General features: G+C 39.7%; 93 protein-coding genes, 4 tRNA genes, 1 pseudogene and 1 riboswitch (1 of these 99 only partly in view). Of the genes and pseudogenes, 48 read left to right on the top strand and 50 right to left on the bottom strand.

Features of this window, described 5'->3' with window-relative positions:
* Positions 1 to 708: the 3' portion of a glutathione S-transferase family protein gene (locus CAL6303_RS25490; protein WP_015200720.1), read on the top strand. The gene continues 309 nt to the left of window position 1, outside the view; only the last 708 of its 1,017 coding nucleotides appear in the window; the start codon falls outside the window, past its left edge; its stop codon occupies positions 706 to 708.
* 61 nt (positions 709 to 769) lie between these two features.
* On the opposite strand, the gene CAL6303_RS25485 is transcribed toward CAL6303_RS25490, so the two are convergent.
* The gene (locus CAL6303_RS25485; protein WP_015200719.1) at positions 770 to 1,993 is read right to left on the bottom strand and encodes a retropepsin-like aspartic protease; all 1,224 of its coding nucleotides are present in this window, start codon (positions 1,991 to 1,993) and stop codon (positions 770 to 772) included.
* Positions 1,994 to 2,167: 174 nt separating this feature from the next.
* Here CAL6303_RS25485 and gor point away from each other — a divergent pair, with 174 nt between their 5' ends.
* The 3 genes from gor (at position 2,168) to CAL6303_RS25470 (ending at position 5,680) form a co-directional block, all read left to right on the top strand.
* Entirely contained in the window at positions 2,168 to 3,544 is a 1,377-nt protein-coding gene (gene gor / locus CAL6303_RS25480) for a glutathione-disulfide reductase (protein WP_015200718.1), read from the top strand.
* A gap of 205 nt (positions 3,545 to 3,749) precedes the next feature.
* Positions 3,750 to 4,415 (top strand): YqiA/YcfP family alpha/beta fold hydrolase, encoded by a 666-nt coding sequence (locus CAL6303_RS25475; RefSeq protein WP_015200717.1) that lies wholly within the window; start codon positions 3,750 to 3,752, stop codon positions 4,413 to 4,415.
* Positions 4,416 to 4,516: 101 nt separating this feature from the next.
* Entirely contained in the window at positions 4,517 to 5,680 is a 1,164-nt protein-coding gene (locus CAL6303_RS25470; protein WP_015200716.1) for a histidinol-phosphate transaminase, read from the top strand.
* A 464-nt stretch (positions 5,681 to 6,144) separates the two neighbouring features.
* Here CAL6303_RS25470 and CAL6303_RS25465 read toward each other — a convergent pair.
* Positions 6,145 to 6,683: pseudogene (locus CAL6303_RS25465) on the bottom strand (hypothetical protein).
* A gap of 900 nt (positions 6,684 to 7,583) precedes the next feature.
* A complete protein-coding gene (locus tag CAL6303_RS25460) occupies positions 7,584 to 8,195 on the bottom strand; it encodes a GNAT family N-acetyltransferase (protein WP_015200713.1) in 612 nt (203 codons plus the stop codon).
* A gap of 859 nt (positions 8,196 to 9,054) precedes the next feature.
* Between CAL6303_RS25460 and CAL6303_RS25455 the strand changes: the two genes are divergently transcribed.
* The 3 genes from CAL6303_RS25455 to CAL6303_RS25445 all read left to right on the top strand — a co-directional run bounded on the left by CAL6303_RS25455 (position 9,055) and on the right by CAL6303_RS25445 (position 13,791).
* Positions 9,055 to 12,531 carry a response regulator gene (locus tag CAL6303_RS25455; protein WP_015200712.1) on the top strand — a complete coding sequence of 1,159 codons (3,477 nt, stop codon included), beginning with the start codon at positions 9,055 to 9,057 and terminating at the stop codon, positions 12,529 to 12,531.
* Between the two features lie 46 nt (positions 12,532 to 12,577).
* Positions 12,578 to 13,648: a hypothetical protein gene (locus CAL6303_RS30925; protein WP_015200711.1), complete on the top strand. Its 1,071-nt coding sequence runs from the start codon at positions 12,578 to 12,580 to the stop codon at positions 13,646 to 13,648.
* Between the two features lie 72 nt (positions 13,649 to 13,720).
* A tRNA-Gly gene (locus CAL6303_RS25445) sits at positions 13,721 to 13,791 on the top strand.
* A gap of 447 nt (positions 13,792 to 14,238) precedes the next feature.
* On the opposite strand, the gene CAL6303_RS25440 is transcribed toward CAL6303_RS25445, so the two are convergent.
* From CAL6303_RS25440 to CAL6303_RS25425, 4 genes are all read right to left on the bottom strand, one after another.
* Complete coding sequence (locus tag CAL6303_RS25440; protein WP_015200710.1) at positions 14,239 to 15,300, bottom strand: iron ABC transporter permease; 1,062 nt, start codon at positions 15,298 to 15,300, stop codon at positions 14,239 to 14,241.
* 17 nt (positions 15,301 to 15,317) lie between these two features.
* Complete coding sequence (locus CAL6303_RS25435; protein ID WP_015200709.1) at positions 15,318 to 16,547, bottom strand: ABC transporter substrate-binding protein; 1,230 nt, start codon at positions 16,545 to 16,547, stop codon at positions 15,318 to 15,320.
* A 276-nt stretch (positions 16,548 to 16,823) separates the two neighbouring features.
* Positions 16,824 to 17,690: a (2Fe-2S) ferredoxin domain-containing protein gene (locus CAL6303_RS25430; protein ID WP_015200708.1), complete on the bottom strand. Its 867-nt coding sequence runs from the start codon at positions 17,688 to 17,690 to the stop codon at positions 16,824 to 16,826.
* A gap of 68 nt (positions 17,691 to 17,758) precedes the next feature.
* On the bottom strand, positions 17,759 to 19,942 hold the full coding sequence (locus tag CAL6303_RS25425) for a TonB-dependent receptor (RefSeq protein ID WP_015200707.1): 2,184 nt from the start codon (positions 19,940 to 19,942) through the stop codon (positions 17,759 to 17,761).
* 19 nt (positions 19,943 to 19,961) lie between these two features.
* A riboswitch (cobalamin riboswitch) is annotated at positions 19,962 to 20,122 on the bottom strand.
* 223 nt (positions 20,123 to 20,345) lie between these two features.
* Between CAL6303_RS25425 and CAL6303_RS30075 the strand changes: the two genes are divergently transcribed.
* Positions 20,346 to 20,603, top strand: coding sequence for a hypothetical protein (locus CAL6303_RS30075; RefSeq protein WP_144051082.1), 258 nt, complete (start codon positions 20,346 to 20,348; stop codon positions 20,601 to 20,603).
* 188 nt (positions 20,604 to 20,791) lie between these two features.
* On the opposite strand, the gene CAL6303_RS25420 is transcribed toward CAL6303_RS30075, so the two are convergent.
* Positions 20,792 to 22,279, bottom strand: coding sequence for a CIA30 family protein (locus CAL6303_RS25420; protein WP_015200706.1), 1,488 nt, complete (start codon positions 22,277 to 22,279; stop codon positions 20,792 to 20,794).
* A 255-nt stretch (positions 22,280 to 22,534) separates the two neighbouring features.
* On the opposite strand from CAL6303_RS25420, the gene CAL6303_RS25415 reads away from it, so the two are divergent.
* Positions 22,535 to 23,308 (top strand): hypothetical protein, encoded by a 774-nt coding sequence (locus CAL6303_RS25415; RefSeq protein ID WP_015200705.1) that lies wholly within the window; start codon positions 22,535 to 22,537, stop codon positions 23,306 to 23,308.
* Positions 23,309 to 23,599: 291 nt separating this feature from the next.
* Positions 23,600 to 25,321, top strand: coding sequence for a precorrin-3B C(17)-methyltransferase (gene cobJ / locus CAL6303_RS25410; RefSeq protein WP_041739973.1), 1,722 nt, complete (start codon positions 23,600 to 23,602; stop codon positions 25,319 to 25,321).
* Positions 25,322 to 25,408: 87 nt separating this feature from the next.
* Here cobJ and arsM read toward each other — a convergent pair whose 3' ends face one another.
* The 3 genes from arsM to CAL6303_RS25395 form a co-directional block, all read right to left on the bottom strand.
* Positions 25,409 to 26,377 carry an arsenosugar biosynthesis arsenite methyltransferase ArsM gene (gene arsM / locus CAL6303_RS25405; RefSeq protein WP_015200703.1) on the bottom strand — a complete coding sequence of 323 codons (969 nt, stop codon included), beginning with the start codon at positions 26,375 to 26,377 and terminating at the stop codon, positions 25,409 to 25,411.
* A 239-nt stretch (positions 26,378 to 26,616) separates the two neighbouring features.
* Complete coding sequence (locus CAL6303_RS25400) at positions 26,617 to 27,291, bottom strand: response regulator transcription factor (RefSeq protein ID WP_015200702.1); 675 nt, start codon at positions 27,289 to 27,291, stop codon at positions 26,617 to 26,619.
* Positions 27,292 to 27,560: 269 nt separating this feature from the next.
* On the bottom strand, positions 27,561 to 27,848 hold the full coding sequence (locus CAL6303_RS25395; RefSeq protein ID WP_015200701.1) for a Mo-dependent nitrogenase C-terminal domain-containing protein: 288 nt from the start codon (positions 27,846 to 27,848) through the stop codon (positions 27,561 to 27,563).
* Between the two features lie 541 nt (positions 27,849 to 28,389).
* Here CAL6303_RS25395 and CAL6303_RS25385 point away from each other — a divergent pair.
* Positions 28,390 to 33,132: a hypothetical protein gene (locus CAL6303_RS25385; protein ID WP_015200700.1), complete on the top strand. Its 4,743-nt coding sequence runs from the start codon at positions 28,390 to 28,392 to the stop codon at positions 33,130 to 33,132.
* Between the two features lie 96 nt (positions 33,133 to 33,228).
* Here the strand turns inward: CAL6303_RS25385 and CAL6303_RS25380 are convergent, their stop codons facing one another.
* The 3 genes from CAL6303_RS25380 to CAL6303_RS25370 form a co-directional block, all read right to left on the bottom strand.
* Positions 33,229 to 34,017, bottom strand: coding sequence for an ABC transporter permease (locus tag CAL6303_RS25380; protein ID WP_015200699.1), 789 nt, complete (start codon positions 34,015 to 34,017; stop codon positions 33,229 to 33,231).
* A 15-nt stretch (positions 34,018 to 34,032) separates the two neighbouring features.
* Entirely contained in the window at positions 34,033 to 35,013 is a 981-nt protein-coding gene (locus CAL6303_RS25375) for an ATP-binding cassette domain-containing protein (RefSeq protein WP_015200698.1), read from the bottom strand.
* A gap of 272 nt (positions 35,014 to 35,285) precedes the next feature.
* Positions 35,286 to 37,190, bottom strand: coding sequence for a cation:proton antiporter (locus CAL6303_RS25370; protein WP_015200697.1), 1,905 nt, complete (start codon positions 37,188 to 37,190; stop codon positions 35,286 to 35,288).
* A 304-nt stretch (positions 37,191 to 37,494) separates the two neighbouring features.
* Between CAL6303_RS25370 and CAL6303_RS25365 the strand changes: the two genes are divergently transcribed.
* Positions 37,495 to 37,567 (top strand) — tRNA-Glu (locus CAL6303_RS25365).
* Positions 37,568 to 37,668: 101 nt separating this feature from the next.
* Here CAL6303_RS25365 and CAL6303_RS25360 read toward each other — a convergent pair.
* The 3 genes from CAL6303_RS25360 to CAL6303_RS25350 form a co-directional block, all read right to left on the bottom strand.
* A complete protein-coding gene (locus CAL6303_RS25360; protein ID WP_015200696.1) occupies positions 37,669 to 38,286 on the bottom strand; it encodes an SRPBCC family protein in 618 nt (205 codons plus the stop codon).
* Between the two features lie 31 nt (positions 38,287 to 38,317).
* Positions 38,318 to 40,372 (bottom strand): ATP-binding protein, encoded by a 2,055-nt coding sequence (locus CAL6303_RS25355; RefSeq protein ID WP_015200695.1) that lies wholly within the window; start codon positions 40,370 to 40,372, stop codon positions 38,318 to 38,320.
* 742 nt (positions 40,373 to 41,114) lie between these two features.
* Entirely contained in the window at positions 41,115 to 41,450 is a 336-nt protein-coding gene (locus tag CAL6303_RS25350) for a hypothetical protein (RefSeq protein WP_015200694.1), read from the bottom strand.
* Between the two features lie 83 nt (positions 41,451 to 41,533).
* Between CAL6303_RS25350 and CAL6303_RS25345 the strand changes: the two genes are divergently transcribed.
* Both CAL6303_RS25345 and CAL6303_RS25340 read left to right on the top strand, forming a co-directional pair.
* Positions 41,534 to 41,932, top strand: coding sequence for a hypothetical protein (locus CAL6303_RS25345; protein ID WP_041739969.1), 399 nt, complete (start codon positions 41,534 to 41,536; stop codon positions 41,930 to 41,932).
* Between the two features lie 207 nt (positions 41,933 to 42,139).
* Positions 42,140 to 42,526: an alr0857 family protein gene (locus tag CAL6303_RS25340; protein WP_015200692.1), complete on the top strand. Its 387-nt coding sequence runs from the start codon at positions 42,140 to 42,142 to the stop codon at positions 42,524 to 42,526.
* Positions 42,527 to 43,038: 512 nt separating this feature from the next.
* Here CAL6303_RS25340 and CAL6303_RS25335 read toward each other — a convergent pair.
* Both CAL6303_RS25335 and CAL6303_RS30520 read right to left on the bottom strand, forming a co-directional pair.
* Complete coding sequence (locus CAL6303_RS25335) at positions 43,039 to 43,836, bottom strand: polysaccharide deacetylase family protein (protein WP_015200691.1); 798 nt, start codon at positions 43,834 to 43,836, stop codon at positions 43,039 to 43,041.
* A 162-nt stretch (positions 43,837 to 43,998) separates the two neighbouring features.
* Entirely contained in the window at positions 43,999 to 44,157 is a 159-nt protein-coding gene (locus tag CAL6303_RS30520) for a hypothetical protein (RefSeq protein WP_158333185.1), read from the bottom strand.
* 28 nt (positions 44,158 to 44,185) lie between these two features.
* On the opposite strand from CAL6303_RS30520, the gene CAL6303_RS25330 reads away from it, so the two are divergent.
* The gene (locus CAL6303_RS25330; RefSeq protein ID WP_015200690.1) at positions 44,186 to 45,868 is read left to right on the top strand and encodes a phospholipid carrier-dependent glycosyltransferase; all 1,683 of its coding nucleotides are present in this window, start codon (positions 44,186 to 44,188) and stop codon (positions 45,866 to 45,868) included.
* Here CAL6303_RS25330 and CAL6303_RS25325 read toward each other — a convergent pair.
* The 3 genes from CAL6303_RS25325 to hslO form a co-directional block, all read right to left on the bottom strand.
* Positions 45,865 to 46,377 (bottom strand): gluconokinase, encoded by a 513-nt coding sequence (locus tag CAL6303_RS25325; protein ID WP_083866341.1) that lies wholly within the window; start codon positions 46,375 to 46,377, stop codon positions 45,865 to 45,867. The two genes, CAL6303_RS25330 and CAL6303_RS25325, sit on opposite strands and share 4 nt — an antisense overlap.
* Before the next feature lie 118 nt (positions 46,378 to 46,495).
* Positions 46,496 to 48,544 (bottom strand): hypothetical protein, encoded by a 2,049-nt coding sequence (locus CAL6303_RS25320; RefSeq protein WP_015200688.1) that lies wholly within the window; start codon positions 48,542 to 48,544, stop codon positions 46,496 to 46,498.
* 252 nt (positions 48,545 to 48,796) lie between these two features.
* Positions 48,797 to 49,708: an Hsp33 family molecular chaperone HslO gene (gene hslO, locus CAL6303_RS25315; protein ID WP_015200687.1), complete on the bottom strand. Its 912-nt coding sequence runs from the start codon at positions 49,706 to 49,708 to the stop codon at positions 48,797 to 48,799.
* A gap of 176 nt (positions 49,709 to 49,884) precedes the next feature.
* Here hslO and CAL6303_RS25310 point away from each other — a divergent pair, with 176 nt between their 5' ends.
* A complete protein-coding gene (locus CAL6303_RS25310; RefSeq protein ID WP_015200686.1) occupies positions 49,885 to 50,265 on the top strand; it encodes a hypothetical protein in 381 nt (126 codons plus the stop codon).
* Between the two features lie 387 nt (positions 50,266 to 50,652).
* Here the strand turns inward: CAL6303_RS25310 and CAL6303_RS25305 are convergent, their stop codons facing one another.
* Complete coding sequence (locus CAL6303_RS25305; protein ID WP_083866340.1) at positions 50,653 to 51,645, bottom strand: transposase; 993 nt, start codon at positions 51,643 to 51,645, stop codon at positions 50,653 to 50,655.
* On the opposite strand from CAL6303_RS25305, the gene CAL6303_RS30070 reads away from it, so the two are divergent.
* Positions 51,567 to 51,776, top strand: a complete 210-nt coding sequence (locus CAL6303_RS30070) for a hypothetical protein (RefSeq protein ID WP_144051081.1) — start codon at positions 51,567 to 51,569, stop codon at positions 51,774 to 51,776. The two genes, CAL6303_RS25305 and CAL6303_RS30070, sit on opposite strands and share 79 nt — an antisense overlap.
* Positions 51,777 to 51,834: 58 nt before the next feature.
* Here CAL6303_RS30070 and tnpC read toward each other — a convergent pair whose 3' ends face one another.
* Entirely contained in the window at positions 51,835 to 53,412 is a 1,578-nt protein-coding gene (tnpC, locus tag CAL6303_RS25300; RefSeq protein WP_015200684.1) for an IS66 family transposase, read from the bottom strand.
* 87 nt (positions 53,413 to 53,499) lie between these two features.
* On the opposite strand from tnpC, the gene CAL6303_RS25295 reads away from it, so the two are divergent.
* Together CAL6303_RS25295 and CAL6303_RS29530 are read left to right on the top strand one after the other, a co-directional pair.
* On the top strand, positions 53,500 to 55,518 hold the full coding sequence (locus CAL6303_RS25295) for a HEAT repeat domain-containing protein (RefSeq protein WP_051036738.1): 2,019 nt from the start codon (positions 53,500 to 53,502) through the stop codon (positions 55,516 to 55,518).
* Positions 55,519 to 55,523: 5 nt separating this feature from the next.
* Positions 55,524 to 55,706 (top strand): hypothetical protein, encoded by a 183-nt coding sequence (locus CAL6303_RS29530; protein WP_015200683.1) that lies wholly within the window; start codon positions 55,524 to 55,526, stop codon positions 55,704 to 55,706.
* A gap of 158 nt (positions 55,707 to 55,864) precedes the next feature.
* On the opposite strand, the gene CAL6303_RS25290 is transcribed toward CAL6303_RS29530, so the two are convergent.
* Entirely contained in the window at positions 55,865 to 57,079 is a 1,215-nt protein-coding gene (locus CAL6303_RS25290) for an HhoA/HhoB/HtrA family serine endopeptidase (RefSeq protein WP_015200682.1), read from the bottom strand.
* A gap of 918 nt (positions 57,080 to 57,997) precedes the next feature.
* On the opposite strand from CAL6303_RS25290, the gene nblS reads away from it, so the two are divergent.
* Positions 57,998 to 59,893, top strand: coding sequence for a two-component system sensor histidine kinase NblS (nblS, locus tag CAL6303_RS25280; RefSeq protein WP_015200681.1), 1,896 nt, complete (start codon positions 57,998 to 58,000; stop codon positions 59,891 to 59,893).
* Between the two features lie 105 nt (positions 59,894 to 59,998).
* On the top strand, positions 59,999 to 60,328 hold the full coding sequence (locus tag CAL6303_RS25275; RefSeq protein ID WP_041740916.1) for an ArsR/SmtB family transcription factor: 330 nt from the start codon (positions 59,999 to 60,001) through the stop codon (positions 60,326 to 60,328).
* Between the two features lie 413 nt (positions 60,329 to 60,741).
* Here the strand turns inward: CAL6303_RS25275 and CAL6303_RS25270 are convergent, their stop codons facing one another.
* The gene (locus tag CAL6303_RS25270) at positions 60,742 to 61,617 is read right to left on the bottom strand and encodes an aldo/keto reductase (protein ID WP_015200679.1); all 876 of its coding nucleotides are present in this window, start codon (positions 61,615 to 61,617) and stop codon (positions 60,742 to 60,744) included.
* A gap of 116 nt (positions 61,618 to 61,733) precedes the next feature.
* Between CAL6303_RS25270 and CAL6303_RS25265 the strand changes: the two genes are divergently transcribed.
* The 3 genes from CAL6303_RS25265 (at position 61,734) to CAL6303_RS25255 (ending at position 63,619) form a co-directional block, all read left to right on the top strand.
* Positions 61,734 to 61,818 (top strand) — tRNA-Ser (locus tag CAL6303_RS25265).
* A gap of 145 nt (positions 61,819 to 61,963) precedes the next feature.
* Positions 61,964 to 63,124 carry a CapA family protein gene (locus tag CAL6303_RS25260; protein WP_015200678.1) on the top strand — a complete coding sequence of 387 codons (1,161 nt, stop codon included), beginning with the start codon at positions 61,964 to 61,966 and terminating at the stop codon, positions 63,122 to 63,124.
* Positions 63,125 to 63,235: 111 nt separating this feature from the next.
* Positions 63,236 to 63,619 carry a DUF4864 domain-containing protein gene (locus CAL6303_RS25255; RefSeq protein WP_015200677.1) on the top strand — a complete coding sequence of 128 codons (384 nt, stop codon included), beginning with the start codon at positions 63,236 to 63,238 and terminating at the stop codon, positions 63,617 to 63,619.
* A gap of 517 nt (positions 63,620 to 64,136) precedes the next feature.
* Here CAL6303_RS25255 and larE read toward each other — a convergent pair.
* From larE to lipA, 5 genes are all read right to left on the bottom strand, one after another.
* Positions 64,137 to 64,955 (bottom strand): ATP-dependent sacrificial sulfur transferase LarE, encoded by an 819-nt coding sequence (larE, locus tag CAL6303_RS25250; RefSeq protein ID WP_015200676.1) that lies wholly within the window; start codon positions 64,953 to 64,955, stop codon positions 64,137 to 64,139.
* Between the two features lie 276 nt (positions 64,956 to 65,231).
* Complete coding sequence (locus CAL6303_RS25245) at positions 65,232 to 65,534, bottom strand: hypothetical protein (protein WP_015200675.1); 303 nt, start codon at positions 65,532 to 65,534, stop codon at positions 65,232 to 65,234.
* 4 nt (positions 65,535 to 65,538) lie between these two features.
* Entirely contained in the window at positions 65,539 to 67,377 is a 1,839-nt protein-coding gene (hrmK, locus tag CAL6303_RS25240) for a hybrid histidine kinase/response regulator HrmK (protein ID WP_015200674.1), read from the bottom strand.
* A 485-nt stretch (positions 67,378 to 67,862) separates the two neighbouring features.
* Positions 67,863 to 67,997: a photosystem I protein PsaX gene (gene psaX / locus CAL6303_RS25235; RefSeq protein WP_015200673.1), complete on the bottom strand. Its 135-nt coding sequence runs from the start codon at positions 67,995 to 67,997 to the stop codon at positions 67,863 to 67,865.
* A gap of 131 nt (positions 67,998 to 68,128) precedes the next feature.
* Complete coding sequence (lipA, locus tag CAL6303_RS25230) at positions 68,129 to 69,058, bottom strand: lipoyl synthase (protein WP_015200672.1); 930 nt, start codon at positions 69,056 to 69,058, stop codon at positions 68,129 to 68,131.
* A 444-nt stretch (positions 69,059 to 69,502) separates the two neighbouring features.
* Here lipA and CAL6303_RS25225 point away from each other — a divergent pair, with 444 nt between their 5' ends.
* A complete protein-coding gene (locus tag CAL6303_RS25225) occupies positions 69,503 to 70,084 on the top strand; it encodes a response regulator (protein WP_015200671.1) in 582 nt (193 codons plus the stop codon).
* A gap of 181 nt (positions 70,085 to 70,265) precedes the next feature.
* Positions 70,266 to 76,019 (top strand): ATP-binding sensor histidine kinase, encoded by a 5,754-nt coding sequence (locus tag CAL6303_RS25220; RefSeq protein WP_015200670.1) that lies wholly within the window; start codon positions 70,266 to 70,268, stop codon positions 76,017 to 76,019.
* Between the two features lie 137 nt (positions 76,020 to 76,156).
* Here CAL6303_RS25220 and CAL6303_RS25215 read toward each other — a convergent pair whose 3' ends face one another.
* The 3 genes from CAL6303_RS25215 to CAL6303_RS25205 all read right to left on the bottom strand — a co-directional run bounded on the left by CAL6303_RS25215 (position 76,157) and on the right by CAL6303_RS25205 (position 79,186).
* A complete protein-coding gene (locus tag CAL6303_RS25215) occupies positions 76,157 to 77,872 on the bottom strand; it encodes an NAD(P)/FAD-dependent oxidoreductase (RefSeq protein ID WP_041739964.1) in 1,716 nt (571 codons plus the stop codon).
* Between the two features lie 149 nt (positions 77,873 to 78,021).
* Positions 78,022 to 78,204 carry a hypothetical protein gene (locus tag CAL6303_RS25210; RefSeq protein WP_015200668.1) on the bottom strand — a complete coding sequence of 61 codons (183 nt, stop codon included), beginning with the start codon at positions 78,202 to 78,204 and terminating at the stop codon, positions 78,022 to 78,024.
* Between the two features lie 235 nt (positions 78,205 to 78,439).
* Entirely contained in the window at positions 78,440 to 79,186 is a 747-nt protein-coding gene (locus CAL6303_RS25205) for a hypothetical protein (protein ID WP_015200667.1), read from the bottom strand.
* A 464-nt stretch (positions 79,187 to 79,650) separates the two neighbouring features.
* Here CAL6303_RS25205 and CAL6303_RS25200 point away from each other — a divergent pair, with 464 nt between their 5' ends.
* The 8 genes from CAL6303_RS25200 to CAL6303_RS25165 all read left to right on the top strand — a co-directional run bounded on the left by CAL6303_RS25200 (position 79,651) and on the right by CAL6303_RS25165 (position 85,117).
* Positions 79,651 to 80,670, top strand: coding sequence for a daunorubicin resistance protein DrrA family ABC transporter ATP-binding protein (locus CAL6303_RS25200; protein ID WP_015200666.1), 1,020 nt, complete (start codon positions 79,651 to 79,653; stop codon positions 80,668 to 80,670).
* 144 nt (positions 80,671 to 80,814) lie between these two features.
* Entirely contained in the window at positions 80,815 to 81,693 is an 879-nt protein-coding gene (locus CAL6303_RS25195) for an ABC transporter permease (RefSeq protein WP_015200665.1), read from the top strand.
* Positions 81,694 to 81,740: 47 nt separating this feature from the next.
* Positions 81,741 to 82,073: a hypothetical protein gene (locus CAL6303_RS25190; protein WP_015200664.1), complete on the top strand. Its 333-nt coding sequence runs from the start codon at positions 81,741 to 81,743 to the stop codon at positions 82,071 to 82,073.
* Positions 82,074 to 82,305: 232 nt separating this feature from the next.
* Complete coding sequence (locus CAL6303_RS25185) at positions 82,306 to 83,697, top strand: malic enzyme-like NAD(P)-binding protein (protein ID WP_015200663.1); 1,392 nt, start codon at positions 82,306 to 82,308, stop codon at positions 83,695 to 83,697.
* Positions 83,698 to 83,799: 102 nt separating this feature from the next.
* Positions 83,800 to 84,036 (top strand): DNA-directed RNA polymerase subunit omega, encoded by a 237-nt coding sequence (locus tag CAL6303_RS25180; RefSeq protein WP_015200662.1) that lies wholly within the window; start codon positions 83,800 to 83,802, stop codon positions 84,034 to 84,036.
* A gap of 25 nt (positions 84,037 to 84,061) precedes the next feature.
* Complete coding sequence (locus tag CAL6303_RS25175; protein ID WP_015200661.1) at positions 84,062 to 84,583, top strand: hypothetical protein; 522 nt, start codon at positions 84,062 to 84,064, stop codon at positions 84,581 to 84,583.
* A 22-nt stretch (positions 84,584 to 84,605) separates the two neighbouring features.
* Positions 84,606 to 84,971 (top strand): DUF1818 family protein, encoded by a 366-nt coding sequence (locus tag CAL6303_RS25170; RefSeq protein WP_015200660.1) that lies wholly within the window; start codon positions 84,606 to 84,608, stop codon positions 84,969 to 84,971.
* A gap of 72 nt (positions 84,972 to 85,043) precedes the next feature.
* Positions 85,044 to 85,117: transfer RNA gene (locus tag CAL6303_RS25165), tRNA-Pro, on the top strand.
* A 101-nt stretch (positions 85,118 to 85,218) separates the two neighbouring features.
* On the opposite strand, the gene CAL6303_RS25160 is transcribed toward CAL6303_RS25165, so the two are convergent.
* From CAL6303_RS25160 to CAL6303_RS25150, 3 genes are all read right to left on the bottom strand, one after another.
* Complete coding sequence (locus CAL6303_RS25160) at positions 85,219 to 86,439, bottom strand: sensor histidine kinase (protein WP_015200659.1); 1,221 nt, start codon at positions 86,437 to 86,439, stop codon at positions 85,219 to 85,221.
* Positions 86,440 to 86,571: 132 nt separating this feature from the next.
* Positions 86,572 to 87,837, bottom strand: a complete 1,266-nt coding sequence (locus CAL6303_RS25155; RefSeq protein ID WP_015200658.1) for a murein transglycosylase A — start codon at positions 87,835 to 87,837, stop codon at positions 86,572 to 86,574.
* 34 nt (positions 87,838 to 87,871) lie between these two features.
* The gene (locus tag CAL6303_RS25150) at positions 87,872 to 88,114 is read right to left on the bottom strand and encodes a hypothetical protein (RefSeq protein ID WP_015200657.1); all 243 of its coding nucleotides are present in this window, start codon (positions 88,112 to 88,114) and stop codon (positions 87,872 to 87,874) included.
* 398 nt (positions 88,115 to 88,512) lie between these two features.
* Here CAL6303_RS25150 and CAL6303_RS25145 point away from each other — a divergent pair, with 398 nt between their 5' ends.
* Both CAL6303_RS25145 and CAL6303_RS25140 read left to right on the top strand, forming a co-directional pair.
* Entirely contained in the window at positions 88,513 to 89,313 is an 801-nt protein-coding gene (locus CAL6303_RS25145) for a DUF1868 domain-containing protein (RefSeq protein ID WP_015200656.1), read from the top strand.
* Between the two features lie 200 nt (positions 89,314 to 89,513).
* The gene (locus CAL6303_RS25140) at positions 89,514 to 89,987 is read left to right on the top strand and encodes an NADAR family protein (RefSeq protein ID WP_015200655.1); all 474 of its coding nucleotides are present in this window, start codon (positions 89,514 to 89,516) and stop codon (positions 89,985 to 89,987) included.
* Positions 89,988 to 90,594: 607 nt separating this feature from the next.
* Here the strand turns inward: CAL6303_RS25140 and CAL6303_RS25135 are convergent.
* The 3 genes from CAL6303_RS25135 to def form a co-directional block, all read right to left on the bottom strand.
* Entirely contained in the window at positions 90,595 to 90,891 is a 297-nt protein-coding gene (locus tag CAL6303_RS25135) for a hypothetical protein (RefSeq protein ID WP_015200654.1), read from the bottom strand.
* An 815-nt stretch (positions 90,892 to 91,706) separates the two neighbouring features.
* The gene (locus CAL6303_RS25130) at positions 91,707 to 91,910 is read right to left on the bottom strand and encodes a hypothetical protein (RefSeq protein WP_015200653.1); all 204 of its coding nucleotides are present in this window, start codon (positions 91,908 to 91,910) and stop codon (positions 91,707 to 91,709) included.
* A gap of 16 nt (positions 91,911 to 91,926) precedes the next feature.
* Positions 91,927 to 92,490, bottom strand: a complete 564-nt coding sequence (gene def / locus CAL6303_RS25125; protein ID WP_015200652.1) for a peptide deformylase — start codon at positions 92,488 to 92,490, stop codon at positions 91,927 to 91,929.
* Between the two features lie 293 nt (positions 92,491 to 92,783).
* Between def and CAL6303_RS25120 the strand changes: the two genes are divergently transcribed.
* Positions 92,784 to 93,686, top strand: coding sequence for a cell division protein FtsX (locus tag CAL6303_RS25120; RefSeq protein ID WP_015200651.1), 903 nt, complete (start codon positions 92,784 to 92,786; stop codon positions 93,684 to 93,686).
* A gap of 60 nt (positions 93,687 to 93,746) precedes the next feature.
* Complete coding sequence (locus CAL6303_RS25115) at positions 93,747 to 94,565, top strand: DUF3598 family protein (protein ID WP_015200650.1); 819 nt, start codon at positions 93,747 to 93,749, stop codon at positions 94,563 to 94,565.
* Here the strand turns inward: CAL6303_RS25115 and CAL6303_RS25110 are convergent.
* Positions 94,562 to 94,879 (bottom strand): MGMT family protein, encoded by a 318-nt coding sequence (locus CAL6303_RS25110; protein ID WP_015200649.1) that lies wholly within the window; start codon positions 94,877 to 94,879, stop codon positions 94,562 to 94,564. The two genes, CAL6303_RS25115 and CAL6303_RS25110, sit on opposite strands and share 4 nt — an antisense overlap.
* Positions 94,880 to 95,053: 174 nt before the next feature.
* On the opposite strand from CAL6303_RS25110, the gene CAL6303_RS25105 reads away from it, so the two are divergent.
* The 3 genes from CAL6303_RS25105 to CAL6303_RS25095 all read left to right on the top strand — a co-directional run bounded on the left by CAL6303_RS25105 (position 95,054) and on the right by CAL6303_RS25095 (position 97,568).
* Entirely contained in the window at positions 95,054 to 95,449 is a 396-nt protein-coding gene (locus CAL6303_RS25105) for an MAPEG family protein (RefSeq protein ID WP_015200648.1), read from the top strand.
* A 109-nt stretch (positions 95,450 to 95,558) separates the two neighbouring features.
* The gene (hpnA, locus tag CAL6303_RS25100; protein WP_015200647.1) at positions 95,559 to 96,539 is read left to right on the top strand and encodes a hopanoid-associated sugar epimerase; all 981 of its coding nucleotides are present in this window, start codon (positions 95,559 to 95,561) and stop codon (positions 96,537 to 96,539) included.
* 117 nt (positions 96,540 to 96,656) lie between these two features.
* On the top strand, positions 96,657 to 97,568 hold the full coding sequence (locus CAL6303_RS25095) for an acyl-CoA desaturase (RefSeq protein ID WP_015200646.1): 912 nt from the start codon (positions 96,657 to 96,659) through the stop codon (positions 97,566 to 97,568).
* 172 nt (positions 97,569 to 97,740) lie between these two features.
* On the opposite strand, the gene CAL6303_RS25090 is transcribed toward CAL6303_RS25095, so the two are convergent.
* The 6 genes from CAL6303_RS25090 to trmD all read right to left on the bottom strand — a co-directional run bounded on the left by CAL6303_RS25090 (position 97,741) and on the right by trmD (position 104,135).
* Complete coding sequence (locus CAL6303_RS25090) at positions 97,741 to 99,417, bottom strand: purple acid phosphatase family protein (RefSeq protein WP_015200645.1); 1,677 nt, start codon at positions 99,415 to 99,417, stop codon at positions 97,741 to 97,743.
* Positions 99,418 to 99,701: 284 nt separating this feature from the next.
* Positions 99,702 to 99,830 (bottom strand): hypothetical protein, encoded by a 129-nt coding sequence (locus tag CAL6303_RS31575; RefSeq protein ID WP_255348438.1) that lies wholly within the window; start codon positions 99,828 to 99,830, stop codon positions 99,702 to 99,704.
* Positions 99,831 to 99,862: 32 nt separating this feature from the next.
* Positions 99,863 to 100,657, bottom strand: a complete 795-nt coding sequence (gene larB, locus CAL6303_RS25085; RefSeq protein WP_015200644.1) for a nickel pincer cofactor biosynthesis protein LarB — start codon at positions 100,655 to 100,657, stop codon at positions 99,863 to 99,865.
* Between the two features lie 172 nt (positions 100,658 to 100,829).
* Positions 100,830 to 102,626, bottom strand: coding sequence for an ABC transporter substrate-binding protein (locus CAL6303_RS25080; protein ID WP_015200643.1), 1,797 nt, complete (start codon positions 102,624 to 102,626; stop codon positions 100,830 to 100,832).
* Between the two features lie 42 nt (positions 102,627 to 102,668).
* Complete coding sequence (ispF, locus tag CAL6303_RS25075; RefSeq protein WP_015200642.1) at positions 102,669 to 103,151, bottom strand: 2-C-methyl-D-erythritol 2,4-cyclodiphosphate synthase; 483 nt, start codon at positions 103,149 to 103,151, stop codon at positions 102,669 to 102,671.
* A 246-nt stretch (positions 103,152 to 103,397) separates the two neighbouring features.
* Positions 103,398 to 104,135 (bottom strand): tRNA (guanosine(37)-N1)-methyltransferase TrmD, encoded by a 738-nt coding sequence (gene trmD / locus CAL6303_RS25070; RefSeq protein WP_015200641.1) that lies wholly within the window; start codon positions 104,133 to 104,135, stop codon positions 103,398 to 103,400.
* Positions 104,136 to 104,747: 612 nt separating this feature from the next.
* On the opposite strand from trmD, the gene CAL6303_RS25065 reads away from it, so the two are divergent.
* Both CAL6303_RS25065 and cphA read left to right on the top strand, forming a co-directional pair.
* On the top strand, positions 104,748 to 105,611 hold the full coding sequence (locus CAL6303_RS25065; RefSeq protein WP_015200640.1) for a cyanophycinase: 864 nt from the start codon (positions 104,748 to 104,750) through the stop codon (positions 105,609 to 105,611).
* Positions 105,612 to 105,782: 171 nt separating this feature from the next.
* Positions 105,783 to 108,482 carry a cyanophycin synthetase gene (gene cphA / locus CAL6303_RS25060; protein ID WP_041740914.1) on the top strand — a complete coding sequence of 900 codons (2,700 nt, stop codon included), beginning with the start codon at positions 105,783 to 105,785 and terminating at the stop codon, positions 108,480 to 108,482.
* 61 nt (positions 108,483 to 108,543) lie between these two features.
* On the opposite strand, the gene tatA is transcribed toward cphA, so the two are convergent.
* Positions 108,544 to 108,717: a twin-arginine translocase TatA/TatE family subunit gene (gene tatA, locus CAL6303_RS25055; RefSeq protein WP_015200638.1), complete on the bottom strand. Its 174-nt coding sequence runs from the start codon at positions 108,715 to 108,717 to the stop codon at positions 108,544 to 108,546.
* Between the two features lie 38 nt (positions 108,718 to 108,755).
* Positions 108,756 to 109,097 (bottom strand): hypothetical protein, encoded by a 342-nt coding sequence (locus CAL6303_RS25050; protein WP_015200637.1) that lies wholly within the window; start codon positions 109,095 to 109,097, stop codon positions 108,756 to 108,758.
* A 555-nt stretch (positions 109,098 to 109,652) separates the two neighbouring features.
* Here CAL6303_RS25050 and CAL6303_RS25045 point away from each other — a divergent pair.
* From CAL6303_RS25045 to CAL6303_RS25035, 3 genes are all read left to right on the top strand, one after another.
* Positions 109,653 to 110,231: a type IV pilin-like G/H family protein gene (locus CAL6303_RS25045; RefSeq protein ID WP_015200636.1), complete on the top strand. Its 579-nt coding sequence runs from the start codon at positions 109,653 to 109,655 to the stop codon at positions 110,229 to 110,231.
* 307 nt (positions 110,232 to 110,538) lie between these two features.
* Positions 110,539 to 111,141: a precorrin-6Y C5,15-methyltransferase subunit CbiT gene (gene cbiT, locus CAL6303_RS25040; RefSeq protein WP_015200635.1), complete on the top strand. Its 603-nt coding sequence runs from the start codon at positions 110,539 to 110,541 to the stop codon at positions 111,139 to 111,141.
* 87 nt (positions 111,142 to 111,228) lie between these two features.
* On the top strand, positions 111,229 to 112,116 hold the full coding sequence (locus CAL6303_RS25035; protein WP_015200634.1) for a phosphatidate cytidylyltransferase: 888 nt from the start codon (positions 111,229 to 111,231) through the stop codon (positions 112,114 to 112,116).
* A gap of 1 nt (position 112,117) precedes the next feature.
* On the opposite strand, the gene CAL6303_RS25030 is transcribed toward CAL6303_RS25035, so the two are convergent.
* On the bottom strand, positions 112,118 to 112,828 hold the full coding sequence (locus tag CAL6303_RS25030; protein ID WP_015200633.1) for a DUF2993 domain-containing protein: 711 nt from the start codon (positions 112,826 to 112,828) through the stop codon (positions 112,118 to 112,120).
* Between the two features lie 164 nt (positions 112,829 to 112,992).
* On the opposite strand from CAL6303_RS25030, the gene CAL6303_RS25025 reads away from it, so the two are divergent.
* Positions 112,993 to 113,739, top strand: coding sequence for a pseudouridine synthase (locus CAL6303_RS25025; protein ID WP_015200632.1), 747 nt, complete (start codon positions 112,993 to 112,995; stop codon positions 113,737 to 113,739).
* Between the two features lie 45 nt (positions 113,740 to 113,784).
* The gene (locus CAL6303_RS25020; RefSeq protein WP_015200631.1) at positions 113,785 to 114,591 is read left to right on the top strand and encodes a helix-turn-helix domain-containing protein; all 807 of its coding nucleotides are present in this window, start codon (positions 113,785 to 113,787) and stop codon (positions 114,589 to 114,591) included.
* The last annotated feature ends 752 nt before the right edge of the window (positions 114,592 to 115,343 follow it).

Here is a 115,343-nt window from a genome sequence, read left to right as displayed (position 1 = left end):
GTTTACCCCTCTGGTGATACTGGGGCTTGGGTTTTGCAGCAAGCGGAAGAAGGTTGTCAAACAGTTCCTGAATTGTATCAGTTGGCGCAACCTGGTTATCAAGGTAGATGTACAGTTCCGGTGTTGTGGGATACGCAAACCAAAACCATAGTAAACAATGAAAGTGCAGAAATTATTGTCATTTTAAATAGCGAGTTTAATGAATTTGCCAAAAATTCCAGCTTGGATTTATATCCTGAAGAAATACGGGAAAAAATAGATATTTGGAACGAGAAAATTTACGATGCTGTGAATAATGGAGTATACCGCTGTGGATTTGCTCAAACTCAAACAGCTTATATAGAAGCTTGTAATGAGTTGTTTACAATGTTAGATGAAATTGATGCAAATTTGGCAACAAATAGATATCTATGCGGCGAACAAGTCACCCTTGCCGATGTGCGATTATTCACAACTTTATTCCGGTTTGATGTTGTTTATTACAGCTTATTTAAGTGTAATCGGCGACGAATTCAAGATTATGAAAATTTAGGGAATTATTTGCGGGATTTGTATCAGCTTCCAGGTGTTGCTGATACTTGTGACTTAGCAAGTGTACAACGTGATTATTATGGTAATTTGTTTCCTTTAAATCCTGGGGGGATTATTCCCTCTAGTCCAGATATGAGTTATTTACTAACACCTCATCATCGTGAAAAACTGCATTGAAATAGAGAATATTAAATATTAAGAGAGACGTGACATGTCTCGTCTCTACATTATGATGGCTCTATTTGACTGGAGTTAATACTAAACTCCCATTATTAGGAAAACCCAGGGGATTACGTTCACCAAAACGCCAATGCTGTTGATATTTATTTAAGAAATTTTGCCCGACGATTCCTTGAATACCCAACATATTAAATAAACCATCACTTTCAAGGATGACAGCATCTAATTTAGTTGCTTGGTGCTGTTGTAAACTAAACTGATTTAATTTGATTTCTCTAGCTTTTTCAATTCCACAAAAACCTTCAACATCAGTTTTTTTAGCTTGTAAATTATTGATTCCCAATTGTTTTGCCAAAGGGTGAGACAATACCATCACATCAGCACCAGTATCTAAGAGAAATTTAAATGGACCTTTTCCATTTACCTGCACTTCTACAATCATCGCTCCCAATTTACCTTGTAAAGGGATGGCAGATGTGGTTAATTTAGAAGGTGATAAAAGTTTGAGTTGTTGCTGTTTTGGATTTACAAGCATATCAAACTGACTTAAAAAATCCAAACCTAAAACCCCCGCAGTTTTCCCAGGAATTGAATTTGGGGAAAGTCCTAAACCATTTAATCCCGAAACAGAGACAGAATTGACGGTAATTGCTGGTAGTTGGTGAACAGTTGCTTGAACTTTGGTGCAGTTGTTACCTACACCCATATATTTCAATACGTCTCCAGGAATTGGATTCCCTGGGAGTTGGAGTTGTTTGGCTGTTTCACTATTAATAATGGATGAAGAAGCACCCGTATCTAACAAGAAACTATTGGTTTTGCCAGCAATCGTAACAGGAACAGTAAAAACTCGACTTTGGGGAAGATATCCCATTTTGATGTTAGTGGATGTACCCTTACTAACTGGTAGTGGTACTTTTGCCCCCGTAGCAACGAACATAGCATTTATGCGATCGCTTGCGTCAACGCGCACGCTACCATCTTTGTTAAGAATAACCACTTCGTAGGTGCATTGCATCGCTAAAGCGGAGATTTCTGGCTTTTTGGTGGTGGAGTTGGCAAATTTTGCCTGCACGCAACCCCTCACCTGTTGAACTAACTCTTGTCCTAAATTACTCGTTGGTGCAGATGTTGCTGGTGTTTCTTGAGCATTAGCAACTGAAAACCTGGCAAAATCAAACATATATGCCATAAAAATGGCTGCAAACAAAAATATACCTAGAACTTGGTTGGGTTTTTTCAGCCAATAACCAATTAAATTGAATTCAAATACTCTATTCATCAGGCTTAAGAGTTAAACCACCGTTTACACTGTTATTGTTTTAACTTAAAACTGGGGTGAACGCTTAAACTAGCACAGTCAAGACATTAATTACGCCCCAATCAGGGCGAATTTTTGTTTAGATAAATATAAGCTTGCTATAACTTGCTGCAAATTCAATCAGGATTCTATTTTATGACATACGATTATGACTTGTTTGTTATTGGGGCAGGTTCAGGTGGTTTAGCTGCTTCTAAACGAGCTGCCAGCTATGGTGCTAAAGTAGCGATCGCAGAAAATGATCTAGTAGGGGGAACCTGTGTAATTCGCGGTTGTGTCCCCAAAAAACTCATGGTTTACGCTTCCCATTTCCCAAGCATTTTTGAGGAAGCAGCGGGTTATGGGTGGAAAGTTGGTGAATCGGAGTTAGATTGGCAACACTTCATTACTGCAATTGATAATGAAGTCAACCGACTCTCGCAGATGCACATTAGTCTGCTGGAAAAGGCTGGAGTTACACTCATCCCCACCCGTGCTAAATTAATAGATGCTCACACTGTCGAAGCAAACGGTAAAAAATATACTGCCGACAAAATCCTCATCGCTGTAGGTGGTCGTCCTGTTAAACCAGATATTCCAGGGTTTGAATATGGAATTACCTCCAATGAAATCTTTCACCTTCAAGAAAAACCTAAACACATCGCAATTATTGGGGCTGGTTATATTGGTATCGAATTTGCTTGTATTATGCGTGGTTTAGGGTGCGAAGTCACTCACATCAATCGTGGAGAGAAAATCTTAAAAGGTTTTGATGACGATGTTCGCAACGAAATTCAGGAAGGAATGCAAAATCATGGAATCAAAATGATTTCCAACACCACGGTTACAAATGTGGAAAAAATGGATGACGGTTTAAAGCTAACTTTAGCTGACGAAAGCCTCGAACCAGTGGTTGCTGATGTATTCCTAATTGCCACCGGACGTATTCCCAACACAGCAGAACTAGGTTTAGAAAACGCTGGAGTTGAATTAAAATCAACCGAGATGGATGGACCTGGTTACAGTACCAGTAATGCAATAAGTGTTAATGAATACAGTCAAACTTCCCAACCTAATATCTACGCTGTCGGTGATGTCACTGATAGAATCAACCTCACACCAGTAGCAATTGGTGAGGGTCGCGCCTTTGCAGATAGCGAGTATGGAGACAATAGCCGAGTATTTAGCCATGAAGATGTAGCCACCGCTGTATTTTCCACACCCGAAGCATCAACCGTCGGACTCACCGAAGCACAAGCAAAGGAGAAATATGGGGAAGCAATTAAAATATTTCGGACTCGTTTTCGCCCCATGTACTACACCCTAGCAGGGAAACAGGAAAAAACAATGATGAAACTAATTGTACATTCTGAAACCGACAAGATTCTGGGAGCGCACATGGTAGGAGATAGTGCAGCCGAGATTATTCAAGGGGTAGCAATAGCTGTGAAAATGGGAGCAACAAAGAAAGACTTTGATGCAACGGTAGGTATTCATCCCTCTGCTGCTGAAGAATTTGTCACGATGCGGTAATTTAAATCAGCTATCAGTAAACAGTTATCAAACTTTAAGTCTGAGACGTATAACTGTTAAGCTAAATACTAATAAAACTTACGCAGCTGGCACATTAATCACCGTAGGGTGTGTGACGCTTGGATAAATATTGTACGTAACAGTAGAAATTGTAGCGTCACGCACCAACCAGGGATTGTAAAATTAGTAACCCTCACGTAAGAACTTGAACTACATCTACCTACATGGTTTTGCTTCTAGTCCCAACTCTACCAAAGCCAAAGATTTAAATAGCCGTTTTGCACAAATCCAAATAAACTTAACTATTCCCGATTTGAATGCCGAGGGCTTCTCCCAACTGACAATTTCTCGACAAATCAATCAAACTTCTCTATTATTTCCGAAATCATCACCAATAACTTTAATTGGCTCTAGTTTAGGTGGTTTAACAGCAGCGCATCTAGGACAAAAATATTCCCAAATTCAGCAGCTTATTTTGCTAGCACCTGCATTTGGATTTCTATCCCATTGGCTACCAAAGTTGGGTGAAACAACCATCAACCAATGGCAGCAGCAAAAGTATTTACAAGTTTATCATCACGGGGAAAAACGGGAATTACCCCTACATTATGATTTTGTTACTGATGCTCAAAAATATTCAGAAGAAATATTACAGCGTCCTTTACCTACACTGATATTACATGGTACTGATGACGAAGTGATTCCAATCCAAGCTAGTAAAGACTTTGCAAGTATGCGACCTTGGGTAAAATTAGTTGAACTTGATAGCGATCACGCATTGGGCAATGTAACTAATGATATTTGGCAAGAAATTGTACAGTTTTGCCAATTATCTGAAAGCGGTACAATCTCAAACTCTGGCAAGTTATAGGCTATATCACAACTAAAACAGATGACTACAACTTAATTTTTGTACTTGGTGTTAAGTTGATTTTCCCCTTTGATAACTGTTTACTGATAACTGATTCCCCTATGTTTCCCTTTATTCGAGAAGATTTAGTTCAGTTCAATGCTTACAAACCTCACCCCAGCGGAGAAAATGGGGAGGCAGTTCCAGCTAAGATAGATCGATTGGATGCAAATGAAAGTCCTTACGATTTGCCAAGTGAAATTAAGCAAAAGCTAGCTGATGAATATAAACAGCAGATCGAAACCAATCGTTATCCTGATGGTGGACATGGAGAATTAAAAAGCGCGATCGCACTTTACGTCAATGAGTCATCAAATCTAGCATCATCAACTTTCAGTGCCGAAAATATTTCTGTTGGTAGCGGTTCTGATGAAATTATTCGCTCCTTATTAATCGCTTGCTGCTTATGCAACCAAGGATCAATTTTGGTAGCTAATCCGACATTTTCTATGTACGCAATTCTTGCCGAAACTTTGGGCATCCCTGTCCACAAAATTGGCAGAAATGAAGCCAATTTTGAAATAGATCTCCAAGCGGCGGCAAATGCCATCCAAAACCCCGGAAACATACCAATCCGGGTTGTTTTTATGGTTCACCCCAATTCTCCCACCGCCAACCCCCTCACAATAGCGGAAATCAGATGGCTTAGAAGCTTACCTGAAGATATTTTGGTGGTAATTGATGAAGCTTATTTTGAATTTAGCCAAGACAGCTTGGTTGGTTTAGTAACTCAACACCCCAACTGGCTGATCATGCGAACATTTTCTAAAGCTTTCCGCTTGGCAGGAATGCGTGTTGGGTATTGTGTTGCCCATGCAGGATTAATTGAGGTTTTAGAAAAAGTTCGTTTACCCTACAATCTTCCTAGTTTCTCTATTACCGCAGCATTGCTAGCAATTCAAAATCGCCAAACCCTACTTGCCCCCATTTCCCAAATGTTAGAGGAACGCACAAAAGTTTTTAATGTTCTCTCTCAAATGCCAGAACTACAAGTTTGGGATAGTGCCGCTAACTTTATCTATTTACGACCTAAATCTACAACTACGGATGCAGTTGAACAAAATTTAGCTCAACTTACTCAACAACTGAAGTCTCAAGGAACATCCATCCGCCACACTGGAGGTGGGTTAAGAATCACAATTGGTACCCCCGAAGAAAACAAGAGTTTGCTAAATCGGCTGCAAACTCCAATCTTAAATCTTCAAACTACTCAATTGATCAGTTAATAATTGACGTTCTCACCGCCGTTAAAGTGCGGTGATTCTAAAAATCACTTTTTAGGCGTTCTCTTTCATTGACACACCTTAAAATCAACTATCCATTACTGGCAATGCTTAAACCAATTAACCGTTCAATAGAACCAATTAAATAGCTCAACTTAGCTGACCCCAGAGGGCTATATCTCCAGAGACTTACTAGGATACTAAGCCTAGTGATTTCGTGCGCCCCACGATACGTTTATGGACAAAAATCTTTTGTTTTCTGGTTGGTGCTACTTTGTTGATTTCGCTAGCTATGATTACACTCGTTTTCGCCACCGAGTTGTCTTTATTGTTTCCCGATCTGTCGTGTTTCACTCATTTGAGTCGTCCTGTATCGGCGGATATTCTACCTAAGACAATCTAATTCTATCACAAAAAGCCGTCATAGAAGGACACGGGGCTTTAGACCCACATTTTTGGTAATTTAATTAATCACTGGCAACACCTTGACGGCGAACAACCTTCACCGTTTGGGGTAATACCCCTACCAAAAGTGCAAATATTTCATCCGGCAATCGAGCAACCGTTTCTAGCGGGAAATATTGCTCAAATTGATCGAGAATTTTCTGCACTCGTTTTTGAGGTAAAGAATTTTCTGTGATTTGTCGAGTTAAACGAGTCCATTGTCGACGAATCAAATAAGCTTTCTGACGCTCATCATGAGAGTCAGGAGTGAGTAATGAAAGATTGCCAATTGGTAGCGCTCCCAAGCAATCATGATCGCAATCACCACCTACAGCAGCTCCCGGTCCAGCAAACTCAGCGTGGAAAGGCTTGAGGAGGATTAATCCATTCCGCCTACGACTGTTAACCATGAAAACTTTTCCACTGTGTAACATTGTCAGAAGATCAGAGCTATAGCAACGCTCGGTTCCATCTGGCATCACGAGATATTCAAGGAAACTGGTGTCAGGGTAATAAGTAAATACCATATTTGTTTGATAGCGTCCTTTTTTTCGCTATCCATTTGTTCTCAAATATTTAATGTATTAAGTAGTCAATGTAAACTTAAATAGCAGTAGTTTTTTAGATTTGGATTTTGATTTTTTTTGTAGTCAAGAGTCTAACAACGTAGTTTAGCTAAGATACAAACGAGAACGAAGTTTACTCATCTATTGTCTGAGTGATCCCATTTTATTTGATCTATTTAACATTGTCTGCTGAAATCAGTGTATTTTCTTAAAGCTTTTATAAAGTGTAAGATTTTTAATACAAAGATCTTGTGAGGTATTTTGAGCTATTTTCAATTGATCAAAGTATATTTACGTATATCATATTGATTATGGATTCTTTGTTAAGAATGAAAGGAATTTATGAACAAAAATGGAGATTTCTATCTAATTACATAGATAAATTGCTGGAAAAGGGAAAAAATCTCGACTTTACTGTATTTCTTGGTGAGTGGGCATAAATTATTACTTTTATATACTCCCTGCCCGTTATATACAGCAGATTTTAACTTCGTGAGTTACAAAAAAACACCCTAACCTTTCCTCTGTGAAAGTGACTACCATCTGCCTCACAGGCTTTTTATCCCCCAATCATCTTACTAAGGGGGCAAATCTCTTTATAAAATCCCCGTTAATCAGCGGAGACAAAAAACGGTGTCGATTTCGGGGGATTTACGAAGATTGTGATGGTGGGCGTATGCAAGGGTTTCAACGTTTGAAAATCTATAATTAATTTATCAATTTTAGCGATCGCAAGGTTTAAAAAAGCCTTGCTTTACTTAGAATGAATGCAAATATTTTGGGCTACCGCTGACTTTTAGGGCAAGCGAGTTACAGCATGGTAACGTGGTAGTAGCTTTTTTGTAAAGTTATATTACGGGAATTAATTTGGAAATAGGCAGCTAAAGTTTACTTTCCTATTTTTGATCCGTCGATATTTGCTTATGTAAAAAAATTTGACGCGATCGCTTAAACAAAAAATTACTCCAATTATTTTCAATGAGATGCACTCGGTATCCCAACTTTAAATATAACTGCCGAGCTTGATGATTTTCTTCCAATACATGAAGATAAACATCCACAAAGCCCCATTCCCGGATAAATTTTTCACCCCGTTTTAACAGCTTAGATGCCGCACCTTGTCGTCGATGCTGAGGCAGAACAGCCAAATTAGAAAGGTATGGAAAGCTTTTACCAACACGAGTCCAACTATCACTAAATCGCACTCCTAATTCAACGGTACCGACTATGTTATCAGCCCCATCTGTATTGTCAATGGCAACTAAACAAACATGATGGGGTGAAGCTGTTGCCAAACGGTGTTTTAGATCTTCTTGAATTCCTATACGTAGCAGGGGAAAAAGCCAGCCCCAAAATCCATTTTGGCTATGAAAGCTTTCGGCGATAATTTGAGCAACTAGACCTAAGTCATCTGGAGTAGCAACACGAATCGACAGCTGACAGGTAGTTTTTTCGGTGTCAGAGTTGCTTGGGGGTTGATGAGGGTGTTCAGAAAACCAGGATGTCAAAGTTAATTAGTAATTGAGTCTACACAACAAAGAAAACTTGGCTAATATCTCCACTGATTTCTCTTGCTTGATTATGCAATAGTAGCTACACAGTTTTAGTTAGTCACCAACGGTAGATAGCTTTTAATTCAAGTTTTGTGGGAGATCAGTGAGATATATTCAACCGTATAATTGCGGATATATTCAGTATCATCTTACCGGAAAAACGAACCTCATTTGCCCGGATTTTAGACAAGATGTGTAGTTTAAATATTTAAGCTCTGTGAAGTTAGCACTAGCTTAAATTACTGAACTTATCACAGTATGTTAACCCAAGTTGCCAAGATTGAAACTACAATCTTGACTTGAATTGCTAGATTAGTAGTGTGACTATTGTCTAATAGTATACTGACTTTAAAATATGCTGACTTATGATATTTTTACTGAAAAATGACTTTAATCAAGAAAATTTGCTTACAGATGTTAGTGTTGGGACTGCGATGGGAAAAATTAATATGCACCTTCAACCTGGTTTCTGTTTTCGATGGAGGTTGAAGACTTAGTTGGACGATCGATATTTACTTAGTGGAGGTCAGAGCAAATTTTGTCAATGCCGATGAATCATATGCGAAGCTTGCGCGACGTGAGTCGTTCGCATCCTACCATTGATTTATTTTGGAGGTGCCATACAAATAGTTAATGGCGTATCAGCGTCAGTTATTGAGGTAAACATTTGTGAACCAATACTCTTTTTGGCTCAGAAGTTATTTAGGAAAATCGCCTATGGAGTCGAAATGCTCTGCTATTACCTGACTCAATCTCACCCTAAGCCGATCGGTTTGTTTTTTATCCAATTGTCATTGCAGCAGGAAAGCGGTGCATGAAATCCCCAGCAAACAGTAAGCCTAAAATTTTGGTTGTTGATGATGAACCCGACAATCTCGACTTGCTTTATCGTACCTTTTATCGTGAATACCAGGTATTGAGGGCAAATTCTGGTCTTGCCGCGTTAGATTTGTTGGCAGAAGAAGGAGATGTTTCTGTAATCATCTCCGATCAGCGGATGCCGATGATGAGCGGTACAGAATTTTTGAGTATGACGGCAACCAAATATCCAGATATTATTCGGATTATTTTAACTGGCTATACCGATATCGAAGATTTGGTAGAAGCTATTAATGCAGGTAAAGTATTTAAATATGTAACTAAGCCTTGGGAAGCGGAAGACTTAAAGGCTGTAGTTCGGCAGGCTTTGGATACCCATAATGTTCTTAAGGCACGTACCCGCGAGTTAACTCGCACTCTGCGGCAAGAATCAATTCTCAATACAGTTACAAATACAATTCGTAGTACCTTAGACTATCGGCAAATTTTACAGATAATTGTCGATACTGTCGGGCTTATGTTGGAAGTTGATGTGTGCTTATTACGACCATTTCAGGATGGGCAGTTGGTAGATGAGGGATTCATTTATCAAAAGGCGATACTGGAAAATGCTCTAGAAACTCAGCAATCACCTCAGCTTTCTGTTGTTTCTTCAACGTCGTTGTTAGCACATACAATTTGGGAAACGCGGGAAGTTCAAGTTATTAATGATATTGCTCACGATCAGCGAATCCAAGGTGATACAAATGAACTCCAAGAACGTTCAGCAACCTTTGCCGCAGCTGAAATTTGTTCTAGCTTGGTAGTACCGCTAATTTTTAGAGGAGAATTGATGGCGGTGTTGGCGTTGCACCAAAGTGGAGTTACACGTTTCTGGAGCGATGATGAGGTCAAATTGACAGAGATGGTGGCGGATCAGGCGGCACTGGCTTTATCCCAGGCTTACGCTTTAGAACAAGTGCGATCGCTTGCCAAACGCGAGAGCCTAATTAACACCATTACAAATGCAATTCGTTCTAGTCTTGATCCTCAAGATATTTTTGCGGCGATTACTCAGCAACTGGGACAAGCCTTACAGGTTGATGGTTGTGTACTATCACTGTGGACTGAGGAGGATCAATATGTCCAATGTGTCGGTTTATATGATGGCTCTGACTATACCGAAATACATTTAGAAAATATTGAAATAAAAAGTATAAATAGTAACAAAAACAATCAAGAATTACCCCAGTCTTTGGCACCTATTAAAGGAAATCCCCTACTCCAAGAAATGCTACGCACCCACGAACCTGTTTTGGTTGTGGATATGAATGATTTTAATTTGCCATGGGAGTTGGAGCATATTGATTTACCATTGCGGGGTACTAGTCGCTCGTTGATGGTGGTGCCACTATTAGCGGATGGTAAGAGTATTGGTAGTATTACCCTACGGGAGGCTGGCAAAGCTAGGAAATGGCTACCATCGGAGGTAGAGTTAGCTAAAGCCGTGGCATCTCAAGCCGCAATTGCCGTGCAACAGTCGCGTTTGTATCAAAAAACCCGTGATCAAGCCGAGCGATTAATCACCTTAGATAGGCAGAAAACCGAATTTTTCCAGAATATTTCCCATGAATTCCGAACACCAATTACTTTGATTCAAGGTCCCTTGGAATCAGCGGTGGCAACAAAAGCAGGCTTGAGTTTTGAGCAAAGCGCGATCGCACTCCGGAATTCTCGCCGATTGTTACGTCTAGTTAACCAATTACTCGATTTACAACGTCTGGATGCTGGGAGAATGCAGCCTAGTTTCCGTCCCTGTGATTTGGTAGATTTCACCAGCCAAATTATCGACTCTTTCCGTCACTACTGTGAGAAAAAAGGGCTAAAACTAATTGCCAATTTAGCTCCATGTCCAACTGTGTATTTAGATTTGGAAAAATTTGATAAGGTGATTTACAATCTCCTATCCAATGCCATGAAGTTTACACCAGAGGACGGTAGTATTACTGTTACTCTACAAAAAGATATGGGAAATTGTATTCTCAAAGTCAGAGATACAGGTATTGGCATTGCCGCAGAACAAATTCCCTACTTATTTGAACGCTTCCGTCAAGCTGAGGGTTCTGAAAACCGTTCCTATGAGGGTAGTGGTTTAGGATTAGCTTTGGTGAAGGAACTTGTAGAAATACATGGTGGTCAAGTTTCTGTTGAATCGGTATATGGTCAAGGAACAACTTTTACCATCTCACTGCCTCCTGGTAGTACACACTTACCGGAACAACAGGTGTTAGAAACTACTGCTGAAATTAATCTCAGTCGTGCCAGTGTAGAATTAGCCGATTTGGAATTGCTAGAAACTGTTGGTGATGAGCCATTGATATTAGAATCTCAAGGGGGAGAAAACACCGCTGGACACTCTATCTTGGTGGTTGATGATAATCCAGATTTACGGGGTTATGTATCGGGAATTCTCCACACCCATGGATACCAAGTATATTTAGCTCGTAACGGTGCTGAAGGTTTCCGCATCGCTGAAAAGTTTGTACCCAGTTTAATTGTCACCGATTTAATGATGCCATTGGTGACAGGTTTGGAAATGATTGAGATGATTCGCAAAGAAAGTAAGTTGAAGGGAATACCCATTATCTTACTGACAGCGAAAATCGATGAAGAAACTCGAATTGCTGGGACTGAGTTGGGTGCTGATGCATACCTAGCTAAACCATTTAATGATCGGGAATTACTAGCAGAGGTTCGTAATTTACTGGCATTGAAAGCAAACGAGCGGCGGGTATTGGAGTTAAATACATACTTAACTGAATCGGTACTTCAGAGATTTTTACCCCCAGGATTGGTACAAAAAGCTGCTGTAGGTGATTTAGTATTAGACCTACGTCCAGAACCCCGTTTAATTACTGTTTTATTTAGTGATATCGTTGGTTTTACCCAGCTTTCTAACACACTGCGATCGCGTAAAGTTGCTGAACTGCTAAATGAATACCTCGAAGCCATGACTAGAGCCGTATTTAGTAATGGTGGTACCGTGGATAAATTCATGGGAGACGCGATTTTAGCCCTATTTGGTGCTCCCGAAGAACTTACCCCCAACGAGCAAGTTAGACGCGCAATTAATACCGCTAGAGCCATGTTGCGATCGCTTGAACAACTAAACCAACGTTGGTGCGAACAAGGTATATTTGATAGTCAAGGAATAAGTGGGGTGCAGTTCCGTTGTGGAATCCACCAAGGTACAGCAGTTGTGGGAATGTTTGGTAGTGCCGAACGCGCTGACTACACAGCAATTGGTCCCAGTGTTAACATTGCCGCTCGCTTGCAGCAAGCCGCTAGCCCTGGTACAATTTTAGCCTCGGCAGCAGTAGCCGATTACCTCCAAGATGAAGAAATTACTAAAGGTAGTTCACTTGAACTTAAGGGAGTTGATGAAACAGTTTTAACTTTTGTTGTTGCGCCAGAAATCGCCGTAAATCGTTAAAATGGCAGTTGGTGTGAACTAGCATTACACCTTGAACTAATGATTTATGAAACAATCAGTTGCCGATCAAACACCAACTCCAGTCAAAATATTACGACGACATACAGATCCACCTTTTCTGTGGGCATCTTTGGGTGTGTTCTCTTTCTCACTACATGTTCTTGCCGCGCAGATTTTTTACAGTTCACAACCAAAGTCAAATTCTATTCCGCGTCAGCAATCAAATAATCCTATTCCCATTGAGATTTTAGAAACTCCTCCAAAAGTCACTACACTCCCGTCTAAATCTCAAGTAAACTCCGCGCAATCGGATGGAGAAGGTATAAACTTTGGCTACGCACCTAAACCAACTATAAAAAAACGCAATTTTCCCCCTTTAATAGCAACCAAACCTAAACCAATCCCTAAAACAAAACCTCCAAAAATCGTAATTCAACCTGTACAGAAACAACCTCTGATTCCTCCGAAACCAACCCCAACTTTCACACCAACCCCAACTTTCACACCAACTTCCACACCAACTTCCACACCAACTTCCACACCAACTTCCACACCAACTCCAACCCCAACCCCAACCCCAACTCCAACCCCAACCCCAACTCCAACCCCAACCCCAACTCCAACCCCAACCCCAACATTTACACCAACATATCCAGAACAACCAGGTGATATTACTACAGGCAAAGAAACACCATTACCAGACTTCACCCCCAGCTTTTCCCCCAGTCCCACCACACCTCCAATTCTTCCCCAAACTTTTACGGCTAGTTTCAAATTACTAACAAATGCCGACCAAAATAAAATAATTCGATTTAATTTACTTGATAAACTACCTCAAATCATTAGTGGTGTAGATGGAATTTCCATAGAAGCATCCAACGTTCAACCCATTGAATTCAACGTAATTTTGTCGGTTAGTGATAAAGGTAGCTTCGTTGCCGCAAATATTCCTAAAAATCAAGATCCAAAAGCAAGTAGCAACAAATATTTAGAAATTGTCAACCAAATTTTCAGAAATGCCAGATTTACACCGGGTTCCACCAAAGACGGTATTATTCCACCAGAAAGCCAGATGGTTGTTCGCATTGTGATTGAAGCAAATGGCAAACAACCTTAAATTTGATACTTGTGTTTTCCATGTGGTGGTGTTATGATGTAAAATGTAGTTATGATTTATGACTCGAAGCCTGCGGGTGTAGTTTAGTGGTAAAACCTTAGCCTTCCAAGCTAATGATAGGGGTTCGATTCCCCTCACCCGCTTTATTTTTTGTATAACCAGCTTTAACCAAACTTGCGGAATTCCCCACCGCTCTATTGCCTGGGGATGGATAGCAACAGATGCTCCATCCAGCATCTAAAATATTTGATTTGATTTGATTTGATTGTAGAAAAATGGTAAGATTACAGTGGTTGCGACCCACCCAGAAGACTAAGAGGCTACGGTACTCGGCTAAGATTGGGGAAGAGACATAAACCCAGCTGGTAAGCTATTGCTGTAATTCCAAGGTAAGTCTGCCGACAAAATAATCAAACAATCTCAGGAAGTGGGATTGCTGCCTGTGGACGCGGTGTAAGACCAAAAGCTAGACGGCTGGTGGAGGCAATTGCGAATGAGACGGGAAACTCCGTAGACGAATAAAACCGTCCTTGTGCTAGTTGAAATTGGAAGCCCCATTTTCAGCCAAAGGCAAGATGGGGTACTTCACCTTACTTTGTGTAATATCTTCGTAATATCACCCAAGAAACAACAGGTGTACCAACTAGGGCAGTTACAGAGTTAAGTGGTAACACCATTTCGTTTCCCGGTGCTACACACATCAAATCAGCAAATAACGCCATAATTGCCCCCATAATCATCACCCCAGGTACTAAAATACGATGGTCGTAGCTATTAAACATACTGCGACACAAATGGGGAACTGCTACACCGAGAAAGGCAATCGGACCACAAAATGCCGTAACTACACCTGCTAAAATGGAAGCGCTGGTAATTACCCAAAATCTGGTTCTTTTTAAATTTAATCCCAGCGTCAAAGCATAGGATTCACCCACCAGTAAAACATTCAACGGTTTCGACAACAAAGCAGCAACTACTAACCCCAGTAGTACTACACTTCCTAAAATAGGAATTTGTTTCCATGTCACTCCCCCAAAGCTACCAAAAGTCCATTGCAGATATGTTTGAATTTGTTGGCGATCGCTAAATTGTAATAAGATGCTAACTAACGCACTTGTGGCATATCCAAACAACAATCCCAAAATCAATAGCGTCATTGTATCTTGAACCCGACGCGACACAAGTAATACCAACCCTAGCACAGCAGCAGCACCCAAACTTGACGCAATTACCAAACTTAAATCCCCAAAAACACCCAAAGTTTGAAAAATTGCCCCCGCACCAACAACATTTGCTGTCAACACAACTAAAGCTACACCCAAGGAAGCACCAGAACTAATTCCTAACACAAAAGGTCCCGCAAGTGGATTTTTAAAAATAGTTTGCATCTGCAATCCACTCACACCCAAAGCAGCACCAGCAAGCATAGCGGTTATAGCTTTGGGTAATCTAAACTTAAAAATAATATTTGTCCAACTAATCTTTTCCGCATCCCCACCAAATAAAACCTTAACAACATCAGTAATAGGGACTTGCACCGAACCAACAGCAATATCTAACAAAAAAGCCAGAATTAATACCCCAATCAACAACACAAAAACTAAATATTCTCTTGCAATTAAAGCCTTATAGAAATCTTTAATAATATACATCTGACAGTTTTCAATCCTTACTGAACACGACGATAAAAAACTAACTCATGCTGCGGTAAAATCTCTGGATGAAAAATCTTAATTAAATCAGATAAAACCGCATCAGGATTACTAATTCCCCCTTCCCAGTAGTCATTTCCTCCACCTTTATTTATCCGCAAATTATTATTATAGATATTCCCATTTTTAACAGCTTTAAAATCAGCATATCGATTATCTTCGGCTAGAATATCTTGCTTTAAATTCCATTTTTGGCTAAGATTCAACCAGAAATCAGCATTTGTTGCCCGTTCGATAATTGCCTCAAAAGATAAAGGTAAACTTCCCGAAGACTCTTCATTACTCCAAAGATAGTTTGCCCCTGCATCCTCTAAATACTTGGCAGTATAACTATTACCACCCGGCATATACCAAGTGCCTTTAAAATTAAATCCCACAAACACACTTGGACGTGATTTTGCTGCTTTTGCCTTAGTTGCTATTTGTTGATACTTTTGTTCTACTTCCCCAAATATTTGTTCTGCCTCTTTCTCTTTATTAAAGAATAAAGCCGTAAATTTTAACCATTCGCTTCTACCCAAAGGTGAATCTTCCATATATTCGGCATTGATTGCCACTTTTAAAGCTGCTTCTAACAACTTTGGATAACTATCGATTTGGGTGTTTCCAGTTCCATAAGTTGTAATTAATTCTGGATTTAATTCTAATATTTTCTCAATATTAACGCTGGCATTATTGCCAACATTTGCAATAATGCCAGTTTTAATTTTTTCTACAACCTCAGAGGTATTGACTGTTTTCGTATCGCTGACTCCAAGTAATTTATCGACAACTCCCAGTTTCGCTAAATGGGGTAAATGAGTTGTGGAAAGGGAAACCACAGAATTAACTGGGACAGTAATTACTTGGGCATTTTTGTTATTTTCTAGAATATCTTTCGGTGTAGGAGTGCCGCATTGAACTAAAACATATTTAAAGCCAGTTTTTGCATCCTTCCAAGGATTATTAATTGTAATCACTTTATAGTTTTTATGATATTCCACAGTAAAACCCTGAGCGCGGGTAATAGTCACTTTATCAGGGAAATAATCGCGGTTTGCGTCGTATTGTTGAATACAGGCTGGATTAAGGGATTTTTTTTCAAGATGATTAACTTTCGGACTTTCGCAAGCAATGATTAATGTAGAAACAATAAATATAATGAAAATTAAATTAATTAGTTTTAAATGTTGCAGCTTATATAACATCTTGTTCAATTGCTGTTTAGTTATAGATGTCTTTTAGAAAAAAGAATATACAGCAGATTTTATCTTGGTAAGGTACACCTGTAGCGGGCAAGACTTCGGCGTGAGCGCTCAGTCCTTACCTCCGGTACACTTCGTTCCGACAGGCTCAGGAACCATCGAACGCTGCCCGTACCACCACAGTTTTATTCTTGATCTTTATACCTCATTTACCTGTAATCTGCTGTATTTATAGGAGAGGTAAAATATTACATCTCTACAATTAATCAAAAATGGCAACTATACAGGTGGATAGATATACTCTGTCACCTTTTTCCCTTCAACTAAATGTTCATTAACAATCTTTTTGGCAACTTCTGGTTTCACCCGACTGTACCAAGTTTTATCATCAGAATAAAATGCCACCGGACCCAATTTACAAACCTGCAAACAACCGGTTGTTCGCACTTCTATATCCAAACCTGCTTTTTCAACTGCCGCAGAAAGTGCATCAAATGTAGGTTGCCATTTCCGCGAGGGGTAACAGCGTCCGGATGTACAAACAGCTATATAAGAACACTTAAAAGGATTTTTAGTAAAAGGAATTTCCTTTGTTCCTAACACATAAATTTCTCGAAGTTGTTTATATAGCTCTAATTTGCTAAAATTTGCTTTACCATCAGGTAATAAATTTTCATCTTCTACATATGGATTTGGCAAAAATATAGTCATTACTTTTTCACCCGCACCATTCCAAAACTGAATACCCCAACTGTGGGGTTCTCCTTCTGAATTAATACGTCTATAAAATGCACCTTTATTAATTAATCTTTGCTGCCTTACTTCTAGTGGAGTCTCTGAATTTGGACCACCTATAGTTTCTTCAATACACAAGTGAAAATGCCAACCCTGTGTAATCACAGTCAGATATCCATCATAGAGAACGCATTTTTTTGGTGCTTCGTGAAATTCTAACTCTAAAACGCTACCTTGTTCTAAATGTCCTAAACCAATTTGATGCCAATTTTGTTGAAATAATGTGTAAGTTAAACAAGCAAGTACATCACATCGACAATCAAAATACTCATATTCAATTGTCCAACCGTTTCCTGTTGCTTCAGTTGTTTTCTGATTGAGTGGGATAACACAAGGATTGAATTCAATCATGGCAATTTTCTCGCAATATGTAGGTTAATTGTATAGACGCTACATATACATAGCATCTATACATATCATTAGAAATTAGCACTTAAACCAACTTGAAATACTCTACCCGCATCCGGAAATCCAGCAAATAATTGATATCTTTGATTAAAGATATTATCTACACTAGCATTAAGGGTGAAGTTCTGACTGAGGGGAATGCGAGTTTTTGCATCAAAAGTTGTGTAACCTGCTAATGACTCAGTGTTGGTATTATTCGTAGGATATTTCCCCAGAGAATTCATCAATAGTCCAAGATATAAACCTTGAGTATTTTCATAGGAAACACCCAAATTTAGTTTATCTGCACCTGCAAATCGTAACTCTTTGTTGATTTCTGCCGGATTAGAACTTTTTTTGATGCGTGGATCATTTGCCGTATAATTTACAAAAGCATAGATATTTTTAGCAATTTGTAAATTTAATGCCGCTTCAATTCCTGAAGTTTCAACTAAGCCGATATTTTCCCAAGTTCCCGTTACTCCATTCACGGCTGGTCTAATAGATTTGAAAGCAATTAGGTCTGATATGTTATTTTGGAAAAAAGTTAAGCGCAACAAACCAATGTCCCCTAATTTTTGGTCGATACCAATATCAAAACTATCTCCTTTTTCTGGTTTAAGGTTGGGATTCCCGATAAATGTTGGGTTAAGACTAAATAAGTTGCTTACCGTTGGGACACGAAAATTTCTGATGTAGTTTGCCCGTATAGTAGTAGAGTTGCTGATATCCCATTTTGCACCAATTGATGGTGATGTTGCAGAAGCATTGGCTAAAGTGTTGAAATCTTGACGCAAACCTAAATTGAATTTGACGTTAGGAATAAGACTTGTTTCGTATCTGGCAAAAATAGCACTTTGCCCAATATTATCGTCATAGTTAATTGTGTTGACACCTGTAGAATTTCTGATTGCACTACTAACAACATTCACATTTCGATAGTCAAAACCATAAACTATACTGTGATTTTTGCTGAAGTTCCAGCTATGGGTAGCTTGAAAACCGTAAGAACTTTGTTTTGTCTCGAATCTTCTGTTGAATTGAGGTGGATTAGTGATGGAGTTAGAGTCAAAGCGAGTATTGAGAAAATCGGTGTAGAATCTGGCTGTTAATAGCGAATCATTTCCCCCTCCAAGCTTAGAACTCCAGCTTAAATCATTTAAAACTTGGTCTGTATATTTGCGGTTTTTATCGGTTAGTACATTACCAGAACCTTGACCAAATTGTGGTACAAGTATGGGAACTCCTCCTGGTGTTCCTTGTTCTTTTCCTAAGTATTGTGTGGAAAAAGTTAGAGTATTACGCTTACCTAAATTTGCTTCTAATTTAACGTTAAAGTTATTGAAGAGAGCATCGTTATTTTTTCTGGTTCCCCTAAAGTTAGCTTCGGGAATTGAAAAAGGATAATTATATTGGGATTGAGTGCGATTATATCCCACTACCCAACCAATATCCCCAGCTTTTCCACTATTTTGAATAGTCTGTTGATTCAATCCATAAGCACCAACATTTACCTTTGCTTCAGTTGTGGTTTTATCTGTGGGACGACGGGTAATAATATTAATTACTCCACCAATTGCATCAGAACCATAAAGAGTTGAACCACCACCTGGTAACACTTCGACTCGCTCAATGTTATTGGTAGTGAATTCTGACAGATCAAAACGACCACTACCTAAGTTATTAATTGGTCTGCCGTCAAGCAGAATTAGCACCTGTTCACCATTAGAACCACGAATAAATTGACCACTTAATGCATGGGGTTCAGTTCCAACAGTTCCATCTGGTAAGATACCAGGAACAAATTTGAGTGCTTCTCGGACTGTTCTCACACCCTGTGCTTCCATTTCTTCACCCGTAATCACATATATGGGACGGGTAGAATCTTTAACTGTCCCTTCCCGACGAAAAGGAGAGTACACAGGTTCATTCAATAATTTATCGACGACGTTTATTTCGATGTCGGGTTCTTTCTCTTCTTTTTGTTCTTCTGTTGGTGTCGATTCTTGAGCGACTTCTGCTATTTTGTTGTTGGGTATGACTTGTGTAGCTGGTTGTAAATCTGAAGCAGTACCTTCGTTTTTGGGAAAGTTGGATATTAGGGGGATTTCCGTTGCCCTAGCTTTGTAACTTCCAGAGAATATCCCCAATATTGCTGCCAAACTAGACACAGCAAACTTAGTTCCCAATTGGGAATTAAACATATTATTTCTCATCTGTACCTCGCAGATAATTATGTTTTTTGTGGCGATTGGCGGGTGTTCTGACTTAGAGACAAAGATTAAAAAGAAAAATTTGCCTCGTCACAGTTGCGGGACAGCGCTGGATTTTCACCAAACTTTCCCCGTTATTTTTAATGAATAATTCTGATTAGAACCAATGCATTTTCGCACAATAGCACGGATATATTTGGTGATTAATGTCGAAATATTACATTCGTAAGTATGCTTTGCGTAGAGGATCTCGAAAGTGAGGGTAAAAAGCAACTGAGTAGATTTGATTATCCAACCTATAAAGCAGAATATATCGATTTTGATGATGTTCAGTACTTGACAAATAACCACTGATTCATACCTGTAAAAGTTTTGACTGTAATAATATTTACTTAAAATGAGTAAAATGATTATCATTCTCTTTGAGGTGATTGTCAATACTTGTGAGGCAATTTGTCCGACAAATAGTTTATATTGCGATGTACTTCTGCTCTTAATCGGTGTTAAATGGGTTATGCGATCGCGTAATCCATTTAACATCTCCAGTAATTACAGCAATTTTAATGTCTTTGAATCACACATCAATACCCAAATTTTGTGTAGACGTTCCACCAGAACGTCTCTACATTCATTTTCACTAGATGTCTTATTTAATCCGAAGTAACGCAGATATGTATTGGCATCCTGCCCATCCTTGATAATTTGCGGGCAAGATGCCCGCACCACAAGAAATTTGTGGGTATTTTTTTAATTGGAAGTCCCTAAGCCCACATCAGATAGATATCATCCCAGTGTCCTAGCAAATCTATGTCGTTGGGGGTGGCAACACGTAGATTTAAGTCATTGCTCATTTCAGCTATCACTTTTTAACTGAGAAAATAAGGTTTTCCATCCTGGATTCCCCATTTGATTTTCTCCTTGTTTCACTTCAAAAGTGACATTAGATGCTGCTGTTTCTTGTAATGCCTGTAAACACAATTCAGCAACATCATCCCGGCTGATTTTGCCGCGAATATTATCACCTTGTTCAGCTAATAATTCTTTACCACCAGTTTCCTCAGTTAAAGCACAAGGACGAATAATTGTATAAGGAATACCACTTGTCCTTAAACTATCTTCTCCTCTCAGTTTCCAAGTTAATATTCCTCCCAATTGATCATTTAATCTAACTGCGGGGGGTTCTTCTTCTAAGTTAATTCCCTCTCTTCCAGGACGGGTGACACCTGCGGAACTAATGAGGACAAATCTAGGTAATTTGCTACCTCCGTAGGCTTTGATTGATTCTACTTCCAAAGCAAAAGCACCAGCAGAAAACTTGGGATTTAGTTCACCATCATACTCAAATTTACTTAACATTAATTGTAAAGAGCAAATTTTACTGGTATCTATTGGAGGACGATCCCTAACAACTTTGGCACGAAATACAGGAATTAAATTACTGAAGGGAACTTTAATATTAATCCAAGTATCTGCTTCTGTGTCAAAGGAATAACTATAACCAACACCATCCCAGGCAGAATCAGAACGCAAAAATAATTTATAGCGTTTGCCATCACCTTTAACTTTTAAATCAATTCCTTCATAACCAGATAAATTGATTGCTGGATCAAAGTTTTTAGTTCTAACTGAGGCAAAACCTCCAGAATTGGCAATGGAAATATTTCCAGCGAATATAGCTGAACTATCAAGAAAACTCATATTACTGCTACTAACTCCACCCATCACCACATCATCCAAAGCACCCCAAATATTTTTCAAATCTGTTGATGGGTTAGTAAAGTCGAAAACTAGCTTCTCGTCTCCTTGGGGGAGGTATTTTGCCGCTGCCTCAACTAAATTTTTGACACCTTGATATTCAACATTTTCAGGTGTGTCACCGACTATTTCCGGTTGATAAAATTTAATACCTTGGTTATATTTGTCACGATTAGGTGTATCGCCTTCTACAGGCTGCACACGCACTGATGTACAGCAAATTACAGCTTGGATATTTGACATAACTAATTCGTTTAAAGTTTCAGGTTTGGTAATATCGGCAACTATTAAATCAGTATCGTTACCAAGAATATTTCTAGCTTTTTCGATGTCACGCACTAGACATCTCACTCGATAACCCTGCTGAAGTAAGCGTTGTACAACTCGTTTACCCACACCACCTGTTGCCCCTGCAACTAAGATTACACCCATTTTTTTGGCTCCATCTGGCTGATTTTGGCTATTCTGAAAGAACTTACCCTGTAGTATATTTTGAATCCAATTTAAAGGTGGTACAACTTCAAAATAGTTGAGTGTTTGAATAAATCTACCTAAATCCCATTGTCCGCGAGTTTCATTAGTCATAGCTTTTATTCCTATTTAGTCTTCAGCTCTGAACATGCATATGCTGCAAGTGTCACAATCATATTCTTAATAATAATTAATTTACCCTAAGTTAAAACCACCCTGGGGAGACATCTCAAGTTAAAGTGCCGAACTAAAATTCCCAATTAACTATGTAGTATGTGTGTAACTCAAGAAAGTATCACAGGTATTTTTTAGATATTTATGCTGAAAAGCCATGATGTGGGGAATACCAATAGTAAAAGAGGTTGCCTGATGTATCTAAATCTATTTGTGGGTTCAAGTGTTGGAATTGTCGCTTTGATGGCATTAGTTTTTGCTTGTTTTCAATGGTTTCATATTCCATCAGGTAACTTTTTAGACTGGGTAATTGCAGGGGCAAGCTTTTGGTGGTTGTTGGTGATTGTAACTGTACCCTGGAATATTCATTTTCAAGCTAAAGAAGTTTTAGCACAGGGAGCGCAATCAAAAGAGAAAGGAATTACAGTTGATGAGAAGCAGCAAAAGTATGTTAGGTTGCTGGCAAAGCGTTCGTTGATTATAGCGATCGCATTACACGTCATCTCCGCTGCTACTCTATATACTCTGGCTGCCACTGGTATTAGTACTGTGGGTTACATCTCATCGGGTGCAGCTTTATTATTAACTGGATTACGTCCTGCTATTAGCGCTTATGAGTATGTATACGCAAGATTAACGATGATTCGTCAAGAGTTACAATATCCCCGCGAAGATATCTACGAATTGCGTGGACGTTTCAGCACATTAGAAGAAAAAATACGTATTCTCGAAGAACAACTAAATCCAGAATTCCCCTACTCTGTGGTTGCAACCCAGCAAAGCTATGTAGATGAAACCCGCAAAGAATTGGCACGTTTAGCAAATAATTTGGAAAGACTAGGGGCAACAAACCACAGCGAACACCAGCAATTATCCCGCGAAACAGAACAAGCGATCGCGCAACTTTCTACAGATGGACAATTTTTAGATCATGTACGCGAAATTATTCGATTTTTTAAGACAGCCTAAGAGGATGTTTGAAAAGTCCTATTGTTGGTATCAAAACCTTCTATATCCTGGACTTCATAAGTAGTCGCGCAAACATTTTACATTCATTTTGAGTAAAGCGAAGCAGTCCAAAACCTTGTGTTCGCAATGACATTGTGTAATTAATTTTGTCTGACTACTGGGTTAGTTGGGTGCCAAAACACTTTTAGAGAGGCAAAATTTTGCGTCTCTACATCCTTCCACTTCTTATGCTTCCCTCTGGTGGCAATGACAGATACTATCTTTGATAGGGACTTAAGTATAAGCATAAAAATGTTTTCATCTGCTGCAATTGTTGTTCTCAATCAAAATAGTGTCTCCCTTGCTCGGAAAATTGCGACAGTATTAGCTACAGTCGCACCCAAAGTGACAATCTATGGTTTGGTGGGGAGAACATCGGGTGTTGATGTGAGTTTCGACAATTTTGGTGAAACTTTACGAAAATTATTTACAGATGGAGTCCCAATTATTGGTATCTGTGCAGCGGGAATTTTGATTCGTACCCTAGCACCAATTATCTCTGATAAGCGTCAAGAACCTCCAGTTTTGGCTATAGGGGAGGATGGGAGTGCGGTAGTTCCTTTGTTGGGGGGACTTAGGGGGGTGAACGATTTAGCTAGGCAAATTGCCACAGGGTTGGGTGTGGAAGCGGCAATTACCACAGCAGGAGATATCCGGTTTCGTACTGCTTTACTGTCCCCTCCACCAGGGTATGAGTTGGCAAATCCGGAAGCAGCAAAGGGGTTTATTGCTGATTTACTTGCAGGTGCAAAGGTGAAGTTGGAGGGGAAAGCAACTTGGTTGGAGGAAAGTAAGTTACCTGTTGATGAGGAGGGAGAATTAAGGATTTGGGTGACGGAATCTAAAGCTGGTTATATTCCCAATTGTTTGGTGTACCATCCCAAAACTATCGCGGTGGGAATTAGTGATGTTGGGGAGATGAAAGCAGAGGATATTGTGAGTGTGGTACGGCAAATATTGGATGTTGCTGAATTAGCGATCGCATCTCTGGCGGGACTATTTGTTTTACAATCGGATGCAGCCTCCCCCACTGTAAATCAGGTTGCGAAGTTGCTAAATTTGCCTTTGCGGATTCTAGATACAGAGAATCCGCAAACATCTACATCTTTGGTTTTAGCTGCGACAAATAATTTAGGAAGGTTGTTAGTTTCCCCAATTCCGAATATTGGTGTTGCAGTATCTCAAGAACTAATTAATACAAATAATTTAGGAAAACCCAGGGGTAAATTATCCGTTGTGGGGACTGGACCCGGTGCTAGTGAATGGATGTCACCGGAGGTGAAACAAATACTTGGGGAAGCGACAGACTTGGTTGGTTATAGTTTTTACTTAGATTTAGCTGGAACTTTACAACCTGGACAACAACGGCATGATTCCGATAACCGGGAAGAATTAGCTAGGGCAAAGATGGCGCTAGATTTGGCAGCAACAGGCAAAAATGTCGCGGTTGTTTCTTCTGGAGATCCGGGAATTTATGCCATGGCAGCGGCGATATTTGAAGTGTTAGATACAGCTTTTGACCCTGCATGGCAACATGTTCAAATTCAGGTTTGTCCTGGTATATCTGCCATCCAAGCTGCTGCGGCTCGAATTGGTGCGCCAATTGGTCATGATTTCTGCGTAATTTCCCTGTCAAATATTCTCAAATCTTGGTCAATTATCGAACGACGAATTATTGCGGCAGCAGGAGCAGATTTAGTAATAGCTTTCTACAACCCAGCTTCTAAGCAACGTCGCCAAGAAATCATCTCCGCATCTGAAATATTAAAAAAGTATCGTTCACCACAAACGCCAATAGTAATAGCGAGAAACTTGGGAAGAGAAGGAGAATCAATAGAAGTAGTGAAATTAGACGAATTTCAGCCAGCCGAAGTTGACATGCGATCGCTTATCCTAATTGGTTCTAGTCAAACAAGGGTTGTGAATCATCCAGGAGGGGTTTGGGTATACACACCAAGACATTACAAAGCTTAAAGCCAAATGGTATTAAGCGGGCGTGGAATTATGGAAAATCTAGGGAATTCCATCGCTGTGTGTATACCGTAGCTCATTACTTATTTTTTAACAGCAGCCACCGCCATCATAATACCAAGTTGAATCTGTGATTATTAAGTCTTCTGGTATTACTTGTGCTAATTTACTTGCTGTTTTATCGCAGACTGCTGTGGGAATTCCAGCTTGGAGAATATGACCATTATTGTCATCAAAATATGCCATTGAACCGCTATAAATCGCTGTTTTACCAGTAAAAATACAGGCTCCATCTTCAGGAATTGGAAGTTTAAAAGATACTGAATCAAGACTTTCTAAAAGTAAATGGTCAGGCAAGTCATAGATTTCTGAATTTAACAATCGATAGGGACGACGGGCACGAATTTCTACTTGACCAAACCCAACATCAATAATTCTTTGAATATACTCATCATAGGTCAATGCACCTGATAAACACATTGCCCGCAAGCGTTCATCCTGTTGGAGATGTTTGGGGATTGGCTGGGTGGCAATCGGATCACTCATTTGCAAGCGTCCACCTGGTTTTAACACTCGGTATGCTTCACGTAATGCACGGGTTAAATCTTCTGGTTCAAAGATGTTAAAAAGGCAATTTTGAGCCACAACATCTACGGATGCATCGGCAACAGGTAAGTTAAACGCATCACCTGCACGAATTTCCACGAATTTAGCATCAAACCAAGGGTTTTCTGTTGCGGCTATTTCCAGATTACTGATAGCTGCTTCACGCATTGCCACAACCGGATCTACAGCGATAACAGCACCGGGAAATCGACAAAAATAGGCAAATTGTAATGCTTCTAAACCTCCACCAACTCCAACATATAATACGGTTGATTGGCTACCCAATTCTGCGGGGTGAACGGTGGTACCACAACCATAATTCATTTCCTGCATTTTTACCGGGATATTTAAACCTGGTAGTGACAATGGTGCGCTTTGAACACAGCAAAGTCCAACTTCTGGGGTTTGGGCAACTTCGCTATAGAATTGGGCTGCGGTTTCAAGATAAGTCATGTTTGGGGATTTTGGACTTTACTAATTGATTATGATTGCTGACGACACTGGTGAGCAAGTTTTACCTGTAAAAAAATTCCAGTAAACGAAGGCACCAAGAAGGAATTTTGTCAAAAAAAACTGGAACAGGTGTAATACCTATTCCAGAGAATATTCTGCAAGGTTGAAAAATAAACTTGAAGAGAGTGTTTATTTAATTTAAATTTTGGTTGAAATTTTGGGGTGCAATATTACTTGGATTATTCACGCAAAACGTAGCCAACTCCCCGCACCGTTTGAATGAGGCGTTTTTCATTTTCAGCCTCTAGTTTCAGACGTAGGTAGCGGATATAAACTTCGATGATATTAGAGTCTCCCATGAACTCATAACCCCACACCGATTCTAAAATGCGATCGCGTGTGATAACTTGTCGAGGGTGGGCAATCAAATATTCCAATAAATCAAATTCTTTAGCGGTTAAATCAATGGAACGTACTCCCCGGTGTACGTGCTTAGTGCGTTTATTCAAGGTTAAATCTTCAAATTCTAGTAAGTCCGGATCGAGTTTTGGTTGTTTCCGCAAATGGGCACGAACCCGTGACATCAAGTCATCTCCCCTCAACGGTTTGAGGATGTAGTCATCTGCACCAGCATCTAATCCAGCAACGCGATCGCTTATTTCATCTTTCGCTGTTAATAATACTATCGGTACTTGGTCGCCTGTAATTCGCAAGCGACGACAAATTTCTAATCCAGATAAATTTGGTAATTTCCAATCGATAATCAACAAATCTGGCTTTAACTGCCGTGCATTATTCAGTCCAGCCAATCCATCATACGCCACAGTTACTTGATAGCCTTCATAGCTCAACTCAGACTCAACGAGTCGAGCCAGTTTTATCTCATCTTCAACTAGTAAAATATGTGATTTCATCGATACTTATTTTTTCATAATTCTCCAAACTATAACACTGAATACCTAGTGCATTTCTTAATTATTTATAAATAATTTTTGTTAAGTAATCCTGATTAAGTATATTGTATATTTTCATGCAATAAGAAGATCCCCAACTTTTTAAAAAGCCAGGGATCTCCTTCAGTATAAGGTTAGTAATAAATAGTTTAGTTTATTTGACAGGAAGATTTCAGAGATATTTACAATAAAATTAAATAACTTTATATTCTAGGTTTCAGCCTCTTTTCCTAGCAATAAGCACTGACATCTTCACCACATTCATCTGCAAGATAAGAGAGTGCTTTAAAGCGTAAGTAAACTATTTGTTCGTAAAAAGGATTAAGTTTGCACATTGGAGGAATATGAAACAACTTTTTGCCGAATACAATAATATCGCGTTCAAAAGGGCATTGTGCAGGAATTGATTTACAGAGAAAATGAGCAAATTGCGAATCACTAACTTCCATCGATTCTAACCACTGTTTGATGGGAAATAAACAGTCATTTTCTTTTTGTAGTTGGGTAAAGCTGGTCATTTGATTACTCCTTTGAGGATTTACGCCAGAATTTGTTTTGATCCATATACACTTATATAGGTTTAGCTTTGGGCAATTATGCAGAGGTTTTTATCTTATGGGTAAGCTTCAGGTACACCTGCCTGTATAAGCTATATTCGCAACACTCATAACTACATAGATGTATCGTTCGGTTCCGGGGAATTTCTGAATTATCGCTAGAGGGAATGATTACACCACCTTGGGTAAGTTGGAAGCTGATAATTAAATACGTAAAATACTGATGGGATGGTCAACAATATTATACTGTCTGATTCCTAGCGACATCGCGGTAATTACCTGAAATCAATATTTTTCCATGCTTTACTAAGTAAATATAACGATGTAGCTAGATTAAAAGTAACTTTACAATAGGTGGTGAGTAAAATACTATTTTCTGTTGCAATTATTTCTGAGAGATAATCTAACTTTTTTGTGTTTGACAAAGAAAAATAGAGAAAAGTTTTCAAAGTAGAAAAATCCACTTTTTGGATAACAATTTAAAATTTACTAAAATTTGCATATGCAGCTACCTTTACAAGTTACCAAGAATAACCCCGCATCTATTTTCAATGCTGGCTCAAATCCAAGTAATATTATTAATGTAGGTGGTACTACTTTTTTCACCGCTACAGATTCAAATAATGTTACTGGATTATGGCGCGTAAATGGAAGTCTGCCTCCAGTATTTGTCAGTAATATTCGCTTGGGAAGTCAACCTGGACTGAATGATTTGGCTCCTGTTATTGTCAATGGTAGCCTGGTTTTTGCTAACTCAGATATTAATAATAATATTGAAATTTGGAAAATAGACTCAGGTTTTGGTTCCACCACTACCTTAGCAAATCCAATTCGGTTTTCACTGCCACTATTTACAGGAACACCTCGATTTTCTAACCTAACCAATAGTAATGGTAATCTCTATTTTGTCGCTAACGAAAATACTTCTATTTCCAGCTTGTGGGGATTAGATTTTAATGGAAATCCCTTGCGGATGGGTAGTTTACCCACAAATCTACGGAACCCTGGAAATATAATTAATGTTAATGGGACTGTATTTTTCACTGCAACTAATTCTCTGAATACTTCTCCAACCTCCCCAAATCCAGCTACAGAGTTATTCATTCTTGGTACAGGTAATAAGATAATTTCTGTCAAAAATACTTTATCTAGTATTGATAACCCTATTAATCCCACTAATTTTGTTACTGCTAACGGAAAACTCTACTTTACTGCAAACGATACGGGTAATCGCTTTGGTAGAGAACTATGGACGTTGGATAGTCGCTTCACTCCTGTGAGAGTAAGTGATATTGCAATTTCTAGTCCATCAAATCCTTCTGGTTCTTCCAATCCAGCCGAACTTACTGCTTTTGGTGGTACTCTCTATTTTACTGCGGAACAGCAACCTGGAAATCGGCAGTTGTGGAAAGTTGATGCTAATGGTGTCCCCAGTTTAGTTAAGGAAATAAGTAGTACATCTCTTGGCAACTACCGAAATCTAACAATAGCAAATGGTAATCTGTATTTTAGTAAAGATATTTCCAGTGGTAGCGAATTATGGCGATTAGATGGGAATGGTAGTGCAATTCGTATCTTATCTCCATTGTTTACGAATATATCCCATCTAACTAATATTAATGGTGCGCTTTATTTCTCGGCAAGGGATTCAAAAGGAAGTGAATTATGGACATTAGATAGTTTTGGAAATCCTAAGTTAACAAGTGAAATTAATTTGGGTGCAGGTTCTTCCAATCCTAGTAATTTAACTGCTGTTGATAATATTCTTTATTTCAGTGCGGATGATGGGAAAACGGGACAGGAATTATGGCAAATTGATACTCGTAGTGGGGTACCAACGCCAAAGATTTTAGCAGATATCAATGAAAAAAATCGCCAAATTCCCGCAAATCTAGTTAATGTTAATGACACCCTCTATTATAGCTTTAATGATATATCTGGAGTGCAATTGTGGCGACTAGATAAAGCTACTGGGCAACAAGTTAAAATTAGTTCTCCATCTGGCTGGAATTCCATATCTAATGTCACCACAGTTAATAACAATCTATACTTCACAACCAATGATGCTAGTGGTCAAAAACTATGGAAATTGGATAGTGTAAATGGAAATGTATTAACAACCATTAGTAACTTGGGTACAACTGGTACAACTTACGAACAACTCCTCAGTATTAACGGAAATTTATTTATAGTTGTAACTCAACCAGATCGGGTTAAAAAGTTGTGGAGAATCGATAGTAATGGGATATCTACAAATATAAGTTTACCAACTACTGGTGCTAATAACAATATTTCAAACTTAATTAACTACAATGGTTTACTTCACTTCACCACAACCCGTAGTGATGGTTTAAATGAACTTTTTAGAATCAATTCAACTGGCACTTCAGAACTAATTAGTATTCCTCCAACAAGCACACCTTTAGGAGTAATATCAATTAGAAATTTGACTGTTGTTGGCAATAAGCTAAATTTTGTCACAGAAAACAGTGATGCCAGAAGATTTTTATGGTCAACCGATCAAAATCGGATAACTTCACAAATTACTTTACCCTTTTCCATGGGTGGTAGTTTGAATTTATCGCAGATAGTTGGTGTAGGAAATTCTTTACATTTCATCGCTCAAAATGGGACTTTTCCCCCAGAATTGTGGCGATTGGATGACTTTGGGAAACCTCTGAGAATCATGACTGCTCCCAATCCGAGTCAACCTGCATTTGAAAATCTCACTAATATCAACGGTACGCTATATTTCACGAATAACTTTGGTAAAGAAATCTGGAAATCTGATCAACAGAGTCCACCAATAAGATTATTATCACCCAATAGCAGCGACCCAAATTTCCGGATCTCAAATTTGACTAATATTAATGGTAATTTGTATGTCAATATTGCAGATTCAATCTCTGGACAGGAACTTTGGAAAATAGAAGCAAATAACTCATTTACCCAAATGAGTGACATTAATCCCGGTGTAAAATCATCAAATCCGGCAAATTCAACCTATGCAAATGGTAAATTATATTTTGTTGCTGATAATGGAATTGATAGCGATGAAATTTGGTCTTTGGATGTAGGTTTTCCCAATGTTGCACCCACTTTAGCTGATACAAATATTAGTTTTACGATTAACGAAGATGCAACTTCACCCTTCGGTTCGGTAGGGTTTTTAGTTTCCTCAATCGCTAGATTGGGAGTGGGAGGAAATATTACTGATGCAAATGGTCCTAATACTGGTATCGCAATTGTAGGTGGAGATACTAGCGGGACTTTGTTCTACAGTACAGATAATGGTTTGCGTTGGAATTTTGTAGATACACGTACTCTTTCCAACTCCAAAGCACTATTATTATCTGCTGATGCCAATAATAGACTCTATTTCAGACCTGCGGCTAACTTCAATGGTACCGTGGGAAGTGCGATCGCTTTCCGAGCTTGGGATGGTAGTACTGGTGTAAATGGAGCTTTTGCCAATGCAGGTAGTAATGGTGGATTTACGGCATTTAGTAGTGCTACTGATGTCGTTTCGATGACAGTCACTTCCATTAATGATGTTCCTCTGCTTTCCAAAGGATATAGTTTTAGTATTCCTGATGTGTATGAAAATGGAACTGTACTAGGTAAGATAGCTGCATTAGATACTGATGGTGATGCTTTGAATTGGAGTATTACCAGTGGGAACAAAGATACTAATGGAGATGGGACTTTTGCCTTTAGTATTAACGCTAATACTGGAGAAATTCAGATAAGCGATCGCACTGACCTAAATCCCCAGTTAACTCCTAGTTTCCAATTACAATTGAGTGTGAACGATGGGACTGTCACAGTTAGGGAAACTGTAAATATTAAGTTAGTTCGCTCTCCTGGAGACCTCGACCCCAATTTTGGTAATGGTGGTAAGGTAGTTAGCAATATTCTCGGTCGAGCTTGGGATGTAGAACAACTTGCCGATGGTAAAATATTGACTTTGGGTTATGGTATCGATACAACCACAGGGTTAAGCAGATTTGCTTTTACCCGCCATAATGCCAATGGCAGTCTGGATAATTCTTTTGGAAATAGTGGCAATGTTGTCACTGCAATTTCCCCTCTTTCCACATCCCAAGCTACCAAAATGCAGGTTCAATCCGACGGGAAAATTATTGCTACCGGAAGCAGAAGTGGTGTTACTGGTTCTGATTTTGTTGTGGCTAAATTTAACAGCGATGGTACAGGGGATAGCAGTTTTGGTGTGAATGGAATTGTTTCCACCGATATGGGAACTGCGTACGATTACAGTAGAGCGATCGCAATTCAAGCCGATGGTAAAGTTGTAATTACAGGGATTGTTTGGAATTCCACCAGTTCCTACGATTTTGCTGTTGCCAGATATAACACTGATGGTTCCCTAGATACAAGCTTTGGGAATGGTGGAAAAGTTACAACCCCAGTTGGTACAGGTACAGATTATGCCGAAGCGATCGCAATTCAAGTTGATGGTAAAATCATCGTATCTGGAATGGCATCGGATTCCCAAGGTAGCAACTTCGCATCTGTTCGCTACAACAGCGATGGTAGCTTAGATACAACATTTGGTAATCAAGGAAAAGTCCGCACATTAATAAATAGTAGTAGCTACGCATATGCTACGGCAATTCAAGATGATGGAAAAATTGTAGTTGCTGGGAATAGTAGCAGCCAGTTTGCTTTAGCGCGTTACAACAGTGATGGTAGTTTGGATACAGCTTTCGGGAATCAAGGAAAAGTTAGCACATTCATCGCAGACTCTACCGCAACTGCCCGCAAAATTGAAATTCAAACCGATGGGAAAATTCTAGTTGTTGGGGATGCCTACAATAGTTCTTCCAGTTCCTACGAATTTGCCATAGCAAGATACAACGTTGATGGTAGTTTGGATAGCAGCTTTGGCAATGGAGGTAGAATCTTTACCCCCATAGGTGAACGTACCCAAGACTATGGATACTCAGCAACAATTCAAGCGGATGGCAAAATTTTAGTTGCAGGGGATTCTGGGGGAAATTTAGCATTAGTTAGATATGAAAGTGAGTTACAAACACCTTTGCAAAGTCAAAGTATGTCTAATTTACCTGCCTTCGCATCACCATCTCCACAGGAAATAATTCCCAACACAGGTGGATGGAAGCTTGATTCCTTAGTATTAACATCTCAATTATCCCCAATGTACACTGAAAAATATCCCACTGTTATTTCCACCGGCGAATCATCCATGCGATCGCTTACATAGGAAAATGGCTAAAGAGGGAACAGGGAACAGAGTGTTTATCTGTAACCTAATTTGTTCTTTGTCTCTGGCAAGGAACAAGTTATGTCACCCCTCTCCCTACGCTCCCATTCCTGAGTATTTTTTCAATCCTGCACGCCACAAAATTCGATTCAAACCCAAAAATAACAAAGTCCAACCCACCATCATCGAAAATCCTCGCCAAATATCTGTAGGATTGCCAATTAAAAGACTGGCTGGAAAATTAAGTAAATAGGGGAAAGGAGTACATAAAACGAAATTTCTCACACTTTCTGGAAATACTTCTAAAGGGGCTATTAATCCTGATAAAAATAAGTAAAAAAGCATCCAAAAATTCTCGATAGCACTAGCTCTTTCTGTCCAAAATGCAAACATTGCAAATGTATATTGAATAATAAAGCGTAAAGCAAATGAAAGTAAAGTTGCAATTGTAAATAATAATAGTTGTGACCAACTAGGAATCCAGAAAGCTTGGGGATAAAGAATAAAAAACAACGCAATTAACAGGACTGCAAAAGGAATACGAGCAGCCCGTTCGGAAACGTGGGAACTAACGTGGTGCCAAACTGGATCTAAAGGTTGTAATAATCTGGATGAAAGTTTCCCTTCCACAACTTCACGCTCAAATTCCCAAATTACCCAGACAATTGTGATTTGTCGAATGATAAAAACAGCGAGAAAATAGCGAGCAAATTCCACAGGTGACAAGCTGAAATTTCCACTTTGTGCTGCCTGTGTCCATACTCCCATTAATATTATTGGTAGCGAACCTGATAATACCCATAAAATGAGTTCAGCCCGGTACTCCACCACGTAGCTGTATTGAACTGAAAGTAATGTTTTTGCTTTTTTCCAAATCCAATTCATGCTTTTGATACCCACCTAAACTACTCCCGCTTGAAACACCCGTCCAATTACTTCTTCTACAGGTGGTTCGGTAACTGTTAAATCAACCACATCCAAATCAGCTAAAATTCGAGAAACGGCAAGCGTTAGAAGTTCTTGCTGAACTATAAAGCAGACAGAACGACCTTCGACATGCTTCAAATCACCGTAAAATCCCAATTTTTCTTGAGATAAAGGATGTGCCAATTCTAAGTGTATCTCTCGATAGGGAGCAAAGCGATCGCGTAATCCATCTAAGCTGCCATCGTACATTAATTTTCCTTGGTGAATCATCAACACGCGATCGCATAAGCTGGTGATGTCAGCCATGTAGTGACTCGTAAGTAAAATTGTCGCTTGATGACGTTGGTTATATTCCCGTAAAAAATCTCTCACTGCCACCTGGGCATTAACATCAAGTCCTAATGTTGGCTCATCTAAAAATAATACCTGGGGACGATGTAAAAGTGCGGCGAGTAACTCCGCTTTCATCCGTTCACCCAAAGATAGCTTCCGTACTGGTTGAGAAAGTTTGCCATCCAAGGAAAGCATTTCACTTAGTTCACCTACCCGTAGCCAAAATTCCCGATCTGGAATACTATAAACAGCAGCATTAATTCTTAATGAATCAATTGCGGGTAAATCCCAAATTAATTGCTGCTTTTGACCCATAATTAGGGTAATTTGCTGCAAAAATGATTCTTTACGATGAAAAGGTACTTGTCCTGCAACCCGCACTTGTCCTGAAGTCGGGTGGATTAACCCAGTCAGCATTTTCAGAGTTGTGGTTTTTCCGGCACCATTAGGTCCTAAAAACCCAACAATTTCACCAGCAGATATTTCAAAGGAAACATCTTCAACTGCTTTAATGGTGCGGTATTTACGTCGGAAAAAGTGGTTAATAGTAGCCTGAATCCCTGGTTCTTTGATCGATACAGAATATGATTTGCTCAGGTTTTGGGCAATGATAATTGACATATGTTCTCGGAATCAGTTAACAGTCATCAGTTATCAGTTAACAGCTACCAATTCAAATTATCTGCTGTATGGCACTTTCAAAAACCCCGACATAAATCTGTTTTTGCATCAGCCCATATTTGGCATTTTTTGTCAATGCGTAAGTCCCATATATTAACGTAATTTAATAAATTCCAACTGTCCGATTGTCATCACAATTTTTAACCCCGACCTACTTACTGATAACTGAGAACTGCTCACTGATAACTGATTTAATACTACACAAGTTCAGATCAATCTGACGAAAGTTGAGCAATTTTTGTCAGTGGCAACTCTTCCATCTCAGGTAGTTGTTCTAACGATAGTCGGGTACTTTGCTTGGCACCCGATAGACGTTTTAGTAAATTGGGACGAGAATCGTGTAATAGAAACGTAATGCGATCGCCTATTGCCCATTCTAAGCTTGGTGAGGTAATTTGCAGGTAATTTTCCCTCTCTAACAGTAGTGGAACTAATTCACCTGCCTCCATCAAAGTTTCTAAATGTCTTTTCTGACCCAAAAAGTCTACCGCATTCAAGGTTGTTCTACCAATTTTTACCCAACCATCATCCAAATATTCGTTCCAAGTTTTGATGGCAAGTTCGGGAACAAAAGCTTGCAACACCTTATTATTGTTACTATTCGCCACTTGTCCGTTGCGGGGAAATACTGCTAAAACCCTTGGTGGTTTAAATTCCTCGGCTACTCGTTGCGCCAAAATAAAATTAACCTCGCCGTTATTCGTCATTGCCAAGAAGGTTCCTACTGAGGAAATCCCCGCATCTCCCAACACCCCAGTATCCAAAGCACTACTGATAATTACCCGCAAATTCTCAGCTTCCGCAGCTTGGCATGATTCAGGATCTGTATCAATCATCACTACTTCCTCCCCTCGCTGTTGAAAGAATCTAGCAATCAACAAACTCAAAGGGTTACATCCGACGATAATTGCCCCTTTTGCTTCTTTGGTAGTGATTTGTAGCCAATTAGCAACCCAACCAGCAGTGAGTCCCTGTACAACCACAGTCATGATAATTGTCAGAAATACCAAAGCTTTGATGGCATCTCCACCATTGATTCCTCGATTGGTGAGGGAAATTGCAAACAAAGATGCCACAGAAGCACAAACAATTCCCCTTGGTGCTACCCAACTCAAAAATACTTTTTGCCGCCAATTTAAGTCACTATTCCAAGTACAGCAAAATATATTAACGGGACGCACAACAAATATTAGTACCAAAACCGTAGCTAAACTGCCCCAACCCAGGGCAAACACGCTCTTCATCGATAAATCGGCAGCCAAAAGCACAAATAATACTGACACACTTAGAATTGTCAGTTGCCCTTTAAAGCGTCGTAATAGATAGTCTTCGGGAACAGCAGAATTGGCAAAAACTGCCCCTGCTACCACCGTTGTCATTACACCAGATTCAGTGCGAATGTTTTGGGCAAGGGTAAACAAACCCCACAACACTGCCAACACAACCAAATTTTTCAACTCAAAAGAAAGAAAATTGGCACGCTTGAAAATCACACTCATTATGTAGCCACCGACACCACCAATTGCCGCACCAATACTGAGGCGAACAAATAAACCAATCACGGCAGTTTTGGGGTCAGAATCACCACTGAGAATCGTATCTAGGACGACAAAAGCTAAAATTGCCCCCACCGGGTCAATTAACACTCCTTCCCCTTCTAGGAGGGTTGCCACCTGCCTATCAACACTGATGTGTTTCAGTAGAGGTGCAATGACGGTAGGTCCTGTCACCACTACAATTGATCCGTAGAGAAATGCGATCGCCCAAGGAAATTCACCTAACCAATGGGCTGCCATACTGCCACCAATCAAAGTAATTAGGGTTCCCATTGTCACTAAAAGTTGCAACGTGACGGAAACCTTGCCTAACTCTCTCAAATCTAGGTTTAATCCACCTTCAAACAGAATAATCGCTGTTGCCAGCGCCACGATGACTTCTAAACCACTACCTAACAATTGGGGATGCAACAACCCAACACCATCAGCACCCAAAAATATGCCAAATAGAAGTAAAAACACAATACTTGGCAGCCGCAGATATGCGGCTAAAACCTGAGCGGTGATTCCAGCAGTGACTGAAATCACCACCTGAAGAGTAATTTCAAACGATGCTTCCATATTGCTGATTTAAATGGCGATGTTTGAATCCCTTGGCTTGAGATCTGGGGTGTCGATTTTTTCTGAGTTTTATAGTCATTGGTATATCTTACCGAAAAACGAGCTAAAGCTCTGTGGTTTCAAGGTTGATTGTGTAAGCGTTTGATCAGCTACCTATCATCTAAATATGTGAGAGATTTTCAGAGGAATGTTGCTCAATTAGTCTAGCAGCAGTGGCAACTGGAACTAAACTAGAAAAAAGCTGTTGTCAAGTGTTGACATTTATTGGATAAGTTGTTAACTTAGTAATTGTCGATTGGAACAAGCCCCCATCGTCTAGAGGCCTAGGACACCTCCCTTTCACGGAGGTAACAGGGATTCGAATTCCCTTGGGGGTATTAAATAAATTAGCAAAATTAGGTTGACAAAGATTGACAGTATCACTCTTCGTCAGCCTAATTTGTTTTTGAATTGAAACTTGAATTGAAATCCGATTCATTTAGATTTCCTGAGTTAAAGAAATAACGCGATCGCGTATCGCCAACAAGTTAACTTTCAGATCCTGGCTCAATCGCCTCTCAATCATGCCCACAGGCATAGTTATTTTGGGATGTACCAAAATTTTATAACACAGCCTCGTTCCCGCTTTGCCATCATTGCTACAACAAGTTAGCAACCAGGTACCAGAAAAAGCCTTCAAATCACCTTCCACCATCTGGAAATTAATTTCCTGGGGAAAAGATTCTTCCAAATCCAGAACAACTCGTGCAGAAAAATTCATCTTCATCAACCGCTGGGAACCAATTTGTTCCACCCTAATTCCCCCACGAGGATGATCTAAGCGGCGACTTTTAGCCAAATTTGGAATAAAATCAGGCAATGCCTCATAATCTGTCAGTACCTGCCATACAGCTTCTGGAGGACGGGGAATTTCAACTGTGGCAGTAATTTGGCGTTGACGTTCGGCAACTTTTTCAACTTCCACTTCTACCGCTGCCAAATCTAGTCCGTCACCAAAGCTTGCATCTAATTCTAAATCTGCTTCGGAGCAGGCATCATAGCCAATTTCATCGGTATGAATGTCAAATTTATTTGTATTAGTAAGTTTTTCTATCACTGTAATAATTATTTAAAACTAGAAAAAACGATCATTTTACTTCCATCTCATCAATGTCAGTCGGGAATTGTGGCAGTGTGATAGTGAAGCAAACCTCACTAAAGTCTGAATCTTCGATGGGAATACTTTCGACAGAAATTTTCCCATTTAAATGCTGTACTAATGATTTCACCAAAGCTAATCCCAAGCCAGTACCAGGAGTCCAGCGTCCTTTTCCGCGATAGAACTTATCAAAAATGTAAGTAGCCTCTTCTTCAGAGATACCAGTACCAGTATTAATCACCTTAATGATAACCTGATCAATTTGCTCACTGAGCTCATGATTCACCTCAATCGCCACTGTGGTAGCCGCTTGAGAGTATTTTGTTGTGTTTGTTAATAATTCTTGCAGAATTCGGTCAAAGCTTTCCACCTCTGTTTCCAAAGTCAAAGGTTCAGCAGGTAAATCTAAGGTAATACTTAAATTTTTCTCTGCCATTTTGGCTGCGAAAGTTGCCGCTGCCTGTTGCATTCTCTGATTAAGATCAATTTTCTCTAAATCAGGTGGTTGAGGATGGGATTCCAGCTTTTGAATTGTCAATAAGTCATTAATTAGATTAATTTCCTTACTACATTCAGATTCTAGGATATCTAGATACCGAGTTTGCCGATCGGTTGGTAAATCTGGTTGCCGAAGATTTTTTAATGCCATCCGCATATTCGTGAGTGGGTAGCGAAGTCTATCACTCATGTTGCTTAGGAATTCGTCCTTAAGCTCATTCAATCTCCGCAATTGCTCTACATACTGGCGGGTTTTTTCGTACAATTTAGCTTGTACTTCCAAACTTCTCTGAAGTTGTGCTGTCCGCTCATCCACCAAAGTCTGTACTTGACGTAGAGTTTGGGACTGAATGATAGAGTTACTAACTTGAGCGCACACTAAAGCGGTAATATTCAACTCCGGAGGTTGCCAGCGTCGGGGTGTTGCCTGCTGGAGTACCACAAATCCCAGGATTCTGCCTTGAGTTTCCAGCGGCATTAAAAGTACCGTCGGTAATTTATTCAGAACAAATGCTGCTGCTGCGGCAGTGTGATCTCTAAAATCAGTCACAGCATTAATGATAGTGGGTTTACTGGGTTCGGAAAAAGCTCGTTGAGATAAACCACAATCGGAGATTAGGAAAGACTTTTGTGATTCACTTAGCGGTTCAAAACCTAAATTAACACCTGGCTTTGACCATTCTCCAACAACAGTTGCTTTGGCTTTAGGAACGTGTTTTCTGGGTCGGATTCTAAATAAAGGATCAGTATATTTGAGTAATATAAGTAAGCCGCGATCCGCATCCATTGCTTGGGCAGTTGCAGTAATCACCAATTGCAGCATTTGGTTTAGCTCCAAATTGGTGCGACTAAGTATAGATAATTGTGTAATTAAACTTTGGTGTTGAGTGCAGGTTTGGAAAAACTGCTGTTGTGAATTTAGTAGCTGTAACTGGGCTACTTGGGAAAATGCGATCGCACACAGCGATTCTAAGTAGTTTAGTAATTCCTTCTCAGATTGATTCCAATCATAGGGTTGCGCTCTAATTAAACTCACAACACCGTTATTTTTACCAGCAAACTTAGTAGGAATCGCCAAAACAGTCTTAATAGGTACTGGTAGATTCTGGCATCCGCTAATTAAACTATCTTCAATTAGGGAAATATCCTCTATATTTAGCGGCTCTGCGGCAGATTGAATTAGAGGTAAATCTAGCTGTTCAGCCGCAAAAACCTGTTCTGGATTAGATGTTTTTAGGTATTCTGGAATGCACCAGTTGCCCGTAATGACTTCTGTAGATTCATCACTAACCGTCACTAAACAGCAGGAATCGGTACCGAATGTTTCTCCCAATACCTGAGCAATCTCTCGCAGCATCCCCGATGGAGTTGAGGAACCTGCGATTATTTGACTAATTTTTTCAGCTAACTGGTGTCCTAGTTTCTCCTGATGCTGCATCAGCGTTCCATGTGGGTGTTGTTGTACTCCATTTGTGCCATTTGGTTGAAAAAGCGGCGATGGTAAATGCTGCTTTATTTCTGGCACGCTTTTAAATATTGAACCCATTATCCTGCTACCCACCCTCCTGGTAATCTGTTACCCTCTGTTTTGTAGCTGCACCCCAAATGCCCCTAGAGATCAAACTAAAAGTTTCTCTCACCTGTTATAGCCCTTTTCTATTTCAGATGACAAAATCACCAAGTATACAGATGAAATGGGTAACTAAGTAAAAAAATATTAACATTACAGGAAAATATATTAACAATATAGGGATTTTATAGGCTTTAAAATTTTTAGCCCGATTTTTAATTCGTCATCTGACACAGGATATCGTGTCTATAACTATACATAAACCGTAATTTCTCTATACTTAACATGAAGGCTCGGTCAGCCTTGTCCGCGTTAACACTGACATCAATTCATTTTTCAGTAGCCTTTTTGATAATTTTACGGGAATACAGTCATTTAGGTACAACTACAAGAGAAGCCGTGAGTAATGTATTCTACTGTAGTAATTACTTTTTTGATAATTTTAGTTATTAATCTGAAAATTTCTTCTGTCAAGGGTTATATCACCCCTTATGTCAGAGCGGTTAAATCATCGGAATCAAAATAATTCTTTCCAGCCCATGGAATTTTGTCAATGAGGGCAGTAAGCAGTAGGGGGGTTTAAGCAAAAACTTTTCCCCTTAAAAGAGGATGCTTGTACCGGTTTTGCTTTGGTCAGATTAAAAATAGCCTAGTTAAGAATTCTTTACAAAAATCTCAACTAGGCGCTCTTAATTGGTGTTTTAAGTTGAGTAAAATTTTAAGCAGGTAAACTTCCAAGGCTCAGAGGTACCATATCACCACTTTGGGTTAAGCCTAATAGCATTTGTTGTTGAGGTGAAATTAGTTGTCCAGTTAGAGCACAACGTTCCTCCTGCTGTGCTGTTGCCGCGAGAGTTACACGAATATCATCTTGGGAAAAGCGAGGTTTCCACTCTCCTGATTTTTGTTGTACATAGTTCCAAAGAATATCTCGAATTAAAGCTTGATATCCTTGATTTCCGGATATTTCTTTGAGTTTTTCCTTAAGTTCCCGCTCCAAACGGATACTGGTAACTTCCATGTCAGTGGTTGGGGTGCGTAGGATGGTATGCATGTTTTTCTCCTTGATTGGGTATGGACAGGACAGTAATACAAGTGTAGTATGTTTAAAGGAATGATCAATAGGTGAAATTTTCTGTGATAACTACCAACCCCATCTCTACTTCTAAATTTGTTGCCGATTTCCAATCAAGTTGGGAATCAGCGGCTGTGGTAGTGGAGTATTTATTTATGGGTACCATGGGTAATATCTTGCTAAAACACCAGCAAATCACAGGAATCAGTAAACCTAGTTTCACCTCGTTGCAGCTACAGCTACCGATTTTTCGGATTTTCCTAAGCTACCCTCAGTCACAATCTGAGGTACGCTCAACTAGCATCGCTCAATTACCTACGGTCGGCTTAGGCTTAGGAAATGATCGCATAAATAATCAAAATCATGGGTATGGCAGAATTAGCTGGGTAAATCCGGCATCAAAATACAGTCAAAGAAGTGGGAAGTACAGGGAACGAGATGCTGTACCAATACCGGGATAAGAGACATTAACAGTCAACTTTCAACCCCACTTCACCGCAAATAGGAGAAGTGGGGTTTTTAATTGAAAAATCAATCTGTAACCAAATTAAATTGTATTGGGGTAATTCTTCACTAATTAATTTTTACCTAAATTCAAAAGTCGTATTTTTCAAAGAATTGGATGGAAGCATCAGTAACTGTGGAATAGCAGGAGAGCATGAGAGATAATGCTGAAATTAACTTACACAGAAGACGGTTTTTCAATTGAATGTATAAATCAGTCGATTGAGGACTGGGTACAATCACGAGTCACTTTAGCGTTAAGAATTGGTGAAAGTTTTTGTGTGGAACCTAAAACTGCATCTTTTTTACTTCCTACTGATTTGCCAGGAGTTGAAAAGCTGAAAATGGAAATCAGATTTAGCAACAGTGAAAGTATTACTATTTGCCGCTGTGATGCTGAGTATTTGGAAGTGACATTAACAGGTTCTTGGGTGTCATCGGGTGATGAAGACACCACAGGTGTGCTTGTTTCGACATTATGCGATCGCACTGAGTCTATTATCCAGCAACTTTGGTTAGAAGCGGAAGTTTGCCAAGGAGTGAGAAGTTAGCTCCTAATTGCCATTTTGCTACTGCAACAGTTCGGTAGATTTGCTTTCTCGCTATAATTTGGTTACGTTTGGGGATAACAAACTACGGGAATTGGGTATTGACCCTGATGCGATCGCATAATCAGTAAAGCGCTATATTCATTCGTACTCTAACAACTTTGAGTCAGTCTTAAATACTAATTGTGTAGATGCTAAGTAGGTAGGTGGGAATAAACACAACTTTTTGGAAACTATTTTTGGAGGCGGAAGCCCCAAAAAAGTTTCCGCTATGTGACGTAATGTAAATTATCTTCAAAGTCTTCTTACAAACCCTAACAGGAGGCACAGCCACCCCAAATGTTTACGCTTACCCCTACTCCCCTACGGCTACCGATTTTTCTGAGCCTTGCTCAGTGCGGAGCCGGAGCGGAGCGTACCGCAGGTAAGGTACGACAAGCTCAGGGTAACACCTACTACCTTGTCGTAAAGACAATTTTCAACACCCACCTACTTATCCTCCCAAACATTCAACCCTATTTTTCCATTGCTAATAGTTCTGGAACCGTGACAAACCGATAACCCTTTGCTTTCAATCCTTGAATAATTCCCGGCAAAGCTTGGACGGTTCTGCGTCTGTCTCCACCACCATCATGCATCAGCACGATTCCTCCAGGTTTTGCATCTCTGATAACATTCTTGACAAATACTTGATATTTAGCTTTGGGATCTGTATCTGCTGAAGTTTGTGACCACATAACAACTGCATACTTTTGACTTTTGGCGTAACCTGCTAAACCGTTATTTAAGTATCCACCAGGTGGACGAAATAAAGTTGTTTTGACTCCCGTAGTTTGATAAATCAAATCTGCGGTATGTTCAATTTCACTTTTGGCTGTGGCTGCGTCCATTTGTTTATACCAGTGGTGCCAGGTATGATTTCCAATGGCGTGTCCATCAGCTACGACTTTTTTCGCAATTTCTGGATTTTCTTTGATTGCTGTTCCCACCCAGAAGAAAGTTGCTTTAATATCATTTTTTTTCAGTATATCTAACATTTGAGTGGTTGTTTCTTGCCAGGGACCATCATCAAATGTTAAAGCGATAACTTTCTCTTGATTGGGAATTTCTGCTTGGTGGAGAGTTTTTCCTTGAAATTTTGGGGGAGGGGTAAATGTGAGGTTTTGCGGCTTGGGTGATGGAGATTTTTGCGGTTGATTAGAAGTTGCAATTGGATTTTGGGTTAGTTTACTGCTATTGGATTCTGTTTTCGCAGGGTTATTACAAGCTGTGATGGTAAACAGGTAGAAAATAACTAACGTTAACTTCTTCATGCAATACTTCCCAAAAGTTGAACAATTTGCACATTATATTCGCAGGTGGTTTGGATGCAAATAAATTACGATTGTTTACCCTATTGATTTATTGTGGAACAAGCATCCCAATCTTTTCTGACAAAATGCCAAACCATAGGATATTTTATTTTCTGGAAATTCCTAATATTGTGTGTAGTGAGTCTGCTTATATTCGGGAATGAGACTTAAATGCGATCGCTTCTTTATTACTTTCAGGTTTAGTACGTCGCTGATAACTGATTTTTGGTGTTGCATTTCTGGCAACTTGATGTCAGCCTGGTAAAGGCTGACCAATTCCATAGAATTGATTGCAACTCGGTATTACTTAATGAATAATCGCTCTCACTTACTCTTGATACTGCTGTGGTTAGCTATTGGCACTAGTTTACGCTTTCTGCGTCTGGAATCTTTGCCACCTTGGACTGATGAGTGTGCAACGCTTGTTTTTAGCTTGGGTAATAGTTTCCGGACGGTGCCACTGAATCAGATAATTAGTTCTGATGTCTTATTGCAACCACTACAATTAAACCCTGCATCGGGAGTTAATTCAGTTTTAGAGCATTTATTCAATGAAAGCACTCACCCTCCAGTTTATTTTGTACTAGCCCATTTCTGGATGAAGATGTTTTCACATCCAGGAGAATTAGCCTCTATTTGGGTAGCGCGATCGCTAAGTGGATTTTTTGGGGTAATATCGATTCCGGCGATGTTTGGTTTTGGCTATTTAACGTTTCGTTCTAAGTTAATAGCTCAAATGGCGGCAGCTATGATGGCTGTTTCGCCTTACACTATATTTTTAGCTAGGGAAGCGCGTCACTATACTTTAGTTATGCTGCTGGTGATTGCTTCTCTATGTTGCTTTGTTAAAGCAGTTGAATTTATCTATCGTCAAAAATCTCTGCCTATATGGTTAATATTAACCTGGGTCGCTATCAACAGTTTAGGAATTGCCACCCATTATTTTTTCACTTTTACTATTTGTAGTCAAGCCGTTGTTTTATTGTGGCAAATACTTAAAAAGCGCGTATCTATAAAACTCAATTGGCAACGTTTGGGAATGTCTGCTGTGGGTACTTTGATGGGATTTATTTTCTGGATACCAACTCTACAAAGGATTCCTGGTAGCGATCTCACAAGCTGGGTTACAAGCAGCAATTCTTACACAATATGGTTAGAACCTTTGGGACGGTTAATACTTTGGATTACCAGTATGTTGTTGCTTTTACCTTCAGCGCCGACAATTTTACCGTCATTAATTATAATTATTTCTGGAATTGCGACTTTGCTATTTTTGGTGTGGAGTCTGCCTCATCTAATTGATGGATTAAAACAAATGCAGCAGCAAGATGCTGATACTGATTTAGCTGTACGAATTTTCAGGGAGTATCTCTTCAGTGCGATCGCATTATGCTTATTCTTTACCTATATTCTGAGGAAGGATTTAACTTTAGCTGCTCGTTTCCAATTTATCTATGCACCAGTAGTTATTTTACTTGTGGCTGTTGCCTTGGCTGGTTGTTGGCAAAGAAAACAAAATCAGCATAGGTTTCGGCTATCGGTAAACGGGAAAGTTGCAGTTTTGATAATTTGGTTGATGGCAGCAGTTGGGAATATAACTGTAGCTTGGAATTTAGGCTATCTACAAAACCAACGTCCTGATATTCTTGCTGATATAATTCATCAAGTATCGCCCAACAAAGTGCTGATTGCCACAACTCATCTACATCATGGACAAACTGGAAGAATGATGGGTTTAGCTTGGGAATTAAGACATTCACCCAATAGCAATTTACAGTTTTTTCTTGCTCGAAAATCTCCAGAATCTCAGATTTCCGATCAAGCTGTAAAAATTTTACAAGAAGAGTTGACTAAAATTCCTCGACCTTTTGATTTTTGGTTGGTGGGGTTCCGCAATCAAATTGATCTAGATTCTCAGCAGTGTATTCGTGATCAACAACATGGTAGTTTTGCTGGGGAGTATAGTTATAAAATATATCGTTGTGGTGGTTAAATATTCAAAACTGCTCTAATATCTTCTACAATTACCTGTGGAGAGTTTTGAATATCCATAGAAATACTGTTCAAAGGTTCTTCTAGGGTATCAAACTGACTATCAAGAAGTATTTCGCTCATGTAATGGTTTTCACGTTCTTGGAGTCGCTTTTGAATGATTTCATAAGACCCCTTGAGATAAACTATTTGTACGTAATTGTTTTGAAAGCAGTCCTGGTGAATAGCACTATCAAATGTTAGAAATTGACGATAGCTATCTTTTAATGCTGAACATGCCAGAACTACATTTTTATTTTCTTGTAACCAGTGTTTAATTGCTGTTTGTAAATCTTGCAACCAAGGTATTCTGTCAGCTTCGGAAAGAGGAATACCGCGTCCCATTTTCTCAATATTTTCTTTTGAGTGGAAGTTATCAGCATCACTAAATTCCCAACCACAAGAATCTGCCAATAATTTGCCGACGGTAGTTTTTCCAGAACCGGAAACACCCATTACGATTATAATCATCCTGAGTTGTAAGTGAGTGGTGAGTAGGGAGAAAACCGCTTACATGCTTGACGATGAAATTTTTTTATGTGGACTGTCTCAATGCCATATAAGTTTTAGGTTTCAACTGATTTAGTGTTTACTGTCCTGAAGTTGTTGGTTGTGGTTCTTGTGTTTCCTGTGGTTCTGGTACAGGTTGAAGAAGTTGTCTCCAAGCACTAATTTGTTCCTTTCCCGAACTATAAGCGGCTGTACCCCGTGGGATTAATCTTACTGTTTCGATGGCGCGAGGGATGTCTGAGTCGGATTGCGATCGCGCAATCTCTAGAATCTGCTGACTCCATTGATCAGCGGCTGTATTGGCATCTACGTGAAAACCACTACTTCTTGGTATTGTATTTGCCAAGCGAATCGCCTCAGCTAGTGCGTCGGGTGTTCCTTTTAATGCCACTTCTCGCGCTTTTTTCCAGTTGACGCGGGCATTTAACTGTCCTTGCCAATCACTAATAGCGGCTTCTGCTTCGCCCGACAATGCCCGGTTGCCTGTAATTTGTCTGGCGACTTCAACCGCACTGGAAAGATTGCCACTACTAGCTAATTCCCTGGCTCGATCTAAATATGGTTGATCTTGAACACGCTGAATTGAAGCTGTCCAAGCACCGATTTTTTCCCTGGCTTCAGAATATAAAGCACGTCCCCGACGGATTCGGGTGGCTTCAGCGATCGCTGCTTGCAAGGAACCGGGGTCTTGGAGTAATGCCAGTTGATCCGCTCTGTCTAAAATTGGTCTATCTTCAATGGTTTGTACCTGTGATGCCCAGCGATTAATCTCTTGGCGGGCTTCACGGGAGCGGGGATTACCAACTGGGACTAATTGGGCTTCGGCTATGGCTGATGTTAAATCTGGCACTGTACCCTGAGTTGCTAGTAGACGGGCTTTTTCTAAACGCCCTACATCTTGGATTTCTAGCTGCCAACTAGCAATTAACTGTTGTGCTTTGGGATACACTGCTCTGTCGGAATTGATTTGTTGTGCTTGGGCAATAGCTGCCTCTAAGCCGGAAACTGTACCAACCCAGGCATTGCGTTGAGCATCGGCAATGGCGATAAAGTCTTCAGTTTCGGTTTGTAATCCGGCATTTGCGGGGATTTGTTGGGCAATAGAAATTGCCTCATCTGCGTCACGCTTGTTGAGTTTGCGTTCGGCAATTTCCAACATTTGCCGTCCAAATAGGGGGATTGCTTCCTGGGCTTTCTGATAAAGATAACTATCTGCGGTGATTCCTTCGGCTAACTTAATTGCTGCTACTAAATCATCAACACTATTATTTTTGGCTAAACCTTCAGCTTTGGCTAACTTATCACCATCTTCCCTAGTTTTGGTAATCAAGTTATTTAACTGTTGATACTTAGTTGTTTCCCAAAATTTGTTATCTATACGCAACAATTGAGAAGCTGCCATAAAAGCGTCATGCCAACGTGCTTCCCGTATCTCATCTTCTGCCTCTCGATAAATGCCTTCAGCTTTTGCCCAAACGGATCTCCACTTGGCAATTTTTTCTTCTACCTTGCTATATGCAGGTAGATCCTTGGGTATTTTGTGAGCAGATGCGATCGCTTGATCCAGTTTCCCATCTTGGAAACCAATTTCCGCAATTTTGAGGATTTCCATTGACCATTCTTCCAGCATCCGGTCAATTTCTGGACGTAGGGGATGATTTGCTGGTAGTTGTTTAACTAATGCGATCGCTTGTAGTAAATCATTTGTAGTTTGCTTAGAAGCTGCCACTTGAGCGCAATGTAACCGTACCGAAGCGCTAGCAAGGGGCCAGAAAATTGCTGGACAATTGGGTGCAGAAGGCAACTTAAATAATATTGCCATCGCCATAAAACCAATTGTCCCTGGTACCAAAGCTAAAAGCGCTCCCCACAAAACCCAACTCTTGATAAAACCAGGTAGCTTACCAGGTTTTTTACCCTGAATTTTTGTAGATTTTGTTTGCTTCTGTAAATCTAGCTTTGGCGAATTACTTGTTTGTTGTTTCACTGACTTGGATTTAGAACTGGTACCTGAGACACCAGACGCATTGGTTTCAATAAATTGCTGATTTCGAGATAACCTCGTGGTTTCATCTTGTGGTCTGCCTTTATCTGCTGACCAACTATCTGGAATATCCCGCTCTGTCATCTCTCACACCACAATAATGTAATAACAATCTGTTTTAGAAGATCCAACTTCAGTTTCTGTCATAGTAACTTTCTCCCTGAGAAAAAGCTAGCTTTCTCATGACAGCATCTCTACATTTTCAACAATTCCAAGATACACAAACTCTAATTTTCAAAGAGATTGTATAACTTACAACTTCGATTAGTTGTTTTATGGGTTTATTTCTTAGCAACAGCTAATAACTGTTAACTGACATTTCATAACTGAAACTAGTTAACTGTTAACTGATTCAGATGCATCATTTTGCAAATTATCAATCAGTTTAGTTAAATCATGCTCACTTGCTTGGTATACAGTACCGCAAAAATCACAAGTAACTTCTGCACCATGATCTTTAACAATCATGTCCTGTAGTTCTGCTTCTCCCAAAATTGTCAAAGCACCCAAAACCCGTTCAAACGAACAACCACAATGAAAGCGTAATATCTGGGTTTCTGGAAATATTGTTAACCCCATATCTCCTAATAAATCGTGAAAAATATCACCCAAAGATTTACCAGATTGCATCAACGGAGTGAAACCAGATAGTGCCGCTATCCTAGATTCTAAAGTTGCCACTAAAGCTTCATCACGCGCAGCTTTTGGTAGAACCTGCACCAATATTCCACCTGCTGCGGTTACTCCACTTGGTTCGACAAATACACCCACAACAAAGGCTGATGGAGTTTGTTCCGAACTTACCAAATAGTGAGCTATGTCGTCACCAATTTCCCCTGAAACTAACTCGACAGTACTGGAATACGGGTATCCATAGCCAACATCGCGCACCACATACAGAAAACCCTTACCAACTGCACCACCGACATCAAGCTTACCTTTAGAGTTTGGAGGTAACTCTACGGATGGGTTTTCGACAAAACCCCGCACAGTTCCATCTAACCCAGCATCCACCAGTATACCGCCCAGAGGACCGTCACCCTTAACTCGCACATTCACCCGTGACCCCTGCCGCTTCATACTAGAAGCCATTAGTAAGCCAGCTACCATAGTTCGACCTATTGCTGCTGTTGCCACATAGGATAAATTATGGCGTTGCCGTGTCTCCTCTGTCAGGCGTGTGGTAATGGCACCCACTACCCGAATGCCTCCATCGGCTGCTGTTGCACGAATTAGCTGATCCGCCATGATAACCTAACATTTCTTAATAAACACATGTTTACTATTGTAAAGTGCTTATCGTCGGTAATTAGACTTATGCAATCAAAAAGCGCTCAAAAATTGGTAAATGCTTTTCTTGTTTTTTTCCACACCCTGCCGCAAGTGTTTGTCATACTAAAAACAAAGCTTCCCAGATTTTACACATGTTTGGTAAATTTCAACAAACTCAACTGCGAATCGAACTAGATGCAACTGCCACAGCTATCCATGATAGTCTATTGCTGCCAATGCAATTAGAAAAATGGTTGCTACCTGGCAACTTTACAGCCAAAATGCCTACAGAACTGCACTCAGGCTTACAGTTTACCCGTCAAGTGGGATTAATTCCGATTCATCATCAGGTAGATGTTGTAAATACTAATTCCCTTCGCTTGCTTCTGAGTCAAGGAATTGATGGTTTCCACGAATGGTATTGGGGAGAAGGTTGGGTGCAATCTCGGATTGAGGGTGTATCTATTCTGCCGTTATCTTTAGCACATACAGCTAGTTTATTGAGTTTGCGGCAGTATTTACAGAGGAAGTAATAAGTAGTTAAACAAAATTAATTACACAATATTAAGGTATGAAACCCTTATCCAGACTAGATACTTGTGTGTAAATAATTCTGCGCGATTACTTAAATGCATGAGAGAGTGCGATCGCATTCTGCCACAATGTTGATAATTAGGGGGGTATTGATGTTATGCGATCGCACTGTGCCACAATCTGAATAATTACCCCAATGTTGATGTTATGCGATCGCATTCTGCCACAATCCGAATAAACCTCGTCCATGATGAAACCCGGAGTTTTTTGAGCGATTCAAATGCGTCATTGCGACGTAAGGAAGCAATCTCAAGATCTTGATGGAAAACTACAGTTTCCAAGATAGACTAGGACTTACGCATTGACAAGAAAACTAGTCTATGTATTTAAGCCGCACAAGTAGCACTCAAATTATCCAAAACATATTCACGAATAACATTTGTAAATAGGTTTCTTTGTACTTCGTACCAATTGCTAATGGTTTTTTCAGAGCGCATTTTTTCTAAACGAACAAATGCTTGAAGCGAGCAGAATATATGTGTTTTTATTGCATAGCTATCTCTAACCATGAACCGACAAATACCACATAGCTGTTTTATTGCTCTATGAAAAGTTTCAATGCCCCAATGTGTATCATGAATTGTAACGAAAGTACTTCTGGTTATCTGTTCTAAACACTCTTTGAGATTTTCTTCTGAAGGCAGATGAAATATATAATGTCTAGAGTCTTCTTTTTTAAAGTCTTTCCTAAACAATTTTATAAACCCAAATTCCCTTAAATGAGTTACTAATCCTTCATTTGGAATATCTAAAATCCTTACCTGGCAGTACTTTCCAGGTTCTTTTGATACTGTTCTGTTCTTCTCAACTCCAAATAGAAAACCCAATTTCTGGTTTCTTAAAAATTTCAGATTTTCTACTCCTGAGTACCAACTGTCTCCTGTAACTATTTGTGGTTTTAATCCCCAACTAATCACTTCTACTACCATTTCTTGGAAATAATCGTTTTTTGTTTTTCCCTCCTGCTTATCATATATCCTGTAATTTATTGGAACCGAATGTCCATGAATATCGCTATAATAAAGTGTGATTAAATTTAATCCCTTAATAGTTTTATGGTATTTTCCTGACCAAAAGTAACCAATTAATTCTGCGTATTTTGGATTACTATACAACTTTTCTATGACTGTATCATCTACGCTTAATATACCTCCTGACAAATTGATTATGTCTGTCACTATGTCGAATAAATCTTTTGGCTCATACCTTTCTCTAAGCAAGAATCTGTTCACACTGTCGTGTGAAACATCTCCTAATATTTCCGCTAATCGACTACATCCTCCATGCTTTGGTAATGTTTGATGGGTTGGATGAAGTATTTAGCCCAACTCAACGGGAAGACATTATTAACGATATTATTCGCTTTACTGATAAATATCCCGATGGTAATCGATCACAGGCGATCGCAAATTACAAGAAAATGAAACCCTTGTGTTTCCAGGAGTTATAGGTCAAAAGATGAAGGTAATATGTGAATTGAAATAGGGGAATAACTTCGTAGGTTTTTATCAGCTTTTTTGACAGCAAGTTCTATCGACAGGAATTTGGGGAAGTAAACTAGGAGTTGGTTGATTGTGACGCTTAGAACTAACTGCTTGAGTCATAAATTCCAAGACATTTCGACGTTGGGACTTTAGGGTAGTAACAACGGTCAACATTCTAGCAACGAAATTGCTGCCAGCCTTTGTTTGGGAGCCAAAACTGGTACGTCTCCAAATGACAGCAGGACGTATTGCTCTTTCGGCAGCATTATTTGTCGGTTCCACATCCTCAACTTCGACAAACAGCCACAAAGCTTGCTCAACTTTTAAGAGTTGACGACAGGTACGAACGGTTTTTGCCAGCGGAGTTTTTTCCTGTGCTGCAATCTCATAATTTGCAGCTTCTTGTAATTTCGACTTGATTGAGTTGCGAATCTGTGGGACTAAAAGTTGAAACTCGCAACGGCTCAAAGTTCCATCTCGAACTCGATGCCACAATTCAAATAATTTTTCTTGCTGTTCAACCAGAGCATTTTCAATATCCTGGGAAACTCCAGCCCGCTCTGATATTTTGATAAATTCCCTTTTTAAGTGCGCCCAGCACAACTGCCGTTGCTCCAAGTCAACCCAGTTATACGATGCATATCGGTCGGAGTTTAAAATTCCACCAAAGTTTTCCCCCAGTAGATTTTTGGCTGTATCCGTACAACGGGAAAGTGTGACTTGAAAAAATGTTACTAGGGGGAGCCACTGCGTTGGGCGGCTTTGCCGACTTGAAGCATGTGGCGTTGTGACTGCAACCCACAGCCAAGCCTTTCTATTTTTATCATTACATCCATCAACGTTTCCTTGGCTAAAACTTGTTTCATCTGCTCCCACAACAGCAGAGTTTTGCACGTATGTCTTTGCTTCTAATACCGATTCTGCAATCGCATCGCTTGCTTCGAGTCTCAATTTATTTACTGTACCCAAGCACATCGTGACTCCAAAAATATCTTGCATCGCGCTTTGTACCATCCGCGTACTGTGACGGTATAATCCGCTTAATACTGCGACAAGTGCCACTACCCTTACACCGTAACCGCGAATTGGTACATCTGCTGGTAAGCTTGCACGAGTCAAGGTTCCACAATGCTGACATTCGAGTTGATGTAGTCGATGTTCTATGATTATGGGATTTATTGGCGGGATTTCGACTACTTGATGCCTTACGGGATTGCTATCAACTCCTACTAACTTTTCTCCACAACACTTACATTTTTCTGGCTGATGTTCTAGAACGCTGTCGCATTCCGATACTTCATACAGATGACGACTATGCCCTTTATGTCCCGGTTGTCCGCCTCGCTTTTTATCACTCTTCTTTTTTGATAGAAGTTTTTCGCTATTGAGTGGGTCGCTTGACGGGGGAGATGAGGAATTTTTTGATGTTCGATTGATTTTTTCTAACAATTCTTGATTTTTGGATTCTTTATCCGCTAACTCTTGTTCGGATTTCTTGATACGCTGCCCCATTTTCTCCACCAGTTCTTTGATGCTGGGTGGAGTTTTTTCCCAATCTGAGCTTGGAATTTCAATCCCGTAAACAAGGCACATTACATCCATGCATCTTAATCTACCATCTATTCGTACTTAATTTACTTGGTAACACTTTAAATCCTGTGAACCTCTACTCCCGATGTGCAGGTAATCGTGACTTCTCGCGTCATTGGCTACAAGGATGAACGCTTTCGTAATAGCGAATTTCGTCACTTGATGTTGCAGGATTTTGATGATGAACAAATTCAGGATTTCATTAATAAATGGCATCAATTAACCTTTAATGACAAAACCGATGCCGCCGATAAAAAAGCACGATTGGAAAGGGGAATAGAACGCAGTAAAGCGATTAAAGAATTAGCCGGAAACCCTTTATTATTGACGATGATGGCAATACTCAACCGTCATCGGGAATTGCCACGGGATAGAAGCACATTGTATGAGAAGGCATCGGAAGTGTTGTTACAACAATGGGATGCCGAAAGACATTTAACTAATGCCAAAATGTCTCGGTTTCCGATTGATTTAAGTGACAAACAAGCGATGTTGCGGCAAGTTGCACATCAAATGCAGGCAAATGAAAAAGGTTTGACGGGAAATTTAATTAATGGCAATGATTTACAGCAGATTTTCCAAGGTTATTTAGAAACTATTGGTTATCAAAAAATTGACACGAGGGAAGCTGCAAAAGTTTTGATTGAAGAGTTACGTCAGCGTAATTTTATTTTGTGTCACGCTGGTGATAATTATTACGCCTTTGTCCATCGGACATTTTTAGAATATTTTTGTGCTGAAGCTTTTCGCTGGCAATTTGAAAGAGAACAAAAGTTGACTTTAGAGCAACTTAAAACTGAAGTTTTTGGTCAGCATTGGCATGATGAAAGCTGGCACGAGGTTTTAAGGTTAATAGCTGGGGTAATTAATCCTAAATTTGTCGCGGAGATTATTGAATATTTGATGGGGATTGATGGGGAAGCAAATAAGTTTAGTAATTTGTTTTTAGCTGCGGGATGTTTGGCTGAAGTCAGGGAAAGGAAAAATCGAGATATTTATACTCAAGATAGGAAGTTATTTGCAGTTATTGATAAATTGATTGGTTATGGGTTTTATCGTCAACTAACAATTTTCAACATGCAGTATGTTGTAGCGGATAACCAAAACGTTACAGAAATTCGGACTTTGGCAATAACAACCATAGTCACTACATGGAATGATGACCCCGATACTTTACCCTGGTTGAAACAACGCGCTCAAACTGATGATGACTCGTCTATGCGACGTGCTGCGGTACAGGAATTAGCCCGCAATTTCAAAGATGACCGCGATACTTTACCCATCTTGAAACAACGCGCCCAAACTGATGATAACGAGTATGTGCGAGGTGCTGCGGTACAGGAATTAGCCCGCAATTTCAAAGATGACCGCGATACTTTACCCATCTTGAAACAACGCGCCCAAACTGATGATAACGAGTATGTGCGAGGTGCTGCGGTACAGGAATTAGCCCGCAATTTCAAAGATGACCGCGATACTTTACCCATCTTGAAACAGCGCGCTCAAACTGATGATAACGAGTATGTGCGAGGTGCTGCGGTACAGGAATTAGCCCGCAATTTCAAAGATGACCTCGATACTTTACCCATCTTGAAACAGCGCGCTCAAACTGATGATAACGGCTCTGTGCGAGGTGCTGCGGTACAGGAATTAGCCCGCAATTTCAAAGATGACCCCGATACCCTACCCATCTTGAAACAGCGCGCTCAAACTGATGATAACGGCTCTGTGCGAGGTGCTGCGGTACAGGAATTAGCCCGCAATTTCAAAGATGACCCCGATACCCTACCCATCTTGAAACAACACGCTCAAACTGATGATAACGAGTATGTGCGAGGTGCTGCGGTACAGGAATTAGCCCGCAATTTCAAAGATGAATCAGGTATTTTTGAATTATTTTGTAATGTTGCAGTTAATGACCCATTTCAGCGTAGCGAAGGTAAATATGGTGAGTATGAAACTAATCCTCGTCACACTGCGCTGGAGATAATTCTCAAGCATTATCCCAACCATTCACAGGTGTTGTCACTGTTACGCGACAGAAAAATAAATGACCCCGACGAAAAACTGCGGGAATGGGTAAAGCAACAGTTACAGCAATTGGAAACAACTAATTAATAATTATGCCTCGCCAATTAAGGACTAAATCCTGTGATTTGTGCAGCCAAAATACAGCGATTTTATATCGAATTCAATACCAAGATGATTGTCGATGGATATTCGCATGTCCTGATTGTTGGGAAAAAGTGAGTAAAAACAATCCTTTTTACCTGTATGGAGGAACTTGGAAAGCGAAAAAAAAATAGCTGATAAATCCTGTATGAGGCTGCACTTGATCCTACACCCTATAAAGGTGAACATATACGGACTTTTTGTATAACACATAAACCCGATTCCTCAGAAAGAAACCGGGTTTACGAGAGATTTGAAAGTTGTCCTAGAAAAATGATGATATTTCTATCTTCTACGACGCATCCTGTAACTGTGCAGTGCGAATCGATAACTGTTGTGTTTGAGTTCCACGTTGGACTTTGAGTTGCAAAGTTTGTCCGATGCGGCTTTGTTCCACAATATTCAGTAATTGTTCACCATTGTTGACTAATTTTCCATCAACTTGGAGAATTACATCACCAGGACGGATGCCTGCGGATGCTGCGGGAGAATTAGGAACAACTCGTGCAACTAAAATACCCTTAACTTCTGGAAGTTGAATCGGTGAATTGGGGTTTGAATTAATGGTTTTGGCTAATTCCGGTGTTAAATCCTCCATCCCGATACCAATAAAGGGGTGTGCTACCTTTTCACCGCGTTGTAGTTGTGATGCGATCGCTTTTGCTTTATCAATGGGAATAGCAAAGCCAATACCCATTGCATCACCGCGAATTGCTGTATTAATTCCAATTACTTCACCCGAAGCGTTTACCAAGGGACCACCAGAATTCCCTGGGTTAATTGCTGCATCAGTTTGAATAAATTCTAAGCGTTTGTTACCACCAATCCCCACATCCCGACTGGTACGACGCAAAGTACTCACAATTCCCAAAGTGACAGTATTATCTAATCCTAGCGGATTGCCGACTGCGATCGCCCAATCTCCCACTTGGACTTGGGAGGAAGAACCCAATACTGCAACTGGTAAATCGCCACCAGCATTAATTTTGACTAGGGCTAAATCGGTGACTTCATCTATACCTTGGACTTTACCCTCAAATGAGCGTCCATCTTTGAGACGCACTGTCACTTTATCAGCTCTATCAACCACATGGGCATTGGTTAAAACAAAGCCGCTTTTATCAAGAATAAAACCTGATCCTAAACCCCGCTGTTGTTCTGGTGGCAGTTGTTGCGGTAGGTTATCACCAAAAAATCTCCTTAGAAACGGATCATCAAAAAACGGATCATTCACTCGTCGTGTAATTGTTCTTTCAGTATCAATTCGGACTACTGCTGGACCAACTCGATTCACCGCTGATGTCACAAAGCTACTATTGCCAATGGCGGCTGTCGCTGCTGATGGCTTTTGGCTAGTAATTTGTGCTGTGTTAGTAGTATTAGTTACTAGTTGCGCCTGTACAGGTAAAACACTGATAGTCCCAGCAATAAATACAACACTAATAGATAGCGCCAACATTTTACTGCGGAATTGACGGATTGAATGAGTTAGTTTAGGAATTTGCATAACCATAACCTATGTTTCAGGCTAATTGTTATTTAACAGTGATGTGATACTTGTCATCTACAGTTATTTTTGCAGGTTTATTGTCAAACAATGTCTGGAGATACTGTGATTTTTGTTCGGTTTCCCCTACAAGTAATCGGTTATCGGTTATCAGTAATAAATTTCATCCATCAATCAGAGTTTTCTTGCTGGAGTACTAGCAACCAGGGATTTGATCAAAATTCTCTCAACTCAAGGCATGAAAATTACATCAAAGTTGAAACCAATTCGCAATGGGCTAGGCTAACGCAATACTCACAGAGCGAGAAGCAAGCTAGGCAATAGCAATCAGTGGGGGCTTGAAACTAGGCTGTTGACTCTGTGCTTTTTTGGAGCTAAAAGTTCACGCAATATCTGTGACATAACTTGTTCCTTGTCTCTGGCAAGGAATACAGAGTTGGAGGCTCTGCCTCCACTCTGGGCAAGAGGTAGAGCCTCTGGCTTGGGTTCCCAGGCAGAGCCTAGGAACCAGTCGATGACACAAAAACTATATGAACAAAAAGCGTGAAAATTAGATTAAAGTTTACAGCCTAGCTTGAAACCCACATAATTAGCAATTACCAATTCAGTCAACAGCCTGGACTCTAAGTGCAGGTCTGTATTCCGCCAGAGACAAAGTGCAAGTTAGGTTAAAATTATTGCAATGAAAATTTAACCCGTAAAATCAGCAGCCAGTTTCTGCGTGATTCAACTCTTTTCAGTATTTAAAAATCTTCTTCCAAAAAAAATTACGCAAAAAGCGAGCAAGCCTAGCAAAATCATCTAGGCTAAATCTTAGCCCCTAGTATCCCACGAATTCGCTATTTATCAAATTAACTGTTAATTTTTTAGTGGTTGGAACTATCTATAAGAAAAATTATTTAATGACTTCATTTTAAAATGTTCTCTATTTTTACCCCCATTCGAGAAGCGATAGCCACCTGGTGGCAGCAATTTACCCTCCAAACCAAGCTCCTGGGAGCCGCCACACTGGTGGTGTCCCTAGTCATGAGTGGTTTAACGTTTTGGGCAATCAACTCCATTCAGCAGGACGCAAGGCTCAATGATACACGTTTTGGTCGAGACTTGGGACTACTACTATCCGCAAACGTTGCCCCACTTATTGCCGAAAATAATCTTACAGAGGTAGCTCAGTTTTCACAACGTTTTTACCGTACAACTTCCAGCGTTCGCTACATGTTATATGCGGATGAAGAAGGTAAAATTTTCTTCGGTGTTCCTTTTTGGGAACCAGAGGTAGAAAACTCTCTTACCATTCAACGCAGCATTCAACTACCAGATGATTACGCTGTGGATGCTGATAAACCCATGGTGAGGCAACACAGAACCCCAGATGGTGAAGTTACCGATGTATTTGTTCCCCTGACTGCGAATGGCAAATATCTGGGTGTTTTAGCAATTGGAATTAACCCAAACCCGGCAGGTGTTGTCTCTAGCAATTTTACCCGTGATGTCACCATTGCTGTATTCATTACGATTTGGGTAATGGTGATTTTAGCAGGGGTAGTAAATGCTTTAACAATTACTAAACCCATCAAAGAGTTAGTGGTGGGTGTCCAAGAAATTGCCACTGGGAACTTTAAACAACGAATCGATTTACCTTTAGGGGGTGAACTTGGAGAATTAATCTTCAGTTTTAATGATATGGCAGAACGTTTAGAACGTTATGAAGAGCAAAATATCGAAGAATTAACCGCTGAAAAAGCCAAGTTAGAAACCCTCGTCTCCACAATTGCCGATGGTGCAGTTTTAATTGATAACAATATGCATGTGGTGCTGGTAAATCCCACCGCTAGACGTATCTTTGGTTGGGAAGGGATAGAGGTTGTGGGGGAAAATGTTGTAAATCACCTCCCAGCAAATCTCCAGTCAGATATTTCCAATTCACTTAACGAAGTTGCCGCAGGAAATCGAGAAAGTGCCGAATTTCGGGTTCAATTATCGCAACCAACTAAGCGAATAGTTCGGATTTTGTTAACTACTGTTCTTAATCTTCAACGGGAAAGTATCAAAGGTATTGCTATTACGGTGCAGGATATTACTCGTGAGGTAGAACTAAATGAGGCAAAAAGTCAATTTATCAGCAATATTTCCCACGAATTACGAACTCCCTTATTTAATATCAAAACATACATAGAAACACTGCATGATTACGGTGAAGATTTAGCAGTAGAAGAGAGGAAAGAGTTTTTGACGACAGTCAATCATGAAACTGATAGATTGACTAGGTTGGTAAATGATGTTTTAGATTTATCAAAGTTGGAGTCAGGACGTAGTTATAACTTGGATGGTTTGGATTTAACGCAAGCGATTGAGCAAACTTTACGAACTTATCAACTTAATGCCAGAGATAAGGGAATTGAATTAATTCAAGATGTTGCTCCCAATTTACCGTTGGTTGTGGGTAATTATGACTTGTTGTTGCAAGTGTTTGGAAATTTGGTAGGGAATGCTCTCAAATTTACTACTGGTGGTGGTAAAGTCGCTTTTCGAGCATATAAAGTCGATGCTAAACCCAATTTCCCTAACCAAGGAAGTTTTGTTCGCATCGAAATATCGGATACTGGTATCGGTATTGCAGTGGAGGATCAAGAAGCTATTTTTGATCGCTTTTTCCGGGTTGAAAACCGCGTTCACACCCTTGAAGGTACAGGTTTAGGTTTGTCGATTGTCCGGAATATTATCGACAAGCACAATAGTAAGGTGAATTTGGTAAGTGAGGAAGGTGTGGGTACCACATTTTGGTTTGATTTACCTGTGGTGGAGGAAGTGTAGATAGCTACGTTCTTACTGATCAGGGCTGCGAGGTTCAATTGTTGAAGTCTAAACTAAATTTAGCCTAGTATGGTTAGCACAAGACTTATATTTCAATCATTATTGATGAATTCTGCTTACACCCTCACGCCAAATAGCATCATTGCTGGTTTTCACGCTTTGTCCGACCCGCTGCGGATTAAAGTATTAGAACTGTTGCGCTCTCAAGAGTTATGTGTGTGTCACCTATGTGATCATCTAGGAACCAGCCAATCTAAATTATCTTTTCATCTCAAAACTTTGAAAGAAGCTGGGTTAGTAAACTCTCGGCAGGAAGGACGCTGGATCTATTACAGCCTAAATCTGCCGCAATTTGTCGCCTTGGAGGAATATCTGGCAGAGTTCCGCCGCAGAAGTCTGATGTTACCGAGTACACCTTGTACTGACGCTGAATGAGTCAGAAAACAGGTGAAAATCGACTTTTTCACGTCTGTGAGTATTGGTTTTACCCCAGCAGGTAATAATTTTGAATTGGTGATAGTTCTACGTCTATTGCTGTGTTCGAGATTAATTCAAGAGCGGCAAATGCCGCTTTTGCTGGTTTGTTGCTAAAAGTGGCAGTTTTGACTTGCATTTGATGTGATTAAGCTGATTAGGAAATACATTGAAGACCCGCATCATGGAACCAATTAAAATATGGAAAGATCACGGGGATTACAATCCCTGCCTTCGGCACGCAAGCTGCGTGTCGCTTCCCTCTCAGCACTAAAGTGACTGATTTTTCTGCATCCCGTGAGGTTTTATGAAAACGCTACAGCTTATGAATACTTAGAAGCCAAGAGTATGAATTAAAGCACAGTTTCTAACCCCTATTTAGCAGAAGTTTCTTGATCTATACTTTCTACCTCTTCCTGCGACAATGTGACATTAATAGCATGTACTGAATCTTCAACACTAGAAGCTTTACTTGCTCCCGGAATTGGCAAAATACAGGAGGATTTAGAGCGCAGCCATGCTAGTACAATACAATACACAGATACAGCTTTTTCTTGGGCTAATTTTGCTAATACTGGCATATCTTGTAACCCTGCGTGACGACGCATTCCGCCGAATGGACTCCAAGGTAAAAATGTCAAGTTTTCCTGCTGACAATAATCTAAAACACCATCGAATTCAGGTTGACGTTGCCACGGACTGTATTGATTTTGTACAGAAACAATATCTACCACGTCTCGCGCTTGTTTGATTTGTTCGACGGAAAAGTTGGAAACACCAACAAACCGAATCAAACCTTCATCTACTGCTTCTTTCGCGGCTTTTAGAGATTCTTCGATTGTATATTGGGGATCTGGTGAATGATATTGCCAAATATCAATGGGTTTTTTTCCGCCTAGTGCTTCAAAACTGACGCGAATTGTTTGCCGTAAATGCTGAGGGTTGCCATTTTGTGTCCAGCTTTGGTTAGGACGCATTAATCCGCCTTTTGTAGCAATGATAACTTTACTTGTGTCACCTTTGTAGGTTTGTAATGCTCTGTATATCAGTTTTTCGTTATGGTGTTTATCAGATTCGTCTTTACAGTAGGAGTCGGCAGTGTCAATAAAAGTGATGCCTAAATCTAATGCACGGTGAATGGTGTCAATCGATTGAGATTCGGGGGGACGATCGTATATTGACATAGGCATTCCACCTAAAGCGATCGCACTGACGGAAATACCTGTTTGAGCGAGCTGTGTTTGTTGCATATGAGTTATGGAGATTTAGAAATCTTCAGATAAGTGTTCTTAACTTTTTGCTGACTTAATTAGATTCGTGATAGTATTTTACATGGCGCTAGCCAAATGGCTCAAAGCAGATTTATGGAGAGGTGTCCGAGTGGTTGATGGTGACGCACTCGAAATGCGTTCTAGGGAAACCTAGCGGGGGTTCGAATCCCCCCCTCTCCGTCGTTAATTATTAATTGTGTGGGATAGATTCTAATTCTGTCCCATTTTTTATTACTTGTTTTTGGATACCAATGCTGGCTAAATTTTGTACTTGTACTTCCAAACTTCTAGGCTAAACTAATCACATGCTGCTAGGAGGTTTAAAATGCTGAATAAAGCTGCGAATAGATTGTTGCCGTTGAGTTTTGTTGGTTTTTGTTTTTGTATAGGTATCAGTATTGGTCTGTTAATCAAGTTAGGAAAAATACAAGCTTCTGATTCTAGAAGTGTTCCGGTTGAAGTTGTACCTCTACCCAAAATTAGTCTACCCCCCGCAACTCAGGAAGAATTATTTAATGATACCCTAACGATTCAGGCGGTTGGTGATATTATTCCTGGTACCAATTATCCTGATAATCGTCTACCAAGTCATCGGAATAAGTTAATTCCCAAGTCAGTGCGATCGCATTTACAAAGGGCTGATATTTTATTCGGTAATTTTGAAAGTAGTTTAACTAATCACCCTTACAGTTCTAAGGATATCACCCAAGGACAAACTTTTGCTTTTCGTTCTCCTCCCAGTTACGCAAAGTTATTCTCTGAGGTGGGTTTTGATGTTTTGAATATTGCCAATAATCATGCGATGGATTTTGGTAATGTGGGTTTTAAGGATACGGTAAAAAATCTGGAGAATGTGAATATTGCCACAGTTGGACATAAAAATCAAATTTTGCTGTTGTCAGGGAATAAAATTCCGGTAGCAATGATTGGTTTTGCTCCCTATAAACAATATAATTCCATTCATGATTTACAAACTGCAACAAAATTAGTCAAAACGGCACAAGAAAAAGCCAAAATTGTCATTGTTTCCATGCACGCAGGGGCTGAAGGAACTAATGCATTAAGAACTAAAAACCAAACTGAATTTTTTTATGGAGAAAATCGCGGGAATTCAGTGAATTTTGCTAGGAAGATGATTGATGCGGGTGCAGATTTAGTCTTAGGACATGGACCTCATGTTCCTAGGGCAATGGAAATTTATCAAGGTAAGTTAATTGCTTATTCTTTGGGGAATTTCCTGGGTTATCGAACTTTATCTACTACTGGAGAAACTGGTGACTCAATGATTTTGGAAATCAAGCTAAAGGGATCTGGTGAACTTGCAGCCGCTAAAATTGTTCCTATTCGGATGGATAAACGGGGAATTCCTCATATCGATCAGCGGTTTCGGGTAATCTCGCTACTACGGAATTTGATGGCAGCAGATTTTCCCAAAACTGCGGTGACTATTAATCGTCAAGGGGAAATAGTATTGGCAAGTAAATAAAAGTAACAGGGATTTGCTTTGGCTTTGGAGATAATGCTAGGATTTTATCGGAATAATGAGCCTTTCTGTATCTAAAATTGCTGCTAGTGGTCAAACTATCAATAAGAAAGCATGGAAATCACAGATAGGGATGTCTACGACGGGCTACTCCTACGCCTAATCATTCACTCCATTATTGAACAACAATTCCAAGCATTTCAAACCGATAACAGTGAAGCAGCTTTCGCTTTAGCTAGTCCAGATATTCAAGCCCAATTCCAAACTCCGGAAAACTTCATGAAGATGGTAAAAACTGGTTATTCACCTGTTTACCGTCCGCGCTCCGTATTGTTTGAAACAATTACTACTATTCAAGGCAACATTACGCAGTCAATATTACTCCTATCTCCAGATGGAAACCCAGTTAGGGCAATGTACTTGATGAAGAAGCAGCCAGATCAAACATGGAAAATCAATGGATGCTTTTTAGTACCAGTAGCAGTGGAGATAATTTGATATTGCGACAAATTACCTACGTGAAGTACCCCATCTTGCCTTTGGCTGAAAATGGGGCTTCCAATTTCAACTAGCACAAGGACGGTTTTATTCGTCTACGGAGTTTCCCGTCTCATTCGCAATTGCCTCCACCAGCCGTCTAGCTTTTGGTCTTACACCGCGTCCACAGGCAGCAATCCCACTTCCTGAGATTGTTTGATTATTTTGTCGGCAGACTTACCTTGGAATTACAGCAATAGCTTACCAGCTGGGTTTATGTCTCTTCCCCAATCTTAGCCGAGTACCGTAGCCTCTTAGTCTTCTGGGTGGGTCGCAACCGCTCTAATCTTACCATTTTTCTACAATCAAATCAAATATTTTAGATGCTGGATGGAGCATCTGTTGCTATCCATCCCCAGGCTGTAGAGCCGTGGGGAATTCCCCAAAATTAGTTAAATCAATTATCAGTCCGGGATTTGACCCCGACTGAAACCTACTACTTGTGAGAAGTCGGGGACTTCAACCCAAGGTGAATACATCACTGTTCACTCTTCACTGTTAGAACTTGATTCAGCTTACCACTACGATAACCTTCTAAATCTAGGGTCACATAGAGAAAACCTAGCTGTTGAAACTTCTGAACAACAGTATTTAAGTCATTGTTCGCAACAAAATCTTTAATTCTTTCTGGTGGTAATTCAATCTTTGCGGTGTCACCTTCAGAACGTACCCGTAAATGATTCCATCCCAGTTGACGTAGAAAAATTTCAGATCTACCAACCCGTTGTAACTTGGAAATTGTGATTTCTTCACCATAGGGAAAACGGGAACTTAAACAGGGTTGTGCAGGTTTATCCCACCAAGGTAAACCTAGTTGTTGGGAAAATTGCCGAACTTCCATCTTCGTCACACCCATTTCGGCTAGGGGAGAAAGCGCACCACGTTCTTTTGCAGCTTTGATTCCGGGGCGATAATCTCGTAAATCGTCAGCATTTACACCATCAATGACATAGGCATAACCCAATTGGTTTGCTAAAGGTTTGAGGGTGTCGTGAAGTTCGCTTTTGCAAAAATAACAGCGGTTGATGGGGTTTGCAGTGTATTTAGGATTATCCATCTCGTGGGTTTCCACAACTTGATGACGAATTCCAATGGTTGCAGCTTGGATTTTCGCATCTTCCAATTCCTCCGGCAACAGTGACGGAGAAACAGCAGTTACAGCCAAAGCGCTCTCACCTAAAACATCATACGCAATTTTTGCCACCAAAGTGCTATCAACACCGCCGGAATAAGCAATCAATGCTTGATCCATTTCCCGAAATAAAGCTTGGATTTTTTCTAGTTTATCTGCCAGCATTCTCTATTAATCTTTAGAAGATCAAGATTACATGTCTATCGATATCTACAACCTATTTTAACTTTTTCGCCCTAATGCCGTCTCTCTCCATCTGTGGAGGTGTCAACTTCACTGTAATATTGATTGTAGCGCTAGAAAAAATCAGTGGACATATCAACTAATTGGGAAGAATGGGTAACTGTATTTGGCTATTTGGGCTTTACTGTTTTTGTCATGTTCTGTGTTGTTTTTACTCAGAAAAGGTAAATACAGGAGATTTTGCGGAAATAAAGCCCCCTATTTCCGATTTCGATGATTTAAGGTGTTGCAAATCAAAGTGCCAATATCATTTTGCTCAAAGCTGACGATGACCTTATCTTTACTTACACGATATCGACTACGGCAATTATACAGTTCTAGTGGTTGGATATCTCCATCAACACTAACAATGACTCGATATTCCCAATGTTTCTTCGCACTACGTTGGATATTGGCAATACAAACTCTTTGCCCTTGGAGATTGTGACAAACGGCAGCATCCACAGGCAAAGTAACTAGCAATATAAAAATGAATAATCCACAAAAGACCAGATATTTCATGAGTTTAATCTGATCCTTCCCCTTCCAACTGAGTTAACATTAGGTGTTTTTTGACTAATTTTTCCAATAATGGTAATTCAATTGGTTTAGAGACATAATCGTCAACACCAGAAGCTAAACAAATTTCTCGATCGCCTTTCATTGCCATCGCGGTTTGGACTATGATCGGTATACTGCCATATTTTGGGTGTTGGCGCAAATCTTGGACAACATCTAAAGCATTTGCATTATTTAAGTAAACATCAAGTAAAAGCACTGCTGGGTGAATCTGACTTAAAGCATCCCACATTTGAGCAATGCTTTTGACCCATGTCACCTGATATCCAAATCGCTGGAAATAAATTTGGATAAGCTTACCATTAGGAATATCATCTTCTACTAACAAAATCTGGGCAGAATTTCCAGAATTCAAAAAATCAGGAGAATGAGTGGAAAAATTATTAATGTTATCTTGATTAGCTGTATCTTTATTGCTACTGGTGTCGGCTAAATTTGATGCAGATTCACGATCAAGGGGAAGTACAATTGTAAAGCGTGAACCTTGATCAATTTCAGATTCCACTTCTACCCAACCGTGGTGAAGTTCTGCAAGTCTTCTGGTAACGACTAATCCTAATCCGGTACCTTCTTCACGACTAACTAAATCATTGCTAATTTGTGAGTAGGGTTTGAATAATTCAGATTGAAATTCTTTGGGTATACCTGTACCTGTATCCCAAACTGTAAAATAAACCTGTTGACCATCGATTCTTACTTTTAACCCGACTGTTCCCTTATTTGTGAATTTCAAAGCATTGAAAAGCAAATTTAGCAGCATTTGCTTCAATCGCAATGAATCGGCGACAATTGTGTCAATATTTTCGTCTAACTCAATTCGTAGCTGTAACCCCTGACTAGCTGCTTTTTCTTTAACCAAAGCAAAAATATTTCGACATAAAGAGGGGATTTCGATAGTTTCCCACTGAATTTCTAGCTGATTTGCTTCAATTTTCGATAAATCTAAAATATCGTTAATTAAAGCTAAAAGGTGTTTGCCGCTAGAATGAATTATGGTTAGATATTCTTGATGGCGATCGCGCTCTGGCTCAAAGCCTTGTACCGAAAGCAAATGTGTAAAGCCCAAAATCGAACTTAACGGTGTGCGAATTTCATGACTAGTGTTAGCTAAGAATTGATTCTTAAGCTGGTTTGTATGTACTAGCTCTTGGTTAAAATATTCCAGCTGTTGAGATAACTGTTGGGATGTTTGAAACTTATATAACTGTGATAATCCCGAAGCATATTGTTGGGCAGCACGGGTAATTAATTGAGATATATAGGTTTGGGGAACAATTTCTTGTTCTGCCAAAATAGTAGTTTGGGGTAAATTCGCAACAATTAACCAGGCAATGGTACCACCGGATTCAGACATAATTGCAAATGCCTGAGATGATTTTTGAAGCAAATATTCTAAATTATTATAACTAATTTGATTATTCTGTTGTAGCTGTTGGTCATTATCATCTAAATTCCAACACAAAGTCAGTGAATCCAGGGATGGAAAAGCATGATAAATTCGGCACAGATCCATTTGAGGATGTGCCAATGCGATCGCTGCCTGAGTTTTAGCTAACACACTGTTAAGTTCGTCCACCACCATCTGGAAAAAATCAGCTTCTATCGCTCCTAATAACTGCCCTTGAACTGAAAAAGCCGATACTAGATGTTTCTGTAAACGAGACTGTAGTTGGTTTAAGCTACTTTCTAGCCATAGTTCTACGCGAAGTCGCTGAATTTCCGTCAAAGTTGTGGTTGTCGCATCTACTGGTGAATTCTGTTCTGGTAAACTGGAATATTGCTGCATGGTCAACTCGACCGTTGGACAAATTTAACTTTGCACATAAAAGTGCATAGAGATTTCTTATGTATATTAACGTACAATTATATATTTATAAGCTAAAACCCAAAGTGTCAATTGTGACTTAGATCTTAAATATGATTGTATAGCATCACATAAGGGGGTTTTGTCAAGGAAACTTAAGACAAAATAATCAGCAAAAAAATATAATTACCGAGAAACTAAAAAATTCACAATAGCCATCTTGAAATCGTCCTCGCTAGATAAAAATCTAAAACCCTTGTTGTTCAATACTTTAGAAAATTTAGCATTAGGTTTGGTTGAGCAATAAAACCCAAGGCAGATTAATTTTATCTTTCCAAAGTGATACAAAAGGGATATTTATCGATGCACAAGATCGTAGTCGATCGTTGAGATTTCTAAAATTTATATATCTGTAGAAGCAAGCAGAGATGTTACATTTGTACATCTCCACTCGCTCCTAATTAAAACTACGGATTAATGACCTTGAAATACATTGCCGCTACAAGGAAGTTAACTGCTAACAAAAGAACAGAAACCAAGGTACGGAAAGGATATGGGGATTTTGCTCCAGTTTGAGCTACATCAGCACCAGCTTTCGCCATAATGTTGTCTCCTCATAAAAAGACTTAAGGACTTCTTAAGAAATACCAAATAGCTGCCATCTTTGGCAAAACTCGTTAGAAATATTTGTGTTTGAGAATATGGATTAGATATACGAATACTCTAATCCCTCCTATTCTATCCCGGCATGATAAGAACTACGAACTAGGGGAGCAGAGCGAACATGACTAAAACCCATTTTTCGAGCAATTACACCTAGTTCTGTAAACTCTGCGGGAGTCCAGTATTTTTGGACAGGTAAATGTTCCATTGACGGACGCATATACTGTCCTAGGGTAATGCGATCGCATTCCACCTTCCGCAGGTCTAACATCGCTTCTATCACCTCTTCTTTGGTTTCACCATGTCCCAACATCAAACCTGATTTTGTTGGTACTGTGGGGTCAATCTCCTTGACAATTGCCAGCACCGACAGGGAACGATCGTATTTTGCTCCTCGACGCACTTTCGGTGTCAATCGTTGCACAGTCTCAATGTTATGGTTATAACAAGCAGGTTTAACCTTCACTACAGATGAGATGCGATCGCGCCAGCGAACTGAAAGTTCATCCCGCCAATCAAGAGAAGCATTCCCCCTACTCCCTCCATAAAAATCAGGAGTCAACACTTCAATTTGCGTATCTGGATTCAGCAACCGAATATTTTCTATAGTCTTGACAAAATGCCCCGCACCCTGATCAGGCAAATCATCCCGCGCTACCGAAGTCAACACAACATATTGCAATCCTAAAAGCCTAACTGATTCCGCCACCTTTCTGGGTTCGTCTGCATCCAGAGGCATCGGCGCATGACCCTTATCTACTTGACAAAAAGCACAAGCCCTAGTGCAGGTTGCCCCCATCAACAAAAAACTAGCAGTTTTTTGGGCATAGCACTCACCTCGATTTGGGCAACGTCCTTCCTCGCAAATCGTATGAATTTGCCGCTGCTTAACAATCCGCTGCACCGTCGAAAGTTCACTTGCTTTACCAATAGGACGGCGTAACCAAGAAGGCATCGCCAAAATTTCTGACTTCAGTTGAGTATCACCTGAAAAGGTCATAAAAAAAGAATAATTACTTACTTGCACACTACTAGTCTGTCAGATTCATCATCAAATCGAAATACGGAGAGCATCCTGTTTTGGGAGAAATACCCTAGTGGTCTGTCCCATTAATTCTGAAGGATGTAGAGACGTAGGATTGCGGATGTGTACATAAAATTGAGAGACTACTAAAAGGGTGTCGTGACTCAAATAACGGCTACCCTAGCCTAGGGCAACGCCAAGGGCGAACGACTAAGCTCAGGGTGGTCTGATCAGTACAGCTTGCTCGATTTCTCTTACAAACTCAGTCTCTTTACGGCTGGGTTACTGACATTTGCTTTAAGTTTTCCTAGAATATACTATCCCCCAATCAGTGTAAATTTTGTATATAGTGGGAGAATTCAATCGTATTATTGTTGAATTCTCCATCCAAACCTAAAATATCTGTTAGAGCAATCAGTCGTGGCAAGTAACAAAATTCTAGTTATTGATGACACCACCGTGGTCAGGGTAAAAGTAAGAGAAATGTTACCTCCGGGAAACTTCCAAGTTTTGGAAGCGAAGGACGGTATCGAAGGGCTAAACCTAATCCGTCAGGAAAAACTTAGCCTGATCATGTTAGACTTTTTATTGCCCAAGATGAGTGGTTGGGAAGTTTTTCAGCAAATTCAAGCCCAACCGGAATTGAGAAAAATTCCCCTAGTAGTCATGTCTGGTCGCAGAGAAGAAGTTGCCGAAAAAATCTCTGAATCTTTTGATGATTTTGAGTTTTTAGGAAAACCTTTCGACCAAAAACAACTAATTAGTGCCATTAAAGCAGCAATGGCAAAGGCGAAGCAGCCCCGTCAAGATAAGACTCAAAGTGTTGCAAATACAACTAAAAATGGCAACGTATCTGTACCAACTGGAATTGTAACTCCTGCAACTTCCTCTACCGACATCCAGGCATTAAATGAAAAAATAAATAAAATGCAAGCAGAAATTGACAGTTTGAAAAAACAATTAACTCAAGTTGTTACCTTTATTAAACAGAAAGTCAAGTAGCATCTGCATCAAGACTATGTTTGTTTTAGAATCAAAAAGCCTGCGATTGCAGGCTTTTTTGTTTGGAAATGTTTATTAAAATTCAAAAAAAGTTATTTTGCAGAACCCTTTTGATATATTAATCGATATGTAGTGTTAATTTTGGGGAATACTAGTCCACAGAACTAATTGTGGCAAAAAAATGTTGATACCACTAGATCAAATTGTTCAAATTCCCGGTTATCGTGTCATCGAAGAGATATACTCCGGCTTAAAAACCATAGTTTACCGGGGTATTACAGTTGAAGAAGAAAAGCCTGTTGTTATTAAAGTCTTAAGGAACGAATTTCCGACCTTCAACGAAGTTACTCAATTTCGTAGTCAATACACCATAATTAAAAATCTAGATATTCAAGGCATTGTTAGAGGTTCTGCGCTTGTAAATTATCGCAATGCCTTTGCTTTGGTAATGGATGACTTCGGTGGTGTTTCGTTACGTGAGTGGATCCAAAATGATCGCACTAAAGGAAAACCCCGCCGCAAAATCAAAACTTCCGAAATTTCCGGGAGTGATTCTGGATTATCATTATCAAGAGTTCCAACAGATTGGGATATAGCCTTCCTCAACCGATCAAAAGCTATATTTTCTCTCAGTGATTTTTTAACTATTGCTATTCAAATTGCTTCTACTCTCGATTTTTTACATCACAAGCGGGTAATTCATAAAGATATTAAGCCAGGAAATATTTTAATTAAACCCACAACTCTAGAAGTACAAATAATTGATTTTAGTCTTTCTTCTGTTCTACCCCCAGGAACCAAAGCTTTAGAGGTTTCTGAGATTCTAGAAGGAACACTTGGATATATATCACCTGAACAAACAGGACGAATGAGTCGAGGTGTAGATCCTCGAACAGACTTTTATTCTCTAGGTGTGACATTTTTTGAATTATTGACAGGAAAATTACCTTTCACAACCACAGATCCGACACAACTGATCTATTGCCACCTCGCTAAAAATGCACCAAGCGTCCGTAGTCTGAATCCAGAAGTTCCTGCACTGTTATCAGCAATTATTTCTAAGCTGATGGCAAAAAATCCCGAAGATCGTTACCAAAGTGCCATCGGCTTAAAAAGCGATTTAGAAGAATGCTTTTGTCATTGGTGCGAAAGTGGAAAAATACCCAACTTTGAATTAGCTCAGAAAGACATAAGCGATCGCTTTGTCATTCCAACCAAGCTTTATAGCCGTGAAGCAGAAATAAGTACGATTCTCAAGGCTTTTGAGCGAATTCAGCAAGGAAACACAGAAATGATTCTGGTTAATGGACTTGCAGGAGTTGGTAAGACAAGTGTTGTCCAGGCAGTTCATAAGCCTATTATCAAACAAGAAAGCTACTTTATTAAAGGTAAATTTGAAGAATCCAAACAGCAGATTCCTTTTTCAGCCTTCCTGCAAGCATTTAGTGATCTGGCAGTACAAATCCTCTCCGAAACAGATATTCAAATCCAGGAATGGAGAACAAAGATTTTCTTAGAGCTAGGAAAACAGACTCAAATCCTAACTCATTTAGTACCCGAATTAGAAATTCTTATTGGTAAACAAGCACAGTATACTGAAGCTTTAGAAATTACTTCCAAAGATACGATTTACAATTTATTTCAAAACTTTATTTATATATTTGCTACTACCGAACATCCATTAGTTATTTTCCTTGATGACTTGCAATTTATGGATGCTGATTCTCTAAAATTAATTCATATTTTATTACGGGAGAATGAGAAAAATAATCAGAAAGTTAGCTCATTATCTACACCATTTTTAGGAGACACAGATCAAAGTATTCGTATTTCTCTACTAATAATCGGGGCATATCAAGAATCAGAAAACAATAGCGATTCTTTAGAAGAATTAGCAATAGAAGAACTTCAAAATATTGATCAATACGTTACTGTCATTAACATTGAACCTTTGAGCCCAGGTGATTTAAATAAACTTATATCAAAAACCATTCGCCACTCAGAATCATCGACGGAATTTTTAACGCAAATGATTTTTGCTAAAACTGAGGGAAATCCACGCCTAGTTCATAATTTCCTCAAATCATTACATCAAGATAAACTCATAAATTTTAACTTCGACCTGTATCAATGGCAGTATGATATTAGCAAAATTCAAAATCAATCTCTCAGCAGTGATGTGATTGAATTAATGATATCTAAGCTACATAAATTGCCGAAAGATACAAAAAAACTATTGTTTTTAGCTGCTTGCTTGGGTAATCAATTTGACTTATTTACATTGTCTGTAGCATTTGAAAAAGATGCTTTAGAGACATCTGCGGAATTATGGGTAGCCCTTTTAGATGGATTGATAATTTCTAAAGAAAAAACGAACAATGAGTTAGAAAATAGTCCTAATTTTCCGAATAAAGGAGAAAATCAGGAATCTCTCGCATCTCAACAATCTCAGCTAATTGACATCTTATATTCAGCCTCAGAAGTAGCAAATTATCACTTTATTCACGAAGATATTAAAAAAGCTGCCTACTCATTAGTAGATGAAAGTGAAATAAATGCAATACACTTACGCATTGGATACGATTTATTAAATAGAGTTCCTGTTCAAGAACGTGAAGAGAAAATTTTTATTTTGGTAAATCAATTTAATCATTCTCTATCACTAATTACAGATCAAGATGAACGCTATGGACTAGCAGAAATGAATTTAGTTGCTGGATGCAAAGCATTATTATTTAATGCCAATATAGCAGCATCAGAATATCTCATGATAGGTATTGAATTACTACCTCCAGATTGCTGGCAAGTACGTTATCAAATGGTATTCGATTTACATGAAACAGCAGCTAGAGCAACATATTTAGCTGGTGATTTTGAAAAGAGCGATAAATTCATCAAAATAGTTATAAACAACGCTCTAACACTTGTAGAAAAAATCCAAGTTTATCAGTTAAAAATTCAGATATACAAATCTCAAAATAAGCTTAAAGATGCAATAGAATTAGGCTTAGATATTTTAAAACTATTGGGGATAGAAATACCCATAAGCCCATCTCTAGAAGAATTAGGTATGGGATTAGAAAAAACTGCATTAGCATTACTTAAAAAAGATGTTGAGCAGCTAATTGAACTACCTGACATGGTAGATCCAGAAAAACTGGCAGCTATGAATATTTTATGGAGATTATTACCACCTAGCTATCAGTACAATCAGAATTTATTTGCTTTATTAGTGTTAGAAAAAGTAAATACTTCACTAAAGTATGGTAACTGCGGGGCTTCAGCGCTATCTTATAATGCATATGCAATCTTAATGATTAATATCTATGGAGATATTGAATTGGCTAGTAAATTTGCTAAATTGGCATTACAAATAGTTGATAAATTCAAGGCTGATGAATTTAAGGCTGTAGTCATGTTTGTGGCGAATACTTTTATCAGGCACTGGCAAGAAAGTATTTATATAACTTCCAGGTATTTTCCAGAAATATATCAAATAAGTTTGATAAATGAAGATCTAGAACATGCTGCTTACTCAGCATATCATTACTCAGAGTACTCATTCTTCAAAGGTGAGAACTTATTAAGTATTGAGTCTAATCTACTAAAATTTCATACACAAATAGAAAGTTTGCAACAAAAATTACAATTAATATATAATCATGAACTTTGGCAAGTGGTTAGAAAGTTAATAGATAAAACAGAGAATTATTTGAATACTAGTATTTTAGTGGATTCAAGCAATGATAATAAGCAAATTAATTTTTATCATAATCTTTATCAACTAGTATTCTGTTATATTGCGGGAGATTACAAATTAGCCTTAAAATATGTAATTGCAGGAGCAGAAGATTTAGCGTCTGTTGCTGGACAATTAACATTTGTCATTTTTAATGCATATAGTTCTCTGACAATGCTAGCGATGTACGCAAATGCTAATGCATTAGAACAAATAGAAATTCTAGCCAAAGTAAATGAAAATCAGGAGAAACTAAAAACATGGGCAGATAGCGCTCCTATGAACTACCTAAATAAATATTATTTAGTGGAAGCAGAGAAGGCAAGAATTTTAGGGAATCAATTAGCAGCGATGGAACTGTACGATCTAGCGATACAATTTGCTAAAGATTCCCAGTTTACTCACGAGGAGGCATTAGCAAATGAGCTAGCGGGTAAATTTTATCTCGAATTGAAGAGAGAAAAAATTGCTCAAGCTTATTTAAATGATGCTTACTATGCTTATATTCGTTGGGGAGCTAAGATTAAAGTTGATGATTTGGCAAAACGCTACCCACAGTTACTTACTAATCTAATTCAACAAGAAAGTCAGAATTTAGAAGCAGCAGAAAAGGAAAATTTAATTGCGAATATTCCAAGGATTGTAACTGTTGACAATGATTATTTAGCAAGTTCACAGTCTAGTTTGAGTTATTCCCTAGATTTAGCTGCTGTAATTAAAACATCCCAAGCTCTTTCTGGGGAAATTGATTTAGAAAAGCTGTTAACAGTGTTAATGGATGTTGTTAAGGAGAATGCAGGAGCATCAAAATGCATTTTACTCTTAACTGATACCGACAGTTCAGACTTCACAATTGCGGCGATTAGCTCCAATTCGGCACCAACATCAATGCTCACAAATTTTTCTTTAGCTAATTTGGAGTCGCATTATGACATTCCTACTAAGATAATTAATTACGTTAAGCGGACTAATGAAATTTGGTTAATTGATGATGTGATGGCAGACGCAGGACTAGCTAGTAATAATTGCATTGCTCGTTGTTCACTAAAAAGCATTCTCTGTATGCCAATTCTTAACAAGTCAAAAACAATTGGTATTTTTTACTTAGATAATAATTTAATCACTAATGCATTTACACGCGATCGCATTGAGATTTTAAAGCTCTTAATTAGTCAAGCGGCAATATCGTTGGAGAATGCAATACTTTACAAAAATTTGACCGAGGCTAAAGAAAATCTTGAAAAATATAACTCTACTCTCGAAATTAAGGTTGAAGAAAGAACCCAAGAAATCAATGAGAAAAATCATAAATTAGAGCAAGCTCTCCAGGATTTACAAAATGCTCAATCTCAACTAATCCAAAGTGAAAAAATGTCTGGTCTTGGTCAAATGGTGGCAGGAATAGCCCATGAAATAAATAACCCAATTAATTTTATTCATGGTAATACAGATCATGCTACTGGCTACGTTCAAGATTTACTTGAATTAGTTAATCTCTATAGAGAAGAATATCCAGAACCTTCATGTGTAATTAACGAAAAGGCTGGGGAGATTGATCTAGATTTTATATTTAAAGATTTACCAGATCTGTTAAATTCCATGAAAATTGGTAGTTCACGTATACGCAATATAATTCTAGGTTTACGAAATTTTTCTCGGTTGGACGAATCAGAGATGAAACCTGTTGATATTCATGAAGGTATTGATAGTACTTTGATGATTTTGCAACATCGTTTAAAAAATAAAACAGAAATATATGATCCAAGTAAAGGAAATTCAGAGATAGAAATTGTTAAGGAATATGGGCAGCTTCCTCCAATTACTTGTTACGCTTGCCAGATGAATCAAGTATTTATGAATATCTTGAGTAATTCTATACATGCACTTGAAGAGTCGATCAAGAATAAAACTTTAGTAGATGAGCCAAAAATCTGGATTAAAACAGAAATCTTTGATTCGCATACACTGAAAATCAGATTTATTGATAATGGATGTGGAATTAAGCCAGAGGTGAAGAACAAGATTTTTGACCCATTTTTTACGACAAAACCTGTTGGGAGTGGTACTGGATTAGGCTTATCTATAAGTTATCAAATTATTGTTGATAAGCATAATGGAAAAGTGATATGTAATTCTACTCCGGGAGAGGGAACAGAGTTTATTATCGAAATACCGATTCAGCCATATCAGAATTAGCCGCTATCGCATCTACCGCCTATTTTTAAGGGACTTTGCGGGTTTAAGTCCCCTGCCTCTACAGGCAGCATGTTTTGTGTCGGAGTAAAATCTCCGTTACAAAACATACTTATTACTCATTACTCATTACTCATTTTTTAATCTCTACTGGTGTGAACTAATTGCCCTTCCATGGGAATAGAGATGTTTAATGCAGGTTTATCAGGGTTGAGGGTTGCATTAACCCATCCTTCTGTCACCATTACTTCTAAACAACCTAGTGCTTGATTGAGTGCAACTTGAGCATGTTGAGGAGAAAAACGGGTTTTAAATACTGCAATTAAGTGTTGGTAAATTTGTTGGATATCTGAAGTTCGACCTAGAATTTCAATTAGCAACCCATAAAAGCCTGTGACAGGTAAACGATATTTATCTCTGAGATATGATTCTATTTTGTTAATTTCTCCATTTGCGTATGTTGCTAAATATTCTTTAGTTGCTGTTGCCAGGTTGAGCTCAAATATATTAAAACCACTTACTTCCCAAGGAATTTGTTGTTGGGAGAAACGCTGCATGACTTGCTTCATTGAACCTAGATCAAACCCAGCGATAACAGCTTGCCCAACAATATCGTTAGTGAAACCACCTTGAGCTAACCATCTGAATGCTTCATCGGGGTTTAATTCCAAACCAGCATCTTGGGCAATTGTTCGAGAATGTTCTTTTAAGTCTGTGAATTGACCATTTGCTGCATACCAATAGTCAGCAAATCGAATGTGCTGCTGGATGCGTCTACGTTGGTTTTGATCATATTGGTTTTTGAGCCAATTAGATTCGTGGCGATTTTGATCCAGTGCGACAATTGTGTAAGCTAGTTCACGGGCACCAACATGAGTTAAAGTCATCCCTGCGGCTAAGATTGGATCGGCAAATCCTGCTGCTTCACCAACTAAAAACCAGTTATCACCTACAGTGCGTTCAGAAATAAATGACCAATCTTTGGTTGTTTCTATTTCACCGCGACAACTAGCATTGGTAATTAATTTAGATATTCGAGGTTCACTAGCGATCGCTTCGTGATAAATTTCTGTAGCTGATTTTTTCAGGTTTTTGTAGTGTTCTGCTGGACAAATAAAGCCAATACTGGTGCGTTCTGGTCCAAGAGGAATAAACCAAATCCACCCATGTGGTAAACTCATAACCTGTACACGAGTTCCACCAACACCAATTTCTACCGCCCATTCAGCATTTGTCCAGTAATCCCAAATGGCGATATTTTGTAGCTGCGTCGGGCAATTGGTTTCCACTCCCAAAGCTTTGCGTAGTATACCTACATGACCGGAAGCGTCAACATAATAGCGTGCGGTTATTGTTTCACCGGAACTGAGATGTAAACCGCTGATGCGATCGCTTACTGGTTCTAAATCTACTTTGGTGACAGCAGTTTGCTCACGAACTTCACACCCCATCTCTTCGGCATGACGCAGCAGAATCTCATCATAAATTTCCCTATCTACTTGAAATGCTGTTTGTTTGCGTTGTCCCTCATATCTTGCTGGACGTGCCTCTTCTCTAAATTCCTCGTCCTTTAAAAAATTAAAATCCCAAGGTTGAGAATCTTGTCCCCAGCGATATGTAGAACCAACTTTGATGGGAAAATTTGCAGCTTCTACTTTATCCCAGCATCCCATCTCTGCTAAAACTTCGCTGACTTGAGGCAGTTGACTTTCACCAACATGGGGACGTGGAAACTTTTCTTTCTCTAAAATTAAAACTCGTAATTGGGGGCTATATTTTTTCAAAAGTGTTGCTGTTGTACTACCAGCAGGACCGCCACCTATAATTACAACATCATAATGCTGATTCATGACCATATAAATTTAGACTTCAATTGATTGCGAACAAGCTTTCCGTGCGACAACATTTGCGATAAATAAATGCACTAAATAGATGCACTTACCAAGGAAATCTATTTAGTGCAGAATTTTGTTAACCACTTAGAATCTGAAATCAGATTTTAAGTTTAAACAGCTAAATTAAGTTTGGGTTCTTCTTTCAATGTGTGAGAAATATCTAATGTTTCTGTCCATGTGTGAGAAATATCTAATGTTTCTGTCCATGTGTGAGAAATATCTAATGTTTCTGTCCATGTGTGAGAAATATCTAATGTTTCTGTCGAAGTCGAGGAAAGTGATAAATTATCCATAATAAAACTCCAGAAAGTTAGATGGGGAACTGGTAAATGCTATACATAATAGAGACATCTCTGGAAAAGAATTATTCATCGTAATATTAATAGTTCATTTAGAAGAAGAGCACTGCTACATTTCTAAATTTTTTCAAGAGGTGTCTAATAGATTGAGCCTTATTCTAGGCTAGAATTATTGAAATTAGAGAACTAAATTTGATTCATAACCAGTCACAAATATAAAATATATAATTTATGCTCGCGCTAACAATTCAGTTTCAGAAGATTTAAACAAAGGTTGACTTTGTTCGTACTTTTTAGCAAGTTTCAGGCATATATCTAGAAACTCGTTAAAGATATCAAATACACATTCAACTAATTCAATTGCTGCGATTCTTTGCTCTTGCGTGATCTTTAAGCCTCTAAGATAGCTTTCGGCTTCATCAAATCCGTGTATGTGCTTTTGCTCTGTTTCTGCTCTGCTGTGAGCTTTTCCAAAGTAGTTATAGTTATGCTTCGTCAGTTTTTGTAACTCATTTGTTACTTCTGCAAAAGTAGAAAAACCAACATATGCGGTTGCTTCAACAGCATCAATAACTGCAAGTTTCAAAACTATGTCTTTTTGATTTGCACAAGTAATCAAGTCATATGACAAGTGCCGTATACGCTCTATTTCAGAACTCCAGAGGAATCCTAAAACATCTGCATATTTTAGTGAAGAATTAAAACCCAGTTTTTGTAAATCTTGGAGGTACCATAACACATGACGACTCTCTTCAGTAGCATAACGGTTAATATGCTCGTGAATTGGTTCAGTTAAATGTTTCTCAAAAATTGCATAGGAAAATACATCCTTAAAGCCCATTAGAAATGGTGCAGCATATGGTACCCAAACAAATTTTTTTCTGGGATCAATATTCTTATCTTGCATAAATTCAAAGAATGGTGCTTTAGCAAACTCTTCTTTTCTTTGATTTACTAAATCGAGGATTTCTTTCACTACAAACCTCTTTAGTTTTACCTATGTAGATAAAATACTAAGTGATGTCTAAGAAAGTTGTAAAGTACTTAATTATACTTATTCCATTTATTATCCTTAAGGAGAAAAATTAAAATATACGGCAAAATACGGAAAATATACGGAAAATATCGAAAATATACGTGAAATTACCATAAATACATACAAAATATTGTCATGAATTATCATGGTAAGTTGATATATGTTTATTTATTCTTCATATAAAATAATATCTGGGTGTAGATGGACAAACGGTAGGTACTAACGCGAGTAAAAGACTGTGGGACTTGGACATCAGGCGTGAACGACTCTCGTCGCGCAAGCTTCGCATGTGCCGGAAACTAAGAAATTGGGATTTTTTGCTGTTGATTGCTCCACACCAACACCCAACTTCTACAATAGAGGGTAGACTCTGTTGAGATTTGTATATTTAGGACTGACATGTCATGGCTCCTGCCGTTTTCATTGAAAATCTAAAGAAGCGCTACGGCACAGTTGAAGCTGTTAAGGATGTATCTTTTCAGATTCAGCCAGGAGAAATTTTTGGGTTATTGGGTCCCAATGGTGCAGGTAAAACCACTACTCTGCGTGCCCTATGCACGCTAACAACGCCGGATGCGGGGAAAATTGAAGTTTCTGGGGTTTCGGTGATTGATAACCCTAGAATGGCAAGACAGCGCCTAGGTTATGTGGCGCAAGAAGTCGCCATCGATAAGGTTTTGACTGGTCGAGAATTGCTGCAACTACAAGGCGCGCTGTATCATTTGCCTGGGGCTATGATGAAGCAGCGAATTGATGTGATGTTGAATTTACTTGGTTTGCAGGAATACGCTGACAAAAAAACAGGTACTTATTCCGGTGGGATTCGCAAACGTTTGGATTTAGCTGCAGGTTTACTCCATTCCCCGGATGTGTTGGTACTGGATGAACCAACGGTGGGATTAGATATTGAAAGCCGTTTTATTGTGTGGGAGTTTTTACGAAAGTTGCGGGAAGCTGGAACAACAGTATTAATTACCAGCCATTATTTAGAAGAAATTGACGCATTAGCCGATAGAGTGGCAATTATAGATCGGGGAATGGTGATTGCAGCGGGTACTCCCTCCCAGCTTAAGGATAAAGTGGGAGGCGATCGCATAACTCTCAGAATCCGCGAATTTTCGCCAGTGGATGAAGCGACAAAGGCTAAAGATTTACTCACATCTTTGCCTTTTGTGCAGGAAGTAATCATCAATGCAGCACAGGGTAATTCCTTAAATTTGGTGGTGACTCCTCAAAATGATGCCTTGATTAATATTCAGCAAACCTTAAATACTGCTGGTTTACCGATGTTCGGCATTGCCCAATCTCGTCCTAGCTTAGATGATGTATATCTGGCAGCAACTGGACGCACTTTGATGGATGCTGAATTAGCAGCAGCGGGAAACCGGGATGCGAAGGCTGAGAAAAAGCAGAATATGAGATAGGGAAGAAGAAAAGGGGCAGGGAGCAGGGGAAGCAGGGAGGTAGGGGAGGTAGGGGAGGTAAGGGGAAGAGGAGGTGTGACGTTTCCAATTTTCCTCAAAATTAAATCTAAAATCTAAACAATCTAAAAACCCGAATTATTTATTATGAGCAGTACCATAACACCGCCAAAATCAGAAATCACACCACAACTTTATGATCAAACTGGTTCTAATTGGTTGGGTGATTTAGTTCAAGAAACCTTAGCCTTAACTCGTCGGTTGTTTATTCAGTTGCAGCGTCGTCCTTCTACTTTGATTGCGGGGATTATTCAACCTGTGATGTGGTTGGTTTTATTTGGTGCTTTGTTCCAAAATGCACCCAAAGGTATTTTTGGAAATACCCCAAACTACGCACAATTTCTGAGTGCAGGTGTAATTGTAATTACAGCATTTAGTGGCGCTCTGAATGCTGGATTACCAATTATGTTTGACCGGGAATTTGGCTTTTTGAACAGGCTACTGGTGGCACCTTTAGCTTCGCGGTTTTCCATTGTGTTTGCTTCAGCGATCTTTATTATTAGCCAAAGTTTGCTGCAAGCAGGCGTAATTGTGGCAGCAACGGCATTTTTGGGGGCAGGCTTACCAGATGTCGGAGGCTTGAGCGCGATCGCGTTAATTGTTTTCCTCTTGGCTCTTGGTATTACAGCACTCAGTTTGGGTTTGGCTTTTACTTTACCAGGACATATTGAGTTAATTGCGGTAATTTTCGTCACTAACCTGCCTTTGTTCTTTGCCAGCACAGCTTTAGCACCATTATCTTTTATGCCTCAGTGGCTACAAATCGTCGCTACGCTGAATCCTCTAAGTTATGCAATTGAACCCATTCGCTACCTTTATAACCACAGCAGTTGGAGTTTAGATAGTGTGGTGATGCAGGCTTTTTGGGGTGATGTTAGTTTTGGCAAAGCTTTGTTAGTGTTGTTCGGTTTCGCGGTGGTGGCATTGGTGGCTATCCAACCTCGACTTAGACAAACTCTTTCATAAAATGTAATCACAGGTTTAGTAATTTTGACAACTGGGGAATAAACTCAATGAAAATCCAAATTCTCACACTCATTGCTGGTGCTAGTTTAGCGGCTTTTGTCGCACCTGCGGCAGTTATGGCTCAATCTGCTGATTCAGCTATCAATTTGCAAAATTCTGACTCTCCCAATAGTAGCGATCCTTTTTCCCAGGGTGTTGAGCAGAGTCCTTTTAATATGTTCCAATTGATTCATAATGCTCGGTTTGGCAGTCTGAATCCAGAGTTTGCGAAGGAACAAAGTCAACAGTTGGATGATGCTGCTAGTGAGTTTCGCAAAAAGCAACAGCAGTTGATTCAGCAAAATCAACAGTTGGGTACTACCCAGACACCTAGTAAGTAATTGGTTAGGAGACGCGAGGATAAACTCGCGTCTTTTGTTTTGCAACGATAATATAATATTTTTAACGCAAAGTCTCGCAAAGGTAAGCGCAGAGAAACGCAGAGGGTTTTTGAGGGACTTTTTTTCTGGCGTTGAGGGGTTTTGGTAGAGAGGGGGGAATGAGGTTTTTAGATACTTGGATTGTTTGGTATGTGTGAATATTAATATTGAATATTAAATTCCAATACTCAGCATGGTAAATCTCACACCCAATTCGAGTTTTAGTTTGACTCTCCGTCTAGAGGTTCCCAATCGTGTGGGAATGCTGGCTTCGGTGACGCAAGCGATCGCATCCAATGGTGGTAACATTGGGCAAATAGATTTAATTGAACAAAGTCGGGCTGTTTCTACTCGTGATTTAACTGTGGATGCTTCGAGTACGGAACATGCAGAGACGATTGTTGAAGCGATTAAGGCTTTACCAGATATTAAGTTGGTTAATGTCTATGATCGCACTTTTAATTTACATCGCGGTGGCAAGATTAGTGTTTGCAGTCGGATTGAAATCAAAAGTGTTTCCGATTTGGCGATGGCGTATACTCCTGGAGTAGGTCGGATTTGTCGCGCGATCGCTGAAAATCCGGAAGAGGTGCATAATCTTACTATCAAACAAAATACTGTGGCGATTGTCACTGATGGTAGCGCTGTTTTAGGTTTGGGGAATTTGGGGGCTGAGGCTTCTTTACCTGTGATGGAGGGTAAAGCAATGCTATTTAAGGAGTTTGCCAACATTGATGCTTTCCCCATTTGTCTGGCAACTCAAGATACTGATGAAATTGTCAGAACTGTCAAAAATTTAGAGCCTGTTTTTGGTGGTGTTAATTTAGAAGATATTGCCGCACCTCGCTGTTTTGAAATTGAAGCTAGGTTACGTCAAGAATTAGATATTCCGGTATTTCATGATGATCAACATGGAACGGCGATTGTGACTTTAGCGGCACTAATCAACGCCTTGAAGCTGGTGAATAAGCCTATCAACAAGATCAGAGTCGTTATCAATGGTGCCGGGGCTGCTGGGGTCGCTGTAGCCCGATTATTGCGGAAAGCTGGGGCAGAAACTATCATCATGTGCGATTCTAAGGGGATGCTTTCGACTCAGCGCACAGATTTAACTGAAGAAAAGCTGGAGTTTGCAGTCAAAGCACAGGGATCTTTAGCTGGGGCAATTCAAGGGGCAGATGTATTTATTGGTGTTAGCGCCCCTGGTGTCCTGACTCCAGAAATGGTACGCTCAATGACAAAGGATGCAATTGTATTTGCGATGGCGAATCCAATTCCCGAAATTCAACCAGAGTTAATTATGAATGATGTGGCAGTAGTTGCCACAGGGCGTAGTGATTACCCCAACCAAATTAATAATGTGCTAGCATTTCCGGGAATTTTCCGAGGTGCTTTAGATTGTCGGGCAAAGACAATTACAACCCTAATGTGCCTTGAAGCTGCTAATGCGATCGCATCCCTTGTCAACCCCGCTGATTTGAACCGTGAACACATTATCCCATCGGTGTTTGATAAACGTGTATCACAAGTTGTAGCTGCCGCAGTTCAACGCGCAGCGCGTGAAGAAGGTATTGCCCGTCGTTAAGCGAAGTTCAATTCAGAACTTAACCTCAAATTCTGAATTCCTCCAAAGTCTCCTGTTACACTTAGAACTGACACCACAAAAAGCCCCAAAAAGCAATAAATTATGCTCAAGCGTTCCAAATTCGAGACAACCCAATCTCAGATTATGTATCGTGCAGAAGACTTGATTGCAGCAGCTTCTAATCGTTACCGCATCACGGTTCAGGTGGCAAACCGTGCCAAACGCCGCCGCTATGAAGATTTTGACAGTACAGACGATATGATGATGAAACCAGTGCTACGGGCAATCATCGAAATGTCAGATGAACTCACCCAGCCAGAGATTATTGGCGAAATCTAACAATTAAGGTAATTCATTTGCGCGAATGACAAAAAATATCAAGTTCATTCTACCGCCACTGAAACCTAGACAAACACTCATCGCCCTTTTGGTGGTGAGTGGTTTGTTTCTCAGTTTTCAGGTAGTCGTACCCAACAATATCTCCAAAAACATCAAGATATTTGCGATTCAACCCGCTATTGCTCAACAAGTCAGTATTGGTGATGCTTGGCGGAAAGTCTATGAGCAAATACCCGATTTTCCCAAAGAAAACAACTACATCAGCAAAGAATCTGGAAAAGTAGCCGCAAATAACACCCTTGCCAACCGGATTATTATTTATCATTCCTATGTCAAGGGACGAGCACCCAATTTTCGTTTAGATTGGAAGTTGACCTTGGCTGATTATCTGGGTGAAAATGAAATTATGTATGAAAATTCCTATCCAGGGAATGATACCTTAAAGAAAAATCCCCTAGAACCAGATAAATTAGCCATATCTAAATTGACTCGTCGTCAACGAGATAATTTAGTTCAAGCCTTGGTGAATACTTTCACTACTAAATAAGCAAAGAATCCAAAATTTCATCGTGCAACGCATTCTCAAAACTGGAAATGGCTGGCGTATCGGCTGGAATCCATCAGCACCAAAATATCAAGGTTTGGTTGGTAGTGATAATTGGGCAGTTGAACTAACAGAACCCGAATTTAATGACTTTTGTCGATTATTTACCCAGTTAACTGAAACAATCAAACAAATAGCTGGGGAATTAATGGATGAGGAAAAAATTTCCCTTGAAGCCGAGAGTGATTTAGTTTGGATGGAAATTGAAGGTTATGCCCAAAATTATAGCCTTAGATTGATTCTCAATTCTGGCAGAGGCGCGGAAGCAGCATGGGAAGCTGACGCAGTTCCCGGTTTTTGGCAAGCCGTAAACACGTTGCAAGTTTTTTGATGATTTTTCTATTTTCGTGGTATAGTAGGAAAGTTGAGAAAAACTCTTAGATTTATCTAAAGTTATTTCTTTCGGGGCGTAGCGCAGCTTGGTAGCGCGCCACTTTGGGGTAGTGGAGGTCGTGGGTTCGAATCCCGCCGCTCCGATTCTTTTAACCCTCGCAAACTTGCACCGCAATTAATTAATTCGGTGCTAAAACCAATGGGTAGCGCAATGAAGGTAAAGCGTGCCACGCCAACAGCACACCCTATTTACATATATCTCGAATAGGAAGTGTGATTAAAAATTCAGTTCTTTCATTCTCAACGGAAGAACATTTAATAGAACCACGATGTTGTTCAACAACAATTTGGTGGCTAACAGATAAACCTAAGCCAGTTCCCTGACCAGTGGGTTTAGTGCTAAAAAAAGGTCTGAAAATGTTATTGCGAACAGACTCGCTCATACCACAACCATTATCAGCAATTGAAATTACAACATGCTGCTGAAATTTAGACGTATGAATCCAAATAGTCGGTGTTTCATCTCCTATTTTACTGAAGTTAGCTGCTTTTTGTATCAGTGCATCTATAGCATTATTAATTAAGCTGAAAAATACTTGATTTAAAACTCCAGGATTGCAATCAATCTGAGGAATGGAACCATATTCCTTGATCACTAATATCTGATGAGTGTTACTGAGTTTCAGACGGTGCTGCAAAATGTCAAGTGTACTGTTAATACCCTCGTGGATGTCGGCGAATTTACTCTCAGTTTGATTTAAGCGTGAGAAATTCTGTAGTGATTCTACGATTTTATTAATACGATTTACTCCTACCTCCATCGAGCCGATTAATTTTGGCAGGTCTACCTTGATATACTCTAAGTCAACCTCAGTCAAAGTATTGAGAACTTTGGTATTTGACTGTGGGTATTGAGTAGTATAAACTGCTATAATTCTTAGTAAACCCTGGGTATATTCATCCAAATAATCTAAGTTGGCATAAATAAAAGTCATTGGGTTATTGATTTCATGGGCAACGCCAGCAACCATTTTCGCCAAACCAAGCATAGTTTCCCGATGAATTAGCTGCATTTGGCTAGTCTGGGACTGTTGTAATTGAGACAATGCTGACTCAGCATTCTCCTTTGCCATACGATAGTCTTTCTGTACTTGAAAAAGTCGTAACAGCGTCTTATAGTAGATATCCACGCTGAAAAGAACAAATAGTGACCCGAAAAAAAATACCATCCCGGTGAGTAAAGGTATCCACTCAAAAAGTCCACTACCAATCAAATAGGCAGATAAAGAGTAACCACCGAGGAAAAAAATCATCAGCGAAAACATTATTTGCCAACTTCGGCGATCGCTTTCGGTATTAAATAGGCTCAGAATTTTTCGCGTTTGCAGTATGCACAATCCCATAATGCCAGCACCTAGGACAATAATGATGACAATAGCGGATTGAACAAGTGAAGAAGTTAACATCGGTACTTTGTACCCAATTTTTAATTACGTGAGTCTTTTTTTAGTTCTGGTAGTCTCCCACAAAATCAGGAATTACAGGGTTGTCCTAGTGGGAATAGGAAGAAGTAAAGCTCATCTATTCCCTTATTGAGTTTATTCCTTCAGCAACAAATAGTATAACTGCCCATTACCCCCAGTAATGCCTGCGCGATCGCCTGCGAGTTTCCCGGTACCCATGAAGTAGTCTACCCTACCTGGTCCTTTGATGGCGCTGCCTGTATCTTGATCCAACACATAGCGACTCACAGCACGACGTGCCAAACCACCACCAGCTTTAGGATAGGGGAAGGAGTTATAAATTAGAGCCAAGGCACCTGGAGGCATAATAGATTTATCGGTGGCAATGGAACGATCTGCTGTCACAGGTACATTAATGCTACCAGTGGCTGGTCTTCCATTGGTTTCCTTGAAAAATACGAAACGTTCCCACCGTGGTAAATACTCATTCATATCTTGGGGATTGGAACGGAAATGCTGGATAATTCCTGGCATTGTTGCTTTATTTTTATCTAATTTCCCTTCTTTAATTAATTCCCTACCAATACTTGTCCAAGGGTAGTCGGTAGCACCTGCAAAACCCACAGTCGTACTTTTGCCATTGGTGAATTTGATTTGTGCCGAACCTTGAATTTGAATCATGTAGGCATCAAAGCGATCGCGTAACCACACCAACTCATAACCACGTATGGGGCTTTTATCTCCTAGTAAAGCATCTTTACCTTCTAAATCAATGCGTTTGGGGTGAGGTTTTGCCCATTTGTCAAAATCTGTTGGTAATTTATAAATGGGATATTTATATACAGATGTTTTGGTACGGCTAGCTGTATATATAGGTTCGTAATAAGCTGTAAATTTAACGGTACCATTGCCATCATTGCCAATGGAGCGATAGAAAGCAAACTCCTTCCTGACAGCAGCTTGCAATTTCTCAGCAGATTTAGAGGTTACAACCAATTGTCGGAACCTTTGTAAACTTTTCTTGACTCGCTCACGGGTGATACCAGGAACTGGGTAGTTTTCATAAGACGCGATCGCTCTTCTGGTTTCCAGGAAGCGGAGACTATGATCAATTGACTTTAGCAGAGATGCGCGATCGCCTTTTTTACCCCTTGCCCAAAAAATTTGCTCATCCCAACCTAAACATCCCCTTACTGGTTTACAACTAGGATCTATGGCAATTTCTTGGAGTACTGGTTGCACGACTGGTGGTAAACTTGGCGGTATTTGGGGCGGTACAGCACCTGGGCTGTCGGTTGCCGGAACTTGGGGTAAACTTGGTACCTGAGCAACAACAGACCAAAATGGTACCACCGTAGTAATACTGAGACTCAAGGAAAGCAAAGCAAGGGTTTTTCTCATCATTCTCTGTAAAATTAGCACTATTGCTTGAAAACTATTCGGTTCTGGAACTAAAAACAGGCTCGACTCGAATAGCTACAATCCGTGACGGACGGATCACCATATATTCATGTTCTATATTCTTAATCGGTACATTGATAAAATCGTCAGAGGTCGCCTTGGGCATCAATTCGCTGTACCACTTTTGGAAATGTTGAATTGTGGGAAAGCGGATTTCTTCCCTGTGACCACTATCCATCATAATATGTACCGCGTACTCAGTAGGTGTTTTAGCCATGGGATTAAATTATTTGGTCGAATTATTTGGTTGAATTATTTGAAATATATCCAACCCATTTTTAACCACATAAACCCGAAAATGAGAAGGGCACAAACCGGGAAATCCAGACTGATAGTCAATTTTTATCAGTGTAACTACTGAGTAGGTATGGTGATAATGAACAATTTATCATCATTTTCCATTAACCGATTATAAACCAGTAAAAATCTAGTCAGTGTTTCATCTAACATCACCTTCCCTTTCAGCTTAGGGCTTTGACGCACACTTCCCTAATTACTGTTCCCGAATTTTTGAGATGGACTACTACTTATATATATTTCCAATGTAATGCTCAATATTGGGAGGGTTACTGTAGAGTTAGGTACAATCAGATGAGAATATATGGGTGACACAGGGTGGACGATAATTATCAGACTTATTTAAATCGGGTAGCACGAACAACGTTACCGGAAACTTACCAGACACAAGTCCAACATGTTCAGGAATCTTCAAAGTTTTGTCTTACACCTAATGGTGAAAGAAAAGCAGCGGCATTTCCTGGCTACACCTTAATTACTCCACCAAGTGGGGAAGAATCCCAAAATTCAAGTTTTTATGCTCAAATACAGCTTTATCAGGAAGAATTACTGAAGCTAGCTGTTGATCATGATTTATCAGATTTGATAGTAGCTTTACCTACTTCAAGTTTCCACATGACAATAGCGGATTTGATTTGGGATAGTGCTTATCATCATGCTTGCGATCGCAATCCGCATTTTGAGTCCGATTTACAATCATGTTGTGGGAAAATTTTTCAGCAATACCACCAAAACCCTAATTTTCCTCCAGGTGAAAATCGTTGGAACATACTAGGGATAATGATCATGCCAAGGGCAATTGGTATTTCTTTGGTTCCTAAAAATCAAGCCAGTTATGAGCAAATTATCCAATTAAGGCGAAAAATCTACCAAAACCCCCAATTAATCAGCTTAGGTATCGAACAGCAGTATCACTATACCGCACACATCACACTAGCTTACTTCGGACAACCCAAGCCCGATTGGAAACGCGATCGCTTTGCCGATACAATGACAGAATTCAATCAAAAATGGTTAACAGATACACCAGATTTCACAATTAACCGCGTTGAACTGCGAAAATTTGACGATATGACGCGCTATTATCGTCAACCTAATTGGGCTGCAATCGATTTTTAGGATAGGCTGGAGGCTAGCCACTAGTACAAGAAAGCAAAAGTAAAAGGCAAAAAAGAAAGATGATTTTATGGACTTTTAAGCCATCTTAAATGGTAGCTTAGTTTCCGCCGACTTGTACTAGTCGAATTTTTGCAGTTCTGAATCTAATTCAATTCCTAGTCCCCGACTTCTGAATTTATTTCCACCTTCCAACTCGACAAATGGCGATTTACTTTTATAAAGTTACCGATGCTTATGGCTGTTTTTCCAATTTTTCTCCCCATGGGATTACAATTGCGGGAACCTATTGGTCAACAGTCGAGCATTATTATCAAGCACAAAAATTTGTCGGTAGTGTGGATGCAGAAATGATTCCTCTAATTCATAATGCCGCAACCCCTGAATTAGCAGCAGCTTTGGGACGTGATCCGAAGCTTCAACTTCGTCCCGATTGGGATATTGCCAAAATTGAGGTCATGCATAAAGCAGTTTGGCAAAAGTTTTTCACCCATCCTGACATTCGTACAATCCTTTTGGCAACTAATGAGCAATTATTGGTTGAAGATTCTCCAAATGATTATTTTTGGGGTTGTGGCAATGACAAAACTGGTCAAAATCAACTTGGACAAGCTTTGATGCAGGTACGTAGTGAACTGCGAGTTTTGTTTTTATCAATAAATACACTAGATAAATAAATTTAATGTGGGTAGTTCACTGATGTTTGTCCAAATCCGTCAGCATTCAATTGTCAGTGTTAGGAAACAGGAAATTGGATGATCACCCCTCAATTCTGTTGGAAGTAACACCGAAGGCACCACAGATTCGATCTATTATCGCCGTGTTCATATATATCTAATATTTGCATTCCTAAATTAATCTCTAACCAGTTGGTTATTTTAGGATTTACGCACTATAGAAATTAACCATGATATATACCCAGGAAAATAGGGTATTTCAGGTTTTGGTGAATCATTCTTCGATTGTACATTAAGCCGTGCCGTAGGGGTAAAGCACATTGCTAAACCCCTACGATAAATATGTTTTGTCAAACAAACATATTTCGTGTCAATGCGTAAGTTCTGTATTTGTATTCTGTTTTTAGTCGAACTAGTATCGACTTTATATTAGGCTTATTTCGCCTATGGACACTTTCACAGCAGTCACATTATAGGTGAAGTCTACACCGTCAAATTATTAAACTCATTGCAGTTGGCTTTTCCACCTACATCAAGGTTGAATCTAACTTGTGAATCTAAGGAACACTCAAGATAATTTAATTTATTTTACAAAAATTCATTAAGGCTATATTAAGACTTTCTCAGCTACAGTGGCATGTTCTGGATTAGGGGAGGTAATTGTTTCTGCTTCTGCACCCCAAGGATGAGTAAAGGAGGTTAAAACAGGTTGTGCTTCTGGCAAACTCCAGACATCTTCCAAACTTTCCCAAGATGGTGCAAATGGAGGTAAGGCAAAAGAACATGCTTTCCAACTTCCTTGGACAGGTGCCCCAAGTTGACCACAAACTCCTCCACGACGACCTTCTGGCTGATAATGACGGCAATATCGACAAGCAGAAGTAAAAGATTTAGCGCTCTTCATTCTTGGTGCGATTGAGGGTTTACTTTTCCTCTTTTATTTTCCGTCTAGATACAATTACGGATAATTGCCAACAAACCATTAATTGGTCTAGGTTGTAGCGATCCCAGAGGCAAAAATAATTTAAGATTGTTTTTATCTTTGTGTTATGTTTTTCAAACTTTTAATTAACTTACTATACAAAAAATATTTCTGGCTTAAAGAAAATATAATCAAAACCCATTAGGGATCAACCCTAAATAACTCAGATCATATTCTGGGTAAATTTTATTTTATCCTTGGAAAGGCTTATTATGACGAGAATAGTTGATTTAAGTAAGGCATAATTCACCAGATTTCTATTTAGTTGAGGTTAGAAATGACCTAATTATGGGAATGATAAAAAATTGGGTAAAATTCGCCAAAGATTTTGAGTTAGATCTTCCAATTTGATCAAATTATTCAGCGTTTGAGGCTTCTCAGTAGAATCACCGGAACTTAAGGCATGAGGTTGGAGAGTATTGAAAATAAGCTAAATCTGAGAAAAAATCTTTACTCTCAAAAGATATGAAGTTTTTATGCGTTACTGTTACATAACTTAGCATAATCTCATACACGAAGTAAGGGATTGGGAATGAATTCTTAAGCTGTCAAGTGCCTAATTTGTATATCTAAACCCGCATTTCTCACAAGATGAGCCACTTTTCCGCGAAAACAGGAAAAATGGCTCATATAAAAAATAGAGTAATTGTTTCTCAACTAAAGATAAAAGGTGAAAGTTAAACTAAAAGGCTTTGCAGTGCTTTTACTCTCCCTTTCACCTATTTGGCACCTGATGCCTATTCCATATTATCCTTAGCATCTCTAACTGCGGCAAGAAATGCTAGGACAGTTAGGGGAATGCTGACAGCTAAGATAATTGCGGTGTTTTGGTTGCCTAAATCTGGTTGTCCTGATGTTAATTCAAAGACACAACCGACAGCTGCGATCGCACTCACGCAGGAAACTAGTAATAATAGACCGCTTTTTGGAGTTAAGTACACTTTGATTCATCCACCCTTAAACAATTGGTTTGACTGCTTGCTGTGAGAAACCATGTTTTGATAGTTCCTGTGACAAAGCTAGAGAATTTTCCACACGGTCTACAAATACCACACCATTGAGGTGATCCATCTCATGTAAAATACAACGTGCGAGTAAATCTGTGGCTTTGAGGGTTTTGGGTGTACCGTTTTCGTCCTTGTAGCTGAGTTCTAGCGATAATGGACGCGTGACATCAAGGTATACTCCCGGAATACTAAGACAGCCTTCTTGAGCCGCACAAACCTCTTTGCTAACCTGTTTGACAACTGGGTTAATCAACACCAAGGGTTGATGTTCGGGTTTATCTGGTTCCAAATCGATTACAATTAGTTGCTTATGAATCCCAACTTGTGGTGCAGCCAAACCAATCCCATCACTGCTGTACATTGTCTGTAACATTTGGCGGGCAATTTGGCGGATTTCATCATCCACCTTGGTAATTCTTTTGGCTGGTTGACGCAACACGCGATCGCCAAGGTAATGTATGTCCAATGGCGGGTTTTTTAACTTTTTCTTCTCAACAGCGATTTGTGATGGCATTTGGCAGGTTACTCGCTATCCTTAAACTAGATTTTATAGATTTTATACGAAGCTTCTTTTTTTATCTTAACAATACAGGGGAAATCAGTTATCAGTAAACAGTTATCAGTGAACAGTAGGAATTACACAAGAACTATGCGGTTAGAGACTTGCGAGGTAAGGTAGACGCGAAGTAAAGAGAGACATGACATGTCTACGTCTCTACAAAGTGCTATTCCCTGTTCCCTTCCATAACCATTGACTACTAAATTATTTCTAGTTAAAAAGTACTAAATAAAACATTAAGGATAGCTGTGCTACGAATATTCACTAAGTTAGATTATCTCCTTAGAGAGACATTTCTAGGTTTGCAGCGCGGTGGTTGGATGAATTGGGCAGCCATCAGCATTGTAACTGTACTGCTGTTTCTCTTCGGTTTGAGTGTGCAAACTTCCTGGCAAATGGAAAAATTACTCAATCAGTTTGGCAGTCAGTTGGAGGTATCTGTTTATCTGGAGCCGAATGTTCAAGTTAATACAGTTGAACCGATGGTAATTCAATTACCCGGTGTCACAAATGTAGAAAAAGTTACTAAGGAGCAAGCTTGGACAAAGCTGGTGAAAGAGTTGGGGATGTCGGATATTCAAGGTGCAACACAGCAATTAGGAAGTAATCCGCTGGTGGATGAGTTGCGAGTTAAAGCGCAGAATCCTGATGTTGTACCCAGGTTAGCGATGCAGTTGGCAAAAATCAAGGGTGTGGAATCGGTACAGTATATTGATGAAGCTGTCAAGCGAATTGGTCAGTTACATCGGGGTTTAAATTGGGCAACAATTATAATAATTGGCATTTTGACGCTAACTGCTGTTGCTGTCACTAGTATCACCATTCGATTGATAGTGATGGCAAGACGTAGGGAAATCGAAGTTATGCAATTGGTGGGTGCAACAGCTTCGTGGATTTATTTGCCGTTCATTTTCCAGGGTATCGCATTTGGTTTCGTTGGTAGCGCGATCGCATGGTGTTTTATTTCCCTAAGTCAGCAGTTTTTGCGGAAGCTATTGGCAAATCAACCTGATTTTATCAAGTTCCTCAGCACCAGTTTACAACTGAGTACCAGTCAAACATTTTTATTGCCTTTTATTCTTTTATGTTTCGGTACAGCGGTAGGATTAGTAGGGAGTTTATTCGCGGTGAGGAAATTTGCCAAGACTTAGGAAGACGATTAGTAATAGTGGTTAAATTGAATTAACGGAATATCAAGCCTTAAATCAATTATGCGATCGCAATGGGAATCTCTACTACAAAATCTCGGTGTTTGGCAGGGTTCTTTTACTGTATTTTCCCCTCAAGGTGAACTTAAAGAAGATATTCCCAGTCGTCTCACTTTGGAAACCTTGGATGATACCCAGTCAACAGTGCGTTTGACGCTACTGCGGGAAGGGAAAAATGATCTAGTTTTGGACACTTCCAGTCTTTCACGTAGTTTACTGTTTTTTGAGAATGGGGCGTTTTCTCAAGGTGCCATGCAATTTTCACCCTATGGTGATTTTGGCGGAGAATTTAGCTTTATCCACGAAAATCGCCGTTTGCGCTTCGTACAACTGTTTAATAATCAAAGCAATTTATCTACCCTAACTCTGATTCGAGAACATCGAGAAGGGACTACACCCGATGAACGTCCACCGCTACAAGTGGAGTCACTTCTGGGAGAATGGGAAGGCGAAGGAATAACCATTTATCCCGATCTGCGATCGCCTGTGAGCTTCGATAGTAAAATGCAATTAAAACTGGATAAACATCAGCGTTTAATTCAAAACACTTACTTCGGTAGTGAGAAAATGATTGCATCTACTGCCACCATCAACGGTTCGATTCTCGATTTTGATGATAACCCCGAAAATCCCTTCCAAGTCATGATGTTGCCAGATGGTGCTTCCGCAACTTTTCCAGTTAAAGCCCAATTACGGCAACCATTATTTTTAGAAGCAGGTTGGTTAATCGAACCTAATCTTCGCCAAAGAATCATCCGTACTTACGACAATAAAGGTGAATGGGTAAGCTTAACCCTAGTCACCGAAAAGAAAGTAAGTTAACTATCAACCCCATTCCAAAGATGCTCTCGTAAATTTACTTTACCTACCTTATTGAACTTTACCCCTTCCTGCTCCAGAAGCGATCGCTGTAACGCATCACCCCCACATCTAGCCGGAGATTTGGATATTTCACCCTTGGCATTAATCACCCGTTGCCAAGGAATATCCGAATTTACATCCACTTGGTACAGCGCATAACCCACCAACCGCGCTTTCCCAGACAACATTGCTAAATCAGCCACCTGTCCATAAGTTGCGACTTTTCCCCAAGGAATCTTTCGCACCACCTCATAAATCACGTTATATGTAGACATGTACAACTCATCTAAGGAATGCGGATTAAATCAAATGCAAGTTTTTATTTTGTGAAACAGGCATCCTGCCTGTACAAATTAGATTAACGGGCAAGATGCCCATTCCACAAGATATGTATATTATTTAATTGCTAATTCTAACTGATAACTGATAACTGATACCTGATAACTGATATGTTCCCCTTAACTAGTCTTGTCACTGCTCTAACACTACTTGCATACTTTGTTTTTACAATTAATGTTGGTAGAGCTAGATTTAAATATAATGTACCCGTTCCTCAAACAACAGGAAATCCGGATTTTGAGAGAGTACTGCGTGTACAACAAAACACCCTCGAACAATTAGTTTTTTTTCTACCTGCTTTGTGGTTATTCTCCTTCTACGTCAGCGAGTTGTGGGGAGCGGTTATTGGTATGATTTGGTTGGTGGGTAGAATTGCTTATGCTTGGGGATACTACCAAGCCGCTGAAAAACGAGGAATCGGTTTTGCCATTAGTTTCCTTAGTAGCATCGTGTTACTTCTTGGTTCCTTAATTGCCATCATTCTCGGCTTAGTGCGATATTCATGATACAGCAGATTTCATATCAATAACTAATGTAGAGACGAGACATGTCACGTCTCTCTTTGTATTTGCATCTTTCTTTATATTGAATGATAAATTTAATTACATATCTCAAATGTCAAAGGTCTTTATAACAGGTGGAACTGGTTTCATCGGTGCAAATCTAACCCAATTATTACTGCAACAAGGTTATCAAATTAAGGCTTTAGTACGTCCTCAAAGCCAACTTGATAATCTCAAAAACCTGGATATAGAACTAGTAGAAGGTGACTTAAACGATCCAGATATCTACCTTCAGCTTCAGGGATGTCAATATCTTTTTCATGTTGCAGCACATTATTCCCTCTGGCAAAAAGATCGAACAGAACTTTATCAAAACAACGTTTCTGGTACCGAAAATATTTTAGCAGCCGCCAAAAAAGCGGGAATTGAACGCACAGTTTATACTAGCTCTGTTGCCGCAATTGGGATTAACAAAAACAGCAAAACCACCAACGAAACTTATCAAAGCCCCATCACAGAATTAGTCGGACATTACAAAAAATCTAAATATTTAGCTGAACAAAAAGCTCTAGAAGCAGCCAAATGCCAAGAAATAGTTATTGTTAACCCCAGTAGTCCAATTGGTGCTGGGGATATTAAACCCACCCCCACCGGAGACATTATTCTGCGCTTCCTACGTCGGCAAATGCCTGTATACATTGATACTGGACTAAATTTTATTGATGTGCGTGATGTAGCCATGGGTCATTTATTAGCCTTACAAAAAGGAAAATCGGGTGAAAGATATATTCTTGCCCATCAAAACCTCTCATTAAAACAATTTCTCGATCAACTAGCAGAGATCACAGGAATTCCTGCCCCGCAACAATCTATACCTGCATGGATACCTTTTAGTGTGGCTTGGATTGACGAAAAAATCCTTGCAAATTTAGGTAAAAAACCATCAGTTCCCCTTGATGGTGTACGTATGGCAAAGCAATCAATGTATTACGATCCATCAAAAGCTATCAATGAATTAGGACTTCCACAAACACCATTAGATAATGGGATGAAAGCAGCCATTAATTGGTTTAGAATTCATGGGTATGTTTAGTTAAACGTACAACTCAAAGTCGTTTAGGTCAGATGTAAAGACTTCCAAAAGTCGTTAACCTGCTTTCCTTGTCCGACATATGTACTTTAGCCATTTTTTCAGGACAGCAGAACCAAAATGAGACAGTACCCCCCACTCACAATCGCTCTTTATATCATTGGTCCGATACTGATTATCGCCAGTCATATCGGATCATTACTCCTTCTAACTACTGGCTTATCATTAGGTGCTGTTGTTTGGATCATATTTTTATATGAAATCCGGATGTTAGCAACAACTGGTATTTACCATAGACTACTCACTCACAAAAGTTATCAAGTACCTGCTCCATTTCTATGGATAGGTTGTATTGTGGCAGCATCAGCAGGACAAATGGGACCTAGTTGGTGGAAAGCACACCACATGAGTCATCACCAACATGCAGATTTACCTCTTGATCCTCATTCTCCTTATACCCCACTTCAGGGAATCAAAGGATTTTATTTTTCTCAAGGTGGCTGGTTGTTATCACCCCGATTCTTTCCTGCTAAACTACCAATTGACGTTGAACGCGATCGCGTACTAAAAATAATCGACCGTTTACACTTTGTTCCCACACTCGCACTTGCCGCAATCTCCTATTACATCGGTGGTGTTGAATATCTCGGCGCTTTTTTCCTCAGCACAACCCTCCTATTTCACGGGGTGCAAACTGTCAATTCTCTTTCTCATCTTGTGGGTGAACAACCATTTATTACCGACGACTTCAGCCGTAATAATTGGTTTGTGGCATTTCTCACCCTCGGTGAAGGCTGGCATAATCTCCATCACGCCTTTCAGTCATCCAGTCGCCATGGTATCACCATTCGTTCTGGAAAAATCGCTTATCTTCCAGACCCCACCTTTAGCTTTATTAAAATGCTTCAGTTTTTGGGAATAGCCTCAAAGCTGAGAGTTCCATCTGAAACTGAACTACTAGCGCGTGCTAAAGATAAAACCTTTCAATGTTCACAGTTGCCAATTGCGATAGAAGCATCAGTAGATTCCTAATTATTCCAAACTCAACAAACTAAGTAGGTGGGTAGGAAAAATTATCTTTATGGCAAGGAATACAGAGTTGGAGGCGGATCCACCTCCAACTCTGGATAAGAAGCAGAGCCTTAAAGTCAGGGTTCTCAGGGAGAGCCTAGGAACCAGTCGATGCCACAAAAACTGTATGTTCCTAAGTCAACCTAAATACATCAAACTTAACTACATCCCCATGAATTTCACTAGTATCAAACCGATAACTACTAACTTCACCGGTTCCCGTATCAAAAATACTAAATACGGTGAACTTGTTACTAGAAATAAAGGGTATAGGTTGATTATCTTCGCCTACTAAAGGTGAGATTGTGGGAACTACAGGATATAATCCGTTCGGATCTCCTATTTCCACGTAATCGTCGTTATTGGTGGCATCGTTTTTTGTAGGGACATTATCACGTTGACGTGAACCAAATGCAGCACCATAGGAATTACCTACGTTAGAAGTTTCTAAAAAGTGCATTCCACTGGAACTAATGAAGCGGTTCCAAAGATGGGAATGTCCAAAGAATACTAATTGCACTTTAGCAGTTTCCAATAATGGCATGACATCCCGCATCAAATAGTCGTTATCTTTGGGATATTCATAACTCACAGATTTGATTTTGTCATTTTCATCTCGTTGGATAACTTGCACCGGGTCGGTGTAGGCTGGAACAATGTTATCTCCTAATGTATGGGGTGGATGATGTAACATCACAACTTTGTACTTTGCTTGCTGAAACTCAGCATTATTTAACTCCTCCACTAGCCAATTATATTGAGTGCTGCCTTTGCTAATTGGTTCGTAAATAATTTGCCCGTAACCCCAATTTTCGGGATTTTCTAAATCCTGGCTTGCTTCAGCATATTTTCCTTTTTTTCCTTTATCGGTGTTGGGTGATCTCCACATATTTGTGGCATAAAGTACTACCAATCGCACATCACCCCAAGTGACTGCATAGTAAGTTTTTCCACCGCTGAGGCTTTTGGGTAAACTAAAAATTTCTTCGTAAGTATCAGTATTAAAAGAATTATCTTTGATAGATTTTTCACCGTATAGTTGACGAGCGACAGAGCGGGGAATGGTATCATTAAATTCGTTATTTAGATCTTGATTTTGATCTTTATCTTGATCACCATTAAATCTACCCATCAACTCATGATTGCCGATACAGGTATACATTGGTGCATGTTGAATAATTTCTCCACCATAGTATGTCAACTTGACACCATCATGATTCATCTCATAATTTGCCCGTCCTTGTAAACAGGGAAAGAAAGCATTCCCCCGATTATCATCAAACCATTCGCTAGCGCGATCGCTTATATTAACTAAGTCCCCTGCAAACCACACTGCATCCACTTGTCCCACAGTTTCTACAACTTTTTGCAGATTTGCCGCAACCATCGGTTTAATCTGATGATCGGAAGTTAATAAAATCCGCTTTGGTACTCCCGGATTCGGTGCTGCTGCTAAGGTGAATATATCGCTACTCACACTCTCCCCATCTTCACGGATGCTTGTCACTTGGTAATTGATGCGTATTCCTGGGGTTAAATTACTAATCAGGGCTTCATGTCGCCAAATATCACGCTGAAAGATTTCTTTGTAAACCTGCCCATCTTCAGATTGATTTGCTACTCGTGACTTTTGATCTTCACGGGTACGGCTGAGTTTAACTGTAGTAGCAACAGCTTTTTTTGCAAGGTTTTCACCATAGGTAACAAGATGTTGAACGCCGATAAATTCGGTAAACCAGACTACGTTGATGCTGTTCAGTGTCGGTAGCTGCAAAAATGGATCTGTCAGCAATTTAGGTGCAGAAGCCATACTGATTTTTGGGTTGGTGATCGTTGATAGTCAATTATGATAGCGGTGTTATTTTATTTGTGGAGAATGAATATTATACAGTTTCGGAAAACTGCTAGAGAGGTGATTTTTTAGATATCTGGTGAAAAAAACGTAGAGACGTAGCATTGCTACGTCTCTAGAAGGTTTATGGGTAAAACGTAATTAATTTCCAACAGATGTCTATTCTGAATTCTGGAAGAGAGACGCGATATATCGGATCTCTACATTTAAAATTGATCAACAACCCGATAACAATTAATTGATTACCCTCCCATCGTTTCGGGTGAAATCAAAACTGTTAACAAAAAGCTGACTGTAAATGCTGCGAAAGTAAACCAATATTTGCTGATAAAAGGTGTCATTTTTAACTTAGACATTTTTAATTTAGACATTTTTAAGTTGTGGATGTATTATTACCACAGTCTTAACTCTGTATTTCTGGGGATGCCAACCGCAATTTTGCGGCAGTTCGTAAAATTTGTCCGGCTAAAATTGCAGCACCAAAGCCGTTATCAATGTTCACAACTCCAATCCCTGTTGCACATGAGTTCAACATTGTCAACAAAGCTGAAAGTCCGCCAAAACTGGCACCATAACCAATGCTGGTGGGTACAGCAATCACGGGACAATTTGCTAATCCGGCAACGACGCTAGGAAGCGCACCTTCCATGCCCGCAACTACTATCAGTACAGATGCGGATTCGATTACGTGACGGTTGTTGAGTAAGCGATGAATCCCGGCTACACCCACATCCCAAAGTCTTTGGACGTGAAAACCACAGAGTTCGGCAGTGACAGCAGCTTCTTCGGCGATGGGCAAGTCGGCTGTCCCTGCTGAAATTATACTTATGATTCCGTGATATTTCGGTTGATTATTTGGAGGGACTAAGGCGCAAATTCTGGCTAGTTTGAAGTATTGTAAATTGGGAATTTTTAGTTCTAGTAAGTTATATACCTCTTGGGAAATCCGTGTTGCCATCACCACAGGATTTTTTTGTTGCATTACCTGCATGATTTGGATAATTTGCGCGGGGGTTTTGTCTTGTCCCCAAATGACTTCAGGAAAACCAGTACGTAATTCTCGGTGGTTATCAATCTTGGCAAAATCCCCCACCGATTCATAATCGAGGTTTTTGAGTTTCTCGAAGGCAGTATCTGGGGAAACGGTACCATCAGCAATAGATTGAAGAAGCGATCGCAGTTTGTCTGGATTGGTCATTTATTATTTACCTTGCTAGGGTCTTTGAGAGATAATCAACTTATAAGGATCAGAAAATTGGGTTTTGGAAAACTCCCTTGCTTCTGCTTCCCCTACTCCCCTTGCCTCCCCTGCCTCCCCTGCTTCTGCTCCCCTACTCCCTGCCTCCTCTTTGACCCTAGATTTATTAACACTAATCAATCTTCAATTCATGTATATTCCAGAAGGCACCACCTAGAGCAGTATACTTTATTCCTTGGAAGCGATCGCGTACTGCTTGCAAGTCAAGTCTTTCCACTAAATGGATAAACGGTAACTGTTCCGAAGCAATCCGCTGATACTCGTAATACAATTCCTTCCGTTTATTTTCATCTATTTCCTGTGCCGCCTTCACATATAGTTTATCAATTTCCTTTTCCCAATCGGAGGCTTCCCAACCAACTTTTTTAGGTTTACCTGGTTGTTGTCCTAAATTAAATGCATGGGAAGCACCATTAATTCGCCAAATATTACTAGCACCATGGGGGTCAAAACCACCACCTGCAAAACCACCAATATATGCATCCCAATCTTCGGTGTCTTTGAGTTTGCCCAAATAAGCATTAAAACTGAGAATTTGCTTATCGGCTTCAATACCGATTTTGGCTAAATCCTTCGTAATCTGGTTTACCATATCAGTTCTGACTTTTCTTTCAGAATTTGTCAGAATCGTAAATTTTACTGGATTTCCCTCTGCATCCAGCAGTTGATTTTGGGAATTATACTTAAAACCAGCCTTCGTTAAAATTTCCTTAGATTTTTGAGGATTGTAGTCATAAACCTTTAATCCTTTCTCTGGAGTTAAATAGAAGGGACTTCTCTCGTAAACAAAGGAATTTTGGAATACACCCAAACCACGGAAAGCATTTGTCTTAATTGTCCCCCGATCGATGGCGTATGCGATCGCTTGTCTAAACTCTTTCTGATTAAACCACTTAGATTTAATTGGATCTACTAATGGTTGTCCTTTAGGATTTTTAGCTTTACTTTGATTAAAAGTAATAAATGTTGTCCCTGTATCGGGACCTCCATCATAAATTGTAAATTTAGCTCGTTTTTCCTCCCGTTTTAGCAAACTAAAACCTTCTGGAGAAACCTCTAAACTATCCAAACCACCAGAACGAAAACTAACTAACTGATTATCAGTAGATTCAATAATTTGGTAAACAATTCGCTCAATATAGGGTTGGGGTTTACCTTGGGCATCTTTGCGCCAATAATAGGGATTACGTTTAAAAATTACCCTTTGACTAGGAACATAACTTTCCATCACATAGGGACCATTCCCCACAATCTTCTTCGGATCTGTTCCTGTTGTCCAAGTTGAGATAAATTCTGAATTTCCCTGAGAATCCTTTTTATCAATTGCAGCCTTCAGACTATGTTTTGGCAAGATAGTTATCCCCCCAACCAAATTAATAAATGGGGCAAAAGGTTCAGGTACACTAAATTCTACCTGAAGGTCACTAATCTTTTTAACAGATGGTAATTTTCCACTTTCACCAATCTTCAAAGCATCCTTAATTGGCGCTGGAATTTTAGGATTTAAATAAATATCATTGTAGGTAAAAATAATATCATCAGCAGTCATTGGCTGACCATCTGACCATTTTAAATTTGGACGAAGATTAATTAAAATTCGCTGTCCATTATCAGTAATTTGCCAAGATTCTGCCAAAGCTGGCTCTAACTTAGCAGTTAGGGGATTAGTATTAATCAACGAGTCATAAATAAAGCCAAAAACACTATATGCCGACTCATTCAAAGCCGAATTAAAAGTAGAAGGCTCACCCAAAACAGCAACAATCATACTTGGTGCTTGTGCTGCCACCGTTCGGAAATTTGATAAATTACACCCATTTAGTAAGAGAGTGATCCATAAACCTAAGCAAGTTAAAATCCCCACCAACCTAATTTTTTTTCTTGAAAAATTAAAATTTATCGAATTCATTCGCAAAAATACCCCCAATAACTGATTAATTTCACAATTTAACTAAGGTACTTGAAATAACAAAACTACAGCATAAGCACAAATACCTTCTTCCCGTCCCACAGCATCTAATTTTTCATTCGTAGTTGCTTTCACACCAACTTGATTCGGTTCTAATTCTAAAACTGCGGCAATTTTTTCGCACATTTTGCCAATATGAGGTTTCAGCTTCGGACGTTCTGCCACCACCACAGAATCAATATTGCCAATTTTCCAGCCTTTTTCCAGCAGCAACTGATTTACTTGATGCAGTAGCTTCAAACTATCTGCACCAGCCCATTTTGGATCAGTAGGGGGAAAATAATGACCAATATCACCCAAAGATAACGCTCCTAGCATCGCATCCATGATGGCGTGGGTGAGGACATCCGCGTCACTATGCCCTAGTAAACCCAGTTCATGATCAATCTCAACACCCCCTAAAATTAAGCGCCTTCCTGCCGTTAATCGGTGGATATCGTAACCATTACCTATACGAATAGTCATTTGAATTTGTAATTGAAATGGGTAATTACTGAATTGGGAGAATTATAGATTCTCGATTTCTTGAATAACACGCAAAGGGGATGGTAGTGAGCAAGGCACTAAGCAAGGTACTGAGCAAGGCTCAGAAAAATCAGAAAAATCAGAATCCGGTAGATGGGGATTCAACAAGGCAGCTTTTGGGGGTCATTCAACTCCCAAAACTTGCCACCCCATGTTCTGCAATCCTTGTCGGCAGTTCTTGTAGGGTCATTTCTCCCCTGCTCCTCCCCTGCTCCTTTCCCCCTGCCCCTCTGCCTCTTCACCCTTGTCCCAATTTTCTAATAAATCGGGACGACGTTGGCGAGTACGTTCAATCTGTTGTAATAATCGCCACTTAGAAATTTCTGCATGATTACCACTCAAAAGCACATCTGGCACCTTCCAACCACGAAAGTTAGCTGGGCGGGTGTATTGGGGATAATCTAACAAACCTTGCTCAAAACTTTCAGATTGTAGGGATTCGGCTTTACCAACGGTACCTGGTAAAAGACGAGTCACCCCATTAATTAAAGCCATCGCAGGAATTTCGCCACCTGTCAAAATAAAGTCTCCTAAAGACACTTCACGGGTAACTAATTGCAACACTCGTTCATCAACACCCTCGTAATGACCGCAAATAACTATCAATTGGCTGTAGTCTGTTGCTAATTCCCGTAACAAAGGTTGATTAATGGTTTGTCCTTGAGGACTCATCAAAATCACCTCTCTTCGCGGTAGAATTGGCAGCGATTCAACAGCAGCAAAGATTGGTTCAGGCTTCATCAACATTCCCACGCCACCACCATAGGGTTCGTCATCGACTTTTCGGTGCTTATCACTGGTAAAGTCTCGTGGGTTGATCAGATTAACTTGAGCAATCTGTTTAGCTAGGGCTTTACTCAACAGTCCGGAATTGAGAACTGAGGTAAAACAGTCAGGAAACAACGTAACTATATCAAAGCGCACAGTAATTCGTATTCGAGGACACTAATCTTTAAATTGGGATCTTGGATCGGAAATCAGGGCTAGGAAAATGGTGACTAAAGGGATATGGTTACTCGATAACCACCTGTTGGTAGCCGATTCCTTGTTACATCAGACACGTACAAGTTGAATCATTTGCGCCCATAACTCCTGTAGTACTGGGATTGGATATTCAAACAAAGGTTTTTCTAATTACTTAATTTATGTTTAAATATTGTCACATCTACGTTTGATTTAATAATTTAACTAGGTTAACAACTTCCAGGATGCATCAAACCAAATCCAGAGTAAAACTTGTTGAAATTAGCTTTCTCCCAAGCAGAATTTCGATGATCTGGAAAAAATGGACAGGTGAAGAACAAGATATTTGTCTTGGGTGAAAACCAAGAACATACACAAGTATGGGGCAAGTGTGGGAAGTGTTGGTTGTTGAAGAGCCTGATTTTTGGTGGCAATGCTGCCCAATTCAGGAAACTTTAACCCTTGCGCTTTGTAAGCTTCCGGACAAAAACTGTTCCAAGAGGTATAGCGGGAAAATGATCGAGCTTGCAAACTTGTTTAATTTCACCTGAAGTTGTTGACAGGAGTAACACAATGCGGCAATTAAAGGCTAAATGGCTGGAAATGACGACACCCCAAGCAACTAAAACCGCCGTTCTCGTAATCGGAGGTGCAGAAGATAAGGTTCACGGACGCGAAATTTTGCGAACTTTTGTGGATCGTGCAGGTGGAAATGATGCCCATATTACGATCATTCCCTCTGCCTCACGCGAACCCGGCATCATCGGCGGGCGTTACATCCGCATTTTTGAAGAAATGGGAGCTAGCAAAATTGAGCTTTTGGACATCCGTGAACGCGATCAATGTGAAGATCGCCATTTTCAAGAAGCTCTCGAAAATTGTACGGGGGTATTTTTAACCGGGGGCGACCAATTACGGCTGTGTGGCGTGCTGGCAGAGACTCCAGTAATGGAGATTATCCGGCAACGCGTGCGGTCAGGTCAGCTCACTCTCGCTGGCACTAGTGCTGGGGCTGCGGTCATGGGACATCACATGATTGCAGGGGGAGGAAGTGGTGAATCACCAAATCGTTCACTCGTTGACATGGCAACTGGGTTAGGATTGATTCCAGAAGTAATTGTGGATCAACATTTCCATAATCGAAATCGCATGGTCAGATTGGTTAGCGCGATCGCATCGCACCCCGACCGTTTGGGCATCGGTATCGATGAAGACACTTGTGCCATGTTTGAGCGTGATGGCTGGATGCAAGTTTTGGGAAAAGGCAGTGTCACCATTGTTGACCCAACTGAAGTAACCCATACAAACGAGCCAAGTGTTGGTGCTACCGAACCGTTAACGATTCATAATATGCGAATGCATCTTCTGAGTCATGGCGATCGCTACCATCTTTACCAACGTAATGTACTACCAGCTACTTACCGTATTTCCAGCTGACGGAACATAGTATCTGGAGTTACACTGAGTTGACCGCTGATAACTACGTTGCAGTAAAAAAAGCGAGAATAATTAGGATGTCAGAACCAAACTGTTTTGCTTTAACAGTTAATGCGGTCAATTCCAGTAAAAACTAGAGTATTGACTCCGAATCTCCATCTACCTATTCCCATGAGAATCCTCAAAATCCAGACCTTACGCGGTCCCAACTATTGGAGCATTCGACGCCACAAGTTAATAGTGATGCGCCTCGACTTAGAAAATTTGGCTGAGACGCCCTCGAATGAAATCCCCGGCTTTTACGATGGATTAGTTGAGGCGCTGCCAAGTCTGGAAAGTCACTATTGCTCACCTGGCTGTCGCGGTGGTTTTTTTATGCGAGTTCAAGAAGGAACCATGATGGGTCACATCGTGGAACATGTCGCCCTTGAACTTCAAGAACTAGCTGGTATGAGTTCTGGTTTCGGTCGCACCCGTGAGACTGCTACACCAGGAGTCTATCAGGTAGTTTATGAGTACCAGAATGAAGAAGCTGGTCGCTACGCAGGTAGGGCAGCGGTTAGATTATGCCAAAGCATTATCGACCGAGGCAGCTACCCCAGAGCAGAACTAGAGCAGGATCTCCAAGACCTGCGCGATTTCTTCCGCGACTCAGCCCTTGGTCCTTCCACTGAGGCAGTTGTCAAAGAAGCCGAGAAGAAGGGTATTCCTTGGATACCTCTGGGAGCCCGTTTTCTGATTCAAATCGGTTACGGTGCAAACCAGAAGCGAATCCAAGCTACCATGACCAACAACACGGGCATCTTGGGAGTTGAACTTGCCTGCGACAAGGAAGCAACCAAGCGAATTTTGGCAGAAGCCGGAGTCCCCGTCCCCAGAGGCACAACCATTAATTTCCTCGATGATTTAGAAGAGGCAATTGAAGGTGTCGGTGGTTATCCAATTGTGATCAAACCCGTTGATGGCAACCACGGACGTGGAATCACCATTGATATTAGAAACTGGTCAGAGGCAGAGTCTGCATACGATGCCGCTCGTCAGGTTTCTCGTGGGGTAATTATTGAAAAATATTACGTCGGACGCGACCATCGAGTACTGGTGGTAGATGGTAAAGTGGTCGCAGTTGCCGAACGGGTTCCTGCTCACGTTGTTGGTAATGGCAGATCGACAATTGCCGAATTAATTGAAGAAACTAATGAAGATCCTAATCGTGGGGAAGGACATGATAATGTCCTCACCAAGATTGAACTAGATCGCACTAGCTATCAACTTCTAGAACGAGAGGGCTATACCCTAAATACTGTTTTAGCGAAAGACAAAATTTGTTACCTTCGAGCCACTGCAAACCTAAGTACAGGTGGCATCGCGGTGGATCGAACCGATGAAATTCACCCAGAAAACGTTTGGTTGGCACAGCGAATTGTCAAGCATATCGGTTTAGATGTCGCGGGAATAGATATTGTCACATCGGATATTAGTCGCCCCCTAAGGGAAACTGATAGCGTAATTGTTGAGGTGAATGCCGCACCTGGTTTCCGGATGCATATCGCCCCTAGTAAGGGAACTCCTCGCAATGTGGCAGGTGCTGTTGTGGATATGTTGTTCCCTGGCGAACAATCAGGTCGGATTCCGATTTTGAGCGTTACGGGTACTAACGGCAAAACTACAACTACCCGTTTACTAGCACATATTTTTAGGCAGACTAAAAAGGTAATAGGTTATACAACAACCGACGGAACTTATATCGGTGATTACTTAGTTGAATCTGGTGATAACACTGGACCCCAAAGCGCTCAACTAATTCTTAAAGACCCAACGGTACAGGTTGCAGTGTTGGAAACAGCCCGTGGTGGGATTTTGCGCTCAGGTTTAGCCTTTGAATCATCTAATGTGGGTGTTGTGCTTAACGTTGCTGCCGATCACTTAGGCTTAGGTGATATTGATACCATCGATCAGTTAGGGCATCTCAAGAGTGTGGTTGCTGAAGCTGTTTATCCTGATGGCTATGCAGTGTTAAACGCTGATGATCCGAGGGTGGCAGCGATGGCTGAAAAAACCAAGGCAAATATTGCTTACTTTACGATGGATGCCAACTCCCAACTGGTACGAGATCACGTACAAAAGGGCGGAGTTGCAGCATTGTATGAAAATGGTTATATCTCGATCCTCAAGGGTGATTGGACACACCGCATTGAACCTGTGGAAAATATCCCCCTCACAATGGGTGGAAGGGCACCATTTATGATTGCCAATGCCTTAGCGGCATCTTTGGCAGCATTTGTCCAGAATGTGACAATTGAGCAAATTCGCCAAGGTTTAACAACATTCCGAGCTTCGGTGAGTCAAACTCCTGGACGGATGAATTTGTTTAATCTGGGTAATTATCATGCTTTGATTGACTATGCTCACAACCCCCACAGTTATCAAGCTTTGGGTTCATTTGTGCGGAACTGGAACACAGGCGATCGCATTGGCGTTATCGGTGGTCCTGGGGATAGACGGGATGAAGATTTTGTAGCTTTGGGTAAATTAGCAGCGGAAATTTTTGATCGGGTAATCATCAAAGAAGATGATGATACCAGGGGAAGACCTCGTGGTTCGGCTGCTGATTTTATTGTTCAAGGAATTGGACAAGTTAACTCGAAGTGTCAGTATGAAACTGTCCTGGATGAAACCCAAGCCATCAACAAAGCCTTGGATATGGCACCCGATAATAGCTTAGTGGTAATTCTACCTGAGATTGTTAGTCGTGCTATTAAGTTAATTAAGGCACGCGGTGTCGTTAAAGAAGAAATTCAACAATCAAATACCAGCACAAATGTAACTGACACACAGATTAATACAAATTCCAAGGTTGTCAATCGTCTGTAGTCCAGAGTCAATGGTCAAAAAATATTTTTTTGACCATTAACTATGGATTGTTGAACGTAAATTATTCTTCCCGTTCCGGATTATTGTTGTCTTCATTGGGGTTTTTCAATTCTTCTTTAAAACCCCGCAAGGTTTTACCTAAGGCACTTCCCAATTCCGGAATTTTTTTCGGTCCAAAAATTAATATTGCGACAATTGCAATTACAGCAACTTCCGTCCATCCTAGTCCAAACATTGGTTGTACCTGTAAGTGATTACGTACACAATCAAATTTTAACCTTCAGATGCCTCAGAGACGGGTTCAGTTTCGGCTCCCGATGTTGTTTCTTCAGATTCAACCTCTGTTTTGACTGGAGGTTTTACAGGTTTAGGACCCCGTGCTAGTGCAGCACTAACTGGTGGTTTAGATTCATCCCCAGAGGATGATCTTTTACCTTTGCCTGATTTTCTGTCTCTATCAGAATTTTTGTCTTTGGGTTTGGAATCTCTTGAACCAGCTTTAATGGGAGGTTCAAAGTTGGGATTTAGGGTTGGTTTTGGGGGTGGATTTTGAGAGTCGATGTCAGCATTAGGCTGTTGCTGACGGTCAGCTTTCTTGATTGGTGGTTCTACCATTGTTAAGTTCTGTTAATTTATTTGTATGATACATTGCTTCAATAGAATAGTGTAGCAATCGTCAGAATCTGAGATTGTTATATCATTTATCGATAAACTTGATCCAAATTTAGTTCTGAAATACCTGCTGTTGTACTTTGGTTAAAACAAAAGCCATCAGAAATTTGATTGGAGTAATGATTGTAGGCGTGATTACAAATTCTCTTGAAGAGAAAACCCAGGTGCATTCTTGAAAAGATAGATTGAGTGGGTGTGTGTGTGGGAAAAATTGTCGTTGTGGGAAGTCAGTAGCTACTAGTTAGTAGTGGTCAGGATTTGAATTTAATTTACACTTTGTTACAGAGCGGAAACTTTTTTAGGGGCTTCCGTCTTCAAAAATATTTTTCAAGAAGCTGTGTTTATTTGTGCCGACTTACTGAATAGCTAATCCCATCAATCTCTAAATAGCTGCAAAATAACTAGTATTTGTACTTAATTAATCAGCTAATAGTAGCACTAGAAAAGCACCTAAAGTTAAAAAGATTATATGAAAACTAGTGTTGGAAAATTATTTTGATGAAAAAATATACTCACGAAGTCAGAACAAGTCGAAGCACAGGGGAAGGTGTTTCTCGGAACCTGAAAACTCTGATTCTGGGACGTTTATCGAATAAAGATGAAGGGGAAGATCAAGGTTTTGCCTTGATTTTCTTGGCTTTAATATTAGGATTAGCAAGTGCGATCGCATTACCAAGTTTGACCAATCAGGCTAGCAAAGCAAAGCAATCGGAAGCAAAAACCTATATTGGTTCGATGAATCGCGCTCAACAAGCTTATGTTTTGGAGTACGAAAATTTTACCGATTCTTTGGATAAGTTGGGTGTGGGAATCAAAAGTGAGACTGATAACTACAACTATTCGATTCGTCTGGGAACTAAAGCTGTGTTTAATTACGGAACTTCCAAAACAGAGAATCTAAAAAGCTATGTTGGTGGCGTTTTTGTTGTTCCTGATCCTAGTTCACCCGGTTCAAACTCCACTACACAAACTATTATTTGTGGAACAGATATACCAACAAGTACCCAGCCTTCACCCCCCACAAATGAAAATGGTGTTTTAACTTGTGGTGTTGGGACAAAACAAATTAGTCGCTGATTTTTAAATCTCTGAAATATTTGTAATATTTGTAATATTTGTATAAGTCAGGACTTACGGGATTGTCACAATGTTAAGGTTGATGCGTGACACCAAAAGCCTGATTTTTTTCGTTTCAGATTAATCTAAATAGAACGGTGCGAAAAAACCGTGGAGGCAGAGTATCCACTTACTTTGCGCTATGTCGTGTCGGGATGGTACGTTTGCTCAGTCGGATGACCCCGCAAAACTGCCTTTTTAAGTCCGGTTACAAAACAGACTCGTTACTCATTAGTTGTTTTTCGATATCCTCACACTGGGTTAATTTATGCCTAATCAACTTTGGTCTTACGTCACTCCAGGTATTCCCGATGATATGTTCGAGCATTTACCGGGTATTCCCCTCAGTCAGCGGGAAATTCGGTTACTAATATTGTCGCAACTACGACTGCGAATCGACTCTGTATTGTGGGATATTGGTGCCGGAACTGGGACAATTCCTGTAGAGGCTGGTTTGTTATGTACTCAAGGACATATTCTTGCTGTAGAGCGTGATGAGGAGGTAGCAAGCTTGATTCGTCGTAATTGCGATCGCTTCCAAGTTACAAACGTTGATGTGATTGAAGGAAGCGCTCCCGAATGCTTACATGATTTTAAACCAACTCCCGATCGCGTTTGCATCGAAGGTGGTAAATCAATCCACGAAATTTTGCGAACAGTGTGGCAATATTTAGCCCCAACAGGTCGTGTGGTAGCTACAGCTGCTAATCTAGAGAATCTGTATACAATTTCCCAAAGTTTGTCATTATTGCAAGCTCGAAATGTCGAAGTTGTGCAATCTTCTGTAAATCGTCTAGAAACCCGTGGCTTTTCCCAAACCTTTGCAGCTGTTGACCCTATTTTTATCGTTAGCGGTGAAAAGTTTGAGTGATATTCTCCCGATACTGATTTTTGTGGTGACAGCACAGGTTTCTTAAGACGATTTTAGATTTTAGAATATGAAATAATTCAAAATATTATGCCTTGGTCTCGAATTTTTAGTGGAATTATTGCGATCGCGCTCGCTCTTGGAAGCACACTTTTAGGTGGATGGTACTATACTCTCGCCTATGCAGTGATTATTTATCTCGGTCAAAGCGAATTTTTTGACTTGGTTCGAGCTAAGGGTATTGCTCCTGCTGCCAAAACAACTTTAGTAGTTAGTCTCATTTTATTAGTAATTTCTACTATCGAAGGTCATCTTGCTGATGCAGTTCTACCATTAGCTGGTACCTTCATTTGCTTTTATCTATTATTTCAACCCAAAATGGCAACTATTGCCGATATTTCTGCTTCTATTTTAGGTTTATTTTATACTGGATATTTACCAAGCTTTTGGGTGAGATTACGAGGTATTGATAGTGCTCAATCTAGTAATTTACCTCTAGGAGCTTATTTCCCAGAATCTTGGACAGATTTTTTCTCCCCCAACTCCGTACATTTGTTACCAAAGGGATTGACAATTACATTATTGACTTTTTTCTGTATTTGGGCATCAGATATTGGTGCTTATTTCTTTGGTAAATATCTTGGTAAAACCCCTTTATCTGATATTAGTCCCAAGAAAACCGTAGAAGGAGCAGTTTTTGGAATTTCGGGAAGTGTTATAGTTGCCGTTTTGGGTTCCTATTATTTAAAGTTACCTGATTATGCTTTTACAGGAACTGCTTTAGGTCTTTTAATTGGTGTTGCTGGACTTTTGGGGGATTTAACCGAATCAATGCTCAAACGCGATGCAGGAGTCAAAGATTCTGGACAGTTGATCCCTGGTCATGGGGGAATTTTAGATCGAACTGATAGTTATATTTTTACTGCCCCATTAGTCTTTTATTTTGTCACACTGCTATTGCCGTTGCTAGAGAAATAATTCACGGATTAATATTGATCTTACCTTGACACGTCAGTTTACCAGGGTTCAAGTTAAGTTCTTGAATATCTACATCCGTACCTAAATCTAAATATTCCTCATACTTTGTGTCAGTTTCTGCATTGGCATAAGCTGCAATTGTTTTAGCTTTAATTTTTAATTCATGACCGTTCAATAACTCTAATTCCAGCATAATTTCCGATAAATAGCTGCTTTGGAAATCATCTGCGGGAAAAAGTAGCAAATAGTTGTTGGCAAGAATTATTTTTTGCCAAACAATTTTCTTGGATTTTGCGCTATAGTCTGGTATTAGTTTTATCAGGGCATCATTTAACGCGTTGGATAGTAGGGTGGATGCTAGTGAAGCATTTAAGTCTTCTTCAGTCAATACCACATTACCAAATACGGGTATTGCTTCCAACAATTTCAACGGTTGTCCCTTGAGTACAGAGCCGATATTAATGCGAATATTTTCAGCAATCAAATTAGCTTCCGTGAGGTGTAAACCCTGATAAACAGCATTCTGAGCAAAAATAGAAACCTGGGGAATTGATCCCGACAGTAATTGACGATCGCTAGCTTCGATTTTTAGATCTAAATGACCAATTTTAGTAGTTTGCGATCGCAACCAAAGCTTAAGTGCTTTAGTTAATACCTTAGAGATCATCCGGGTCGATTTGGAAGCATTACCTTCTGAACTTACTTGTGACATTTATCTAGTTTTTTGGGTATACATAACAAGCATCATGGACATTAATTAAGTTAATCTCTGTCAAAATTAAAGAGATGATAACTGTAACATTTACGCCTATTAACTTTCAGGTTAACGGCATATAGTATTCATTAAACCTTGCAATCTACATCAGTAATTTTTTCATGGAGGAACGGGTACAAAAAATACTATCCCAATGGGGTATAGCTTCGCGTCGGCAAGCTGAAGAAATGATTCAGCAGTCACGGGTACAGGTTAATGGTGTTTTGGCGCATCTAGGTCAAAAAGTAGACATTCAAAAAGATATCATTACTGTTGACAATCAACCAGTTTCTCAGAATAAACGCCCGATTTTAGTATATTTGTTGCTAAACAAACCGCTGGGAGTAGTTTCCACCTGTGATGACCCCCAAGGTAGACCAACGGTTTTAGAACTACTATCAGAAGAATTACGCTCTGGTCAGGGGATTCATCCAGTAGGTCGTTTAGATACAGATTCAACCGGAGCATTATTACTGACAAACGATGGTGAAATGACCTTTAAACTCACCCATCCCCGTCACAGCATCTCGAAGACATACCATGTTGTTATCCAAGGACATCCAACAACGAATGTCCTGGAAATGTGGCGAAATGGTTTAATGCTAGATGGCAAAAAAACCAGATCAGCTATTATCCGAGTTTTGCAAAGATTTAGCGATCGCACTAGTTTAGAAATTATCCTTAAGGAAGGAAGAAATCGTCAAATCCGTCGTGTTGCCGAACAATTAGGACACCCCGTTATCAAACTCCACCGGATTGCTATTGGTTCAATTCAGTTACATCTACCAGGACAAAAAGTTTTAGCACCTGGTTCCTATCGTTTCCTAAAAGATTTCGAGATTCTTAGTCTCAATTCGCAGTTAGAGTGATTTCCTATTTAATGATTTTGTTGGGTTAAGGAGTGAAAGGACAATATGAAGTGGCAAATTCATAAACAAGAACAAGTAGAACAGATTCTTTCATTCGATGAGCAAAGAGTCGAAAAAATTGTTGAAATTGGTTCCAAGTTTCGTAATCTACGTCAAGAATATGGCTTTGATATCGATCAAGTAGTCGCCTATACTAAAATACCCCGTAGGTTAGTTCAAGCAATCGAAGAAGGTGATTTAAGCAATCTTCCCGAACCTATTTATATTCAAGGTTTAATTAAGTTATATGCTGATGCTTTAGGATTGGACGGAAATGAATTATCCAGCAGTTTCCCAACTGAAAGGAATGATTCTCAACCTCTATCTAAGTTGAAAACTACTGTTTTTGGTCAACTACGACCAAATCATTTATATGTACTTTATATTGGGCTAATTATCTGTTCTGTTAGCGGTTTATCCCAGGTTTTAAATGTTGCCAAATTCCAAGGGAATAACGGGGAAGAAAAAAATCAACAGAAAGAAGCACTGGTAAAACCAACCCAAGTGAAGCCAAATCTGGATTTGCAAACCATTAATAATCAACTGAGTCCAGACACTGTGGAAGACAATGTTCAGGTTGGTGTCACACTCAAAGATTCCTCATGGATTAGAGTCGAAGTTGATGGGAAAACTGAATTTGAAGGCACTTTACCCCAAGGTACACAGCGAATTTGGAAAGCTCAAGATCATTTAACCCTCAAAGCAGGTAATGCTGGTGGTGTATTGCTAAGTGTAAATAAAAAGCAGGCGAAACCACTGGGAGAAATAGGAAAAACCAAAGAGTTGACGATTGCAGCAAATATGAGATCTTAGAGGAACATGAATTCAATAAAGTGCATTTATTAGAGACTTCCAAAAAAAAATATCCCAAAATTTCTTGTAGTACAGGCATCTTGCCTGCTACTAATACAAGAATATGCAAGACTTCGGCGTGAGCGCTACTTTACCTCCGGTACACTTCGTTCCGACTAGGCTTAGTACCAGTCAGTCCTTACCTCCGGTACACTTCGTTCCGACAGGCTCAGGAATCATCGAACGCTGCCTATCCCACAATATTGGATCATCTTTTTTGTCTAGTTCTCTAGGGTGTGTAAGCGGAGCGTAACGAACCATTTCCAGTTAAAACTGACTACTGCCTTGAGGTACTAGTAGTCTGTCAGTTTGAAGAAGGCAGTAGGGCAACAGCCTAGATTCAGCCCCCAACTCAAAACTGGCGACACTTCTGCATCGGAGTATTAAACCCCCTACTATTGATAGAAATGACGGTTTTAGAGACGTAGCACTGCTACGTCTCTAAAAGTTTGTGGATGTGTACATAAACCTTTTTGAAAAACCGTATATCCTAATACATTTTTTTTTTATTTTATGTCCCTAATATTAAGTCGAATATCTAAAACTTTGAGTCAGATATAATTAGTGCTTGACAGTTATTTATTTAACTAGTCAGTTACATTTATCTGTAGATACCTCATTTCTCGAAAATGCCCTAAAGCATTAGCATTAAACTATCTTAGTGCTTGCCTTGCATCAGAATTAACTATACCAAAAACGGTTTTAAACTCTCA

Origin of the sequence: Calothrix sp. PCC 6303, from assembly GCF_000317435.1 — a bacterium.
Classification (GTDB): domain Bacteria; phylum Cyanobacteriota; class Cyanobacteriia; order Cyanobacteriales; family Nostocaceae; genus PCC-6303.
This window is presented reverse-complemented; position numbering and strand designations above follow the sequence as displayed.

Excerpts from the sequence above, each read along its gene's own strand:
- CAL6303_RS25485 (WP_015200719.1), bottom strand. The coding sequence starts at position 1,993 with ATGAATAGAGTATTTGAATTCAATTTAATTGGTTATTGGCTGAAAAAA.
- gor (WP_015200718.1), top strand. The coding sequence starts at position 2,168 with ATGACATACGATTATGACTTGTTTGTTATTGGGGCAGGTTCAGGTGGT.
- CAL6303_RS25470 (WP_015200716.1), top strand. The coding sequence starts at position 4,517 with ATGTTTCCCTTTATTCGAGAAGATTTAGTTCAGTTCAATGCTTACAAA.
- CAL6303_RS25455 (WP_015200712.1), top strand. The coding sequence starts at position 9,055 with ATGAAATCCCCAGCAAACAGTAAGCCTAAAATTTTGGTTGTTGATGAT.
- CAL6303_RS30925 (WP_015200711.1), top strand. The coding sequence starts at position 12,578 with ATGAAACAATCAGTTGCCGATCAAACACCAACTCCAGTCAAAATATTA.
- CAL6303_RS25440 (WP_015200710.1), bottom strand. The coding sequence starts at position 15,300 with ATGTATATTATTAAAGATTTCTATAAGGCTTTAATTGCAAGAGAATAT.
- CAL6303_RS25435 (WP_015200709.1), bottom strand. The coding sequence starts at position 16,547 with ATGTTATATAAGCTGCAACATTTAAAACTAATTAATTTAATTTTCATT.
- CAL6303_RS25430 (WP_015200708.1), bottom strand. The coding sequence starts at position 17,690 with ATGATTGAATTCAATCCTTGTGTTATCCCACTCAATCAGAAAACAACT.
- CAL6303_RS25425 (WP_015200707.1), bottom strand. The coding sequence starts at position 19,942 with ATGAGAAATAATATGTTTAATTCCCAATTGGGAACTAAGTTTGCTGTG.
- CAL6303_RS30075 (WP_144051082.1), top strand. The coding sequence starts at position 20,346 with ATGATTATCATTCTCTTTGAGGTGATTGTCAATACTTGTGAGGCAATT.
- CAL6303_RS25420 (WP_015200706.1), bottom strand. The coding sequence starts at position 22,279 with ATGACTAATGAAACTCGCGGACAATGGGATTTAGGTAGATTTATTCAA.
- CAL6303_RS25415 (WP_015200705.1), top strand. The coding sequence starts at position 22,535 with ATGTATCTAAATCTATTTGTGGGTTCAAGTGTTGGAATTGTCGCTTTG.
- cobJ (WP_041739973.1), top strand. The coding sequence starts at position 23,600 with ATGTTTTCATCTGCTGCAATTGTTGTTCTCAATCAAAATAGTGTCTCC.
- arsM (WP_015200703.1), bottom strand. The coding sequence starts at position 26,377 with ATGACTTATCTTGAAACCGCAGCCCAATTCTATAGCGAAGTTGCCCAA.
- CAL6303_RS25400 (WP_015200702.1), bottom strand. The coding sequence starts at position 27,291 with ATGAAATCACATATTTTACTAGTTGAAGATGAGATAAAACTGGCTCGA.
- CAL6303_RS25395 (WP_015200701.1), bottom strand. The coding sequence starts at position 27,848 with ATGACCAGCTTTACCCAACTACAAAAAGAAAATGACTGTTTATTTCCC.
- CAL6303_RS25385 (WP_015200700.1), top strand. The coding sequence starts at position 28,390 with ATGCAGCTACCTTTACAAGTTACCAAGAATAACCCCGCATCTATTTTC.
- CAL6303_RS25380 (WP_015200699.1), bottom strand. The coding sequence starts at position 34,017 with ATGAATTGGATTTGGAAAAAAGCAAAAACATTACTTTCAGTTCAATAC.
- CAL6303_RS25375 (WP_015200698.1), bottom strand. The coding sequence starts at position 35,013 with ATGTCAATTATCATTGCCCAAAACCTGAGCAAATCATATTCTGTATCG.
- CAL6303_RS25370 (WP_015200697.1), bottom strand. The coding sequence starts at position 37,190 with ATGGAAGCATCGTTTGAAATTACTCTTCAGGTGGTGATTTCAGTCACT.
- CAL6303_RS25355 (WP_015200695.1), bottom strand. The coding sequence starts at position 40,372 with ATGGGTTCAATATTTAAAAGCGTGCCAGAAATAAAGCAGCATTTACCA.
- CAL6303_RS25350 (WP_015200694.1), bottom strand. The coding sequence starts at position 41,450 with ATGCATACCATCCTACGCACCCCAACCACTGACATGGAAGTTACCAGT.
- CAL6303_RS25340 (WP_015200692.1), top strand. The coding sequence starts at position 42,140 with ATGCTGAAATTAACTTACACAGAAGACGGTTTTTCAATTGAATGTATA.
- CAL6303_RS25335 (WP_015200691.1), bottom strand. The coding sequence starts at position 43,836 with ATGAAGAAGTTAACGTTAGTTATTTTCTACCTGTTTACCATCACAGCT.
- CAL6303_RS30520 (WP_158333185.1), bottom strand. The coding sequence starts at position 44,157 with ATGGAATTGGTCAGCCTTTACCAGGCTGACATCAAGTTGCCAGAAATG.
- CAL6303_RS25330 (WP_015200690.1), top strand. The coding sequence starts at position 44,186 with ATGAATAATCGCTCTCACTTACTCTTGATACTGCTGTGGTTAGCTATT.
- CAL6303_RS25325 (WP_083866341.1), bottom strand. The coding sequence starts at position 46,377 with ATGATTATAATCGTAATGGGTGTTTCCGGTTCTGGAAAAACTACCGTC.
- CAL6303_RS25320 (WP_015200688.1), bottom strand. The coding sequence starts at position 48,544 with ATGACAGAGCGGGATATTCCAGATAGTTGGTCAGCAGATAAAGGCAGA.
- hslO (WP_015200687.1), bottom strand. The coding sequence starts at position 49,708 with ATGGCGGATCAGCTAATTCGTGCAACAGCAGCCGATGGAGGCATTCGG.
- CAL6303_RS25310 (WP_015200686.1), top strand. The coding sequence starts at position 49,885 with ATGTTTGGTAAATTTCAACAAACTCAACTGCGAATCGAACTAGATGCA.
- tnpC (WP_015200684.1), bottom strand. The coding sequence starts at position 53,412 with ATGGATGTAATGTGCCTTGTTTACGGGATTGAAATTCCAAGCTCAGAT.
- CAL6303_RS29530 (WP_015200683.1), top strand. The coding sequence starts at position 55,524 with ATGCCTCGCCAATTAAGGACTAAATCCTGTGATTTGTGCAGCCAAAAT.
- CAL6303_RS25290 (WP_015200682.1), bottom strand. The coding sequence starts at position 57,079 with ATGCAAATTCCTAAACTAACTCATTCAATCCGTCAATTCCGCAGTAAA.
- nblS (WP_015200681.1), top strand. The coding sequence starts at position 57,998 with ATGTTCTCTATTTTTACCCCCATTCGAGAAGCGATAGCCACCTGGTGG.
- CAL6303_RS25275 (WP_041740916.1), top strand. The coding sequence starts at position 59,999 with ATGAATTCTGCTTACACCCTCACGCCAAATAGCATCATTGCTGGTTTT.
- CAL6303_RS25270 (WP_015200679.1), bottom strand. The coding sequence starts at position 61,617 with ATGCAACAAACACAGCTCGCTCAAACAGGTATTTCCGTCAGTGCGATC.
- CAL6303_RS25260 (WP_015200678.1), top strand. The coding sequence starts at position 61,964 with ATGCTGAATAAAGCTGCGAATAGATTGTTGCCGTTGAGTTTTGTTGGT.
- CAL6303_RS25255 (WP_015200677.1), top strand. The coding sequence starts at position 63,236 with ATGGAAATCACAGATAGGGATGTCTACGACGGGCTACTCCTACGCCTA.
- larE (WP_015200676.1), bottom strand. The coding sequence starts at position 64,955 with ATGCTGGCAGATAAACTAGAAAAAATCCAAGCTTTATTTCGGGAAATG.
- CAL6303_RS25245 (WP_015200675.1), bottom strand. The coding sequence starts at position 65,534 with ATGAAATATCTGGTCTTTTGTGGATTATTCATTTTTATATTGCTAGTT.
- hrmK (WP_015200674.1), bottom strand. The coding sequence starts at position 67,377 with ATGCAGCAATATTCCAGTTTACCAGAACAGAATTCACCAGTAGATGCG.
- psaX (WP_015200673.1), bottom strand. The coding sequence starts at position 67,997 with ATGGCGAAAGCTGGTGCTGATGTAGCTCAAACTGGAGCAAAATCCCCA.
- lipA (WP_015200672.1), bottom strand. The coding sequence starts at position 69,058 with ATGACCTTTTCAGGTGATACTCAACTGAAGTCAGAAATTTTGGCGATG.
- CAL6303_RS25220 (WP_015200670.1), top strand. The coding sequence starts at position 70,266 with ATGTTGATACCACTAGATCAAATTGTTCAAATTCCCGGTTATCGTGTC.
- CAL6303_RS25215 (WP_041739964.1), bottom strand. The coding sequence starts at position 77,872 with ATGGTCATGAATCAGCATTATGATGTTGTAATTATAGGTGGCGGTCCT.
- CAL6303_RS25210 (WP_015200668.1), bottom strand. The coding sequence starts at position 78,204 with ATGGATAATTTATCACTTTCCTCGACTTCGACAGAAACATTAGATATT.
- CAL6303_RS25200 (WP_015200666.1), top strand. The coding sequence starts at position 79,651 with ATGGCTCCTGCCGTTTTCATTGAAAATCTAAAGAAGCGCTACGGCACA.
- CAL6303_RS25195 (WP_015200665.1), top strand. The coding sequence starts at position 80,815 with ATGAGCAGTACCATAACACCGCCAAAATCAGAAATCACACCACAACTT.
- CAL6303_RS25190 (WP_015200664.1), top strand. The coding sequence starts at position 81,741 with ATGAAAATCCAAATTCTCACACTCATTGCTGGTGCTAGTTTAGCGGCT.
- CAL6303_RS25185 (WP_015200663.1), top strand. The coding sequence starts at position 82,306 with ATGGTAAATCTCACACCCAATTCGAGTTTTAGTTTGACTCTCCGTCTA.
- CAL6303_RS25180 (WP_015200662.1), top strand. The coding sequence starts at position 83,800 with ATGCTCAAGCGTTCCAAATTCGAGACAACCCAATCTCAGATTATGTAT.
- CAL6303_RS25175 (WP_015200661.1), top strand. The coding sequence starts at position 84,062 with ATGACAAAAAATATCAAGTTCATTCTACCGCCACTGAAACCTAGACAA.
- CAL6303_RS25160 (WP_015200659.1), bottom strand. The coding sequence starts at position 86,439 with ATGTTAACTTCTTCACTTGTTCAATCCGCTATTGTCATCATTATTGTC.
- CAL6303_RS25155 (WP_015200658.1), bottom strand. The coding sequence starts at position 87,837 with ATGAGAAAAACCCTTGCTTTGCTTTCCTTGAGTCTCAGTATTACTACG.
- CAL6303_RS25150 (WP_015200657.1), bottom strand. The coding sequence starts at position 88,114 with ATGGCTAAAACACCTACTGAGTACGCGGTACATATTATGATGGATAGT.
- CAL6303_RS25140 (WP_015200655.1), top strand. The coding sequence starts at position 89,514 with ATGGCGATTTACTTTTATAAAGTTACCGATGCTTATGGCTGTTTTTCC.
- CAL6303_RS25135 (WP_015200654.1), bottom strand. The coding sequence starts at position 90,891 with ATGAAGAGCGCTAAATCTTTTACTTCTGCTTGTCGATATTGCCGTCAT.
- def (WP_015200652.1), bottom strand. The coding sequence starts at position 92,490 with ATGCCATCACAAATCGCTGTTGAGAAGAAAAAGTTAAAAAACCCGCCA.
- CAL6303_RS25115 (WP_015200650.1), top strand. The coding sequence starts at position 93,747 with ATGCGATCGCAATGGGAATCTCTACTACAAAATCTCGGTGTTTGGCAG.
- CAL6303_RS25110 (WP_015200649.1), bottom strand. The coding sequence starts at position 94,879 with ATGTCTACATATAACGTGATTTATGAGGTGGTGCGAAAGATTCCTTGG.
- CAL6303_RS25105 (WP_015200648.1), top strand. The coding sequence starts at position 95,054 with ATGTTCCCCTTAACTAGTCTTGTCACTGCTCTAACACTACTTGCATAC.
- hpnA (WP_015200647.1), top strand. The coding sequence starts at position 95,559 with ATGTCAAAGGTCTTTATAACAGGTGGAACTGGTTTCATCGGTGCAAAT.
- CAL6303_RS25095 (WP_015200646.1), top strand. The coding sequence starts at position 96,657 with ATGAGACAGTACCCCCCACTCACAATCGCTCTTTATATCATTGGTCCG.
- CAL6303_RS25090 (WP_015200645.1), bottom strand. The coding sequence starts at position 99,417 with ATGGCTTCTGCACCTAAATTGCTGACAGATCCATTTTTGCAGCTACCG.
- CAL6303_RS31575 (WP_255348438.1), bottom strand. The coding sequence starts at position 99,830 with ATGTCTAAATTAAAAATGTCTAAGTTAAAAATGACACCTTTTATCAGC.
- larB (WP_015200644.1), bottom strand. The coding sequence starts at position 100,657 with ATGACCAATCCAGACAAACTGCGATCGCTTCTTCAATCTATTGCTGAT.
- CAL6303_RS25080 (WP_015200643.1), bottom strand. The coding sequence starts at position 102,626 with ATGAATTCGATAAATTTTAATTTTTCAAGAAAAAAAATTAGGTTGGTG.
- ispF (WP_015200642.1), bottom strand. The coding sequence starts at position 103,151 with ATGACTATTCGTATAGGTAATGGTTACGATATCCACCGATTAACGGCA.
- CAL6303_RS25065 (WP_015200640.1), top strand. The coding sequence starts at position 104,748 with ATGCGGCAATTAAAGGCTAAATGGCTGGAAATGACGACACCCCAAGCA.
- cphA (WP_041740914.1), top strand. The coding sequence starts at position 105,783 with ATGAGAATCCTCAAAATCCAGACCTTACGCGGTCCCAACTATTGGAGC.
- tatA (WP_015200638.1), bottom strand. The coding sequence starts at position 108,717 with ATGTTTGGACTAGGATGGACGGAAGTTGCTGTAATTGCAATTGTCGCA.
- CAL6303_RS25050 (WP_015200637.1), bottom strand. The coding sequence starts at position 109,097 with ATGGTAGAACCACCAATCAAGAAAGCTGACCGTCAGCAACAGCCTAAT.
- CAL6303_RS25045 (WP_015200636.1), top strand. The coding sequence starts at position 109,653 with ATGAAAAAATATACTCACGAAGTCAGAACAAGTCGAAGCACAGGGGAA.
- cbiT (WP_015200635.1), top strand. The coding sequence starts at position 110,539 with ATGCCTAATCAACTTTGGTCTTACGTCACTCCAGGTATTCCCGATGAT.
- CAL6303_RS25035 (WP_015200634.1), top strand. The coding sequence starts at position 111,229 with ATGCCTTGGTCTCGAATTTTTAGTGGAATTATTGCGATCGCGCTCGCT.
- CAL6303_RS25030 (WP_015200633.1), bottom strand. The coding sequence starts at position 112,828 with ATGTCACAAGTAAGTTCAGAAGGTAATGCTTCCAAATCGACCCGGATG.
- CAL6303_RS25025 (WP_015200632.1), top strand. The coding sequence starts at position 112,993 with ATGGAGGAACGGGTACAAAAAATACTATCCCAATGGGGTATAGCTTCG.
- CAL6303_RS25020 (WP_015200631.1), top strand. The coding sequence starts at position 113,785 with ATGAAGTGGCAAATTCATAAACAAGAACAAGTAGAACAGATTCTTTCA.